Raw genomic sequence first — 113432 nt, 5'->3', positions numbered from 1 at the left:
GGCGGCTCGGCGACATGTTCGGGCGGGTGAAGATCTACAACCTGGGCTTCCTGATCTTCGCGTGTGCCTCGGTGGCGCTGTCGCTCGATCCGTTCCGCGCGGGGGCCGGTGCCCTCTGGCTGATCCTGTGGCGGATCGTGCAGGCCTTCGGCGGGTCCATGCTCACGGCCAACTCTGCCGCCATCCTCACCGACGCCTTCCCGGCCCGGCAGCGCGGCATGGCCCTCGGCATCAACCAGATCACCGCGCTGGCCGGGCAGTTCCTCGGTCTCCTGGCCGGCGGGCTGCTCGCCGTCGTCGACTGGCGTGCCGTGTTCTGGGTGAGCGTCCCGGTCAGCGTCACCGGCACGATCTGGTCGTACCTGAGCCTGCGCGAGACCTCGGCGGGCCGCCCCGGCCGGATCGACTGGCTCGGCAACCTCACCTTCGCGGCCGGTGCCGGCATCCTGCTCGCCGGGATCACCTACGGGATCCAGCCCTACGGCGACAGCGCCACCGGCTGGGGGAACCCCTGGGTGCTGACCGGCCTGATCGGCGGCGCCGCCCTGCTGCTGGCCTTCTGTGTCGTCGAGACGCGGGTCGCCGAGCCCATGTTCAACCTGGCGCTGTTCCGGAACCGGGCGTTCGCGGCGGGCAACGTGGCCGCCCTGCTGACCTCGATCGCGCGCGGCGGCCTGCAGTTCATGCTCATCATCTGGCTGCAGGGCATCTGGCTGCCGCTGCACGGCTACGACTTCGAGGACACCCCGCTGTGGGCCGGCATCTTCATGCTCCCGCTGACGCTGGGCTTCCTGATCGCGGGACCGGTGTCCGGGTACCTGTCGGACCGGTTCGGCGCCCGGTTCTTCTCCACCGCGGGGCTGGTCGTCGTCACCGCGTCCTTCCTGGGGCTGCTCGCCCTGCCCGTCGACTTCGACTACGGGCTGTTCGCGGCGCTGCTGCTGCTCAACGGCCTCGGCCAGGGCATGTTCTCCGCGCCCAACACCTCCTCGATCATGGGCAGCGTGCCGGCCGAGTACCGGGGTGTCGCCTCGGGCATGCGCTCCACCTTCCAGAACTCGGGTACCGCGCTGTCCATCGGCGTCTTCTTCTCCTTGATGGTGTCCGGGCTCGCCTCCTCGCTCCCGTCCACGCTGAAGAGCGGCCTCATGGCACACGGCGTGCCGGCCGCCTCCGCCGCGCACGCCGCGTCGCTGCCGCCGGTGAGCACGCTGTTCGCAACGTTCCTCGGCAACAACCCCATCGAGCACCTGCTCGCCTCCGAGGGCGTCCTGGACCATGTCGGCAAGGCCCAGCGGTCCGTCCTGACCGGCCACACGTTCTTCCCGCAGCTGGTCTCCGGTCCCTTCCACCACGGCCTGGCCATCGTCTTCGGCGTGGCCGCCGGCATGGCCCTGGCCTCGGCGGTGGCCTCCGCCCTGCGCGGCAGCCACCGTCCCGTCGAGGAACGCCCCTCCCCCGTCGCGAAGGTCACCGTGCGTTCAAAGCGGTGAGGATCCGGTCCGGGGTCAGCGGCAGGGTGCGGAAGCGGATACCCGTGGCGTGGTGGACGGCGTTGCCGACGGCGGCGGGGGTGCCCACCACGCCGATCTCGCCGATGCCCTTGCTGCCCATGGGGTTGAGGTGCGGGTCGTCCTCGTCGATCCAGTGCGCCTCGATGTCGGGGACGTCGGCGTGCGCGGGAACGTGGTACGACGCCAGGTCGGCCTCCGCGAAGTCGCCGTACGCCGCGTCCACCGTGCTGCCCTCGGTCAGGGCCATGCCCAGGCCCATCGTCATGCCGCCGACGAACTGGGAGCGCGCGGTACGGGAGTTGAGGATGTGCCCGGCCGCGTAGACACCGAGCAGCCGGCGCACCCGCACCTCGCCGGTGACGGTGTCGACGGCGACCTCGGCGAAGTGGGCGCCGAACGCGTGGCGCGCGTAGGGGCTGTCGGCGTCCGCGCGCCCGCTGGTGTCCGCGCGGACGCCGATGCCCCGCTCGGGCAGCGGACCGGTGTGGTCGGCGAGCCGGTTCAGCAGCCGGGCGCAGGCCTCGTGCACCGCCCAGCCCCAGGAGGCGGTCCCGGAGGAGCCGCCCGCGACCGGGGCCGGGGGCAGGTCGCTGTCGCCGATCTCGGTGCGGACCCGGTCCAGGGGTGCGCCGAGCGTGTCGGCGGCGATCTGGGCGAGGACGGTACGGGCGCCGGTGCCGATGTCGGAGGCGTTCACCCCGATCAGGAAGGTGCCGTCCGGCCGGGCCTCGGCGGTCGCCGTGCACGGAGAGGCCATGACCGGGTAGGTGGCGGCGGCCACCCCGGTGCCGATCAGCAGCGGGCCCTCGGCGCGCCGCACCCGGTGGCTCCACCGGAAACGGCGGGCGCCCTCACGCAGGCACTCGACGAGGTGCCGGCTGCTGAAGGGCAGGCCACCGGCGGGTTCGCGGTCGGGTTCGTTGCGGATCCGCAGCTCGACGGGGTCGGCGCCGAGTTCGTCGGCCAGCTCGTCCATCGCCGACTCCAGGGCGTACATGCCGGTGGCCTCGCCGGGTGCGCGCATCCAGGAGGGACTGGGCACGTCGAGCGGGACCACGTGGTGGACGACGTCCAGGTTCGGCGTGGCGTACATGACGCCCGAGGTGGTGCCGGCCAGTTCCACGAACGACCTGACCGGCGAGGTGTGGGTGGTCACGTCGTGCAGCAGGGCGGTGAGCCGACCGTCCGAGGTGGCGCCGAGCCGCAGCCGGCTGAGGGTGGGGGCGCGGTGGCCGACGACCGTGGGCAGGTGGCGGCGCGGGTAGGCGAGGGTGACCGGCCGGCCGGTGTACCGGGCCGCCATGGCGGCGAGGACCACGTCCGGGCGCGCGGAGCCCTTGGACCCGAAGCCGCCGCCGACGTGTTCGGCACGCACGGTGACCCGGCCGACGGGCAGGGCGAACAGCCCGGCGAGCACGCCGCGGACGTCGCTGGTGCCCTGGCTGGAGGTGTACACCGTGAGCCGGCCGCGGTCCCAGGACGCGGTACTGCCGTGGGGTTCCATCGGGTGGTTGTGCAGGGGCGGGGTCCGGTAGGTGACGTCCACACGGACGGGGGCCGCGGCGAAGGCGGACTCCGGGTCGCCATGGCGGCAGCGGGCGGGCTGGCCGCCGTTGACCTCCTCGGGCTCGTGGGCGCCGGGGTGGCCCGGGGTGAGGACGGCGTCGTGGCCGACGGTGTCGTAGGTGATCCGTACGGCGGCGGCTCCGGCGCGGGCCGCCTCCGGGGTCTCGGCGACGACCAGGGCCACGCACCAGCCACGGTGGGGGACGTCGGAGTCCTGGAGCAGGGCGAGGGTGGCGTCCTCGGGTTCGGCGAGGCGCGGGGCGTTCTCGTGGGTGAGCACGGCGACGACTCCGGGGACGACGCGGGCCGGCCCGCTGTCGATGCCGGTGATCCGGCCGCGGGCCACGGTGGCGGGGACGGCGCGGGCGTGGACGCGGCCGGGCAGCGGGTGCTCGGTGGCGTAGCGGGCGGTGCCGGTGACCTTCGCGAGCCCTTCCCGGCGCTCGGCCGGGGCGCCGAGGGCTGCGGTGCGGGCCATGGGGACCTCCGGTCAGAGCGGGGCGGGCGCCGGGGCGAGCCGGGCCAGGACGTCGAGGGCGAGGTTGCGGGCGAGGGGCACCTTGTAGGCGTTGTCCGGCAGCGGGCGGGCGGCGGCGAGTTCCAGGTCGACGGCGCCGGCGAAGACCGTCGGCGCGGCCGCCTCGCCCAGCAGGGCCGCCTCGGCGACCCGGGCCCGCCAGGGGCGGTGGGCGAGCCCGCCGAAGGCCAGGCCCACCTGGGTGACCAGGCCGTCGGCGACGCGCAGGACGACGGCGACGGACGCGAGGGCGAAGGCGTACGACGCCCGGTCGCGGGCCTTGCGATAGGCGGAGGGCGCGTCGGCCGTGGCGGCGGGCAGCAGCACCCCGGTGAGCAGCTCGCCGGGGCGGATCTCGGTGTCCCGCTCGGGGTGGTCCTCGGGCAGCCGGTGGAAGTCGGTCAGGTCCACGGTCCGGGCGCCGTCGGGGCCGTACAGCTCGACCCGGGCGTCGAGGGCGGCGAGGGCCACGGCCATGTCGGAGGGGTGGGTGGCGACGCAGTGCGGGGAGTGGCCGAGGACCGCGTGGTCGCGGTGGACGCCGTCGAGAGCGCCGCAGCCGCTGCCGGGTTCGCGTTTGTTGCAGGGCTTGCCCGGGTCCTGGAAGTAGGTGCAGCGGGTGCGCTGGAGGAGGTTGCCGCCGGTCGTCGCCACGTTGCGGAGCTGGCCGGAGGCGCCGGCGAGCAGGGCCTGGGAGAGCACCGGGTAGCGGTCGCGGACCAGGGGGTGGGCGGCGAGGTCGCTGTTGCGGACGGTGGCGCCGACGCGCAGGGCGCCGTCGGGCAACTGTTCGAGCCGGTCCAGTGGGAGGCGGCTGACGTCGATCAGCGCGGTGGGCCGTTCGACGCCGAGTTTCATGAGGTCGACGAGGTTGGTGCCGCCGGCCAGGTAGTGGGCGCCGGGGCGGGCGGCGAAGGCCTCGACGGCCTCCTCGGGGGTGCGGGCGCGGACGTAGTCGAAGGACCTCACGGGATCACGTCCTCGACCGCCTCGACGATGCGCGGGTAGGCCCCGCACCGGCACAGGTTGCCGCTGAGCCGCTCACGGATCTCGGGCCGGTCCAGCGGGACCGGCCGGCCGGACGGCAGCGCGGGGTCGGTGACCTGGGACGGATACCCGGCGGCGGCCTCGGTGAGCGCGCCGACGGCGGAGCAGATCTGGCCGGGGGTGCAGTAGCCGCACTGGAAGGCGTCACGGTCGAGGAAGGCCCGTTGCAGCGGGTGGGGGGCCTCGCCGTCGGCGGACAGGCCCTCGACCGTGGTGATCTCGCTGCCGTCGAGGGCGACGGCGAGCAGCAGACAGCTGTTCACCCGGCGGCCGTCGGCCAGCACGGTGCAGGCGCCGCACTGGCCGTGGTCGCAGCCCTTCTTCGCGCCGGTCAGGTCGAGGTCCTCGCGGAGTACGTCCAGGAGGACGCGCCGGTGGTCCAGGAGCAGGGTGTGGGGCTTCCCGTTGACCCGGAGGGTGGTTTCGGAGCGCTGGATCTCACTGCCCATGGCGTGCCTGCTTCCGGACGGGCCGTGCTGCCGTTCGGTCCGGGTATCCAGGTCACGCCGTCCCACACGTGCCGACGGCGGCGACGGCCGTGGGTGACCCGGCGGGCACGCCGGGTCACCACGATCCGTTCACCGGGCGACGGTCACGGATACGAGTTGAGGTTCGCCACGTTGGTCGACGAGTTCGACGGTCCTCCGCTGTTGTCGATGACGTGGGTGATGGTGCCGGTGCCGCCGAGCGAGACCGTCACCATGCTGGTGAACCTGACGTTCGAGTTGGCCGGTGCCTCGATCGCGTGGTCGGCGACGACGCCGGGGTTGGTGCTGAAGTAGCAGTAGCTGCCGAGGCCGTACGCCTGGTGGCTGGTGACCGAGTCGGCGACCTTGTAGGCCGCGTAGCCCCTGGTCGAGCCGTTCATCCACGCGGACTGGTTCGGCGGGTCGTACGGCATCTCGTTCTGGTAGAAGTACGTGCGCCCGCCGTTGCCGTTCCAGACGGTCTGGTACTTCTGGAAGTGCTCGACGAACAGGCCGTACATGGTCACGTTGTCGCCGTTGACGACGAGTCCGGTGTCGGCGGTGTTGGTGGTCCAGCCGACTCCGCTGCCGTGGTCGGCGCGCCAGATCCACATGTGGTCGCCGATGACGTTGTCGCTGTTGACGACCAGGCTCGTGGTGGCCTTGCCGACGCCCGCGCCGCCGACGCGGAAGTACACGTCGTGCAGGGACGTCGGGTCGCTCGCGTGCGAAGCCGAGGAACCGGTCGGGCCGACCTCCACCAGGGTGGCGGAGTTGGTGGTGCCGGCGTCGAAGAGCAGGCCGGCGATGTCGACGCCGTCGACGTCGGCGACCTTCATGGCGGTGATGCCGTTGTCCGGGACGAAGGTGGCGAGGCCGAGGCCCAGGACGACGGTGTCGGCGCGGTTGATCTGCAGCGTCTGGTCGAGGTGGTAGACACCGGGGGTGACCAGGAGGTTCTTGCCCGCCGTCAGGGCCGCGTTGATCTGGGACGCGGTGGCGCCCGGCTTCACGACGTAGAAGCTGTCGAGCGAGAGGGACGTACCGGCCGCGGAACCCGAACTCCAGCTGGTGCCAGCGGAGTTGGAGCGGGTGGACGGGACGAACACCTGGTAGTTGCCGGAGCCGTCGACGTACAGGAACGGCTTCTCACGCGAGGTCGGGCTCTGCGCGACCGTGGTGTCCGGCGGGCTGGGGAAGGTGGTGGACGGCACGCCCGTGCTGCCGACGAAGACCATGTTCCAGTTGGAGCCGGTCCAGCTGCCGAGCTGGGAGTTGCGGGTCAGCCACTGCTGCTGGGAGCCGGAGTTGACCTGCCCGTTGATCTGGCTGTCGGCGATCAGGCCGCCGCTGGACCAGCCGCCGTCGTCCAGGGCGAGGTTGCCGCGCAGGTGCACCCGGCGGTAGGCGGACGCCTGCGAGACCGCCCAGCGGTCGCTGCCGCCCGCAGGGTTGACCGAGAGGTTCTCGGCGCCGCGCCAGAAGTTCTGCGTGGCGTTGCCCTGGAACCAGTCGGCCTCCGCGTGCACCGCGCCGTTGATCGAGACCGCGTCGGGCGACAGGCCGAGGCCGAGGACCTGGGTGTAGAAGCCCACGTTCACGTCCGCGCTGTAGGCGCCGGGCTTGAACATCACGGCGTAGCGCTGGGAGCCGAACTGGTTGGTCTCCTGCTGCTGGAAGATCGAGTCCAGCTTGCTCTGGATGGTCGACGCTGACATCGACGGGTCGAAGACGACCACGTTGGAGCCGAGGTCCGGGTTGCCCGACTGGGTCACCGGGACGACCTGGAAGCGCTGGGCCTGCGTGCCGTTGCAGGTGTACTGGACGAACTGCACGCTGTCCGCGGTCGAGGCGCCGGGGTCGTCGAGGCACTTGCCGCTGTTGCGGTTGACGAAGTGGTAGGCGCCGCCGCCGCCGTCGTCGACCGGCAGCCACTGCTGGTTGTTGCCGCCGCCGTAGGTCCACATCTGGACGGCCGCGTTGTCGGCCGTCGAGACGCCCGTGACGTCCAGGACCTCGTTCGTGTTGTTGGCGTTGTTGATGCGGACGTAGCCGCCGCTGGTGGCGGTGAAACTCCACTGCTGGGCGGTGGTGTTGTTGCAGGTGTACTGCTGGACGACGGTGCCGTCGGCGGTGGCGGCCGCCTTGGCGTCCACGCACTTGCCGCCGGCCGCGCCGAGCAGGGTGACGTTGCCGGTGGGCAGGGTGGCGGCGGACGCGGGCGAGGAGGCGCCCGCCGCGGTCAGCAGGGAGGCGGCGACAACCGCCACCGCTGCGGCGGCCGTTGGTCTGCGGCGCCGGTGAAGGGAAAGCACTGGTTCTCCTTGGGAGCGGTCTGCGAAGGGGATCAGCCGGTGTATCCGGCGAAGACGCGCGTGTAGTCCCAGTCGGACTGGCTCACGCCGGAGCAGCTGTCGGCGGAGCCGCCGGTGCAGGGCCGGTCGCGGTTGGCGGACCAGAAGGTGAGCCGGGCCAGGTGGTGCTGCTGGGCGTAGGCGAGGATGGTCCGGAAGTCGTTCACGGTCACCGTCTCGTTGTTGTCGGTGATGCCGTTCATGGACGAGATGCCCATGTCCCGGTAGGCCGTGTCGTCGCTGTAGCCGTACGCGGCCTTCAGGGCGTTCTTGAGCCCCTCGGCGGCCTGGGTGGTGAGGTTGCCCATGTTCTGGCCGGCGCCGCCGAAGTCGAACGGCATGATGGCCCAGGCGTCGACGGTCAGCCCGGAGGACGCGGCCCGGTTGATCAGGCTGGTGTCCGGACCGCTCTGGCCGGTTCCGATGGTGATGTACACCTTCAGGCCGGGGTTGTTGGCCTTCACCGTCTTCAGCGCGTCCACGACCCGCTGCTGCACGGTCCCGTTGCTGTAGGCGTCGGCTTCGAGGTCGATGTCGATGGCCTTGAGACCGCCGTAGGCGTTGATGACCTTCTGGTAGGCCGCCGCCAGCTCGCCCGCGCTGGAGCAGGAGCTCTCCAGCTTGTTGCCGCTGTAGCCGCCGAAGGACGGGATGACGTCACCGCCGTTCGCGCGCACGGTGTTGACGGTCTGCTGGTCGACGCCGCCGGTCAGCGCCCGGCTGCCGTCCCACTGCGGGTTGCAGTAGCCGTTGCTGAGGACGAACGCGAGTGTGTAGTACTTCACGCCGGTCGCGTTGGTGATGGTGGTCGGGCTCGGCGGGTCGCCCCAGCCGTTGTAGAGGTAGGGCGCCACGGCCATCGGCGAGGACGGGGTGGTGCCGCCGCCGGACGCGGGGGCCGTCCACTTCTGGTTGGCGGTGCCCGCGCAGGTCCAGATCTGTATCCGGGTGCCGTTGGCGGAGTTGTTGTCGGTGACGTCCATGCACTTGTTCGCCTGCGGGTTGACGATGTCGTGCGCGGACGACACGGCCCACTTCTGGTTCGCGCCGCCGGAACACGTCCACAGCTGCAGCTTGGCGCCGTCGGCCGTCGAATTGCCGGTCACGTCGAGACACTTGCCGAGGGCGCGGATGGTGCCGTCGCTGCCGACGGTCCACTGCTGGGCCGCGGTGCCGTTGCAGTCGTAGAGCTGTACGGCCGTGCCGTCGGCGGAGTTGGCGCCGGCGACGTCGAGGCACTTGCCGGCGAGGCCGGTGATGGTGCCGGTGGCGGCGTGCGCGGGAGCGGCGGTGAGCAGTCCTGCGGACAGGGTCAGAGCGGCTATGGAGACAGCCGTGGGGAGAGGTCTGGCCATTGCGGGGGTGGCCTTTCACGCGGGGGGATGCAGCACGGTTTGCTCAACGCCCGTGTTGCCGCCGAGCGTTGAGCACATCCGTGAGGCTTTGTTTAAGGCGTGAAACTAAAGGTCCGGACCATCGGCGTCAAGGGGTGCGGAGCCAATTGGACCCCGCCAGGATCGCGCCCGAAGGGGCGCGGGGCCGTGTCGCATTTGCGGCTGCCGCCGCGTGGGCGCGACCAGCCAGATCAGACGTGCACCCGGAAGCGGCCCGCAGTCCCATGGCGGGCTTCCGCCCGCTCAGACCGACGGCACCTCGGCGAACTGCGTCCGGTACAGCTCCGCGTACCGCCCCTCCGCCGCCAGAAGCGACTCGTGGGTGCCGCGCTCCACGATCTCCCCCGCCTCGACCACCAGGATCTGGTCGGCGGCCCGCACCGTCGACAGCCGGTGGGCGATGACCACGGCCGTGCGCCCCTCCAGCGCCTCGGCCAGCGCCTCCTGGACGGCCGCCTCCGAGGTGTTGTCGAGGTGGGCGGTGGCCTCGTCGAGGATGACCACGCGCTGGCGGGCCAGCAGCAGGCGGGCGATGGTCATCCGCTGCCGCTCGCCGCCGGAGAGCCGGTAGCCGCGCTCGCCGACCACCGTGTCCAGGCCGTCGGGCAGCGACCGTACGACCTCCCCGAGCCTCGCGCGGCCGAGGGCGTCCCACAGCTCCTCGTCGGTGGCGGCCGGTCGGGCGAGCAGCAGGTTGGCGCGGACGGTGTCGTGGAAGAGGTGGCCGTCCTGGGTGACCATGCCGAGGGTGGCACGCAGCGAGCCGGCGGTCAGGTCGCGGACGTCGGTGCCGCCGATGCGGACGGTGCCCTCGTCGACGTCGTACAGGCGCGGCAGCAGCTGGGCGATGGTGGATTTGCCGGCGCCCGAGGTGCCGACGAGGGCGATCGTCTGGCCGGGTTCGGCGCGGAAGGAGATGCCGTGCAGGACCTCGCTGCCGCCGCGTGAGTCAAGGACCGCGACCTCTTCGAGGGAGGCGAGGGAGACCTGGTCGGCGGCCGGGTAGGCGAAGCGGACGTCTTCGAACTCGACGGCCACCGGGCCCTCGGGGACCTCGCGGGCGTCCGGCTTCTCCTCGATCAGGGGCTTCAGGTCGAGCACTTCGAAGACCCGCTCGAAGCTGACCAGCGCGCTCATCACCTCGACCCGGGCCCCGGCGAGGGAGGTCAGCGGGGCGTAGAGACGGGTCAGCAGCAGGGCGAGGGAGACCACCGCGCCCGGCTCCAGGGTGCCGCGCAGGGCGAACCAGCCGCCGAGGCCGTAGACCAGGGCGAGGGCGAGGGAGGAGACCAGGGTCAGGGCGGTCATGAACACCGACTGGGCGGTGGCGGTGCGCACCCCGATGTCCCGGACCCGGGCGGCACGCGCGGCGAACTCCGCCGACTCCTCCTCGGGGCGGCCGAAGAGCTTGATCAGGGTGGCGCCCGGCGCCGAGAACCGCTCGGTCATCCGGGTGCCCATGGCCGCGTTGAGCGCGGCGGCCTCCCGCTGCATCCGGGCCATCCGGCCGCCCATCCGGCGGGCAGGCACCACGAACAGCGGCAGCAGCACCAGCGCGAGCAGGGTGATCTGCCAGGACAGGGTGAGCATCACCGCGAGCGTGAGCAGCAGCGTGACCAGGTTGCTGACCACACCGGAGAGGGTGTTGGCGAAGGCCCGCTGGGCGCCGATCACGTCGTTGTTGAGACGACTGACCAGCGCTCCCGTACGGGTACGCGTGAAGAACGCGACGGGCATCCGCTGCACATGATCGAACACAGCCGTGCGCAGGTCGAGGATGAGGCCCTCCCCGAGCGCCGCCGAGAGCCGCCGCCCGAGCACCCCGAGCGCCGCCTCCACGACCGCGACCAGCGCGATCAGGAGCGACAGCCGTACGACCGTGCCGGTGTCGTGGCCCGACACGATCGCGTCGACGACGTGGCCGGCGAGCACCGGGGTGGCGACGGCGAGCAGGGCGGTCAGCACCCCGAGGAGGACGAAACGGACTATGCCGGCCCGGTGCGGGCGGGCGAAGGCGGCGATACGGCGCAGCGTGGCCCGTTCGAACGGGCGCCGCTCCTGCTGGGCGGTCATGACGCTGTGGAGCTGCGTCCAGGCGGTGGTCTCCATACTCATGAGGGAGAACGTAGGACCTCAAGCGTCGTTGAGGTCAATCTCCGCTCGCCGTCCCCCCGTACGAAGGACCCGATGAGCCCTCACCTGGTTCCCGGCCGTCATCCGGCGTCCTCTCTTCCGCCACCCGCAGTTGGGGCGGCGCGGAAAACCTCTCCCGGTGTGACAGCGGTAAGAATCCCCGGCTTCCGTGAGAGCCGTCTCCCCCGGCTCGCCCGTCCTATCCCCTGGCGGCACATCCTCACGCTCATCCCGCTCGTGCTGGTCGCGGTCATCGCGGTGCAGCACTGGCCGGTCCTCGTCGAGGGCTTCGGCCACCTGCGCGACGCCTCCTGGCCCTGGCTGCTGGCGGCCGGCGGTGCCACCTGTCTGACCTGGGTGGCCGCCGCCTTCACCCGGCAGGGTGCCGTGATCCAGCCGCTGCCCCGCTGGCGGCTGCTGGCCACCCAGCTCGCGGCGGGCTCGGCCAACCACCTGCTGCCCACCGGGTTCGGCTCGGGCGCGGTCAACCTGCGGTTCATGACCGTGTGCGGGGTGCCGCTCGCCACCTCCTCCGCCGCGCTCGCCCTCTATCTGCTCGCCGAGTCGATCGCCCGCGTGGGCCTGATGGCCGTGTTCTTCGTCGCCTTCCCCGACGCCCTGCGGCTCGACGGCCTGCTCCCCGACGGGGACCTCGGACCGGTCCTGGCCGTCGCCGGCGCCGTGGTGGCCGTGGCGCTGGCCGCGCTGTTGCGCGTACGACGGGTGCGCGAGCCGGTGATCCGCTTCGTGCGCAGCGCCCTGGGCGAGGCGCGCTCGGTGCACACGCGTCCGTCCCGGGCGCTGGCGCTGTGGGGCGGCTCGCTCGCCTTCCCCGCGCTCCAGGCGGCCGGGCTGGTGGCGGTGGGGCGGGCCCTGGGCCTCGACGTGCCGCCCGCGCACATGGCGCTGGCGTACCTGGCGGCCACGGTCGCCGTCGCCCTGATTCCCACCCCGGGCGGCCTGGGTTCGGTGGAGGCTGCGCTGATCGTGGCGCTGGTGGCGGCCGGCGGTCCGGTCGCGGTGGCCACGGCCGTCGTCCTCGCGTACCGGATCATCACAGTGTGGGTGCCGTTGCTGCCGGGAGCCCTGACACTGGGAGCGCTGGTACGTCTGAAGGTCATCTGAGAGCTCGCTGCGGAGGAAACGCATGCCGGTCCGCCTCGAACGCAAGGGTCCTGTCACCACGGTCGTCCTCTCCCGGCCCGGGGTGCGCAACGCGGTCGACGGGCCGACGGCGTCCGAACTGGCCACCGCTTTCCGGGAGTTCGAGGCGGACGACGAGGCCCGGGTGGCGGTGCTGTGGGGCGAGGGCGGCACGTTCTGCGCGGGCGCCGACCTCAAGGCGATGGGCGCCGGGCACGGCAACCGGGTGGCGGCGGACGGCGACGGCCCGATGGGCCCGACCCGGCTGCGCCTCTCCAAGCCCGTGATCGCCGCGATCGCCGGACACGCCGTGGCCGGCGGCCTGGAGCTGGCCCTCTGGTGCGACCTGCGGGTCGCCGAGGAGGACGCGGTGTTCGGCGTCTTCTGCCGCCGCTGGGGCGTGCCCCTGATCGACGGCGGCACGGTACGGCTGCCCCGGCTGATCGGCACCGGCCGGGCGATGGACCTGATCCTCACCGGCCGCCCGGTCCCGGCCTCCGAGGCGTACGAGATGGGCCTGGCCAACCGGCTCGTCCCGGCCGGCCGCTCCCGCGAGGCGGCCGAGGAACTGGCCGCTTCCATCGCGGCTTTCCCGCAGGCCTGCCTGCGCAGCGACCGCGCGTCGGTGCTGGACCAGGAGGGGCTGGACGAGCCGGCGGCGATGGACGCCGAGATCCGCTACGGCATGGCCGTGCTGGCGGAAGGCCTGGAAGGCGCGGCGCGGTTCGCGGCGGGCGCGGGCCGGCACGGCTCCTTCACGGACGGCTGACCAGCCACTCCAGCACCGCCCTGCCCGCCTCGACGCCGTCCCGGGCCGCCGCCCGGACGTCCAGCCCCGGCTGCCGCAGACCGCCGACGGCGAAGACCCCCGGGCGGTCGGTGTACGGCCCGGGAGCCAGGGCGATCCGGCCCCGGCGGGCGAGTTCGTCCTCGGCGGCGAAGTCCCCGGTGAAGACGACGGTGTCGCAGGCGAGGACGCCGGTACGCCCGTCGCGGTGCCGGATCCGCACGCCGGACAGCCGCCCGTGCCCGAGGATCTCGGTGACCGTCGTGCCGGTGAGCAGCGGGATGCGGGAGCGGAGCCGGGAGTCCAGGGCACGGACGGATCCGGCGGCGCGCGGCCGGTCGGTGACCATCGCGACGACCTCCGCGCCGGCCGTCCGCACGGTCCCGGCGGCGGCGTACGACACGTCCTCGGCCCCGACGACCACCGCCCGCTCGCCGATCGGCTGCCGGTAACGGTGCACGGCCTGCAGCAGCTCGCCGCCGGTGTGGATCCCGGCGGGCCGGGTGCCGGGGATCAGCCGTGCCGCGCGGGGGCGTTCGTAGGCACCGGTGGCGAGGACCACCGCCCGTGCGGTGACCGTCTCCGGGCCGCGCACGCCGATCGTGGCGAGAACCGAGCGCTCCGCTTGCCGTGTGTCGGCTGCGGCGCCGTCGTAGCCGGTCGCGCAGTTCCCCGCGCCCCTTCGGGGCGCTGTCGAGCCGGCCCAGTCCAGCACGGTCACCCCCGTACGGACCACCGCTCCCGCCCGCGCCGCCGCCTCGACGAGCAGGCCGGCGTACGCCGGGCCGGTCAACGGCCGGGTCCAGGTCCCGAATCCGCCGTGGGCGCAGTACCGCGGCACCCCCCCGGCCTCCGGTTCCCGCTCCAGCACCTCGACCCGGCCGACTCCGGCGGCGGCGAGCCGGGCGGCGGCCGCGAGTCCGGCGGGGCCGGCCCCGACGACGAGGACGTCGACGTGGCGTTCCGCGGTCACGGCCGGCCCGCCCTCTCGAACAGCTCCCGGACCGTCGCCCCGCAGTGGAAGCCCTGACAGCGGCCCGCCCCGGCCCGGGTACGGCGGCGCAGGCCCGGCAGGCTGCGCGGCGGGATCGTACCGGCGAGGGCGTCCCGGATCTCGCCGAGGGTGACGTGCTCGCAGTGGCAGACGATGACGTGACCGCCTTGCCGATGAGGGCGGGGGAAGCCCGCGCCGAGGTTCGGCATGCGCACCGGTTCCAGGTCGACGGGGTCCTTCAGGCCGAGGCCCGAGTCCCGCAGCAGTCCGGTGACATGGGAGGCGATGGCGAGCGACGCGCTGAGGCCCGTGGAGCGGATGCCGCCGACGGTGACGTACGCCTGGTCGGGGTGGGCGGAGATGCGGTAGTCCTCGTGCTCGGTGGCGGCGCGCAGCCCGGCGTAGACGGCGGTGACCTCCTCGTCCAGGAGGGCGGGCAGGATCCGGCGGCCCTGTGCGCGCAGTGCTGCGAGTCCCTGCGCGGTCGACTGGGTGGCGGTCCTGTCGTCCAGGTCCTCGGCGGTGGGGCCGAGCAGGACGTTGCCGTAGACCGTGGGGGTCACCAGGACGCCCTTGCCGAGGGCGGTGGGGACCGGCAGCAGGATGTGCCGGACGAGGTCGCGGGCGAGCCTGTCGTAGACGATGAGCTGCCCCCGGCGCGGGGTGACGGTGAAGGTGCGGTGGCCGAGGAGGCGGTCGAGGGTGTCGGCGTGCAGGCCGGCCGCGTTGACCAGGTGGCGGGTGTGGAGGGGGCCGCGCGAGGTGGTGAGGGTGTGCACGCCGTCGCGTCGTCCCGCCCCCGTCACCCGGGTGTTGAGGTGGAGGTCGACGCCGCCTCGGACCGCCTGGGTGGCGTAGGCCAGGGTGGTGCTCCACGGGCAGACGATGCGCTCGCCGGGCACGTGCAGGGCACCGAGGGCACCGGGGCCGAGGCGGGGTTCGCGGGCGTACAGCCCCGCGGCGTCCAACCGGGCGGTGTCGTGGCAGTCGTTGCGTACGGCCTTACGTGCGAGGTCCGGCAGGGCGGCCAGTTGCTCCTGGTCCCAGGCGACCAGCAGCGCGCCGACCGGCTCGACCGGGATGCCGGACTGGGCGGCGTAGGCGGCGAGGAGGCGGGCGCCCTCGCGGACGAGGCGGGCCTCCAGGGTGCCGGGGCGGGCGTCGAAACCGGTGTGCAGGATGGCGGTGTTGGCCTTCGAGGTGCCCTGGCCGACGTCGTCCTGGGCCTCGACGAGAGCGACGTCGAGGTGCGGGTGGCGGGCGAGTTCGCGGGCGATCGCGCTGCCGACGACCCCGGCGCCGACGACCGTCACGTCGTACGGGACGCCGGGCAGGGGTCCTGCGGCGGTGCCCCTCACCGGGGCAGTCCCGGCCCGGCCCCGGCCACCGGCCCGTCCAGCAGGGCGGCGACGGCGGCGCGGAAGACCCCGAGGCGGTCGGCGGCCTCGGCGGCGGAGATGCGCGGCTCGTAGACGGCCGAGGGGCCGCCGTCGGGCAGGAAGTCGACGGGGTCGCTGCCGAGGTGGGCCAGCGCGCCCACGCCGAGGGCGGTGGCGTCGGGCAGCGTGGACACCTCGACGGGGCGTTGCAGCAGGTCGGCCTGGGTCTGCATGAGCAGGGCCGAGCGGGTCAGGCCGCCGTCGACGCGCAGCGCGGTCAGCGGGGTGCCGAGGTCGTTCTGGGCGGCTTCGGCGAGCTCCACCACCTGGGCGGCGAGGCCCTCGCACAGGGCCCGCACCAGCTGCCCGGGGCCGGTGTCGAGACCGAGCCCGGTCAGGGAGCCGCGCAGCTCGCCGCGCCACCAGGGGGCGGCGAGCCCGGCCAGCGCGGGGACGAAGGTGACCCCGCCGGCATCCGGGACGGCGCCGCCCACCCGGTCCAGGTCGGCGGGGCCCGAGATCACGCCGAGGTCGGTGAGCCAGCGCACGGCGGAGGCGGCGGTGTACACCTGGCCGTCCAGGCAGTAGGCGGCCTCTCCGGCGAGGCGCCAGGCTACGCAGCCGACCAGTCCGGAGCTGCTGTGCCGGGGTGTGTCACCGGTGTGCGCGAGCAGGAACGCCCCGGTGCCGTAGGTGCACTTGGCGGCGCCGGGTCCGGTGATGCGCTGGGCGAGGAGGGCGGCCTGCTGGTCGACGGCGAGGCCGGTGAGCGGGATCTTGTCCCCGAACTCCTTCGTCGTGCCAACGAGTTGGGCGTTGTCGACGATGTCGGGGAGATGCTCGGCGGACAGCCCGTAGAGGTCGAGGGCGCGCGAGGACCACTGCACCCGGTCCAGGTCGAGGAGGTGGGTGCGGCTCGCGGTGGCGGCGTCGGTGACGTAGGCGCCGGTGAGCCGGTGGACCAGCCAGGCGTCGGTGGTGGTGACGACTCCCTCGGTGGTGAGGTTCCGGCGGATCCAGGCCATCTTGGGCGCGGCGAAGTAGGGGTCGAGCGGGAGGCCGGTGAGGGCGCGTAACTCCTCGGCGTGGTCTGCCAGCCCGGCGCAGACCGGTTCGGCCCGGCGGTCCTGCCAGACGAGGGCGTCGGTGAGCGGACGCCCGGTGCCGGGGTCCCAGGCGAGGACGGTCTCGCCCTGGTTGGCCAGGCCGAGCGCGGTCACCGGCTCGCCGGCCTCGGCGAGCGCCCGGCGGCCGGCGACGAGCACCGACTCGTACAGCTCCACGGGGTCGGCCTCCACCCGGCCACCGGGCAGGTGCCGGGGCCGGACGGCGACGAATCCGGTGCCGATGACACCCCGTTCGGGACAGATCACCAGGGCCTTGGTACCGGACGTGCCCTGGTCGACTGCGAGCACCGGACCTGTCATCGAACCTCCCTGACGATCACTGCGCGACAGCCTGCCCCAGGGTCACCGGGCAGCACAAGCGCACACGGGTTCGGCCGGTCCGAACCTCCGCGCGGATACGGCAGGATGAGCGGTTGCACAACCGAATGGGAGGTAACCGGTGAACCGAGCGCTCACCGTCCATGACCTGGTCCTGGCCGGAATCGCCCTCGCGGCGGGCCTGTTGCTGGCCTTTCTGTCGCGCGGCATGCTGCGCTGGCTGGCCAGGCACGCGAAGCGGACCCGCTGGAGCGGTGACGACGTCATCGTGGACGCGCTGCGCACGGTGGTCCCGTGGGCGGCGCTCGCGGGCGGGGCGGCGGCCGCGGCGGCGGTGCTGCCGCTGACCAGGACGGTCCAGCACCACACGAACCAGTGCCTCCAGGTGCTGCTCATCTTCGCGGTGACGGTGTCGGCGGCGCGGGTGATCGCCGGGCTCGTGCAGTCGGTCACCCAGTCCCGCTCCGGGGTCGCCGGTTCGGCCACGATCTTCGTGAACATCACGCGGGTGCTGGTCCTGGCGATCGGCTTCCTGGTGATGCTCCAGGCACTGGGCATCTCCATAGCGCCCCTGCTCACCGCCCTGGGCGTGGGCGGTCTGGCGGTCGCGCTCGCCCTCCAGGACACCCTCGCCAACCTCTTCGCGGGCATTCACATCCTCGCCTCCAAGACCGTCCAGCCGGGCGACTACATCCAGCTGAGCAGCGGCGAGGAGGGCTACGTCGTGGACATCAACTGGCGCCAGACGACCGTCCGCCAGCTCTCCAACAACCTGGTGGTCATCCCCAACGGCCAGCTGGCGAAGACCAACATGACCAACTACACGCGGCCCGAGCAGCAGTTGACGATCCTGGTGCAGGTGGGTGTGGGCTACGACAGCGACCTGGACCACGTCGAGCGGGTCACGCACGAGGTCATCGCCGAGACCATGACCGAGATCACCGGCGCGGTCCCGGACCACGAGCCCGCCATCCGCTTCCACACGTTCGGCGACTCACGGATCGGCTTCACGGTGATCCTCGGCGTCGGCGAGTTCAGCGACCAGTTCCGCATCAAGCACGAGTTCATCAAGCGCCTGCACCGCCGCTACCGCGAGGAGGGCATCCGCATACCGGCGCCGGCCCGCACGGTGGCGCTCCAGCAGGGGGCCGTGGTGATCCCGCAGCAGCGGAATCCCGAAGACGCCGTGGTCGAGCCGATCTAGGTGTGGTGCCCTGAGAGGTCGGCTCCGCCCGGCTCGCCCGACGGCGCCGCCCCCTCAGGCCTCCGTCTGCCCCGGCGCCGGAGCGCTCTCCCCGACAGCACTACCCATAGGTGGAGTTGGGAGACCGCTGGTGGTCGGACACCTGACCCAGCCACTCGTTCGAGTGGGGCTTCTGGGATTCGCAGAGAGAGGCGAATCGCTAGGGTTACGTTCGGCGTCATGACGGCACCGCTAACAGCCGACGGGCCCGTGCACGTCCGGTATACCTACCGGTTGCGAGTGTCGTCGACAGCGGGTGCGGCGCTGCTCGCGGAGTGGAACCGGTGCCGACGGGTGTGGAACGAGTGCGTCGCCCGTTCGAAAAAGGCCCACCGAGACAGGGAGAAGTGCGGACCAGCCCGGCTGGACCGGATGCTGACGGAATCCCGTTCCATCATGCCGTGGCCGGCGGGAGGCGCCAGCGTGCCGCAGCAGCAGCTGATCCGCGACTTCGGCAAGTCCCGCGTCAAGGCCCTGAAGGACATCAAGGACCGGCTGCCCGCCAAACAGCGCGCGGGGATGCCAAGGCACAAGAAGAAGCACGAGGCCGATCCGACGCTGAACTACACGCGGCGCGGTTTCCGCCTCAAGAACGAGCATGTGCACCTGGCGGGGGGCATCGTCCTCACCGTGGTGTGGTCCCGGAAGCTGCCCGCCGCGCCTTCCTCGGTGCGAGTGTTCCGGGACGGTGTCGGCCATTGGTACGCCTCATTCGTCGTCCCCGCCGCAGTTCAGTTGCTCCCTTCCACCGGCCGAGCGCTCGGGGTGGACTGGGGCGTGAAGGAGACCGCGACCACCACCAGTGATGCCCACGACCTGCCCCACGCCGAGCACGGCAAGAAGGCCCGGGAGAAACTTTCGTGGTACGACCGGATGATGGCCCGTCGCAAGCCGAAAAAGGGGCAGGCCGCGTCGAAGGGCTACCGGACGGCGAAGAAGTGGCGGGCGAAGACATACCAGAAGATCGCCCGGCAGCGGCAGGACACAGCCCGGAAGTGGGCGAAGAAGGTCGTGCGCGACCGTGACGCGATCGCGGTGGAGGACTTCCGGCCGAAGTTCCTGGCTAAGAGCAGCATGGCACGCAAGGCGGCGGACGCCGCCATCGGCGCTACGAAGAAGGCCCTGCTGGAGATGGGCCGCACACACGGGCGGGACGTGCGGCCGGTGCATCCCGCGCATACCACCACGGACTGCGGACGCTGCGGTGCGAGAACCAAGCACGCACTCCCGCTGTCGGAACGCACCTACACCTGCACCGCGTGCGGAACCGTCTCTCCCAGAGACAAAAACTCCGCGCGCGTGATGCTCGTCCGGGCTGGTCTGGCCCCGGCTGGTGTCGAGGGCGCAAGACCTCTTGGAGCGCCGCTCCAAGAGGCGGCCTGAGCCAGGAATCCCCTCCCGCCGGGCGGGGAGCAGTCAATCTGGTGCGATATCTCATCGTCCGCTTTCGCTCGGGCGGTCGGGCCGCCGGTCGAGGGTCGCCCGCTTGTCATGGTCACCGTTGCGATCGATATCGGATCTTCCGAGTCGCGGACCCCTGTCGAGCATGGGTCGATCACGAGATATCTTGATGTCGAGCAATGTTGCAGACGTGGAGCGGAGCACCCGGTGACTGACTCGACCATCATCTACACCTACACAGACGAGGCCCCGGCCCTCGCGACGCACTCGTTCCTGCCGGTGATCCAGGCGTACGCCTCGCAGGCCGGTGTCGCCGTGGACACCCGCGACATCTCGCTGGCCGGGCGCATCATCGCCGTCTTCCCGGAGTACCTGGACGAGGACCAGCGCATCCCGGACGCGCTCGCCGAGCTGGGCGAGCTGGCCAAGACGCCCGAGGCCAACATCGTCAAGCTGCCGAACATCTCGGCGTCGATCCCGCAGCTGAAGGCCGCCGTCGCCGAGCTCCAGGGCAAGGGCTACGCGCTGCCGGACTACCCGGACGACCCGAAGACCGACGAGGAGCGCGACATCCGCGCCCGCTACGACAAGGTCAAGGGTTCCGCCGTGAACCCGGTCCTGCGCGAGGGCAACTCGGACCGCCGCGCCCCCGCCTCGGTCAAGAACTACGCCAAGACCCACCCGCACCGCATGGGCGCCTGGACCCCCGAGTCCAAGACCAACGTCACCACCATGGGCGAGAACGACTTCCGCTCGACCGAGAAGTCCGTCGTGATCTCCGAGGCCGGCGCGCTGCGGATCGAGCTGGTCGCCGAGGACGGCACCACCACCGTCCTCAAGGAGTCGGTACCCGTCCAGGCCGGCGAGGTCGTCGACGCCTCCGTGCTGCACGTCGCCCAGCTCAACGACTTCCTGGCCGCGCAGATCGCCCGCGCCAAGCAGGAGGACGTCCTGTTCTCCGTGCACCTGAAGGCCACGATGATGAAGGTCTCCGACCCGATCATCTTCGGTCACGTGGTGCGCGTCTTCTTCCCCAAGACGTTCGCGAAGTACGGCGAGACGCTCAAGTCGGCCGGCCTGTCCCCGAACGACGGTCTGGGCGGCATCCTCAAGGGCCTGGAGAACCTGCCCGAGGGCGCCGAGATCAAGGCCTCCTTCGAGGCCGAGATCGCCGAGGGTCCGGCCCTCGCGATGGTCGACTCCGACAAGGGCATCACCAACCTGCACGTGCCCTCCGACGTCATCATCGACGCCTCGATGCCGGCCATGATCCGCACCTCCGGCCACATGTGGGGCCCGGACGGCCAGGAGGCCGACACCCTCGCGGTCATCCCGGACTCCTCCTACGCCGGTGTCTACCAGGCCGTGATCGAGGACTGCCGCGCCAACGGCGCCTTCGACCCGTCCACCATGGGCTCCGTCCCGAACGTGGGCCTGATGGCGCAGAAGGCCGAGGAGTACGGCTCCCACGACAAGACCTTCGAGATCGCCACCGCCGGCACGGTCCGCCTGGTCGACGCGGCCGGCAACGCCGTGATCGAGCAGCCGGTCGCCGCCGGTGACATCTTCCGCGCCTGCCAGACCAAGGACGCGCCGATCAAGGACTGGGTGAAGCTCGCCGTCACCCGCGCCCGCGCCACCGGCGACCCGGCCGTCTTCTGGCTGGACGAGGGCCGCGCCCACGACGCGCAGCTGATCGCCAAGGTCAACCAGTACCTGCCGGAGCACGACACCGAGGGCCTGGACATCCGGATCCTCTCCCCGATCGAGGCCACCAAGCTGTCGGTGGAGCGCATCCGCCGCGGTGAGAACACCATCTCCGTCACCGGCAACGTGCTCCGTGACTACCTGACCGACCTCTTCCCGATCCTGGAGCTGGGCACCAGCGCCAAGATGCTGTCGGTCGTCCCGCTGATGGCGGGCGGCGGCCTGTTCGAGACGGGCGCCGGCGGCTCCGCGCCGAAGCACGTCCAGCAGCTGGTCAAGGAGAACTACCTGCGCTGGGACTCCCTCGGCGAGTTCTTCGCCCTGGTGCCGTCCTTCGAGCAGTACGCCGACTTCACCGGCAACGCCCGCGCCAAGGTGCTGGCCGACACCCTCGACCGGGCCACGGCGACCTTCCTCAACGAGGACAAGTCCCCGACCCGTCGCGTCGGCGGCATCGACAACCGCGGCAGCCACTTCTACCTGTCCCTGTACTGGGCGCAGGAGCTGGCGAAGCAGACCGACGACGCCGAGCTCGCCAAGGCGTTCGCGTCGTTCGCCGAGACGCTCACCGCCAACGAGCAGAAGATCGTCGACGAGCTGCTCGCCGTCCAGGGCTCGCCGGCCGACATCGGCGGTTACTACCAGCCCGAGAAGGCCAAGGCGGACGCGGTCATGCGCCCGTCGGCCACCTGGAACGCGGCCCTCGCGGCCCTCTAGGCCCGCCCGGCCCTCCGGGGCCGCCTCGTCCCGCACTCCGCCCCGGCAGGCCCCCCGCCTGCCGGGGCGGAGCCGCGTCCGGCCCCGCGACCCGCGCATGTCGTTCGTGAAGTCTGCGTGTCACGTGCGCCGCGCGGCTGTTCCACCGTGACCTGCTGTGGTTCGCTCGACCCATGACGGTGCTTGTGACCCGACGCCACGTCGACCACGTGCGTGTCACCACCACGGGGTGTCGCGCCGAGAGCTGACGCTCCGGCCCCCTCGCCCTTCCCCTCCTTTGTTCTGCCGACGCGTGCCCGTACGCGCACGCCGTCGTGCCCTTCCGCACGAGGAGCAGCACCATGAGCCAGCCCATCGACTCCGTCACCGCCGGTCACACGCCCGAGGAGGCGCCCGCCGGGCCCGACGTCTCGGCCTGGTCGTTCGAGACCCGGCAGATCCACGCCGGGGCCGCGCCGGACCCGGCGACCGGCGCCCGGGCGACGCCGATCTACCAGACGACGTCGTTCGTGTTCCGGGACACCCAGCACGCCGCCGACCTGTTCTCGCTCGCCGAGCCCGGGAACATCTACACCCGCATCCACAACCCCACCCAGGACGTCTTCGAGCAGCGGATCGCCGCCCTGGAGGGCGGGGTCGCGGCGGTCGCACTGTCGTCCGGGCAGGCCGCCGAGACGCTGGCGATCCTGACGCTGGCCGGTGCGGGCGACCACATCGTCTCGAGCACGTCGTTGTACGGGGGCACCTACAACCTGTTCCGGCACACGCTGCCGAGGTTCGGCATCGGGGTGTCCTTCGTGGACGACCCGGACGACGCCGAGGCCTGGCGGGCCGCCGTCCGGCCGAACACCAAGGCGCTGTTCGCGGAGACCCTGGGCAACCCGCGCGGCAACGTGCTCGACGTGCGAGCGGTCGCGGACGTGGCGCACGCGGCGGGCGTGCCGCTGATCGTGGACAACACGGTCCCGACTCCCTACCTGCTGCGGCCTCTTGAGCACGGTGCGGACATCGTGGTGCACTCGGCGACCAAGTTCCTCGGCGGGCACGGCACGGCGATCGCGGGCGTGGTCGTCGACGGCGGGACCTTCGACTTCGGTGCGCACTCCGACCTCTTCCCCGACTTCACCGAGCCCGACCCCAGCTACCACGGTCTGCGCTACTGGCCGGCGCTCGGTCCGGGGGCGTACGCGGTCAAGCTGCGGGTCCAGCTGCTGCGCGACCTCGGCCCGGCGCTCTCCCCGCACTCGGCGTTCCTGCTGCTGCAGGGCGTGGAGACGCTGAGCCTGCGGCTGGAGCGGCACTCGGCCAACGCGCAGGCGCTGGCCGAGTGGCTGGAGCAGCGCGACGAGGTCGCCGCCGTCCACTATCCGGGCCTGCCGTCCAGCCGCTGGTACGCGGCGGGACAGAAGTACCTGCCGCGCGGCGCCGGCGCGATCGTCTCCTTCGAGCTGCGGGACGGGATCGAGGCGGGCAAGCGGTTCGTGGACGCGGTCGAGCTGTTCAGCCACCTCGCCAACATCGGTGACGTCCGCAGCCTGATCATCCACCCGGCGTCCACCACCCACAGCCAGCTGGACGAGGAGCAGCTGGCGGCGACCGGGACCTCGCCGGGCCTGGTGCGCCTGTCGGTCGGCATCGAGAACCTCGCCGACCTCAAGGCCGACCTGGAGGCCGGATTCCGCGCGGCCAAGGGTGCGGCGTCCTGAACGCCGCACCGCATCCCGAGGTTCCCCTCCCCCTTCCGCCGGTCCGCGGGGCCTGGCGGGAGGGGGATCCGCCGGGCCGCCGTCGGTGGTACGCGGCGGAGAAGCCGCTGCCGCTGGAGGCGGGCGGTGAACTTCCCGGCGTGCGGCTGGCGTTCGAGACCTGGGGACGGCTCGCCCCGGACGCCGGCAACGCCGTGCTCGTGCTGCACGCGCTCACCGGGGACAGTCATGTCGCCGGGCCCGCCGGTCCGGGGCATCCGGCCCCGGGCTGGTGGGAGGGCTTGATCGGGCCGGGGCTGGCGCTGGACACCGACCGCTGGTTCGTCGTCGCCCCGAACGTCCTGGGCGGCTGCCAGGGCAGCACCGGACCGGCCACGCGGCGAGCCGACGGACGTGGGGCCTGGGGCGGTGCCTTCCCCTTCCTGACCCAGCGCGACCAGGTCGCCGCCGAGGCCGGGCTGGCCGACGCCCTGGGCATCGGGCGGTGGGCGCTGGTCGTCGGTGGCTCGATGGGCGGGATGCGGGCCGTGGAGTGGGCGGTGTCGTCCCCGGAGCGGGTGGGGGCCCTGCTGCTGCTCGCCACGACGGCGGCGGCGAGCGCGGAGCAGATCGCGTGGTCGGCCGTCCAGCTCACCGCGATCCGAACCGACCCCGACTGGCAGGGCGGCGACTACCACGGCACCGGACGCGCCCCGCACACCGGCCTGGGCCTGGCCCGCCGGATCGCCCATGTCACCTACCGCAGCGAACCCGAGCTCGCGATCCGCTTCGGCAGGACCCCGCAGCACGCCGAGAACCCCTTCGCCGGCGGCCGCTACCAGGTCGAGTCGTACCTCGACCACCATGCGGCGAAGCTGGTACAGCGGTTCGACGCGGGCAGTTACGTGGTGCTGTCGGAGGCGATGAACGCCCATGACGTCGGCCGCGACCGGGGCGGGGTGCGCGCGGCCCTCGGCCGGGTCACGGCCCGCACCCTGGTGGCGGGCGTGGACTCCGACCGGCTCTATCCCCCGGCGCAGCAGGCCGAGTTGGCGGCGCTGATCCCGTCCGCGGACCGGCTCCGGGTGGTCGAGTCGCCGTACGGCCACGACGGCTTCCTGATCGAGACGGAACAGGTGGGTGCGCTGGTGCGGGAGCTGCTCGGCTGAGGGCTCGCCGAGGGCGGGGGTCCGCCTCCATGCGCTCGCGGAGCGGGACGGGAACCGTCATGCCCCGCCCCCGTCCGTCGTCGATGTGACACCTTGATCCTGCACCCTGCCACCGACAACGTCCCGGGAGCCGCGCGTGTCCCAGCCGTCGTACGCACTCCTGCCGGGCGCCGACGCGTCGCCCGTGATCCTTCATGTGCCGCACTCGGCGCGGGCGATCCCGGCCGACGTCCGGGCGGGCATCGTGCTCGACGATGCCGGCCTGGAGCGGGAGCTGGACCACATCACGGACGCGCACACCGCCGAGATCGCGGCGGCCGCGGCCGGGCTGGCCGGGGTGGCCCCCTGGCGGTTCGTCAACCGGCTGTCGCGGCTGGTGGTGGACCCGGAGCGGTTCCCGGACGAACGCGAGGAGATGCTCGCCGTCGGCATGGGGGCCGTGTACACGCGGACCACGCACCGGGGTGTGCTCCGGGACGAGCCGTACGCCTCCGGGCCGCTGGTCGAGCGGTACTTCCGGCCGTACGCGCGGGCGATGACGGAGGCCGTCGCCGGGCGGCTGGCCGCGACCGGGCGGGCCGTGGTGATCGACGTGCACTCCTATCCGAGCCGGGCGCTGCCCTACGAGCTGCACGGGGCCGGGCCGCGGCCGCCGGTGTGTCTGGGCACGGACGCCTTCCACACCCCGGCCGAGCTGACGGAGGCCGCCCGCAAGGCGTTCGCGGGCTGCGGGGAGACGGGGCTGGACAGCCCGTTCGGCGGGACCTACGTGCCGCTGGAGTTCTACGGGACGGACGGGCGGGTCGCCGCGCTGATGGTCGAGATCCGGCGGGACCTCTACATGACCGAGCCCGGCGGCCCGGCGGGCCCGGGAGCGGACCGGCTCGCCGCCGCCCTCGCCGCGCTCGTGGACGCCGCCGGGCGCTGACCCCCGCGCCCCTCCGCCTGGAGCATTCCGGCAGGACACGGGGGTGAGGGCCGTACGACCGTGGAGACATGACCACGGAGACCCCCGCGCCCACCACGACCACGGAGCCGGCCGCGCCCACGGCGACGGGGCCGCTGCCGCCCGACTGCGAGGCCGCGCCTCCGGTGCGGGACTGGCCCGCGCTCGAACTGCCGGGGACGGACTTCGACCCGGTCCTCGCGGCCCTGATGGCGGACGGGCCGGTGACCCGGATCCGGCTGCCGTACGGCGAGGGCTGGGCATGGCTCGCGACCCGCTACGAGGACGTCAGGACCGTCACCAACGACCCGCGGTTCAGCCGCGCCGAGGTCACCCGGCGTCAGGTGACCCGGCTGGCCCCGCACTTCCAGCCCCGTCCGGGCTCGCTGGCCTGGGCCGACCAGCCCGACCACAACCGGCTGCGCAAGCCGCTCGCCGGTGCCTTCACGGTGGGCGCGATGAAGGAGCTGCGGCCCCGGGCGCAGGAGATCCTCGACGGGCTGGTCGACGGGATCGTACGGGACGGGCCGCCCGCCGACCTGGTCGAGCGGGTGCTGGAGCCGTTCCCGATCACCGTGGTCAGCGAGGTGATGGGGGTGCCGGAGGCGGACCGGGAGCGGGTGCACGCCTGGACCCGGCAGATCATCTCCACCGCGGGCGGGGCCGAGGCCGCCGACGCGGCCAAGCGGGGGCTGTACGGCTGGATCACCGAGACGGTACGCGCGCGGGCCGGCGGCGCGGGCGAGGACGTGTACTCGTTGCTCGGCGGTGCCGTGGCCCGGGGCGAGATCGGTGCGGAGGAGGCCGTGGGGCTGGCCGGTCCGCTGCAGATCGGCGGCGAGGCGGTCACCCACAACTGCGGGCAGATGCTCTTCCTGATGCTGACACGGCCGGAGCTGATGGCGCGGATGCGGGAGCGGCCGGCGGAGCGCGGCCCGGTCCTGGACGAACTGCTGCGCTGGATCCCGCACCGCAGCACGGTCGGGCTCGCCCGGATCGCCCTGGAGGACGTCGAGCTGAGCGACGGCACCCGGATCGCGGCCGGCGATCCGGTGTACGTCTCCTACCTCGCCGCCAACCGCGACCCGGCCGTCTTCCCCGACCCGGACCGCATCCTGCCGGACCGCGATCCCGACCCGCACCTCGCCTTCGGTCACGGTACGCACTACTGCACGGGCGCGGTCCTGGCCCGGCTGCAGACCGAGCTGCTGGTCGGCACCCTCCTCGACCGGCTGCCGGGGCTACGGCTCGCGGTGCCGGCCGAGGACGTGGAGTGGCGGCGGAAGACGATGATCCGCGGGCCGCGGACGCTGCCTGTCACCTGGTGACGCGGGCCCCCTGCCTCAGGCCCGCAGCCACTCCGTCACGATCACGTCCCCGCCCGTCCGCAGCCGCAGCGCGAACGGGCCGGTGGGCGGGGTGTCGCCGGCGAAGCGGCCCATGGCGTCGACCGTGAGCGGATGCACCGTGGCCGGGCCGCCGAGCACCTCGATGCGCGCCGGCTGCGGGGGCAGCAGCTGGCCGAGCAGTCCGTCGTCGGTGACCTCGACGTCCACGGTCAGCTCGCCCGCCTGGAAGGTCAGCATCCGGGGCGGGTCCTCGACACCCCTGACCGGGATCGCGTCGACCAGGGAGTCGAAGGTCAGCTCGGCGACCCGGGCGTCCAGGTCGTGCAGCAGGTAGGCGTCCATGGCCAGTTGGAGCAGCCCGGCCGGGAGCGGGTCGAGGACGGCGGCCGCGCCGCGCAGCTCCTCCAGGAGGTCCTCGTCGAAGCCGGCGTCATCCGAGGTGTCGCCCAGGGCATCGCCCACGGCCTCGCCGAAAGCCTCGTCGGCCGGGAACTCGTCGTCGCTCACGCCGCACCCCTCGCGTCGAGCCGGGCCCGCAGCCGGCGCAGACAGCGCTGGCGCAGCGGGCCGATGCTGCCCACGGCGATGCCCAGCGCGACGGACACCTCGACATAGCTGGGCGGCGGGGAGGCCATCAGGACGCGCAGCAACTGCCTGCAACGGTCGCCGAGTTCCTCGAACTCCTGCCACAGCAGGCGGATCCGCTCGGCCTCGTCCGCCTGGTCCTCCGCGTCGATCAGGGACTGTTCGGGCGTGCGGTCCTCGCTGATCCGGTCCAGGACCTGGGGATCGTCGGTCGGCAGCAGCCGGGTCAGCCCCCGGATCACCTTCAGGCACTCGTTGCGTGCCGTGCTGGCCAGCCAGGAGCCCGCCTTGTCGGGCTCCCGGATGCGGCCCAGGTGCTGGGCGAACCGGAACCACACGGTCTGGTACACCTCGTGCCCGTCGGCGTCGGAGAGCCGGTGCGCGCGCACCACGGACCACACCAGTGGGCTCAGCCCCTCCACGAGCGCCTTCCAGGCCGCCGCGTCGCCGTCGACGGCGGCCCGGACCAGCGCGCCGACCTCTGCTCGGTCCACGGTCCCACCCCTCGTGTACGGCAAGTCATGGTACGCCGTGGAGGGGAGTGTTCCGGAACTCAGGCCGTCGCAGCCAGCCTGACGACCGGGACCGGCTGCCAGGTGGCCGGGCGGAGCGCCGGTACGTGGGCTCCGCGCACCTCGGCGTACTCCGTGATGCTCTCCAGGAGTCGAGCGCGCACCGTGCGCGGGTCGGTCTCCTTGAGCGTGGTCATCCGGTCGGCGACGAGGCCGGCCACGATGGGGGTGGCGAACGATGTTCCACTCCACTGTGCGAACCCTTCGAACATCACTTGGTCCGGTTTGCCGGGACCGGTCGTCCCGGTGTCGGTCAACACGCCGGTGTGGCGCGGGTACTGGCAGGTGCAGGCGTAGGTGAAGCCGAACCGGCACGCGTCATAGGTGGTGTGCTGGTACACGTACGGCACGGGTGCGTCGAAGCCGGCCATGGCGCCGATGAGCTGCTCGCCGGGGGCGTAGACCTTGACCCAGCCGCCGTGGTTGGTGAAGCAGGCGCCGTACTCGCCGTCGCTGCGCAGCGCGCCGACCGAGAGGACCGTGTCCGCGTAGCCGGCCAGGTCGGCGCAGGCGGCGGGCCAGAAGTGGGTGGCGCTGCCGTTGTTGCCGGCGGCGGCGACGAGCAGGGTGGACTGGTCGCGCAGGGCGTCCATGAAGGCCTCGACGGCGAGCAGTCCGTCGGCGCTGCCGTTCGAGGTGCCGGCGGAGAGGCTGATGATGTCGGGCCAGCCGTGCTGGTCGACCGCCTCGAAGAGCTTGGCGCCGAACTCGGACTCCAGGATGGCGCCCGCGTCGTTGAGGGTGTTGGTGACGGTGATGTCGGTGTTGGGGGCGAGGGCGGCGATGAGTCCGGCGATGAACGTGCCGTGGCCGACGTACTGCTGGAGGATGCCCTCGGCGTCGGTCTCGGTGACCTGCAGGTCGCCCTGGACACGGGCGAGGAGCGGGTAGGAGCGGTAGTCGTGCACCAGACCGGTGTCCATCACCAGGACGCTGACGGCGGTGTCCGGGTCGTAACTCCCCGCCACGACCTGTGGGTTGGGGGTCTGGGTGAGCAGGGCGGGGAGCGGTTCGCAGGGGTTGCAGGAGTTGGCGTTCCCCGTGGTGGACACGATGTGGTTGCGGCTGACCATGCGGCGTCCGGTGCGGCCCTCCGCCTCCCGCAGGGCGCGCAGCGCGTGGCCGACGGCCCGGTCGCCGGTGCGGTCGCCGTGGTTCGGGTCGCCGACCTGGATACGGGTGACCCCGGTGCGGTTGGTCTCCGGTCCCGCCCTGCGCACGTGGTCGGCGACCAGGTCGGCGGTGGCGGTGAAGTGGGCGCGCACGGTGTCCTCGACGACCCGGGCCTCCGCGCCGTCGCGGGCGAGGACGACCCCCTTCTCGTACAGGAACTCGGCCGCGTCGTCGGGCCCCATCGCCAGTGGAACGTCCGGCATGGAGCGCTGGATCTGATCGAACTGCTCATGGAATCGCTGAGGTGCCATGGCCTGTCTCCTCCCCCAGAAACGGCGTTCTTCAGTCAGACTCGCCAGGCCTCCGCTTGATACAGCGTCAAACCTGTGGGGCATGTATGCCCAGGCCACTACCATCCGAGGGGTGACTGCGCGAAGCGATTCGGTTACGGAGCTCCTGCCGATGGTGTTCGCCGCCCCCGGCGAGGCCCTGGCGCGGGCGGAGAGCGTCCTCCGGTCCGGTCCGCCGCCGCTCGACGCGTCCGTCGCGCACCAGGTCATCGGCATCTGGCAGCGGGACTTCGGGGACCTGGCCGTGGCCCTCGACCATCTGCGGCGCGCCCGGGACTTCGCGGCCCGGGCGGACTCGGCGGATCGGGAGGCGGACGTCCTCGCCACCCTCGGAGTCGCCCTGGTGCACGCGGGGCGCACCCGGCAGGGACTGGCCGCGCTGGACCGCGGGGTGGCCCGGGGCAACGGGCACACCCGGGCGCGGGTGCTGTACCGGCGGGCGTTCGCCGGCTGGGTGCTGGGCCGGCACCGGGAGGCTCTGGAGGACCTGCGGCGGGCGATACCGGTGCTGCGGCAGGCCGACGACGTCATCTGGACCGCGCGGGCGCTGAGCGTGCGGGCCACCGTGCATCTGGCGATGGGCGCGGTGGAGCGGGCCGACGCGGACTTCACGGCGGCGGAGCTGCTGTGGGAGACGACGGGCCAGGAGCACGACAAGGCGGTCGCCGTGGAGAACCGGGGCCTGGCCGCGTACCGGTCCGGGGACATCCCGGCGGCGCTGCGGCTGCTGGCCGAGGCCAAGGAGCGGTACGACGAGCTGGGCACGCCCTCGTTCATGCTGTACATCGCGCGCTGCGACGTGCTGATGGCGGCCGGGCTGGCCCCGGAGGCGCTGGCCGAGGCGGACGCGGCGATCGCGACCCTGGACCGGATCGGCGGGCAGTCCACCCGCAAGGCCGAACTGCTGCTGACCGCCGCCCGGTCCGCGCTGTCGACCGGGGACGCGCAGACCGCGATCGCCCGTGCCGCCGTCGCCGTACGGCTGTTCTCGGGGCAGCGACGGAGCTGGTGGGAGACGCATGCGCGGCTGGTGCTGATCGAGGCACGGGTGGCGGGCGGGGCCGCGTCGGGGCGGCTGGTACAGGACGCGGCGGCGGTCGCCGACCGGCTGGCCTCCTTCGGTGCGCCGGCCGCGCCGGAGGCCTCGCTGCTCGCCGGGCGGATCGCGCTGGCGCTGGGCTGGACGGCGGACGCGGAGCGGCACCTGGCGGTGGCCGCGCGCAGCAGGCACGTCGGCCCGCCGCTGGCCCGGATGACCGGCTGGGCCGCACAGGCGCTCCGGGCCCGGGCGGCCGGTTCGCGCCGTGGCGTCCTGGAGGCGTGCCGGCGCGGCCTCGACGTTCTGGACGACCACCGGATGACCCTGGGCGCCTCGGAGCTGCGGGCCCGGGCCACCGCGCAGGGTGCCGAACTGGCCGCGCTGGCCCAGCAGGCGAGCCTCGCGCACGGCGGCCCGCGCCGGCTCCTGGAGTGGAGCGAGCGCTGGCGGGCCACGGTGCTGTCCACCCCGCCCACCCGGCCGCCCGCGGACCCTGCCCTGCTCGCCTCACTGACCGCGTTCCGGGAGATCGCGTCCCGCGCGGAGGAGGCCCGCCGCGAACGCCGTCCGGTGCCCGCCCTGGAGCGTGAACAGCGGCGCCTGGAACGGGAGATCCGTTCCCGCACGCACCACACCCGGGGTGACGCCCCCGGCGGCGGCGACCGTTTCGCCCCGGCCCGCCTCCTGGACCGGCTCGGCGACGCCCGGCTGGTCGAACTCGCGGTCCTGGACGGCCGGGTGCACATCCTGCTGTGCGGTCAGGGCCGGGTACGGCGCTTCGTGGGTGGCCAGTTGGCGGAGGCGGTCGCGGAGGCGGAGCACGTCCAGGCGGGGCTGCGTCGGCTCGCGCACCCGGGTGCGGAGGGGCGGCTGCCGGTGGTGGAGGCAGCGGGGAAGCGGCTGGAGGAGCTGCTGCTGGGCGCGGCGGCGGACCAGCTCGGCTCCGGGCCGGTGGTGGTCGTGCCGCCGGGCGCGCTGCACCGGGTGCCCTGGGCCCTGCTGCCCGCCTTCCGGGAGCGGGTGCTCAGCGTGTCGCCGTCCGCGTCGAGCTGGCTGCGGGCCCGGGAGACCGAGCCGCCGCCGGGTGGCCGCCATGTGCTGGTCCGGGGGCCGGGACTGGCGACCGGGGGTGCGGAGGTACCCGAAGTGGCGGGCCGGTACGCGACGGCGCGGATCCTGGAGCACGACGAGGCCCAGGTTCCCCGGGTCCTGGAGGAGTTGGACGGCGCCGCGCTCGCCCATATCGCGGCGCACGGCACGTTCCGCGCGGACAGCCCGCTCTTCTCCTCGCTGCGGATGGCGGACGGACCGCTGATCGTGCACGACTTCGAGCGCCTCGCCCGCAGCCCCTACCGGATCATCCTCTCCAGCTGCGACACGGCCCGGCTCGCCTCGGTCGGCGCCGACGAACTCCTGGGCCTGGTCACCGCGTTGCTGCCGCTGGGCACGGCCGGGGTGGTGGCGAGCAGCGCCCCCGTCAACGACGCGGCCGTGGTCCCGCTGATGCTGGCCCTGCACAAGGGGCTCGGCGCCGGGCTGTCGCTGGCGGAGGCGCTGCGCGACGCCCGGGCCGCGCTGCCGGGCGACGCGCTCCACCAGGCGACGGGGTGGGCGTTCGCCGCGTTCGGGGCGGCCTGAGCGGGGATCGGGGGCGGCGAGGCCGTTCAGCGCAGGACGGCCGCCAGCACGGTGCCAGGGTCACTGCGCCGGAGACCGACGCGAGTGCCGCGCCGACGCCCTGACGCTTCAGCAGATCGTTCTTGCCTCGGGTTCCTCACGGCCACCTCACTGGGGCGCGGCTGGAGTGCCCCGGTTGTCGCCGCGGTCTCCGTCGTCTGCGCCATCGGCGAGATCGTCTACGCCGGCAGCGCCACCGCGCTCGTCACCGCCCTCGCCCCGGCCCAAGCCCTGGGACGCGCCCCTCGCCCGCTTCCAGCTCTCCACGGGCTTCGGCCTCGCCGTCTCCCCGGCGGTCACCACCGCTCTCGCCTCCCAGGGCCCGGCCGCCCTCTGGGGCAGCCTCACCGCTGGGACACTCCGCTCCGCCACCGCCGTCGCCGCCGAGAACGACCCGGGAACGCAGCTCAGCGGCCGCTGCCACCCGGCGCGAGCGGGCTCCTCGCCCCCCGCCTGCTAGGCCGACCGCCGGTCCGGCTGTGCCACCAGCCACGGGAGTGCCGTGCGGTCGTTGGCGCCGAGGCGGGTGTAGGCGCTGTAGAGGTGGTTGCCCACCGTCCGCACGGACAGGGTCAGTTGCTCGGCGATCTGGCGGTTGCTGAGGCCCGCGGCGGCGAGGGTGACGATCTGGCGCTGGCGGGCGGTGAGTCCGCCGAGGACGAGGCCGGACAGGGCCCGGGTGCGGGCGCCCTGACAGCGGCGGGCGAGGGCGACCGCGCGGGTGCGGGACATCCGGGCGGCGCGCGGGTCGCGGTGGGCGCGGACCGCCTGGGCGTGGGCCTCGGCCGCGAACAGCAGCAGGCCGCGCGCCGCCAGCGCCTCGGCCGCCCGGTCCAGGGCGGGCCCGTCGCCGCGGGCGAGCGCCTCCGCGTGCTGTGCGAGCACCCCGTCCAGCCGCCCCACGACGCCAGCGGCGCCCTCGGGTTCCCCGAGCCGTACGGCGCCGTAGTGCGCGAGACCCCCGTCCCCGCGCACTACGGCCGCCTCCCCCCACTCGGCGGCGGCACGGGCGAGTTCGGTACGGCAGGAGGCGTCGCCCGGCGCCGCCCGCAGTCCCTCCCTCGCCCATGCCGCCGCCTCTCGCAGCTCCCCCCGAAGCCACGAGTACCGGGCACGCACGGCCGCGTACCCGGCCGGTACGGGCAGGTCTCCCGCCGCCAGCCACTCCCCCACCCGGGCCGGCACCTCCCGTACGTCCAACTGCTCGATGCGGTCCTCCAGTTGTTCCTGTTCGTCCTTCAGGGCGGCCTCGCACCGGTCGGGGGTGCGGGCCAGTCGCCGGGCCCGCAGGCGGCCGGCCGAGGCGCGCAGCGCGGGGCCGTGCAGGGGGTGGGCGAGGCGGACGGCGCCCCGGTCGTCGACGTGGACGAGGCCGTCGGTCTCCAGCCGTTCGAGAGCGGCCAGGTCGAGGGCGTCGTGGAGGTGGAGCGGCAACGGCTCGGCGAAGGCGAGGCGTTCGAGGGTGTCGCTCTCTCCCTGACCCTGACGGTCCAGCAGGGGGGCGATCCGGTCCCGTACGGTCGCGGTGAGGGGCAGCGGACCGCGCCAGGCCCACTCGCCGGTGTCCGGGACCCGGGTCAGCGGGCCGGACTCGCGCAGCGCGCCGAGCAGGTCGCGCAGCAGCCGCAGGTCGCCCCGGCACACCCGGTGCAGCCGGCGCACGGTGAGCGGTTCCAGGCCGCCGCCGGCGAGCAGCGCGGCGGTCTCGTCGTACGGCAGCGGTTCCAGGGCGAGGTGGGTGAGGAGTTCTCCGGTCCACAGCCGGGAGACCGCGCCGGGGACGGGTGCCGTGCCGGTGGCGGCCACCACGAGCCGGGGGCGGCCGTGCACGGCGAGCTGGTGGACGAGGGCGGCCGAGGCCTCGTCGAGGAGGTGGGCGTCGTCGACGACCAGGAGCCGTACCCCGGACAGGTGCCGGACCGCGCCGGGCAGGGAGACGCGGTCGGAGAGCAGGTGCGCGAACGCCGCGAACGGGAGGGCGCTGGTCTCGGGGGTGCCGGTGACCCGGACGCAGTCGGTGCCCCGGACGGCCTCGGTGATCAGCCGGGTCTTGCCGATGCCGGCCGGCCCGGTCACCACGACGCCCTGCCGACCGGCCACCGACGACCGCCTGACCAGCTCCAGTTCGTCCTCCCGGCCGGTGAACGGCCAGGGCAGTTCGAGGGTTCGCGCATCCTGTTCGTAGGTCGTCACGTGAGTATGAGTCGCGTTACTCAGCTCTGATACAGGGGGACTTGAGTAGCTTCCGACTCAGGCGTGCGGCAGGGTCGAACGGCAGTCTGGGCGCATGACCCGACGCTACTGCTCGCTTCCGCAGCAGCCGGCCCCGGCGTTCGCGCCTGGACTGGCCGCCGAGCGGCTCGGCGCGCTCGTCGGCGGGCGGCGGATGTGGGTCAACGGCACGGCTCTGCACTACTGCTTCTTCGACGCCGACACGGACGCCTCGGTGATCCCGGTCCCGGGGACCGGGGAGATGCGCCGGGTGCCGTGGACCGGTGCCGAGGGGCAGCGGGACGTGGTGCGCGAGTGCTTCCGGGAGTGGCAGGACCTCGGCATCGGGGTGACGTTCGCCGAGGTCTTCGACCGCTGCGAGGCGGAGCTGCGGATCGGCTTCCAGCTGGGGGACGGGTCCTGGTCGGCGGTGGGCCGGGACGCGCTCTCGATGGGCGCGGGTGAGCGCACCATGAACCTGGGCTGGGACCTGACCGGTTCCGACGGGCGCTGGACGGCGCTGCACGAGATCGGGCACGCGCTCGGGATGCGGCACGAGCACCAGAGCCCGTTCGCGGGCGTCCACTGGGACGACGAGGCGGTCTACGCCGGCCTCGCGGGACCGCCGAACCACTGGAACCGGGACCGGACCCACTACAACATCCTGCGCACGCTGGATCCGGCCGAGGCCAACGGTTCGGTGTGGGACCCGCAGTCCGTGATGCAGTTCCCCTTCGGCCCGGGGCTGGTCCTGGAGCCGGAGCAGTACCACAACGGCCTGTACCCGCCGGGGTCGCTGTCCCCGGCCGACAAGGAGTTCGTGCTCCGCTGGTACCCGCCCGCCGAGCCGCCGTCCGTGCTGGTGCCGTTCCGCTCGGCGCCGCTCAGCCTGGGGCCGGGCGGACAGGCCGACTTCGCCGTCGAGCCGCCGGAGACCCGCGTCTACAGCGTGGGCACCTTCGGGGAGAGCGACTCCGTCGTCGTGGTCTTCGAGGAGCGCGACGGGGAACCGCGCTACCTCGCCGGCCACGACGACGGAGGCACCCCGCACAACACCAGGATCAGGGTCAGGCTCGTCAAGGGCCGCCGCTATGCCGTCCGCGTCCGTCTCCATTCCACGTGGGGGTCGGGGGAGACAGCGGTCATGTGCTGGTGACAGCACGGCCGCGACGCGGAGGTCGGACCACTGTCCGGCGCCGGGGAAGCGGTCGCGGCACGTAACCTTCGGGGGAGGGATACGTGCCGCGGCCACGCCTGAAAGGCTGCGGACACCCCGTGAGGGGCGCTGGGGGTACCCCCGGCCGAAGGCTGGGGGAGGAACTGCGCGACCAGCCACCACGCACCCGCAGCCGGCAGCACACAAGGCCCCCTCCCCCTCACCCCCAAGCCGCTGTGGATCTCACGCGCCGGTCACCGGCATCCCATATTCCGGACCCGGCTTGCACAGGATCCGTCCGCTGCGGTTATGGTTTCGGCCATCTACGCGGGAGCCCCTCCCCGACCGGGCTGAGAGGGCGTCTGGGATCCGTGTGCCGCGATGGCGGGCACGGTCCCCATGGGGACGCCGACCGCACCAGCAGCGCCATGCGCCCCGCGTAGGAGTTCACGTGTCCACAGCAGTCGAGCCGCGGCCCCCGGTGTTCCGCCACGCCGCCCGCTCCTGTTGTTGTCGCGCGTGCTGTCGCCGGTCCCGCTGACCGCCACCTCCGTCACCCCCGCTCACCTCCGCGCGCCCCCGCGCGCCGCTTTCGGAGTACCTCCATGCCGCACATCCGGGTCATGCTCGACTATTTCCATCCATGGCCGAATTCCGCCGGTCTGTACGTCGCCCGTGCCCACCGCTGGTACGGGGCGGCGGGCCTGGACGTCGAGCTGGTGGTGCAGGACCCGGGGCGCGGGGACACGCTGGAGTACCTGGCCCGGGGCGAGGTGGACTTCGGGATCTTCCCGCCGAACCGGCTGCTCGCCCGCCGGGCGGCCCTCGGCCAGCCGCTGGTGGCCGTCGCCGCGGTCAACCACCGTGGGCTGGAGGCGATCCAGACCACGACCTCGACCGGTATCACCCGGCCCCGCGACCTGGCGGGCCGCCGCCTCGCCTACAACCCGACCCCGCGCGGGCGGGCCATGGTCCGCCATCTGGTCGCGGCGGACGGCGGCGACCCGGACGCGGTGATCACCGTCGACGCGGGGACCCGTGAGCTGACCGTGGACGACATCGAGGCCGGCGAGGCGGACGCGACCTTCGGCAACTACTGGTCCTGGGACGCGCTGCGCGGCGACCTGCCCGAGCACAGCCGGCTGACCTGGCCGGTCGACGAGATAGGCGCGCCCCGCTACCACAGCTACCTGCTGGGCACGAGCGAGCGACTGCTCGACGAACAGCCCTCACTGGTAAGGGACTTCCTGACCGTGACGGCCCGCGGATACGCCACCGCCGCCCGGCGCCCCGATGCCACGCTGGAGATGCTGGAGCGGGTCATCCCGTACTTCCCGCGTCGGCTCATCGCCCGTTCCCTCGCCCTGGTCGCACCGACGTGGACGGACCCGCAGGGCCGTTGGGGCGTGATCGACGAGGGCCGGATGGGCCCCTACGCGCACTGGCTCGCCGAGCACGGCGCCATCGCGCACGACCACGACTGGCACCGGTCCTTCACCAACAGCCTGCTGGACGTGACCGCATGACCCTGCTCACCCGGCGGCTCGCCGTCGACTTCAAGCGGGTGGACAGCGCGCTGTGTCGGGCCTGACCGCCCCGCACCGCCGCCCGACTCCCCTCCCCCGTACGAAGGACCCTCCACCATGCTCCGCCGCACCGCGCCGCCGGCCCTCGCCGCCCTGACGTTCCTCGCCGTCACCACCGCCTGCTCGGCCGACGCCGACTCCACGGCCGCCGCCGAGGACGGCACCACCAGTGTCACCCTGGCCCTGGACTGGACCCCCAACACCAACCACACCGGCATCTACGTCGCCCGGGCCAAGGGCTGGTTCAAGGACGCCGGGATCGACCTGAAGATCGTCCCCTACGGCTCGACCGCGCCCGAGACCCTGATCGCGAGCCACCAGGCCGACTTCGGCATCTCCTACCAGGAGGGGGTCACCACGGCCCGCGCCGCCGGCCAGGACATCACCTCCGTCTACGCCGTCACGCAGAAGACGGACGTGACCGTCTCGGTGCGCGCCGACCGCACCGACATCACCTCGCCCAAGGACCTCGACGGCAGGACGTACGCCGGGTTCGGCGCCCCCTACGAGAAGCCCCTGCTGCAGAAGGTGATCAAGAACGCGGGCGGCACGGGCGACTTCAGGCAGGTCACCCTCAACACCTCGGCCTACGCGGCGCTGTACGCCGGCAAGGCGGACTTCGCGATGCCGATGCCGACCTGGGAGGGTCTGGAGGCGAAGCTCAGCGGGAAGCCGCTGAAGGACTTCCAGCTCTCCGACTACGGCTTCCCGGCGATCTACTCCACGCTGATCGCGTCCTCCGACCAGTTCCTGAAGAAGAACCCGGCGGTGGCGAAGAAGTTTCTCGCGGCCGTCGACAAGGGGTACCGCTACGCGGCCGAGAACCCCGACCGGGCCGCCGACCTGCTCATCGCCGGCAACAAGAGCGTGCTCACCAACACAAAGCTGGTGAAGGAGAGTTCGGAGCTGCTGGCCAAGGAGTACTACCGGGGCGCCGACGGTACGATCGGCACCCAGAGCGCGGCGCGCTGGAAGGCCTTCGCCGACTTCGAGTACGACGCAGGCCTTCTCGTCGACGGGAACGGCAAGAAGCTCACCGAGGCGCCGGACACCTCGTCGTTCTTCACCAACGGCTACCTCCCGGACGCCAAGTGAGGCCCGTACTGCGGTCGTTGTGGCCGCCCCTGCTGGTGCTCGCCGTGGTGGTCGGCGGCTGGCAGCTGTACGTGACGGCGGCCGGGGTCGACCCGACCACGCTGCCCTCCCCCGCCCGGGTGGTGGAGCAGGGCTGGGCGAACCGCCAGGACCTGTGGGACCAGACGCTGCCCACCCTCCAGGAGACGCTGCTCGGCTTCGCGCTGTCGTTCGCGGCGGCCTGGCTGGTGGCGGTGGTGCTGGACTTCTCCGCCGCCGCCCGCCGGGGTCTGTACCCGCTGCTGGTCGCATCCCAGACGATCCCGATCGTCGCCGTGGCGCCCCTGCTGATCATCTGGTTCGGCTTCGGGCTGCTGCCCAAGATGCTGGTGGTGACGCTGACGACGTTCTTCCCGCTGGCCGCCAATCTCGCCGCCGGGTTCGCGGCGACCGACCGGGAGGCCATGCGGCTGCTGCGCTCGCTGGGCGCCGGGCGGTGGCGGGCGTTCCGGCTGGTGCGGGTGCCGAGCGCGATGCCGTACTTCTTCGCCGGGCTGCGGGTGAGCATCACCTACGCCGTGGTCGGGGCGGTGTTCGCCGAGTACGCGGGCGCCGAGTCCGGGCTCGGGATCTACATGCAGGCCCAGAAGAGCGCGTTCCGCACGGACTTGGTGTTCGCCGCGGTCGCGGTGACGGCCGCACTCAGCATCGCGCTGTTCGGAGCCACCTACCTGTTGCAGCGGCTGGTGCTGCCCTGGGAACGGAAGGCCGGGAAATGAGCGGTCTGCGCATCGCGGGCGTGGGCAAGTCCTTCGGTTCGCTGGAGGTCCTGCGGGACCTCGATCTGAGCGTGCAGCCAGGTGAGTTCGCCGCCGTCATCGGCCCGAGCGGCAGCGGCAAGAGCACCCTGTTCAACCTGGTGTCCGGGCTCGACCGGCCGACCTCCGGACGGGTGCTGGTGGAGGGCGAGCCGGCCGGGGTGGCCTCCGGCAAGGTCGCCTACATGCCGCAGAAGGACCTGTTGTTCCCCTGGCGGACGGTCCTCGACAACACCGCGCTCGGCCTGGAGGCGCAGGGGGTGCGGAAGAAGGAGGCGCGGGCGAGGGCCGACGCGCTGTTCGCCGACTTCGGCCTGGACGGCTTCCAGAAGGCGTATCCCTCGCAGCTCAGCGGAGGCATGCGGCAGCGGGCCGCGCTGCTGCGGACGGTGGTCCTGGAGCGGCCGGTGCTGCTCCTCGACGAGCCGTTCGGCGCGCTGGACTCGCTGACCCGCACGGAGATGCAGCTGTGGCTGGCCGGCATGTGGCAGCGGCACCGCTGGACGGTCGTCCTGGTCACCCACGACATCCGGGAGGCGGTCCTGCTCGCCGACACCGTGCACGTCCTGTCCCCGCGCCCGGCCACGGTGGTGGACCGGGTCGGGGTCCCGCTGCCCCGGCCGCGCGGCGCCGACGACTTCACGGCACCGGGGTTCGCGGCGACGGAACGCCGGATCCTCGACTCCCTGCGCGGGACGACGGCGGTGACGACGCCGTGAGTGCGCATCTCGCCCATGGTCTGGGCACCGAACCGGTCGAGCCGGACTGGCCGCCGCTGACCGATGCCGAGGTCACGGCCGTGACCGGTCCGGCCCGGGTGGTGTGGCGCAGCCCGCGCCCGCTGTCGGCGGCGGCCGTGGTGGAACGGGACGGACGGCGGCTGTTCGTGAAACGGCACCATGCCACCGTGCGGACCCGGGAGGGGCTGGCGGAGGAGCACGCCTTCCTGCGCCATCTGCGGGAGCGCGGGGCGCCGGTGGTGGAGGTCCTGGACCTCGTGGAGCGGGGCGAGTGGACGTACGAGGTCCACTCGGCCGGGACGGGCACCGACCTGTACCGGGACGCGCTGTCCTGGTCGCCGTTCCTCGGTACGGCCCACGCCCGGGCGGCGGGCGAGGCGCTGGCCCGGCTGCACCTGGCGGCGGAGGGCTTCGCCGCACCGCGCCGCTCGGTACAGCCGCTGGTCGCCTCGTTCACGGTGTTCGCGGCGCCGGACCCGTGGGCTGCGCTGACCTCGTACGTGTCCGAGCGGCCGCGGCTGGAGGAGGCGCTGGCGGACCACCCCTGGCACGAGGACACCCACCGCGTGCTGCTCCCGCTCCACGACCGCCTGGCCCCGCACCTGCCGGCGCTCGCACCGCTGTGGACCCACAACGACTGGCACGCCTCGAACCTCCTCTGGGACGAGGACGGCGAGGTCGCCACGGTCCTGGACTTCGGCATGAGCGACCGCACCACCGCAGTGCACGACCTCGCCACGGCCCTGGAACGCAACACCGTGCAGTGGCTGGACCCCGACCGCCCGGTCCAGGAGAAGCACGCGGTCGAACTGCTCCGGGGATACCTGTCGACACGCCCGCTCACCGCCGCCGAGTCAGCGGCCCTGCCCGCCCTTCTCCCCCTGGTCCACGCCGAGTTCGCGCTGTCCGAGCTGGACTACTTCCACGGCGTCACCCGGTCCCCGGCGAACGCCCGGCTGGCGTACGAGTACTACGTCGGCCATGCCGAGTGGTTCTCGGGAGCGGCGGGCCACCGGCTGCTGGAGCTGGTGGCCGCGCAGGTGTGAGCCTCAGCGTCGGCGCCATTCATCCGCGAGGAGTTCGTAGGAGCGGACCCGGTCGGCCTGGTCGTGGGTGATGGTGGTGATGAGCAGTTCGTCGGCGCCGGTGGCCTCCTGGAGCTGTTCCAGGCGGTCGGCGACGTGCTGCGGGCTGCCCACGAACTGGGTGTCGAGGCGGTCCCGGACCAGCTGGCGGTCCTCGTCGGTCCAGACGTGGGCCCGGGCCTCCTCGGGGGTGGGGAAGGGAATGGCGCCCTCGGCGGTGCGGATGCTGCGGACCCAGGGGCCGTAGCCGGTGGCGCGTTCGCGGGCGGTGGCGTCGTCCTCCGCGACCACGACGTCGGCGGAGACGCTGACGTACGGCTTGTCGAGGACGTCCGAGGGCTGGAAGTGCGCCCGGTAGCCGTCCACCGCCTCCAGGACGGTGGCCGGGCTGACGTGGTAGTTGGCGGCGAAGCGCAGGCCCCGCTCGCCCGCGACCCGGGCGCTCTCGCCGCCGCTGCTGCCCAGGATCCACACCTCGACCTCGGCCCCCTCACCGGGAACGATGTGGGCCTCGACGCCGTCCCCGGTGCGGTAGGTCCCGGCCAGCAGAGCGAGGATGTCGTCGATCTGTTCGGTGTAGTCCTGGGACTCGGCGTTCGGCAGCAGGAGCAGCTTGCGGTGGAGAGCGAACCGCGGGGAGCCGATGAGCCGGGCGAAGTCGAAGCGGGGCGGGACGACCAGACCGTTGGGGGCGCGGCCGTCGACCACAGGGGTCGCCGTCGGCGCGGTCGCCTTCTCCGCGGGCGGGCGGCCGCCGGAGCGGCCCAGGCCCAGGTCGAGGCGGCCCGGGTACACGGCGTCGAGGAGGCCGAACTCCTCGACGGTGGACAGCGCCGTGCGGTGGCCGAGCTGTACGGCGCCGGAGCCGAGCCGGATCGTGGAGGTCGCGGCGGCGGTCAGCGCCAGGACCACCGCGGGAGACGTGCCGGCCACCCCGGGGTTGAGGTGGTGCTCGGCGAACCAGTAGCGGGCGTAGCCGAACTCCTCGGTGCGCCGGGCGAGTTCGACGGAGTTGCGCAGGGCGTCGGCGGCGGTGGCGCCGCTCGGGATCGGCACCAGGTCGAGGACGCCGAGGGGGATGTCAGACATGTGCGGGCTCCTCGGCGGCCGGGTGTACGGGTGCCCACGGGAAGGGCGGGTCGGGGATGTCCTTGCGCAGGACCGGGGCCACCGCCGACTGGAACAGCTCCAGCGAGTCGCGGTGCTGGGTGTCCGTCAACCCGCCCGCGTCGGCGTGGAGATGCAGGACGGTGTGCCCGAACTGCTCGTGGTAGCGGTGCACTTTCTCGATGACCTGCTCGGGACTGCCGATCAGCGCCGAGCTGCGTTCGACGAAGTCCTCCAGGGTCTCGAAGACGACCGGCAGTCCGGCCCGGCGGAAGAAGGCCAGGTTCGCCTCGAACACCGGGCGGTAGGCGGCCAGCGCCTGCTGGGTGGTGGGCGCCACCAGCAGGCCCGCCGTACCGGCGCCGACGGCGATGGCCGCCGGGTCGTGGCCGTAGTGCGCCCAGCGTTCCCGGTAGTACCGGATCAACTCGGCATACGGCTCTATGGGATTGGTGACGTTCGCGGAGAACAGCGGGTCGCCGTAGCGGGCCGCGAGGTCGACGGACTCCTTGCTGGTGGCGCTGCCGTGCCAGACCCGGACCGGCCGCTGGTAGGGGCGCGGCCAGACCTCGGCGTCCGTCAGCTCCGGCCGGAACCGGGTCTTCGCGGTGACCTTGTCCTGCCGCCACAACTGCCGGAACACCTCGTAGCTCTCGGCGTTGCGGTCCCACTGGTCCTCGGGCGTGACATGGAACAGCTCGCGCTGGGCGGAGCCGTTGCCCTTGCCGATGATCAGGTCGAGGCGGCCCTCGGAGAGGTGGTCGAGGGTCGCGTAGTCCTCGTACGCCCGGACGGGGTCCAGCAGGCTGAGCGTGGTCACCGCGGTGAAGAGCCGGATGCGCCGGGTGAGCGCGGCGACATGACTGAGCACCACGGTCGGCGAGGAGGAGATGAACGGGCGCTCGTGCCGCTCCCCCACGCCGAAGCCGTCGAAGCCCAGCTCCTCGGCGAGCACGGCGTTGTCGAGGACCTCACGGAACCGCTCGTGGGTGGACTTCCGTCTCCCCGTGACCGGATCCGGGCGGTGCACGATCAGGGTGACCGCCAGGAACCTCACGACGCCACCCGCTCGCCCCGCCGCTCGTCGGGGTGGGCGAGGCCGAGGTGGTCGCGCAGGGTGGTGCCCTCGTACTCGGTGCGGAAGACGCCCTGCTCCTGGAGGAGCGGTACGACCGTGTCGGCGAAGGTGTCGAGGCCGCCGGGGGTGATGTGCGGGACCAGGATGAAGCCGTCGGAGACGTCGGCCTGCACGAAGTCGTTGATGGTGCGGGCGACGGTGGCGGGGGAGCCGACGAAGGTCTGCCGGTTGCCCGTGTTGATCACGAGGTCGCGGATCGACCACTTGTTGGCCTCGGCGAGCTCGCGCCACTCGCGGGCGATGGCGACCGGGTCGCGGTACATCCGGACCTGGGCCCGGCCCCGGGAGATGTGCTCCTCACCGACCAGCGGGTCGACGTCGGGCAGCGGGCCCTCCGGGTCGTACGAGGACAGGTCCCGGTTCCAGACGAACTCCAGGTGCTTGAGGGCGGTCGCGCCGCTGACCTGCTGGCGCCGCACCTGGTGGGCTATCTCCTCCGCCTCCGCGTCGGTGTCGCCGAGGACGAAACTGGCGGCGGGCAGGATCAGCAGGTCCTCGGGGCGGCGGCCGTACTTGGCGAGGCGGGACTTCACGTCGGTGTAGAAGGCCTGGCCGGCGTCGAGGGTGGCGTACCGGCTGAAGATCGCGTCGGCACTGGAGGCGGCGAACTCGCGGCCCTCGTCGGACTCGCCGGCCTGGAAGACCACCGGGCGGCCCTGCGGGGAGCGCGGCACGTTGAACTGGCCGTGGATGTCGAACTGCGGGCCCTGGTGCACGAAGGAGCCGGCCCTGGCGTCGCTCAGGAAGGTGCCGGTGGCCTGGTCGGCGAGGATCTCGTCGCCGTGCCAGGAGTCGAAGAGCTCGTTCGCGGTGGCGAGGAACTCCTTGGCGCGGGAGTAGCGCTCGTCCTGCGGCAGGAAGCCGCCGCGGCGGAAGTTCTCGCCGGTGAAGGCGTCCCAGGAGGTGACCACGTTCCAGGCGGCCCGGCCGCCGGAGAGGTGGTCGAGGCTGGCGAACTGGCGGGCCACCTCGTAGGGCTCGTTGAAGGTGGAGTTGATGGTGCCGGTCAGCCCGAGGTGCTCGGTGACGGCGGCCAGCGCGGCCAGCACCGTGAAGGTGTCGGGGCGGCCGACGACGTCCAGGTCGTATATCTTCCCGCCCTGTTCGCGCAGCCGGAGACCCTCGGCCAGGAAGAGGAAGTCGAACTTGGCGCGTTCGGCGGTCTTCGCGAAGTGCGTGAAGGAGCTGAACTCGATGTGGCTGCCGGCGGCCGGGTCGCTCCACACGGTGGTGTTGTTGACGCCGGGGAAGTGTGCGGCCAGGTGGATCTGCTTCAGCGGCTTGCTCATGTCGGGTGCGGTCCTTCCGGCTCAGGCGGTGGCGGCGGCGTAGCGGTTGGCGGGGCGCGCGAGCCCGAGCAGGCCGCGCAGGGTGTCGGCCTCGTAGGCGGTACGGAAGCGGCCACGGCGCTGGAGTTCGGGGACCAGGTCCGCGGTGATGCGCGGCAGGTCGTGGCCGAGCACGGCGGGCCGCAGCCGGAAGCCGGTGAGACCTTCTGCCGCGAACTCCTCCAGGAGATCGGCGAGTTCGGCGGCCGTTCCGGTGAAGATCCGGGCGTCGCTGGTGTACTCGCCGCCGTCGAGGGCGTCGAGGCGCTCCTTGCGGGCGGTGGCCGCGGCCCGGTCGTCGTCCAGGAAGACCACGAGGTCGCCGAAGACGTGCACGGTGTCGGCGGCCCGGCCGGCGGCCTCCTGCTCGGCGCGGATCTCGGCGACGATGGCGCGGGCGTCGGCGCCGTCCTGCGGGGTGACGTAGCCAACGTCGGCCTGGCGGGCGATCAGCCGGTAGGGCACGGTCTGGTGGCCGAGGGCGGTGACGAGCGGCTGGCCCTGCGGCGGGCGCGGGGTGATGGAGGGGCCCTTCACGCTGAAGTGCCGGCCCTCGAAGTCGATGTAGTGCAGCTTGTCGCGGTCGATGAAGCGGCCGGTGGCGGCGTCCCGGATCTCGGCGTCGTCCTCCCAGCTGTCCCAGAGCCTGCGGACGACCTCGACGTGGTCGGCGGCCTCGTCGAAGTGCTCGGTGAGCCGCTGCTGCCCGGCCGGTGACCGCAGTTGCGCGAGGTCGATCGGCGGGAAGGTACGGCGGCCGAAGTGGTCCGCCTCGTACGGGCGGGCGGAGATCTGCACCCGCAGTCCGGCGCGGCCGGTGCTGACGTAGTCGAGCGTGGCGATCGCCTTGGAGATGTGGAACGGCTCGGTGTGGGTGGCGATCACCGTCGGCACCAGGCCGATGTGGCTGGACAGGGGCGCGATCCGGGACGCGATCAGGACGGCGTCGAGGCGGCCGCGGACCTGGTCGGTGCGGCCGTCGAGCTCGCCGTAGTGCGAGGACTGCAGGCCGAGGCCGTCCTCGAAGGTGACGAAGTCGATCAGACCGCGCTCGGCCTCGGCGACGAGGTCGGCCCAGTAGCCGGCGGTGAACAGGTCGCGGGGGCGGGCGACCGGCTCGCGCCAGGACGCCGGGTGCCAGCCGGTGCCGTCCAGGGCGACGGCGAGGTGCAGGTGGGAAGCGGGAGATGAGGACACAGTGGTGCCTTCCTGAAGGTCCGTACGAGGGCGCGCCGGTAAGTGGGGCGCGGCGGGGACGACTGGTCAGGAACAACAGAGCGCGCCGGCCACGCGCTGGAGGTCGATGTGCGGCCGGGAGTGCAGGACGGTACGGCGGCTGGGGCTGAGGACACGTGTCACGTCCCGCACCTCCCGGCCTGCTCCGCGTGCATCTCGTCGTGACTCACAACAGACCGGTGTTCGTGGTTGTTCCCGGGCTGCGCACCAGCAGGGTCCGGCCGCGCAGCCGCTCGGTGAAGCCGATCGACTCGTAGAGCCGGATGGCGTTCGCGTTGCCGGGGGCCGTGTGCAGGAACGGGGTCTCCCCGCGCTCCCGGATCCCGGCGGCGACCGCGCGGACGAGGCGGGCGGCCAGGCCCCGGCCCCGGTGCTCCGGGTCGGTGCAGACGGCGCTGATCTCCGTCCAGCCGGGCAGCCGGAGCCGCTCCCCCGCCATGGCTATGAGCCGGCCGCGGTGCCGGATGCCGAGATAGGTGCCCATCTCGACGGTCCGGGTGCGGAACGGGCCGGGCTCGGTGCGGGCGACCAGATCCAGCATCTCGGGCACGTCGTCCGGCCCGAGACGTACCGCCTCGGGGGCGGGCTCGGCCCGCAGTGCCGTGTCGACGAACTGGACGCCGGTCCCGCCGCCGACCACCTCCCAGCCGGGCGGTGCCGCCTCGACCGGCTTGATCTTCACGGTCGTTCCCGGGCCGACGAGTGCGAGCAGGTCGGCCCAGGCGGCCGGGTCGGTGGCGTCGGCGAGCGCCGCATAGGCGTAAACGTCGTCGGGATACCGGGCCGCCCGCCCGACCCTCTCCGCGAGGTGGGCGTGCGGGCCGGCGAGGGCCGACCAGACGGCGTTGTCGAGCGGGGACGGATCGGGTGCGAGCGGGACCCCGCCTCCGTGGAGGTCGGTCTGGACGGTCACGGGGGCGCGGTCCTTTCTCGCCTTGCGGGATTGCTTCTTGACGGGTGATCAGGAGTTGTCGAGCGGCAGTCCGGGCGGGTTCACCTCGGACTTGGCGACGGCCTCGTTGGAGAGGTTGTAGGCCTTGAGCCACTCGGCGTACTGACCGTTCTTGATCAGGTAGTTGATGGCGTCGGCGAGCGGCTTGGCGAGGCCGCTGTCCTTCTTGGCGGTGGCCGCGATGAGGCCCTGGAGGCTGGCGCCCGCGCCGGAGTAGGTGCCCGCGGTGCGGGTGGCGTTGGGCGTGTTGGCCACCTGGCGGTTGTGGTAGGCGAAGCCGGGGTTGGGGCCGAAGGAGGCGTCGATCTTGCCGCTGTTCAGGGCCAGGAAGGTGCTGGTGCTGTCCTGGAAGTACTTGACGGTGAGCTTCTTGCCCTCCTTGGCCAGCTTGTCCTTCCACTCCAGGAGGATCTTCTCCTGGTTGGTGCCGGAGCCGACGGCGACCGTCTTGCCGGCGAGGTTCTCGTAGTTGCCGTCGAAGTTCCAGGTGCTCTTCTTCGGCACGATGAAGGCGAGGTTGTCCTGCCGGTAGGAGGCGAACTCGTACTTCTTCTTGCGCTCCTCGGTGTCGGTGACGTTGGAGAAGGCCACGTCGACCTTGCCGCTGTCGATGCCGACGAAGAGGTTCTCCCAGGTGGAGTTCTTGACCTCGGCCTTGAGTCCGAAGACCGCGGCGACCAGCCGGCCGAGGTCGGGCTCGGAGCCGGTGAGGGTCTTCTGGTCGTCGCCGACGTACGCCAGCGGCGGGAACCCGGCGGGCAGGGCGCCGATGCCGATCTCCAGCGTGCCGCTCTTCTTGAGGGCGGCGGGCAGCTCGGCGCTGATGGACTTGACCTCGGAGACCTTGATGGTGGTCTGGGTGGCGGCGCCGTTGGAGACCCGGCCGACGACGACCGTGCCGGACTTGGTGCTGTCGGTGGTGGTGGCCGCGTCGCTGTTGCCCCCGCAGGCGGCGAGCCCGGTGGCGAGGGAGGCGACGGCGGTGGCCGCGGTGATGCCTCTGATCAGGCTGCGTCGGGTGATGTGGGTAGACATGGCCGTTCCTTGTCGCTGCAGGTGATGGAGGGTGGCGTGGGGGGAAGTCGAGGGGTGCGGTGGGAGGTCAGAGGACCTTGCTCAGAAAGTCCCTGGTCCGCTCGTTCTGCGGCTTGTCGAGAACCTCGGAGGGCGGGCCCTGTTCGACGATCCTGCCGCCGTCGATGAAGACCACCCGGTCGGCGATCTCGCGGGCGAAGCCGATCTCGTGGGTGACGATGACGAGCGTGGTGCCGCTGGTCGCCAGGTCCTTGATGACCGCGAGGACCTCGCCGACGAGTTCCGGGTCCAGGGCCGAGGTGGGCTCGTCGAAGAGGATCACACCGGGACGCAGGGCGAGCGCGCGGGCGATGGCGACGCGCTGCTGCTGGCCGCCGGACAGCTGCCGCGGATAGGCGCCGATCCGTTCGCCGAGGCCGACGCGTTCGAGGAGTTCCTTGGCCAGCGCCTGCGCCTCGGGCTTGGCCAGCTTTCCGGTGGCGACGGGGGCCGCCGCCACGTTGTCGAGGACGGTCAGATGCGGGAAGAGGTTGAAGTTCTGGAAGACGAAGCCGATCCGGCCGCGCTGGGCCAGGATGTCGCGCTCGCTCAGCTCCTTGAGCCGCTCGCCCTGCCGCTTGACCCCGATCAGCTCGCCGTTGACGCTGACGTGGCCGATCTCGGGCTTCTCCAGGTGGTTGATGACCCTGAGGAGAGTGGACTTGCCTGAGCCGGACGGGCCGAGGATGACGGTGACCTCGCCGGGCCGTACGGTCAGGTCGACGCCGTCGAGCACGCGGTGGGCGCCGTACCACTTGTGGACGTCGTGGATCTCCAGGGAGGCCGGGGCCGTCTCCAGGGTGTCGGTGGTGGTCATACGGCGGCCTCCCGGCGGATTCGGGCGCGCAGGTCACCGAGCCCGGCCCGCAGTTTCTGCAGGGGCGTCGGCGGCAGGGTGCGCGCGGCACCCCGGGCGTAGTACCGCTCGACGTAGAACTGGATCACGGAGACCACGCTCGTGAGGATCAGGTACCAGACGGTCACCACCAGCAGCAGCGGCACGATGTCGCCGGGGTAGGTGGAGCCCATGGTCTGTGCGGAGCCGAACAGGTCGAGCAGCGAGACGTAGAAGACCAGCGAGGTGCCCTTGATCAGGCCGATCAGCTGGTTGACGTAGTTCGGGATGATCGAGCGCAGCGCCTGCGGGAAGACGATCTTCCGGAACTGGTAGCCCTTCGGAAGGCCGAGTGCGGCGGCCGCCTCGTGCTGTCCCTGGTCCACGGAGAGGATGCCGCCGCGCACCACCTCGGCCGCGTAGGCCGCCTCGTTGAGACTGAGGCCGAGCACGGCGATCACCATGTCGGTGGCGAGCTTCGACTCGTCGAAGGAGAAGAAGGCCGGCCCGAAGGGGACGCCGAGACTCAGCGTCTTGTAGAGGGCGCTGAAGTTGTAGAGGAAGAGCAGGACCACGATGAGCGGGATGGAGCGCAGCGCCCACACGTAGGTCCAGCTGACGGCGCGCAGCACCGGGCTCTTCGACAGCCGGGCCAGGGCGAGCAGGATGCCGCCGAGGAGGCCCAGCACCGCGCTGTAGGCGGTGACTTCGAGGGTGATGAGCAGCCCGTCGAGGATGTTCGGCCGTAGGAACCAGTAGCCGAAACGGTCCCACTGGTAGAAGGGGTTGGACACCAGTCCGTGCACGAACTGGGCGGCCAGGACCAGGACGACGGCGGTGGCGATCCACCGTCCCGGCCTGCGCAGCGGCAGAACACGCTGTGCGGAGAGGGGTTTTGACGGCTCATCGGCAGCGGGCGGTGCCTCGGGGGCGGCGATCGTGGCGCCTGGGGGTTCACTCATGGCGGGCTCCGGCGGAGTCGGACACCCACGTGTCCCACGGCGGGGGCCGCGCACCGGGCCGTGTTCGGGCACGGTTCGGTGCGCGGGGGCGCGCGGGCACGGGGGCTGGGCGGACGGCGGCACACCGGACGGCCGGTGTTTCGACGGGGACGCTGGGGTGCGGAACTGCGGGGAACCGGCGGAAGAGCCTGGTCAGACCCGACAGCGGGCACAGCCCGGGGCGGTACACGCGCTACACAGGGCGCTGTTGACACGGAGCAGGTCGACGGCGCGGTCGGCGACGAGGGGGCTCGGGTACGGGCGTACGCAGCCCTCGGCGCGGCGCTGGGCCGTCCTGGGAGCTGCGTACATGTCCGTCACCTGTCACTGTCGTGCCGGCCCCGAGGGGCACTCGCGCTTACCGAATCGTCGCTTGCCGAAACGTCGTCGGTCCGGTCGTCACCTGGGGCACCCCACCGCGGTGCGAGGGTTGCCGGTCAGCAAGCCAGGGCTTGACGCTGACGCTCATGACCGTTCTGGTCCGTAAGTAACGCAGTTGGCCAAACGAATGTCAACGCCTGTCCGACTGGCGAAACGGTTCAGGCCGCTCTCACCTGCGAGGACCGCGGGGGACGTCTGCCGCGTGGCCCGCCCAGTCCAGGATCTGGACGGCCGCGCCGGCGGCTTCCAGGCCCTGGCAACGGCCGTGGTGGCGGCGGGCGATGCCGTCGAGGTCGAGGTGGGTGCCGAAGGCCGGGTGGGCGGCCAGCCGGCGGGCGTAGGCCCACAGCGCCGGGTGGCCGGCGATGGCGTGCACGGCGGCGGCGTCCAGGTGGTTGCGGTGCACGGTGTCGAGTTGCACCAGGGCCACCCACAACTCGATGTCGGCGGCGGTGAGTTGCCCGCCGACCAGGAACTCCACCCCGGTCAGCCGGCGCTCCAGCCCGTCCAGGGTGGCGAGCAGCAGCTCCAGCGCCTCCGGGTCACCGCCCTCGCGGCCGGCGCACTGGGCGGCCTGTTCGATGTCCTCGGCGCACAGCCGCTCGACGGCCTCGATCTCGGCCTCGGCGCCGCACGGGTAGAGCCGGGCGACGCCGTCGCCGAAGTGCTGGTCCAGGTCGCGCAGGATGTCCCGGCTGTGGGTGCTGACGATCCTGCCGGACCACCCGTCGCTGAACACCGGTGCGAGGGCCGGTCCCGAGTAGCGGTGCGCGCTGGCCTCGTACAGCGGGCGCAGCACCGCGTGGCTGCCGTCGGGACAGTCCGGGACGGCGGGCAGGAAGGTGACCGGACAACAGTCGTCCAGGGCCAGCAGGCTGTGCCCGACGGCGATCCGGAGGCCGTCGGGACAGGCGGTGGACAGGTGCAGCCGGTAGCGGCGCGGCACGGCGTAGTGGCCGCTGCGCGCGTCGCGGCCGATACGGCCCCGGAAGCCGGGGGCGGTGCGGACGGACGGCAGGGCGGCGAGTGGAGTGATGGACATGCGTCTCCCCGGGGGCGGGCGGGCGCGCGGACGTACGCGCGGCGGAAGCGTTCGTCGGTGGGTTGTCGGTGGGCCGTGGCGCGTCCCGGCGGACGGGCGCCCGGCTCGTACGGCCGGGACCGGGCGCTCAGTCTCTGCGGCCGGTGGCGCCGCACATCCGCAGCAGGTCGATGTGGCGGCGGGAGGTGAGCAGGGGGGCCGTCCAGGGCGCGGGGCTCTCACGGCGCTGTCTGCCGGTGAGCGTGCGCAGGCGACCCATCTTTCCCTACCTTTTCACTAGGATTCCCACCTGGAGTGTCGATCGGCCTCCGTCCGGCGTCAAGGGGGCGTCCACGCCTGGGACACCCGGCCCCGACTTGCCGCCGGCCGGGAGGGGCGGTGCGCTGGTGGCGGAGGCCGAGTGACAGGAGCCGGAGCCGATGACCGAGCCCCCGGGTCCCGGGCCGGTGCCCGGCGCCGTGCCCGAGACCTTCGCGTTCCGCTGCGGGCGGTGCGGCCGGGCCTGGGAGGCCACCTTCCAGGCGGTGTTCTTCACCGACCCGGTCGCCGACCCGGAGCTGCAGAGCACCCTGGAGTACGTCGACGAGGCCGGCCGGGCCGTGCCGTCGCCGCTCACGGACGCGGTGTGCCCGCGCTGTGGCAGCCGGCGGGTGCGGATCACGGCGGCCTGATCACGACGCTCACCCGAATGGCACGTGCGGGTGGTCGGCGCACGCGGCCGGTGGTGGCGTGGAGGGACGCAGCGACGTCGTCCGGCGTCGTCCGGCGGGAGGGGCGCACCGGCGCCGTCCGCCCAGTGACGTACCGCGTCCCCGAGGAGGCAGTCGCGATGACCCGTCCGTCCCGACCCGCGCGTGTGCTCGCCACGGCCCTGGCGGCGGGGACCCTGCTCGCCACGGCGGCCTGTTCGGACGGCAGCGGCTCCCCCGAGGCCGCGGCCGTCTCGCCCGCCGCCGAGCGCTCCCCGGCCCCGTCGCGCACCCCCACCCTCACCGGCCCCGGGGCGCAGGCCGCGCTGATCACGCCGGCCGACATCGAGGACAACTGGCAGCTGGCCAACGACGCGGCCACCTGGCGCAACCAGATGCTGGTCGGGAAGGTCGACGTCGCCCAGTTCCTCAACGCCAAGTCGGACGCCGCCGACTGCCAGCGACTGCTGGACAGCCTCTACTCCGACACCCTGCTGGGCCGCGCCACCGGCGCCTCCGGGCTGCGCGGCTTCACCTCGGAGGACTCCCGGCTGCTGTACCAGGTCGGCGACTACGGCCAGGCCGCCATGGAGGCCACCATCAAGTGGCTGAGGAACCTCCCCGCGGAGTGCAGCCAGTTCTCGGCCACCGCCTCGGACGGCAGCAAGCGGACCGTGCAGGTCGTCGAGTACAAGGAACCGCCCAAGGTGGGCGACGAGCTGGCGGCGCTCACGGTCACCGTCCAGGGCACCTCGAACGGGCAGCCCGCCACGACCACCCTCGACGTCGCGGCGCTGCGCGTCGGCGCCTCCGGAGCCGCGGTCACCAACGGCGGCCTCTCGGGCGTCGACCACGACAGCACCGCCCTCGCCCTGCAGAACGGCGCCGAGCGCCTCAAGGAAGTACTGTCCGGCAGGACCCCAGCACCGCTGCCGAGCCAGTTCGACTAGGTCAGAGGGGTTTGGGGTCTTCGGAGTTGCGCTGGGTGGTGCCCGGCTCCCCGTTGTCGCGGTGCCAGGCGACGACGAGTTCGTCACGGGTGCCGAAGCGGACCAGGTGCCGGCCGACGACGCCCTCCAGGACTTCGAGGTTCTCGGGGTCCGTCTCCACGGTGAGCAGCAGGGCGCCCTCGGTCGCGGTCAGGGTGCCGGTGCCGTTCTGGAAGACGATGCCGCCGGTGCCGGTCTCCTCGTCCCAGCTGGTCTGCGAGCGGCGGCCCAGGTGCGAGGCGAGCTGCTTGGCGTAGCGGGCGGGGCGGTCGGTGGGGACGCGGGCTTCGGAGCGGGCCATCTGGGACTCCCGGTGGTGCGGGGCGGGCGTACGGCGACGGGTTCACGCTACGTCGGGGCGGGGGGTCGGGCGCCGTACCCGGGGCCGCAAGCTATGCATGCCGGCCGTGTCACCTGACGTCGTCGGGCGTCGCGGGCAGGTGCGTCAGTCGTTCACCGGCGTTCGGTCGCCTTGGCCTGTCCGTCCAGGTCAGACCAGACCACCACCCGTGACATCCGCCACAATGGTTCCGGATCTACGCGTGCCGGATAGTAGAGACCACTCAGTCGACAAATGGGATTTGTCCCGCTTAAGGCGCCCATGCGTCGCGCCCGGATTCACGACTCCTCCCCCAGCGAGCCACTGTCATCCGTCCTCCGCGCACATACGGATCCTGACGGGGCGACAGAACTCCACAGCGGCCATGAACAGCAGACCAGTGCGCCTCACTCCCCTGGCAAGGGCCGCAGGAACCTACGAGACGAGTTAGTACCGAGGCCCTTTGCGCTCCATGTGAAGACGTCCTAAGAATGACGACCCGCAGGACGCCGCCGCAGCTCAGGAGCGGGTTACACATGGCAAAGCATCGTAAGAACACGCCTTACCGGCGGATAGTCGTCGCTGCCGTCGCAGTGGGCACCGTGGGCATACCGTCCGCCGCCATGGCCTGTACCGACTGGCCCGGCAGCGGCGGACACCGGTCCGACAGCGCCGGGGTCAGCACGACGAAGGACTCGTGGAGCAGGAAGGGCTGGTGGAACGAGGCGAACCGGGGCCGGCCCTGGGACGCCAACCAGGCCGGCGAGCCCTCGGGGACGGCATCGGCGGCGCCGAGCGCCACGAAGACTCCCCCTGCGAGTGCGAAGAAGACCACCGCGCCCAGGCCGAGGGCCACAGCGTCCTGGCACACCGCACGTACCACCGCTCCCAGGCCCAGCACCACCGCGTCGCCCAGCCCCCGGAAGACCACCACCGCTGCCGCCTCCGCGGCCCCCAAGCCGTCGAGCAGTCCGAAGGCCGCCGCCACGGCGTCCGGAGTCGTGGCTCGCGTCCTGGAACTCGTCAATGCCGAGCGCGGCAAGGTCGGCTGTTCGGCCCTGACCCTGAACACGACCCTGACCAAGGTCGCGCAGGCACACAGTGAGGACATGGCTCTCCACCAGAACATGTCACACTCCGGGTCCGACGGCTCCTCCCCCGGAGACCGCATCACCGGTGCCGGGTACACCTGGAGCGCCTACGGCGAGAACGTGGCCTACGGCTACGCCTCTCCCGAGCAGGTCATGGCCGCGTGGATGGCCAGCCCCGGCCACAAGGCCAACATCCTCAACTGCGCGTTCAAGGAGATCGGCGTCGGTCTCGCACAGCCCGACAGCTACTGGACCCAGGACTTCGGCACCCCCCGCTGAGCGAATGCCGCCTGCCGGCGGCATGTTCGCCCCGAAGCCGGAAACACCCCACGCGGAAAAGGGCCCCCGCAGGCTTTCACCTGCGAAGACCCTTCGCACCGTCGGGACGACAGGATTTGAACCTGCGACCCCTTGACCCCCAGTCAAGTGCGCTACCAAGCTGCGCCACGTCCCGCTGCGGAGTCACGCGGTGGTTGCCGCGTGATCACGCAGGTCAACACTACCGCACGCGTACGGGTGCTGCCGCCGGCCGCTCCGTGACCGGGTCGGCGACGCGGCTCGCGCGGCGGACCGGGACGAGGAGGGCGGCGCCGGCCGCGGTCAGGCAGAACAGTGCGAGCAGGGCCCAGGCGTGGGTGTAGCCGGAGGCGTACGGCAGTCCGGAGGACTGGAGCCGGCCGGTGACCAGGACGCTGGTGAGCGCGGCGCCGATCGAGCCGCCGATGGTGCGGATGTTGGCGTTCATTCCGGTCGCGGCGCCGGTCTGCTCGGGCGGCACGCTGCCGACGATGAGGTTGGCCATCGAGGCGAAGGCCAGGCCGATGCCGAGGCCGAACAGACCTGCGACGACGCCGATCTGCCACTGCGCGTCGTGCCAGAGGGTGAGGAAGCCGCAGGCCAGTGCGCCGAGCGCGGCCCCCGCGGTGAGCTGCGCCTTGGCGCCCACGCGGGGTTCGAGGCGGCCGCCGACGACACCCGAGAGGAACATGGCGATGAGCATCGGGAGCATGAGCAGGCCGGACTCGGTGACGGTGGCGCCGAAGCCGTAGCCGGCCGCGGCGGGGGTCTGGACGAAGCCGGGCAGGAAGGACCAGATCGCGTACATGCCGGCGCCGAAGAGGAGAGCGGCCGTGTTGGTGGTCCAGACGGCCGGCAGCCGCATCACGCGCAGGTCGATGAGCGGGGTGACGGAGCGGGACTCGGTGAGCAGCCATACGGCGAACAGGACGACGGCCGCGCCGAACAGGCCGAGCACCCTGGCCGAGCCCCAGCCCCACTGACCGGCCTGGCTCAGCGGCAGCAGCAGCGCCACCAGCCAGGCGGAGAGCAGTCCGGCACCGAGCCAGCTGACGCTGCCCTCGGCCCGCTTGGGCGACTCGGGGACGTAGCGGGCGGCGATCAGGACGGTGGCCGCGACCACGCCGACGGGGATCCAGAACAGCCAGCGGTAGTCGAGCGCCGAGACGATCGGTCCCGCGGCCACGATGCCGACACCGCCGCCGGCCGCGATCACCGCGGAGAGGTTGCTGATGCTGCCGCTGACCTCGGCCGGGGTGAACTCGTCGCGGATGATGCCGAAGGAGAGCGGGAACAGGGCGCCGCCGATGCCCTGGACGACCCGGGCGATGATCAGGACGCCGATGTTCGGCGCGAGGGCGGCGACCAGACAGCCGGCCAGGACGGCCAGCAGGACGGCGACGAGGGTGCGCTTCTTGCCGATCAGGTCGCCGGCCCGGCCGAGTATCGGGGTGAAGACCGAGGCGGACAGCAGATACGCCGTCATCACCCAGGTCGCGGTGGACTGGGAGGTGTGCAGGGCGTGCTGGACGGTCGGCAGGGCCGGTGCGACCAGCGACTGGAGCATGGAGAACACGCCGGCACCGGTCGCGAGGACCGCGAAGGTGAGGCGGGTGGACTTCCGGGGCATGAGGGCCTCTCCGAAATCGGAACGGAGGGAAGAGGGAAAGAGGGAAAGAGGGAAGGACGAGGGAGGCACCGGGCCGCGTCCGGCCATGGCGGTACCGCTCCGCACTGCTAAAGTGGAGGTGCCCCTCCACTCTACTGGAGGCCACCCTCCGCTTCAACCGAAGTCGAGGAAACCCTCCGGTTCACCCTTGCCGCACGGGAGGCAGCAGTGTCGGACAGCCCGTTCCCCGTCAGTGAGATCGTCGCGTCCCGCAGACCGCACCGTAAGGACGCGGCCCGCAACTACGACGCGCTGGTCACAGCCGCCCGCGAGGCGTTCGCCGAGCGGGGCGCGGACGTCTCCCTGGAGGACGTCGCCCGTCGCGCGGGGGTCGGGATCGGCACCCTCTACCGGAACTTCCCGACCCGCCGCGACCTCTTCGAGAGCGTCTACGCGGACGAGGTCAACGCGCTGTGCCGGGCCGCCGTGGACCTGGCCGGGCTGGAGCCGTGGGCGGCCCTGACCTCGTGGCTGGACCGCTTCACCGGCTACATGGTCACCAAACGGGCGGTGCGCGAGGCCCTCAACGACGAGTCGGAGATCTTCCAGGCCTGCCGTGACTCGATGTACGCGGCCGGCGGCCCGCTGCTGGAGCGGGCCCAGAAGGCGGGCGTGGTCCGCACCGACATGGAGATCGGCGACCTGCTCCGCATGGTCTCGGGCATCACGGCGACGGCCTTCGAGGACGACGCCCAGCGCGACCGCGTCCTCGGCATCGCCCTGGACGGGGTACGCGCCGGCCGCCAGGGGTTCCGGCCGCTCGGCGGCGGCGCGCGGCTCAGAGCCGTACGACGATGAGCGCGATGTCGTCCCGGCCGCCGCTGGCGACGCCCAGGCGGGCCAGCACGGTGTCGGCGAGCTGTTCGGTGCCCAGATGGATGAACTCGCCGAGGATGCCGGCCAGTTGCTCCAGCCCCTCGTCGATGTCCTGGTCCCGCCGCTCGATGAGCCCGTCGGTGTACAGGACGAGGATGTCGCCCGGCTTGTACGGCAGGCTCGCCTGCGGGCGGGGGACGTGCTGCGGGCGGGCGCCGAGCGGTGGGTCGGTGGCCTGGTCCAGCAGTTCGCAGCTGCCGTCGGGGTGGATGAGCATCGGCGGCGGATGGCCGGCACTGCTGTAGGTGATCAGGCGGCTGCGCATGTCGACGACCGCATTGACCGCGGTGGTGCCCAGGGCCCCCTCGACGGACCTGGCGTACAGGCCGAGCACCTCCAGCGCCTGGGCGGGGCGCTCCAGGGCCCGGGTGGCGGCGGACAGGGCGCTGCGCAGCATGCCCATGACGGCCGCCGCCTCCAGGCCGTGGCCGATGACGTCGCCCACCGCGACGGCGAGCCGGTCCGGCGCGATGTCGACGACGTCGTACCAGTCGCCGCAGACGTTGAGGGAGCCGGTGGCGGGCAGGTAGCGCACCGCGATGTCGCCGTGGTGGGCCAGGTCGGGGACGTGGAGCATGGCTTCCTGCAGGATGACGGCGACCTCGCGCTCGCGGGTGTGCGCCTGCCGCAGGTCCTCGTTCAGCCGTTGCAACTCCCGCGCCCGGGCGTACAGTTCCGCCTCCAGAGCCTGCGTCTCCTTCAGCCGGTGCCCCTCCAGGACGCCGTCGGCGTGGGTGGCACGGTACTCCATGACGAACGCGGTGACGTCCTCCACCCGGTGGATGATGTACGTCACCTCCCCGTCCGGGCCGAGCACGGGGGTGTTCACCGGGGACCACCACCGCTCCTCGAAGACCCCGGGACGGCTGACGACGGGGATGTCGTACTTCTGCAGCGCCATCGTGTCGGGCCGGCCGGTGGCGAGGACCCGGCGCAGGGATGCGCCGAGGTTGCGGACCCCGTCGGCGTCCGGGTCGGCGGGGTTGTCCGGGAACGCGGTGAAGATGTGCCGCCCGAGCAGGTCCTCCCGGGTGCGTCCGGTGGCCGCGAGATAGGCCCGGTTCACATCGACGATGACCAGGTCGGGTCCCAGCACCAGATACGGGCTCGGCGTCGCGGCGAACAGCGCCGTGTGATCAACCCGCGATGCCACCGCTGACGCTCCTTCCCGCCTCAACGGCTCCCACCTCAATCTACGGTCCGCCCTGCGGCTCTGCCCGCCGTGCGGCCGCGGAGGACCGGCTCGGCCGGCCTGCCCGGGGCTCGTCCGCGCGCCCGACGCCGTGAACCGGCGCGTCGGCGCGGGCCGTGCCAGGCTGGGAATCCGGGCGGCCGGCCGCCACGGGTCGCCGGGCCCGTGCGACGGCGTACGGCCGCGCGGAGCGCTGCCCCCGCCGCCGGGGCCGTGTGTCGACGCGGAAAGCGGTGAGTACGGATGAGCGCGAGCCCTGCGGACGGCCCGGACCCCGGTCCCATCGGGGGCCGCAACGGGCCTGCCGTCTCCCGCCGGGATTTCGACACACTCTTCGAGGAGGTCCGCACCTGGGGCCGCTGGACCCCGGCCGACCGCGGCGCCTGGAACCGGGTGACCGCGCAGTGGGTACGACGGGCCGTGGCCGCCGTGCGGTCCGGCCGGGTCGTACCGCTGGCGCTGCCCTGGAACACCGTGCCCGGCCCCGACAACCCCAGGCCCGCCCTGCACCACATGACCGATCTCGGCGACGTGGAGAGCCCGGAGCCCGCCACCCACAAGGACTTCGTCGCCGCCGACTACCACGGCAAGGCCGTCACCCATCTCGACGCCCTGTGCCACGTCTCCTACCGCGGGCGGCTCTACGACGGCCGGACGGCGAAGGACGTCGTCGGCGCGGCGGGCGCCCGTTTCGGAGCGGTGTCGGCGCTCGGCCCCCTCGTCACCCGGGGCGTGCTCCTCGATCTCCCCGCCGTGCTCGGGGTCCGCTGGCTGGAGCCGGGAGTGGCGGTGCACGCGGCGGAGGTGCTCGCCGCGGAGCGGGCACTCGACGTGCGGATCGGCGAGGGCGACGCGGTGCTCCTGCGCTCGGGGCGGACCCGCCGTCGCGCGGACCTCGGCGCCTGGGACCCGGGCACGGCCTGCGCGGGCCTCCACGTGGACGCCGTACCGCTGCTGGCCGAGCGCGGCATCGCGCTGCTCGGGGGTGACGGCGACAGTGACGTACGGCCCTCCCCCGTGGACGGCGTGCACTCGCCCGTCCACGCCCTCGCCGTGGCCGCGATGGGGGTGCCGCTGCTGGACAACCTCGACCTGGAGGCCCTGTCGGCCGCGACGGCCCGGGCCGGGCGGTACGAGTTCCTGCTCGTGGTGGCGCCGCTGAACATCCCGGGCGGGACGGGCTCGCCGGTCAACCCGGTCGCCGTCCTGTGACGACGAGTGCGCAATGTCTGTAACCTCACGTATACCCTAATGTTGTAGTAAAGGTTGTTGTGGTGAAGTTGTAGCGAAACGGACTCGGCGGACGCGAGTGAGGCGAAGCGTGGTTCGGGGCGGCGGGAAAGCGGCAGCGACGGACGGCAAGGGGCCCGCCCGCTCGCGTGAGCGTTTCCTGCAGGGCGAGGCGGTCGAGGTCGGCGTACGCCCTCCCATCTCGCACTCGTGGCAGCGCTGCCGTGCCCTGGGGCTCTCCCCCGACCAGCCCGGACTCCCCTTCCGGGACGACTTCGAGCATGACGCCCGGATCATCCGTGCGGCCGTACCGGTGCTGGACCGGCTGCAGTCCCGGTTCGCCGGCAGCAGGATGAACATCTCCGTCGCGGACGCGAACGGGACGGTCCTGCTGCGTCGTTTCGGAGACGCGTCGCTGGCCAGAAGCCTCCCGGCGTTCCAGCGCGTCCCCGGGTTCGTGTTCGCGGAGCGGTACGCCGGCACCAACGGGATCGGGCTCGCCCTGGCGGAGCGGCAGCTCGTCCAGGTCTACGGCGCCGAGCACTTCGCCGAGCGCGCACAGGGCAACGCCTGCCGGGCGCTGCCCGTCCGCGATCCGATCAGCGGCCGCATCGAGGGCGTCCTGTGCCTCGGCTACCCGCGCAGCGCCGAGGACCCGGCGCTGGCCACCGTGATACGCCGGGCGGCCCACGCCATCGAGAGGCGGCTGCTCGGACAGAGCTCCGAGCGCGAGCGGGCCCTGCTGCGGGCGTACCTGGACACCGGCGCCGAGACCGCCGCCGGACCTCACCACCGCGTGGGTCTCAGCGAGCCGGCCCTCGGGGTGCGCCCCTGCGACCGGGCGATTCTCATGCAGAAGGCCGTCGAGCTGATCTCCTGGGCGCAGCGAGCCGCCGTCCACGTGACCCTGTCCGACGGTCGGCGGATCACGCTGGTCAGCCGTCCGACGACGACCGCCACCGGCGTGCAGGGCTTCGTCATCGAGGCCGTGCTGCCCGGGCCCGCACCGCACGAGCCCCTTCTCGTCCCGTGGCCGGCCGAGGAGGCGCGGCGCCCCGTCCTCGTCCCCGCCGACTTCGCCCACGACACCGCCGCGTCCGTCGAACCCGCCGCGTCCTCCGCGCCCGCCTCCGTCGTCCAGGCGACGTCCGTCGTTCTCGCCGTCCCGCCGTCTGCGGCCGTCCCCGTCTCCGTGGCGCCCGCGACCGTACCCGGAACCGCGGCCCCCGGCCTCGTACCCCTCCGGGCCGAGACACGCGGCACGGACGCGTCGGCGGGCGGTCCGGGCGGCACCGCGGACGGGGACCACGGGACGGCCGGCGGCCCCGGCTGGACGGCGGGCGGCTACGGCTCCGGAGCCCGCCCCGGCGTCGCGGCCGGCGGTCGTCGCGGCTCGCCGCCCCCCGCAGAGCCTCCGACAGAGCACTCGGCCAGGGGGCTCGTGCTGGTCGGAGAGCCGCATGTGGGGCGGTACGCCCTCGCCGCCCGTCGCCGCCTGGAGCTGCTGACCGAGGCCAGCACGCGCATCGGGACCACCCTCGACGTGCGGCGCACCGCCGAGGAACTCGCCGAGACGGCGGTGCCACGGCTGGCCGACTACGTCACGATCGACCTGCCCGAGGCCGTGCTGCGGGGCGAGGAGGCCGCCGACCCCTTCACCGACCTGTACCGCACGGTGGTCCACGGCATCGCCGACGACTGTCCGTTCCACCCGGTCGGCAAGCGCGTCGACTACGGCCCGGCCACGCCGCACCTGCGCTGCCTGAGCGGCGGGCAGGCCGTGCTGGAACCGGACCTGAGGGCCACCATGGGATGGCTCGCCCACGACCCGCCGCGCACCGAGGTGATGCTGGCGCACGTCCACTCGCTCATCGCCGTCCCCCTGGTGGCCCGCGGCGTCGTCCTCGGCGTGGCCGCGTTCTACCGCGGGCAGCACCTCGCGCCCTTCGACGACGACGACCGCTCCCTCGTCCAGGAACTCGCCGGCCGCGCCGCCCTGTCCATCGACAACGCCCGGCGCTACACGCGCGAGCGCACCATGGTGCTGACCCTGCAGCGCAGCCTGCTCCCGCAGGGTCTGCCCGACCAGGACGCCGTCGACGTGGCGCATCGCTACCTGCCCGCGGAGTCGGACGTGGGCGGGGACTGGTACGACGTCATCCCCCTCTCCGGCACCCGGGTCGGCCTCCTGGTCGGCGACGTCGTGGGCCACGGCATGCTCTCCGCCGCCACCATGGGGCGGCTGCGCACCGCCGCCCGCAGCTTCGCCGAACTCGACTTCTCCCCGGACGAGGTCCTCACCCACCTCGACAACCTGGTGGGACGCCTCGACCGGGAGGCCCCCGCCGCGGGCGACACGGGCATCTTCGGCGCGACCTGCCTGTACGCCGTCTACGACCCGACCACGCAGCAGTGCACCATGGCCCGCGCCGGGCACCCGCCTCCCGCGCTCGTCCGCCCCGACGGCACGGTCACCTTCCCGGACCTGCCCGCCGGGCCCCCGCTGGGCCTCGGCGGCCTGCCCTTCGAGGCCGTCGACATCGCTCTCCCCGAGGACAGCCGGCTGGTCCTCTACACCGACGGGCTCATCGAGGACCGCAACCGCGACGTGGACCTGGTCCTCGAACGGTTGCGGGGCGCCCTCGCCCACCCGGACCGCACGCCCGAGGAGATCTGCGAGACGCTTCTGGACACGGTGGCCCCGGTCCACCCCCGTGACGACATCGCCCTGCTCGTCGCCCGTACCCACGCACTGCCCGAACACCGGATCGCCACCTGGGACCTGCCCGCCGACCCCTCCCTCGTCAGCGAGGTCCGTTCCTCGGCGATGCGCCGGCTCGCCGACTGGGGACTCGAGGAGGCCGGGTTCGCCGCGGAGCTGGTGCTGAGCGAACTGGTCACCAACGCCATCCGCCACGGCTCCGGCCCCGTCCGGGTACGGCTGCTGCACGGCCGGACCCTGATCTGCGAGGTCTCCGACCGCAGCAACACCGCCCCGCACCTGCGCCGGGCGGCCACCACCGACGAGGGCGGCCGCGGCCTGTTCCTGGTGGCCCAGCTGGCGCGGAGCTGGGGCACCCGCTACATCCGGCAGGGCAAGGTCATCTGGGCCGAGTGCGGGCTCGACGCCGCCTGAGGCCGTGGGAGCCGGGACCGTCGGCGCGGCTCGCGCGGCTGACCCGTCGGTGTCGTCACAGGCCCCGGATCCGGCATCCCGGCCGGCCCTTCGAGCGTGAAATCCGCAATACGGCGATTTGCCCCACTAGTATCACCGGGGAGAGTCGGGAAGAAGAAGATGTCAGGCCGACCCCCGGAGCTGTCCGTGCACGAGCCTCCCGACCCCCTGCTACGGATCCGCGGGCTCGCCAAGCGGTTCGGCGGGACCCGCGCGCTGGACGGGGTCGATCTCGATGTCCGGGCCGGCAGCGTCCTCGCCCTGCTCGGCCCCAACGGCGCCGGGAAGTCCACGCTCATCAAGGTGCTCGCCGGGGTCCATCAGGCCGACGCGGGGTCGGTCGCGGTGGCCGGGCACCCGCTCGGAAGCCAGGCCGCCACCCGCAGCATGTCCTTCATCCACCAGGACCTCGGGCTCGTGGAGTGGATGACCGTCGCCGAGAACATCGCCCTGACGACCGGATACCCGCGCCGCGCCGGACTGATCTCCTGGCGACGGACCAGGGAGCGCTGCGCCGAGGCCCTGGAGACGGTCGCCGGGCACCTCGATCCGGACACGCCGGTCGCGCGGCTCGGTCCCGCGGAGCGTTCGCTGGTCGCCGTCGGCCGGGCACTGGCGGCCCGCGCGCGGCTCGTCGTGCTCGACGAGCCGACCGCCCGCCTGCCCGCCCCGGACTGCGCCCGGCTCTTCCGTGTGCTGCACGCCCTGCGGGACCGGGGACACGGCATCCTCTACGTCACCCACCGCATGGACGAGGTGTACCAGGTGGCCGACGCCTTCGCCGTCCTGCGCGACGGCAGGCTGGTCAGCCACGGCCGGCTGGCGGGCCACGACCCGGCCCTGCTGGTCCGCGACATCGTCGGCACAGAACCGGCCCGCGGCATCACGGGCGGGGAACCGGGCCGCCCGCTCCCCGCCGCCGTCTCCGCGGGCGGCCCCGCCGTCCTGGTCCTCGACGGCGCCCGGACCGCGGGCACGGCGGCGGTCGCCCTGGAGCTGCGGGCCGGGGAGGCACTGGGGCTGGTCGGCCTCCCGGGCGCCGGGCACCTGGAACTGGGCCGCGCGCTGGCCGGCGCGCGGCCCTTCCTCGGCGGCCGGGTGCTCCTGGACGGGCGGCCCTACCGGCCCCGTACGGTCGCGGACGCCGTCGCGGCCGGGGTCGGCCTCGTGCCCGGCGACAGACAGCGTGAGGGCTGTGCCATGGGGCTGACCGTGCGCGAGAACCTGCTGGCCAATCCCCGGGCGGGCGGGCTGCCGGCACTGCGCTGGGCCGCGCCGCGCCGCGAACGCGCCCGGGCCGCGGAGCTGATCGAACGGTTCGCGGTGCGGCCCAGCGACGGCGAGGCCCCCCTCGCCACCCTTTCCGGCGGCAACCAGCAGAAGGTCCTGATCGGCCGCTGGCTCGGCGTGGACCTGCGGCTGCTGGTCCTGGAGGAGCCGACCGCGAGCGTGGACGTCGGGGCCAAGGCCGCGGTCCACCGCCTGCTCGACGAGGCGCTGGCCGACGGTCTCGCGGTCCTGCTCGTCTCGACCGACTTCGAGGAGGTGGCCGGCGTGTGCCGGCGCGCCCTGGTGTTCGTCCGCGGCCGCGTGACCACCGAGCTGAGCGGCGCGGACCTCACGGTCACCGGGCTCGCCCGCGCGGCCTCGGCCCTGCCGGCCCCCGGAACCACCACGGACTCATGACCGCCGCGCCCCCGCCCTCCGCCCCGCGCTCCCGGCCGCTCCGCCGGGCTCCGGCCCGGCATTTCGCGGCCGCCTACGGTCTGCTGGTCCTCACCGCGCTGCTCGTCCTGGTCTTCTCCCTCGCGCTGCCGCGCACGTTCCCCACGCGGGACACCCTCGACTCGATCCTGTCCACCCAGTCGATCCCGGCCGTCCTCGCGCTCGCCGCCATGGTCCCCGTGGTGACCGGCTCCTTCGATCTCTCCCTCGGCTACGGTCTCGGCCTGGCCCACGTCATGGTGCTGCGGCTCGTCGTCGACGCCGCCTGGCCCTGGGCCTGGGCCTGCCTCGCGGTGATCGCCGGAGGCGGGGCGGTGGGGGTTCTCAACGGCGTGGTCGTCGAGTTCGGCCGGATCGACTCGTTCATCGCCACCCTCGGGACCGGCAGCATGCTGTACGCCGTGACCGGCTGGGTCACCGGCGGCGGCCGGATCGTCCCGGGCCCGGCCGGTCTGCCGTCCGCCTTCACCGACCTCTACGACTCCACGCTCCTCGGCCTGCCGCTGCCCGCGTTCTACGTCCTCGCCCTCGCCCTCGTCCTCTGGGTGGTACTGGAGCGGCTGCCGCTCGGCCGGTTCCTGTACGTCATCGGTGCCAATCCGCGCGCCGCGGAACTGGTCGGTATTCCGACCCGCAGGTACACCGTCTACGCGTTCGCCGCCTCGGGGCTGATCGTCGGCTTCGCCGGGGTGCTGCTGGCGGCCCAGCAGCAGATCGGCAATCCCAGCGTCGGCCTCGACTACCTGCTGCCCGCGTTCGTCGGCGCCCTCCTCGGCTCCACCGCGATCAGACCCGGCCGTCCCAACGCCCTCGGCACGCTCGTCGCCGTCGCCGTGCTCGCCGTCGGCCTCACCGGCATCGGCCAGCTGGGCGCCGCGTTCTGGACGGTCCCCCTGTTCTACGGCGGCACGCTGCTGCTCGCCGTCGGCCTGGCCGGCTACTCCGCCCGCCGGCTGCGCACCGGGGCCGACGCGGCCCGCGACGCACCGCCCTCCGCGCCGCGCCCGCCGACGGCGCCGTCCGGAGGCGGCACCGCCGGCACCACGCCATGACACCCACCAGTGCCTCCCGCACCCGCAAGGCCGCCGCTCCCCGGGGCGGCGCCGCCCGGGCCGCCGCCCTCGCGCTGCTGGCCGCGGCAGCCGCCCTGACCGGGTGCCAGCACGGCTCGTCGAACGGTCCCGTGGTCTCCACCACCGGCCCCGGGGGCTGTCCCGCCGCCGAGGCCTCGGCCGGGGCCGCCGTCGCCCAGGCGGAGCGGACCGACACCGCCTGGAACGGACCGACCACCGGCCCCAGGGCGGTGTCCGGCAGGACGGTCGTCTTCGTCGCGGAGACCATGACCAATCCCGGCGTCGCGGGCGTCGCGAACGGCCTGCGGGAAGCCGCGCACGTCATCGGCTGGAACGTCCGGGTGATCGACGGAGCCGGCAGCCCCGCCGGCATCCAGGCGGCCATGAGCGAGGCCGTGACCCTGCGGCCCTCGGGCATCGTCATCGGCGGCTTCGACCCCGGCTCGACCGCTCAGCAGGTCGCCGAGGCCGGCGCGGCCGGCATCCCGCTCGTCGGCTGGCACGCGGTCGTCGCCCCGGGCCCCAGCAGACGGCCCCCGCTCTTCACCAACGTCACCACACGGGTCGAGGACGTGGCCGGCATCAGCGCGCAGTGGATCATCGCGAACTCCGGCGGCCGGGCCGGGGTCGTCCTGTTCACCGACGCCTCGGTCCCGTTCGCGAGGACGAAGTCCGACCTGATCAGGGCGGAACTCGCCACCTGCGCCGGGGTGCGGCTGCTCGCGTACGAGAACATCCCGATCCCGGACGCGAGCAGCCGCACCCCGCGCGAGATCGCCTCGCTGCTCTCCCGCTTCCCGGACACGTGGACGCACTCCGTCGCCATCAACGACCTGTACTTCGCCGACGCCGCCCCCGCCTTCCGCGCGGCCGGCCGCAAGGGGACCGGACCGCCCGTCAACATCGGGGCCGGGGACGGCGACCCGTCCGCCTTCCAGCGCATCAACAGCGGGCAGTACCAGGCCGCCACCGTTCCCGAGCCGCTGTCGCAGCAGGGCTGGCAGATCGTCGACGAGTTCAACCGCGCCTTCTCCGGCCGTCCCGCCAGCGGCTATGTCGCCCCCACCCACGTCTCGACGGCCGCCAACAGCGCCGGAGCCACGGCCTGGGACCCACCCGGCTACCGGGCGGCCTACCGGAGGATCTGGGGCAGGTGAACCGCCCGGTCACGCCCGCCGTCCCCGGCGGAAGCAGGGCCGGCCGGGATCGTCACACCGGAGGCTGACGGCGGGTCCGCCGGTGCAGATCCGTGGGCGGGTCCGGGACACGGCCGGAGTCCGACGATGCCCCGGGCCGCTTCCACCAGCCGCCCGGTGGCCGGCCCGGCAGGCCGCGCGCCTGGACATCCTGGGCAGCATGCAGCACGCCTGACGCCCCGGTGACCGCCGGGAGGCATCCGGACGCGTGGTGTTGAAGGCGGGTCCGCGGCCGCCGTCACGCGACACTTGGGGGAGACGGCCGGCGAGCGGGGCGGGGAGGCGAGCGTGGTGATCGCCGTCAATCCGACGGACAGCGGCTCGCTGCTGGCCGCCTTCGGCGCGCTGGGCGTCCTGGCGGTGATCTTCGCCGAGTCGGGGCTGCTGGTCGTCGGTTTCTTCCTGCCGGGTGACACGCTGCTGTTCCCGGCCGGTGTGCTGTGCGCGGCCACCACGGACCGGGGGCCCCGGCTGGAGCTGTGGCAGGTGCTGGTGTGCGCGGCCGTCGGCGCGGTGGCGGGCGGGCAGGTGGGCTATCTGATCGGCCGGCACGGCGGGCGGCCGCTGCTGGCCCGTACCTCGCGGCCGCGGGTGCGGGAGGGCGCCGCCCGGGCGGAGCAGCTGCTCGCCCGCTACGGGTACGGCAAGGCGCTGGTCATCGGCCGTTTCGTGCCGATGCTCCGGTCGGTGCTGCACCCGGCGGCGGGGGCGCTCGGGGTGCCGGTACGGCCGTTCACCGTCTGGCAGGCGGTCGGCGGAGTCCTCTGGTCCCAGACCTTCGTCCTCGCCGGGTACGCCCTGGGCTCCTCGGTCTCCCACATCGACCGCTACCTGCTGCCGCTGGTCGGCGCGATCGTCGTGCTCTCCCTGCTGCCGCTGCTGCTGGAGGCCCGCCGGGCCCACCGCGACCGCTGACCGCGGTCATGGCTCCCCGTGGGCCAGGCGGTGCAGGGCCGCGGCCGTGTCGGTGAAGCCGCCGGCGCCGAGCAGGGCGCGCAGCCCGGCGTTGAAGCCGTCGATCTCCGGCCGGGCCAGGGCGAGTGTCCCGGGCGGACCCGCGCACGCGGTACTGCGGCGGCCGACCGGCCTGCTGATGCGCGGGGTACGGAGACCGCCCGTGTCGGTCGTGGCGGCGGAGGACGCCGAGGCCGCCGAGGCCGCCCGGGACACCGAAGACACAGCGGGCCGGGGATGCCGGAGATGCCGTCTAGAGGGACGTCGGCGGTACCAGTCGGCCCCGGGAGATGAGGGATGCCGCCTTCTTGAGGTGGCGGATGCTGATGCTGACGCCGTAGCCGTCGATGCCGGGGGTCGCGGCGATGCGGGTGGTCAGGAAGCGGTAGAAGTCCTCGGGGTCCCGGGTGATGACGCTGACCATCAGGTTGTGCTCCCCGCTGATGGCGCCGGCGAAGGGGACCTCGTCGAGCCGGGCGGTCTCCGTGCCGACCCGCTCGAGGTGAGCGGGGGCGACCCGCAGCCAGAGGATGGCGTTGAGCCCGAACCCCAGCCGCTCCGGGAGCAGTTCGACCTCGTACTCCAGGGTTCCGGAGCCCTCCAGCGACTCCAGCCGGCGGGCCACCCGGGACAGCGACCAGCCGGTGAGTCCGGCGAGCCGGGTGTGGGTGGTACGGCCGTCCTGGGCGAGTGCGTCGAGCAGCGGGGCGTCCTCGGCGGCCGGTGGGGGCGGCGGCCCGGGGGCGGGCGGCGGCCGTTCCGAGGTCAGCTGCCGGACCTGCCCGGCATCGAGGCTGTCGCCGTAGCCGGTCCAGCCGGCGGTGCCGGGAGCGTCGTAGCTGTGGATGATCAGGTCGATGCTGACGTCCAGGACCGAGGCGGACCTGGGCAGCTGCCGGAGCAGTACGTCCTCGCGCGGCACGTCGAGCGGCGAGCGCATGACGCAGACGATCTCCGAGCCCCCCGAGGCCAGGTGGGCCCAGGAGATGTCGGGGCGCCGGGCGAGGGCGTCGGCGAGCGGGTCGACCCGGTCGGGGCGGCAGCGGATGCGGGTGACCCACTGCGCCGCGCCGTACACCCACGGGTTGACCAGCCCCACCACCCGCAACGCCCCGGCGCGGCGCAGCGCCTGGTAGCGGCGGGCCGCGGTCTGCTCGGAGACTCCGGCCACCTCGCCGATCCGCCGGAAGGGCAGCCGCGGCGCACACTGGAGGGCGCGGAGGATCTTTCGGTCCACCTCGTCAAGCATGGTGGAAGTGTGCCACGTGTATCGATGATCTGGAGGATTCTACGGCGATGGACACACCTGCTTGGCGGTTGCGCGCACGGGATCGGATGCTGTGGCGGCGGGTTTCCCCTCGGAAGCCCGTTCGACACAGGCCACCGGAGACGCCGGTGGCCTTCGACCGCGGCGCGGCGCGCCGCGAAGGAGTATCTCCGTGAACGTCACGACACCGGCCAGCGGGCCGGTCGAGCGACGGGCGGCCACGATCGTCATGGCCTGCCTGGGCGTCTTCGTCGCCTACCTTCCGGTCACCACGGTCGCGGTGAGCCTGCCCGCCCTGCAGGCCGCGCTGAACGCCTCGACCGCCCAGCTGTCCTGGGTGCAGGACGCGTTCGTGCTGCCGATGGCCGCGTTCATCCTGACCGCCGGCGTCTTCGGGGACGTCCACGGGCGCAAGAAGGTGTTCCAGGCGGGCCTGCTGTTCTCGGCGGCGGGCGCGGTCACCGCCCTGTGCGCGCAGTCGGTCGACATCGTCTGGGCCGGACAGGCCCTGGCCGGCGTCGGCGCGGCGGCACTGCTGCCCACGACGCTGGCGCTGATCAGCCACGCGGTGCCGGACCACCGGGAGCGCGGCAAGTTCATCGGCATCTGGGCCACCTGCCTGACGGCGGCCCTGGCGGTCGGTCCGCTGCTCGCCGGTGTGATCGTCCAGCACTTCTCCTGGCGCTGGATCTACCTGCCGACCGTTCCCGTCGCGCTCCTGACCGTCGCCGTCGCGGCGCGGCAGCTCGCCGACTCGCGGGCACCGCACGGGCGCCGTCTGGACTGGCCCGGCCAGCTCACCGCGACGCTCGCGGTCACCGCGCTGGTCTACGGCGTGATCGAGGGCGGTGCAAGCTCGTTCACCGACGTCAAGGTGATGGTGGCGCTGTTCACGGCCGTGGTCGCCGGCGCCGGTTTCGTGCTGGCGGAGCGGCGCAGCGACAGCCCGATGCTGGACCTGACCCTGTTCCGCAGCCCCGCCTTCACCGCCACCACGCTGGTCGCGACGACCAGTTTCCTGGCGCTCATCGGGTTCTTCTTCGTGCTCAGCCTCTACTTCGGCATGGTGCAGCAACTCGACACCATGCAGGCCGCGTGGCGGCTGCTGATGGTCACCGGGGCGGCGCTGCTGGTCGGCGGGCCGGCCGGGCGGCTGATGCACCGGATTTCGCCCCGGGTGATGATCACCGGCGGTCTGCTGGTGGTCACCGCCGCCCTGTTCGCCCTGACCGGTCTGGCCGCCGACACCTCGTTCGGCTCGGCCGCCTGGCGGCTCGCCCTGCTGGGCCTCGGCATGGGCTTCGTCATGACCGCGATGACCGCGACCGCGGTGGCCTCCGTGCCGTACCACCTGGCCGGCATGGCCGCCGCGGGCAACAACGCCTTCCGGCAGGTCGGCGGCGCCCTCGGCCCGGCCGTCCTGGGCGCGCTGCTCACCACCCGGGCCCTCGACGCGCTGCCCGGTCACCTCGCCGACGCCGGCGTCACCGGCGCGGCGCAGGAGCGCATCGTCACGACCGCACAGACGGACGGCCTCGGCGCGGTCGCCGATCTGGACCTGGGCGCCCGCACCGGCCAGACGATGGGCTCGCTCGGCGACTCCTTCCTGGACGGAATGCGCCTGTGCCTGATCACGGCGGGAAGCCTGACGCTGCTGGCCGCCCTGGTCGCGGTGGTCCTGCTGCGCGCACCCCGGCAGCAGAGCACGCTCAGGGCGGCCGGGCACACCGCGGCCGAGAAGTCCTCGGCCGCGCAGGGCGCCTGACGGCTCACCGCACCAGGCAGGGCCGTTTGGCGTCGAAGCTCCAGCCCGGCACGAGGTACTGCATCCCGGCCGCGTCGTCCCGGCCCGCCCCGAGGTTCAGCTCCTCGTGGCGGGCATGGGCCGCGAGCAGCCGGTCCCTGTCGAGCCGGACGCCGAGCCCGGGGGCGTCGGTGACGGCTACCTGGCCGTCGGTGATCCTCGGCGGCTCGACGGTGAGCCGCTCCTGTCCTTCCTGCCAGATCCAGTGGGTGTCCAGGGCGTTGTACTCGCCGGGGGCCGCGGCACCGCAGTGCGCCATCATCGCGAGCGAGATGTCGAAGTGGTTGTTGGAGTGGCAGCCCCAGGTCAGTCCCGTCTCGTGGCAGAGCTGCGCCACCCGCACCGAGCCCTGCATGGTCCAGAAGTGCGGGTCCGCCAGCGGGATCGACACCGACTGCAGGGCGAGGGCGTGGGTGAGCTGCCGCCAGTCGGTGGCGATCATGTTGGTCGCGGTGGGCAGCCCGGTGGCCCGGCGGAACTCGGCGAGGATCTCGCGCCCGGAGTAGCCGCCCTCGGCCCCGCAGGGGTCCTCGGCGTAGGCGAGGGTGCCGAGCAGCGGGCGGCACAGCTCCACGGCCTCGCGCAGGGACCAGGCGCCGTTGGGGTCGAGGGTGATCCGGGCCTCGGGGAAGCGGTCCTTGAGCGCCTGGACGGCCCTGACCTCCTCGGCCCCCTCCAGCACGCCGCCCTTGAGCTTGAAGTCCCGGAAGCCGTAGCGGCCGTAGGCCGCCTCCGCCTGCCGGACGACCGCCTCCGGGGTGAGGGCCTCCTCGCGGCGGATCCGGTACCAGGGGACGTCCGAGTCGGGTTCGCGCAGGTAGTCCAGGTCGGTGCGGTCCGGGTCGCCGACGTAGAAGAGGTAGCCGAGGACGCGTACCGAGTCGCGCTGCTTGCCGTCGCCGAGCAGGGCGGCGACGGGTACCTCCAGGTGCTGGCCGAGCAGGTCGAGGAGCGCGGACTCCACGGCGGTGACGGCGTGCACGGTGGTGCGCAGGTCGAAGGTCTGCGCGCCGCGACCGCCGGCGTCCCGCCCTGCGAACTCCTCCCCCACGGCCCGCAGCACCCGCTTGTGGTCCCCCAGCCGGGAGCCGACGACCAGGGACGCGGCGTCCCGCAGGGTCCGGGTGATCGCCTCCCCACCGGGCACCTCACCGAGCCCGGTACGGCCCTCGGAGTCCTCGACGACCACGACGTTGCGGGTGAAGTACGGGGCGTGCGCGCCGGAGAGGTTGAGCAGCATCGAGTCCCGGCCTGCCACCGGATACACGGAGAAGCGGGTGACGACGGGCTGACTCATGGGAGAGCGTCCTTACTGCCGAAAACCATCTACATACGGAGATGGAGGCTATGGATGCGGACGCCTTCCGGTCAATGGGCGGACTCGGGGAACCGCACGACGGCCCCGACCGAAGGCCTTCCGATTTATCCGATAGATCCCGGATGACCTTCTCGTTCATGGGCACTCAGCAAGGCAGAGAACGTGGTTCTGGCATCGACGAGGAGTAGTCATGGCTGAGCAGAAGTCGTCCTCGGCCCTCACCGCGCCCCTGCGGAACGCTGCCTCCGCGGTGCGCAAGGTGCCCGGCGCCGGAATGGTGACGAAGGCCGCCGAGGAAACCCTGGACAGGATCGGGGCCGTCTCGCCCCGGGGCCGCCGGATGGCCGTGTACGCCGGAGCGGGAGTGCTCGGGGTGGCCGGACTGGTCGAGTGGCCGGTCGCCGTGACCGGTGCGGCGGTGGCCTGGCTCACGCAGCCCCGCCCGCACCACGACGGCGACGGTGAGACCGCCCGCCCGGAGGCGGCCGGCGACATGACCGGCGGTGCGGGCCACGGCGCCTACGTGGCGATGGGCGACGCGGCGACCACGCCGCGGCACGGCCCGGCCACCGTCGCCCCTGGCCCGATGCTGGAGGACGAGCTGCCGGGCGGCGCCTGGACACGGCCGAGCGGGGCCGCATCACCGGCCACGGGCCCGTCAGCACCGGCCCCACCGACCGCCGGTCAGGATGCACCCACCACCCCACCGACCGCCGGCCCGGACGCTCCCACCACCCCACCGGCCACCCCACCGACCGCCGCCCCGGACGCACCCAGCACCCCACCGTCCGCCGGTCCGGCCGCGCCGCCCACCGACCCGACGACGGCACCGCCCGCCGCCCCGGGAGCGTCCCCCGGGGACGAGGAGCCGCCGCTCGCCGATCAGCCCCCACCGCCCACCAGCTGACCGGGCCGGGGGTGACGTGCGATGGCGCTCGGGTTGCCGGCGGTCCTGTCCGAGGCGCCCCGGCTGCTGGCCCGGGTGGCCGCGCCGGGAGTCGGTGCGGTCGCCGGAGCAGCGGCCGGCACCGCCCGGGCCGGCGTCAGGAGCCTGGACACGGCCGCCCGAATGACGCGGGCGGCACGCACCGCACTGCTCGGCGACCGGCGGCAGTGGCGGTCCGGCGCCCGGTCGCACCTCGCGCTGCGGGCGGCCGACCCCGGGCAGGCGCGGGCCGCGGGCGGCCTGCGGCGGATCGCCGGGCATGTCGCCGAGGCGCTGGCGGAGCACCCCGACGTCCTGTTCGCCTACTGGGACGAGGGCCTCGGCCGCCTGGTGGTGGCCGCGGCCGAGGAGGCGGTCACCGACGACGTCGTACGGCACGCCGCCGACCTCGCCGCCCGACACGGTCTCGTCGCGGACCCCGACGCCGCCGGGGAGGTCACGCATCCCGCCGACCCGGACGGCATCCGGGCCGCCCTCGCGACGCTCGCGGCCGACCTGGTCGGCACCGGCGTCGGCGTCGCCGCGTACGCCCTGCGGCTGCCGCCGTCCCCGCGTGCGGTGACCGCGGTGGTGACGGTGCTCCGGGAGAACCCCCGCGTCCGTGGCATGATCCGCGCACGCCTGGGCGCCGACGCCATGGACCTGCTGCTGACCTGTGCGAACGCCGCGGCTCACGGGGCCGGGCAGACGCCCGCCGCGCTGCTGCTCGACGCGGGTCTGCGGGGCTGCCAGCTCGCCGACACCATGGCGCGGGCGGCCGCCTTCGAGCTCTTCCACGACGAACTGTGCACCCCGGACCGGCCGAGCGTCGGCGACGGCGGCCATCCCCGTCCGGCCCTGCGCACCACCCCGGCCCAGGAGTACGCCACGCACGCCTTCGCCGGCAGTGTGCTGGGCGCGGCCGCCACCCTGCTGGTCAAGCACGACGTCACCGAGGCGGCGGAGGCGGTGCTCGCGGGCTCCCCCAAGGCCGCCAGGTACGGGCCGACCGCCTTCGAGGCGGTGCTCGGCGCCGTACTGGCCCGGTCCGGGCTGCTGGTCCGGGATCCGGAGCGGCTGCGGGCGCTGGAGCTGACCGGCACGATCGTGCTGCATCCGAGCGCGGTGTGCACCACCGAGGGAGAGCCCGACCCCTGGACCGAGCCGGTGCTGGACGCGGCCCGGCGCGCCGGGCTGCGGGTGGTGCTGGTGGAGGACCCGGCGCTGGAGGACTTCACCGGCCTCGCCGACCAGGTGGTGGACGTCCGGCGGCCGTTGGACGACGTCGTGTGCTCCCTGCCCGAGGACGCGGGCGCGGTGATCACGGTGGCCCGGCTGTGGTCGGGCAGGGACAACGGAGTGCTCGCCGGGCTGCTCGCCGGTGACATCGCGCTCGCGCTCACCGACGACGGCAGCGCGGTCGTCTGGAGCGCCGACGCCCTCGCCCTGCACGGGCTGCCCGACGTGTGGCGGCTGCTGACCGCGATACCGGCCGCGCGCCGGGTGGGCCGCCGCTCGCAGACCCTGGCCCGGTCGGGTGCCGCGCTCTCCGGACTGCTGGTGGCCGTCGGCGAGTCGAGGAGCGCGCGCGGCGGCGGACGGATCGCGCTGCCCGGCCTGCGGCACGCACCGGTGGACGGCGCCGCGGCGACCGCGCTGCTGTCCGGGACCGTGGCGGCCCTGCGGGTGGCGAAGGCCGAGGCCCCGCGGCCCAGGGCACGGGTGCACTGGCACGAACTCGGACCGCGGGAAACCCTGGAGCGGCTGGAGCACGAGCGGGAGACCGAACCGCCCGGTGAGCGGGGGCAGTCCGCCGAACCGTCCCGGAACCCGCTGCTCGTGCCGGTGCGGTGGACGCGGCGGCTCGCCCAGGCCGTACGGAGCGAGCTGGACGACCCGCTGACCCCGGTGCTGGCGGTGGGCTCGGCCGCCTCCGCGATCGTCGGCTCGGCGGTGGACGCCCTGCTGGTGGTCGGCGCGCTCGACCTGAACGCGCTGATCGGCGGGGTCCAGCGGCTGCGGGCCGAACAGGCCGTGTCCGGACTGCTCGCCGAGCAGAAACGGCAGGCCCGGGTGGCCGATTCCACCGAGGAACCGGACACGCACACCGTGGACGCGGCACGCCTGGCGCCCGGCGACGTGATCGACCTGCACACCGACGACGTGGTACCGGCCGATGCCCGCGTGCTCTCCGAGGACGGCCTGGAGGTCGACGAGTCCGCGCTGACCGGCGAGTCGGTGCCGACCGAGAAGCACACCGCCGCGACCCCGCACGTGCCGGTGGCCGACCGGCACTCCATGGTCTTCGAGGGCACGACGGTGGCCGCCGGTCACGCACGGGCGGTCGTGGTGGACACCGGCGAGCGCACCGAGGCGGCCCGCGCCGTACACCTGGCCGCGCGGACGCCACCGGCCGCCGGTGTGCAGGCCCGGTTGCACGAACTCACTGCGCAGGCACTGCCGTTGACGCTCGGCGGCGGCGCCGCGATCACCGGCCTGGCCCTGCTGCGCGGGACCCCGATCCGGGAGGCGGTGAGCGGGGGTGTGGCCGTCGGCGTCGCCGCCGTGCCCGAGGGGCTGCCGCTGGTGGCCACGGTGGCCCAGCTCGCCGCCGCCCGGCGGCTGAGCCGGGGCGGGGTCCTGGTCCGGGCACCCCGTGCGCTGGAGGCGCTCGGCCGGATGGACACCGTCTGCTTCGACAAGACGGGCACCCTCACCGAGAACACGCTGCGCCTGGTGAAGGTGGCCGACGCCGACGGGGGGAGCCACGCCCCGGACGACGAGGCGGCGGCCGGCATCCTGCGGGCGGCGGCCCGGGCCTGCCCCCGGGTCGACGACGGTGACGGCCCGCCGGAGCACGCCACCGACGCGGCGGTCCTCGACGCGGCCGGACCCGGCTCCGAGTGGGAGCAGTCGGAGAGTCTCCCCTTCGAGGCCGCCCGCGGATACGCCGCGGCCGTCGGCCGGTCCGGCGACGAGCCGCCCCTGCTGGTGGTGAAGGGAGCGCCCGAGACCGTCCTGCCCGCGTGCTCCGGCACCGCCCAACCCGCCTCGGAGACGGCGCAGACCCTGGCCGCCGAGGGCCTGCGCGTCCTGGCCGTCGCCCGACGCCGCACGGACGACGACTCCCGGACGGCCCCCGACATCCTCGAAGCCCCCCTGGAGCAACTGGAGTTCCTCGGGCTGCTCGGCTTCGCCGACACCCCGCGCGACACCTCCGCGGCGCTGGTACGCGGCCTGTGCGAGGAGGGCGTACGGCCGGTGATGCTCACCGGCGACCACCCGCAGACCGCACGGTCGATCGCAGCGGAGCTGGGCTGGCCCGACGACACCGTCGTGGTGACCGGCGACGACCTGGCCGACACCGACCGGACGGGCAGGGCCCGGGTGCTCCGCGACGCAGGTGTCGTGGCCCGGGTGGCGCCGGAACAGAAACTGCAGGTCGTCGAGGCGTTGCGGGACGCCGGCCGGGTGGTCGGCATGGTCGGCGACGGCGCCAACGACGCGGCGGCGATCCGCGCCGCCGACATCGGGGTGGGCATCAACGCCCGCGGCTCCGCCGCCGCCCGCAACGCCGCCGACCTCGTCCTCACCGACGACGACCTGACGGTGCTGATCGACGCCGTCCGGGAGGGCCGCTCGCTGTGGCACAGCGTCGCGGACGCCGTCGCCATCCTCATCGGCGGCAACGCGGGCGAGATCGGCTTCGGCATCCTCGGCACCCTGCTGTCCCGCAGCGCTCCGCTGTCCACCCGTCAGATGCTGCTGGTCAACCTCTTCACCGACCTGTTCCCGGCGATGGCGGTGGCGGTCACCCCGAAGGAGACGGCGGAGCGGTCGAACCCCGGGTCGCCGTCGGCCGTGCTCGGCGCGCCCCTCCTCCGGCAGATCCGGCACCGCGCGCTGACGACCAGCGCGGGCGCGCTCATGGCCTGGCTCATCGGCCGCGGTACCCCCGGCACGGCCCGCCGCTCCAGCACGATGGCCCTGACCGCGGTGGTCGGCACCCAGCTCATCCAGACTCTGCTGGACCGCCGGGACAGCGCACTGGTCCGCCTCACCTCCCTCGGCTCGGCCGCCGTCCTGCTCACGGTGATCGAGACCCCGGGTGTCAGCCGCTTCTTCGGCTGCACCCCGCTGGGCCCGGTAGCCCTGACCGCGGTGGCCGCCTCGATCACCCTGGCCGTGTGGAGCCAGCGCGCCCTGCCCTTCCTGGAGCGGACCGTCGAGGGCCTGCTGCCGCGACCGTGAGCAAACGGTCGACGACGCACGCTGGACGCGCCTGTGACGCCGCGTGAGACTGAGGGGATCCGACGCCCCCGGCCCAGGACGGTGCCCATGGACGACGACAGGACCGCGCCCGCGCGCGTCGAACTCACCCCGCGCGCCGCCGAGCTGGTGCGCCGGCTGCGTGCCGAGCACGGGCCGCTGATGTTCCACCAGTCCGGCGGCTGCTGCGACGGCAGCGCGCCCATGTGCTATCCGGACGGCGAGTTCCGTACCGGCGGCTCGGACGTGCTGCTGGCCGAGCTGGCGGTGGACGGGGTCGAGGAGCCGGTCACCTTCTGGATGTCCCGCAGCCAGTACGAGGTGTGGAGCCACACCCGGCTGATCGTGGACGTGGTACCCGGACGGGGGAGCGGTTTCTCCCTGGAGGCACCCGAGGGGGTGCGTTTCCTCACCCGTTCTCGCGTAGTCGACGGCTAGCCGCCCCGCCGGTCACCCCGGTCTGCTGCACTTCCCTGAGTCCTGGAGAAATTGACGAGACATCAGGGGGTGCGGTGACGCATCGTCGGAGACGGCTTGCGGCGAAGACCCGAACTCTGTGCACGATTCTCACCACGTCCGGCGTGCTGGCCGGTGCGGCCCTCACGGGGGCGGCACCGGCCGGCGCCGCGTCGGGCGTCGGCCGGATCGCGTCCGGCATCACCTACCGGCAGTTCGACCTCCCGGCGGCCAAGGGCACGGTCCACGCCCATCTGCTGACCGTCGACCTGACCGACCCGCACGTCCGCGTGGACCTGCTCTCGCCGGGCGCGGTGGCCGCACGGTCGCCGGTGTCCGCGATGGCGGACGCGGCGGGGGCGGTCGCGGGCGTGAACGGCGACTTCTTCGACATCAACGAGACCCAGCACCCGGGCGTCGAGGCGACCGGCGCGAGCGTCGGCCCGGCGATCGCGCACAGCGGGGTGCTCAAGTCGGCGGTGCCGACGGCCCAGCGCTTCGGCCCGTCGCTGCCGCCCGGCACCGACACCACCGACGTCTTCGGCGTCGGCGTGGACCGCCGGGCCCGGCTCGACCGGCTGACGCTCGTCGGCACGGCCCGCACCCGGGACGCCACCCTCCCGCTGCGGGGGCTCAACCAGTACGCCCTGGCGCAGGGGTCCGTCGGCGCCTACACCGCCGCCTGGGGCTCGGCCTCCCGCAAGCGCGCCACCTGCGGCTCGGACACCAGCCGGGCCGCCGGGTGCAGCACGGACACCTACGAGGTGCGGATCCGCGCCGGCAGGGTCGTCGCCATGTCCGACACCCCGGGCAGCGGTGCGATCGCCGCGGGTACGACCGTCCTGCTCGGCCGGGAGGCGGGCGCAGACAGGCTGCGCGCCCTCACCAAGGGCGAACGGGTCACGGTGCGCGAGTTCCTGATGCCGTCCGCCACCAGGATCCCGTACCGCTTCGCCGTCGGCGGCTACCCGGTGCTGCGCGGCGGCGAGCCGCTGGCCGGGCTGAACGACACCACCGCGGCCGTGCGCACGGCCGTGGGCTACGCGAGCGGCGGGCGCAGGCTGCTGCTGCTCGCGCTGGACGGCGCGGTGGCCTACCGCAGCGGCATGACCATCGCCGAAGTGGCCGACGAGATGCGGCAGTTGGGGGCGGTCGACGCGTTCAGCCTGGACGGTGGCGGCTCCACGACGATGGTGGCACGCGCCGCGGGGGCGAAGACGGTGAGCGTGCTCAACCACCCGACCGAGAGCCCGGAGCGCGCCGTGGCGAACGGGATCGGGGTCTTCTGGAGACCCTGAGCCGGCCGCTCAGGGTTTCAGACTGCTGACCAGATCGGCGGTCGCGGTGAGCCCGCTGGTGATGGTCGGTGCCATGCTGGTGCTGGCCAGGAAGAACCCGAACAGCATGCAGACCAGGGCGTGCGAGATCTTCAGCGCGCCCTGGCGCATGAAGATCACGGCCAGCAACAGGAGCAGCAGCACCACAGAGATGGAAACGGCCATCGCGAACCTCCTCCGCCACGCCCGTTTCGGGGCGTTCGGCCGCAAGTGTGGCGTAGCGGAGGGTGGGGCCGTGCGGTTGACACGGCCCCCGTTCGAGTGGTGTTACGACGACGCGTGGGTGTCCAGGAAGGCCTCCAGGCCTGCCAGGTCGTCGGTGTTGAAGTAGTCGATGCCGGCGGCGAGCAGTTCGCCCCACAGCGCGTCGCGGTCGGGGCCGGCCACGTCGGGGGTGTTCCAGAAGCGCACCGTCTGACCGTGCGCGTGCGCCTGGCCGATGATGTCGCGCAGCTTCTGCCGCTCGGCGTCGGGGAACGCACCCGCACCGAGCCAGGTGAAGTTGAGCTGCCAGTTGTCGCTGATCAGCGGGACGAAGGAGGCGGGCGCCGAGGTGCCGAGGTCGGTGAGCCGACCGTCGTAGAAGGCCCGGCGCACGGTCTGCGCCTCCATCGGCGTGCGGGCGGCACGGTCGCCGGAGATGACGTTGGTGACCGCACCGGGGATCACCCGGCCGTGGGCGTAGGTGGTGAACAGGTGCGGGTAGCGCCGCAGATGCCGGTCGAGCTCCAGGTAGGTCGAGGAGCCCTCGGTCTTGATGTCGATGAGCAGCTGCAGCGGCCTGCGCCACCCCCGGTACACGGAGCCGTGGTTGGCCTTGACGATCGCGGCCAGCGGGTCGAGGTAGAGGGATTCGAGGGTGCGGCTCGGGTCGAGGTCGTCCTCGGTGTGGCCGATGAGGAGCTGGTCGCCGACGAGGAAGATGTCGGCCTCGACGCTGCCGAAGCGGTGGCCGAGGGCGTCGTACAGGGGGTGGGTGTGCTCGTAGTCGTTGTGGGCGTGGGCACGCCACAGCGGCCGCCGGCCACGGCGGCCGTCGCCCGCCCAGGCCTGCGCGCCGGGCAGTACGACGGCGCCGGCGAGGGCGGCACCGAGGGTGGTGAGGGCTCTGCGACGGGTGGTGAGGGCCATGCTCTGCCTCCCTTGTAGGGCCATGAGTGACCCAAGGGAGTATGCGTTCGAACAGACCCCAATCGGTGTACCTGCGCAGGGAGTTGGCTGGACCGCCATCCCCGGTTCACTTCATACGAGCCTCGACGGCAGCGCGCCCCGAAGGGGCGCTGGGGGTACCCCCAGCCGAAGGCTGGGGGAGGAACCGCGCGACCGGCCCCCACGCACCCGCGCCCGAAATCCGTTACATCACGGCGCCTGCAAATCAACCAGTGCGCCCAAGGCCTCCCGATGCACCCCCGCCGTACCGAAAGCAATGGAATCCGCCTTGGCCCGCTTCAGGTACAGATGGATCGGATGTTCCCAGGTCATCCCGATCCCCGCATGCAGCTGCAGCGCCTCCTCGGCGGCGTGCACGGCAACCGGCCCCGCATAAGCCTGCGCAACGGCCACCAACACGTCGGCATCACCGCCGCAGGCCAGCGCGTCGGCCGCACCGCGCGCCGCCGCGCGAAGGTTCACCACCTCCAGCCACAGCTGTGCCAGCCGGTGCTTGATCGCCTGGAACCCGCCCACCGGCCGGTTGAACTGCTTGCGCTCCTTGAGGTACCGCACGGTCTCCGTCAACGCCCACTCGGCGACGCCGAACTGCTCGGAGGCCAGCAGCCCGGCCCCGGCCCGCAGGGCACGCCGTACCGCCGGCTCCGCATCGCCCACGCGGCGTCCCGCCGCGCCGTCCAGCGTCACCGTGGCGAGCGGCCGGGTCAGGTCGAAGGACACCTGCGGGGTGACGGTCACGGCGCCCGCCTCGACCGCGTACAGCCCGCCGTCGTCCCCGGGCACCAGCAGCACGTCCGCCGCGACCGCGTCCGCGATCCCGGTCAACTCGCCGTGCAGACGCCCGTCTACGACGCGTACGGTCCTGAACCCGCCGCCCGGGGCGACATGCAGCCCCACGGCCAGCGCCCCGACGGTCCGCCCGGACGCCAGCTTCCCGAGCAGCTGCCCGTCGCCGCAGGCCAGCAGCGCCTCGGTCGCCACCACGGCACTGGTCAGATACGGCACGGGCGCGACCGCCCGCCCCAGCTCCTCCAGGACGACGGCGACTTCGCGGTGCGAGGCGCCCTGGCCGCCCAGCTCCTCCGGGACCAGCAGCCCGGCGAGCCCCATGCCCTCGGTGAGGGCCTTCCAGGCGGCCGCGTCGTGCGCGGCGTCCGACTCGGTGCGGGCGATCACGCCCGGCGCGTCACAGTGGTCGGCGAGCAGATCCCGTACCGCGGCCCGCAGCGCCTCTTCCTCCTCCGAGTACAGCAGATCCGTCATCGGGCGAGGTCCTTCCAGGCGACGTCCTTGTCGGTGCGCGGTTCGGCCGGCAGGCCCAGGACGCGCTCGGCGACGATGTTCAGCAGGACCTCGCTGGTCCCGCCCTCGATGCTGTTGCCCTTGGCGCGGAGGTAGCGGTAGCCCGCGTCCCGGCCGGTGAAGTCCACGAGTTCGGGCCGGCGCATGGTCCAGTCGTCGTACAACAGGCCTTCCTCGCCGCGGAGTTCGACCTCCAGGCCGCTGATCTCCTGGTTGAGGCGGGCGAAGGCGAGCTTCATGCCGGCGCCCTCGGGGCCGGGCTGTCCGGCGACGAGCTGCTGGCGCAGGCGCTCCGCGGTGAGGCGGGCGACCTCGGACTCGACCCAGAGCTTCAGCAGCCGCTGGTGCAGGTCGTGGGTGCGCAGTTCGGGGCGTTCGCGCCAGGTCTTCGCGACCGGCCCGATCATGCCGCCCTCGCGGGGCAGCCGCATCCCGCCGATGGCGACGCGCTCGTTGTTGAGCGTGGTCTGGGCGACCCGCCAGCCGTCGCCGATCTCACCGAGGCGGTGGGCGTCGGGGATGCGGACGTCGGTGAGGAAGACCTCGTTGAACTCGGCCTCGCCGGTCACCTGCCGCAGCGGCCGCACGTCCACGCCGGGGTCGGTCATGTCGCAGACGAAGTAGGTGATGCCCGCATGCTTGGGCACGTTCGGGTCGGTGCGGGCGATGAGGATGGCCCAGCGGGCGTTGTGCGCACCGGAGGTCCACACCTTCTGCCCGTTGACCACCCACGCGTCGCCCTCACGCACGGCCCGGGTGCCGAGCGCGGCCAGGTCGGAGCCGGCACCCGGCTCGCTGAACAGCTGGCACCAGACCTCCTCGCCGATCCACAGCGGCCGCAGGAAGCGCTGCTTCTGCTCCTCCGTGCCGTACTTGAGGATGGTCGGCGCGGCCATGCCGAGCCCGATGCCGTTGCGGCGGGAGTCGTTGTCGGGGGCGCCGGCGGCCTCCAGCCCGGCGTCCACGACGGCCTGGAGGGAGCGGGGCGCGCCGAGGCCACCGAGGCCCTCCGGATAGTGCACCCAGGCGAGTCCCGCGTCGAAGCGGGCCTTGAGGAAGTCGAGCCGATCGGTGTCTTCCACCGGATACGCGGCCAGCAACTCGGCGGTGCGGCGCTGGAGTTCGGCGGCGTCGGTCATGCTGCGGCTCCGTTCGGTACGACGGTGACCCGGCCGGTGGTGACGCCGTCGCCCACCCGCTGCACGGCCGCCGCGGCCTCGGACAGCGGCACCCGCTCGCTCACCAGGGGCTTGATGGCGCCCTTGGCGGCCAGCTCGGTGAGCTGCTGGTGGCACTGAAGGATCAGCTTGGGGTTCTTGGTGGCGTACAGGCCCCAGTGCAGGCCCTGGATGGAGTAGTTCTTCACCAGGGCGTGGTTGAGCGCCGGGCTGGGGATGGTGCCGCTGGCGAAGCCGACGACCACGATCCGGCCCTCGAAGGCGACGACCTTGGTGGACTGGGTGTAGGCCTCGCCGCCGACCGGGTCGTAGATCACGTCGGCGCCCCGGCCGCCGGTGGCCTCCTTGACGGCGGCGACGACGTCCTCGGCGCGCCGGTCGACGACGACGTCACAGCCCTGCTCGCGGGCCACGGCGGCCTTGTCGGCGCCGCCGACCACGCCGATCACCCGCGCCCCGGCCGCCTTGCCGAGCTGGACGGCCGCGCTGCCGACCCCGCCGGCGGCGGCGTGCACCAGCAGGGTCTCGCCGGCCTGGAGGGCCGCCCGGCGGTGCAGGCCGAACCAGCCCGTCTGGTAGCCGATGTGCAGCGCGGCGGCCTCGGCGTCGTCCAGCGAGTCCGGCGCGGGCAGCAGCGCGGCGGCGTCCGCGACCGCGTACTCGGCGAAGCCGCCGTACGGCAGCGCGGGGTTGGCGATCACCCGGCGCCCGTCCTCGGTCTCGCCGCAGATCTCCACCCCAGGGGTGAACGGCAGCGGCGGGCGCACCTGGTAGTGGCCCCGGCACATCAGGACGTCCGGGAAGTTGATGTTGGCGGCACGCACCCTGAGCAGCACCTGGCCGTCGCCGGGCGTGGGCCGCTCCACCTCCTGGAGCCGCATCACCTCGCTCGGCTCGCCGTTCTCGTGCACTTGCCATGCCTGCATGCGGTGCCTCCACGGGACTGCGTCGACTGCGTCGTCTGACCGGGGTCCACCGCATACTAAGCGGTCGCTTGCCATCGAGGGAACAGCCTCCCCGGCGGAACGCCGGATTCGTCACGTCCGCTTCGGCCGCGCCCGCACGTGCATCCGCTCCCCCTGCGGCCCGAACAGGCTGAGGAACTCCACCGGCCCCTCCCCCGTCGACCCGAACCAGTGCGGCACCCGGGTGTCGAACTCGGCCGCCTCCCCCGGCCCCAGCACGACGTCGTGCTCACCGAGCACCAGCCGCAGCTTCCCGGACAGCACGTACAGCCATTCGTAGCCCTCGTGGGTACGCGGTTCCGGTTCGGGTTTCCGCTTGGGTTCGATCACCTTGAAGGCCTGCAGGCCGCCCGGCTGCCGGGTGAGCGGCAGGAAGGTCCTGCCGTGGCGCTCCATCGGCTTCGCACGCACCCGGGGGTCGCCGGCCGGCGGGGCACCGACCAGTTCGTCCAGGGGCACCTGGTGGGCCTGCGCGATCGGCAGCAGCAGCTCCAGGCTGGGCTTGCGCAGGCCCGATTCCAGCCGGGAGAGGGTGCTGACCGAGATGCCGGTGGTCTCGGAGAGGGCGGCGAGGGTGACCTCCCGCTCCTTGCGGAGCCGGCGCAGCCGGGGTCCCACGCCCGCGAGGACGTCGTCCGTAGTCATGCCTGCATTGCAGTTTCGGCAAAGACGTTTGTCAATCCGGCAGCGGCCGGTCCACCCTCGGCCGCGGAGGTGGTCACCATGACCGATACGTACGAAGTGGTCGTCGTCGGAGGCGGCGCGGCCGGTCTGTCCGCCGCGCTGGTCCTGGGCCGGGCCCGGCGCCGCACCCTGGTCGTCGACGCGGGCGAGCCGCGCAACGCCCCGGCGGCGCACATGCAGGGCTTCCTGTCCCGGGACGGCATGCCGCCCGCGGAGTTCCTGGCGGTGGGCCGGGAGGAGATCGCCCGGTACGGCGTGGAGCTGGTCCGGGACCGGGCGGTGGGCGCGACGAAGGACGGCGCGGACGGTTTCGCGGTGGCACTGGCGGGCGGCCGCACGGTCCGGGCCCGGCAGCTGGTCGTCGCCACCGGCCTGAAGGACGAGCTGCCGCCCGTCCCCGGTGTGGCCGAACGGTTCGGCCGGGACGTGCTGCACTGCCCGTACTGCCACGGCTGGGAGGTACGCGACCAGGCGTTCGGGGTGCTGGCCACGACCCCGATGAGCGTGCACCATGCGCTGATGGTCACCCAGTGGTCCAAGGACGTGACCCTCTTCCTGCACCAGGTCGAGGAGACGGAGCTGACCGACGACGACCTGCGGCGGCTGGCCGTGGCCGGGGTGCGGGTGGTGCCCGGTGCGGTGGCGGGTCTGCGGATCGAGGACGACCGGCTGACGGGCGTACGGCTCGCCGACAGCAGCGTGCACCCGCGGGAGGCGCTGTTCGCCGCCCCGCGCCCGGTCCCGCAGAACGACCTGTTCCTCGGGCTGGGCGCCGAGCTGACGGAGACCCCCTTCGGCGCCTACCCCGTGATCGACGAGCGGGGCCTGACCACCGTGCCCGGGCTGTGGGCGGCAGGCAACGCGAGCGGTTTCGCCGAGCAGGTGGTCAACGCGGCGAGCCGCGGCTACCGGGCCGGTGCGGCGATCAACGGCGAGCTGCTCTTCGCGGATCTGGACGCCGCCGTGCGGGTGTAGTCCGGCCCCGCCCGTTGCACCATGGCTGCATGCTGCTGACCCGGCTCGCCGAAGTGTCCCGGGAGGTGGCCGCCACCGCGGCCAGGTCCCGCAAGACCGCGCTGCTCGCCGGACTCTTCCGGGAGACGGCTCCCGACGACGTTCCGGTCGTCATCCCCTACCTGGCCGGCCGGCTCCCGCAGGGCCGCCTCGGCGTCGGCTGGAAGGTGCTGAGCCGGCCCGTCCCGCCGGCCGCCGAACCGTCCCTCACCGTGCGCGAGGTCGACGCCCGGCTCAGCGAGCTCGGCAAGGTCTCCGGGGCCGGTTCGCAGGCCGAACGGGCCCGGATCGTGGGCGAGTTGATGGGCGCGGCGACGGCGGACGAGCAGCGCTTCCTGCTGGGGCTGATCACCGGGGAGGTGCGGCAGGGCGCCCTGGACGCGGTCGCCGTCGAGGGGCTCGCGCAGGCGACCGGCGCGGACCCCGGCGCCGTCCGCCGGGCGGTGATGCTCGCCGGGTCCCTCCAGACGGTGGCCGCGGCGCTGCTGGCGGACGGCACTCCGGCCCTGGAGCGTTTCCGGCTCACCGTCGGCCGTCCGGTGCTGCCCATGCTGGCGCACACCGCCTCCTCGGTCGCCGAGGCGGTGGCGAAGCTGGGCGGCTCGGCGGTCGAGGAGAAGCTGGACGGCATCCGGGTCCAGGTCCACCGGGACGGCGACACGGTACGGGTCTTCACCCGCACCCTGGACGACATCACCGACCGCCTTCCCGAGGTGACCTCCGCCGCACGCGGGTTGAACGGCGACCGGTTCGTCCTGGACGGCGAGGTGATCTCCTTCGACGCGGACGGCCGGCCCCGCTCCTTCCAGGAGACGGCGGGCCGGGTCGGCTCCCGGACGGACGTGGCGAAGGCGGCCCGGGAGGTCCCGGTCTCCCCGGTCTTCTTCGACGCACTCTCGGCCGACGGCCACGACCTGCTCGACCTGCCCTTCGCCGAACGGCACGCGGAACTGGCCCGGCTGGTCCCCGAGCCGATGCGGGTGCGCCGGGCGCTGGTGTCCGGGCCGGACGACACGACGACCGCCGAGGAGTTCCTCGCGGCCGCCCTCGCCCGCGGTCACGAGGGCGTGGTCGTCAAAGCCCTGGACGGCCCCTACAGCGCCGGCCGCCGGGGCGCCTCCTGGCTGAAGGTGAAGCCCGTCCACACCCTGGACCTGGTCGTGCTGGCCGCCGAGTGGGGCCACGGCCGCCGTACCGGCAGGCTCTCCAACCTCCACCTCGGCGCCCGCAACCCGGACGGCACCTTCGCCATGCTCGGCAAGACGTTCAAGGGCATGACCGACGCGATGCTGGAGTGGCAGACCGCCCGGCTCAAGGAGCTGGAGGTCTCGGACACCGGCTGGGTGGTGACCGTACGCCCGGAACTCGTCGTCGAGATCGCCTACGACGGCCTGCAACGGTCCTCCCGCTACCCGGCCGGCGTCACCCTGCGCTTCGCGCGGGTCGTCCGCTACCGCGAGGACAAGCGGCCGGAGGAAGCCGATACGGTGGAGACCCTGCTGGCCGCCCATCCGGAGGTACGGCGTTGACGGAGCCGAAGCGAAGCGCCGGACTGCTGTTGTTCCGGCATACCGGCGCAGGCCTCGAGGTGTTGCTCGGCCATATGGGCGGGCCGTTCTTCGCGAAGAAGGACGCGGGCGCCTGGACCGTCCCCAAGGGCGAGTACGAGCCGGACGAGCCCGCCTGGGAGGCCGCCCGCCGCGAGTTCCGGGAGGAGCTGGGCCTGGCGCCGCCGGACGGCGAGCCGATCGAGCTGGGCGAGGTCCGGCAGACCAACGGCAAGATCGTCACGGCGTGGGCGATCGAGGCGGACCTGGACCCGGCCGCCATCGCCCCCGGCACCTTCGTGATGGAGTGGCCGCCGCGGTCGGGCCGGATCCAGGAGTTCCCGGAGCTGGACCGGGTGGCCTGGCTGACCCCGGACCGCGCCCGCGAGGTGATCGTCAAGGCGCAGGCCGCGTTTCTCGACCGGCTGGCGGAGCACTCGGGCTGAACAGGGGCCCATACGTTGCGGTCGGCCGGGCCGCGCGGGAAGGTCATAGCAAGCTCGCTCCCAGGGAGGTCAGCCATGCCCATCGCGACGGTCAACCCGGCGAACGGCGAGACGCTCGAAACGTTCGAGGCCATGGACGAGGACGAGCTCGAACGCCGGCTCGAACTCGCCGAGGCGACGTTCCGCACGTACCGCACGAGCACCTTCGCCGAGCGCGCCCGGCTGCTGCACGCCGCCGCCGACCTGCTGGACGCGGACCGGGACGACATCGCGCGCACCATGACCACCGAGATGGGCAAGCCGCTGAAGCAGGCCCGCGCGGAGGCCGCCAAGTGCGCGAAGGCGATGCACTGGTACGCCGACCACGCGGAGGAACTGCTGGCCGACGAGGAGCCGGCGGAGACGGACGTGAAGGACTCGGGCGCCTCCCGGGTGCGGGTGCGGTACCGCCCCATCGGGCCGGTGCTCGCCGTGATGCCGTGGAACTTCCCGCTCTGGCAGGTGGTCCGCTTCGCCGCGCCCGCGCTGATGGCGGGCAACGTGGGCCTGCTCAAGCACGCCTCCAACGTCCCGCAGACGGCCCTGTACCTGGAGGACCTGTTCCACCGGGCCGGCTTCACCGAGGGCTGCTTCCAGACCCTGCTGATCGGCTCCGGCGCGGTCGACGACATCCTGCGCGACGAGCGGGTGCGGGCGGCGACGCTCACCGGCAGCGAGCCCGCGGGCCGCGCGGTCGCCGCCACCGCCGGCGAGATGATCAAGAAGACGGTCCTGGAGCTGGGCGGCAGCGACCCCTACGTGGTGATGCCCTCGGCGGACATCGACCGCGCGGCGAAGATCGCGGTGACGGCGCGGGTGCAGAACAACGGGCAGTCGTGCATCGCCGCGAAGCGGTTCATCGTGCACACCGACGTCTACGACGCCTTCGCCGAGAAGTTCGTGGCGGGCATGACGGCGCTGCGCACGGGCGACCCGATGGACGAGGAGACGGACGTCGGGCCGCTCTCCAGCGAGCAGGGGCGCAAGGACCTGGAGGAGCTGGTCGAGGACGCGAAGCGGTCGGGTGCGGAGGTCCTGTGCGGCGGGCAGCGGCCGGACGGGCCCGGCTGGTTCTACCCGCCGACCGTCCTCGCCGGGATCCACCGCGACATGCGCATCCACCGCGAGGAGGCGTTCGGGCCGGTGGCCACGCTGTACCGGGCCGGAGACCTGGACGAGGCGATCCTCATCGCCAACGATTCGCCCTTCGGGCTGAGTTCGAACGTGTGGACGCGGGACGACGCCGAGGTGGACCGGTTCGTACGGGACCTGGAGGCCGGCGGCGTGTTCGTCAACGGCATGACCGCGTCGCACCCGGCGTTTCCGTTCGGCGGGGTGAAGCGGTCCGGGTACGGCCGTGAGCTGTCCGGGCACGGAATCCGGGAGTTCTGCAACATCACCACCGTTTGGCAGGGTGCGTGAGGGTTGCACGACTACGATCCCGACTGTGAACCGCGAAGTGACCCTGCCTCTGATCGTCGACGACCGCGGGACCTTGCAGGTGGCCGCGGCCGACGTGAGTAAGTTGTTGCGGACGTTGGGGGCACGGTGGCTGCGTCTGGTGGAGGCCGACGAGGGTGGGCTGGACGAGGACACGGTGGCTGCGCTGACCATCGAGCTGGCGAAGCTCGCCGATCGGATCGACGTGGCTTGTATCGCCCATAGCAGTGGGGAGTGACGGTGGTTCGGCGGGTGCGGGTGGGTGGGGGTTGCTCTCGCAGTTCCTCCCCCAGCCTTCGGCCGGGGGTACCCCCAGCGCCCCTAGGTGAGTGTCCTGAGCGACGTCCAGAACATCTCCTCGTATGCCTGGAGCAAGCGGCCGTAGGTGTACACGCGCTTCTCGTCCAGGCGCCCTGACTCCAGTCCCGCCTGTACCGCCGCCTCCGCCTGCTCGTCCAGGGCCGGAGCCGGTGCTGCGAAGAAGTCGAAGAAGGCGCAGGCCTCGTCGGTGAAGCCGTAGTGCTCGCGCAGGGCGTGCGCGATGGTCGCGCAATACGTCCCCCAGGTCGCGAAGTTGGCCGTGACGGCCAGGAGCGCGTCCGTCGGGTCGGCGTTGAGGGCGAGCCAGGAGATGTACGCCGGGTACGCCTGGCAGCCCGGTAGGGGCTCGTACGCTTGCCGGCGCTCGTCATCCACGTCGCACGCCTCGGTGAACGCGCCGAGCCGCTCTGCCGCCTGTTCCTCGCCCTCGGCCAGCATGGTGAAGAACCCTGCGGCCGCCGGCTCCTCGACGGCGCGCTGCGCCAGATGCAGGAACGCGCGTCGGTCGGCGGGGATCACCCGGTGTTGTTCGAGGGCCAGCGCGGCGAATGTCTCCCGACTCGCCCGGCCGCTGGCGACGAGGGGCACCAACGGATTGGCGTTCGCCTCCGGGGCAAGCTCTGACCTGGTCTTTTTCAGCACTTCCGCGGCCGTGCCGGGCATCGCGTCCTCCTCGTCGGGATACCTCTGTGCTGATCCGACCCTGACACGGGGTCACCGGTTCGGAGTAGTCCGGCGCGAGATCGTCGCCCTCACGGGTGATCGTGAGGGGACCACCTCCTGAGGTGAACCACCTCTCTGACCGGTCGGGCCAAACCCGCCGGAAGGCTGAAAGCAGGCACGGTTCATGGCGACTTTGTGCAAACCCTCAGTGTCGGTCCCGGAGTACGTGATCACGATGGAGGAGACGCTGGAACTGGCGCGCTCCCACCACGAGAACCACCCGCAGCTGCCGTTGGCGCTGAGACTGATCGAGAACACGGGCGTACGCACCCGGCACATCGTGCAGCCGATCGAGGAAACCCTGAAGCACCCCGGCTTCGAGGAGCGCAACAAGCTCTACGAGGTCGAGGCCAAGGCCCGGGTTCCCGCAGTGATCCAGCGGGCGCTCGACGACGCCGAACTGCTCACCAGCGACATCGACGTGATCATCTACGTCTCGTGCACGGGCTTCATGATGCCGTCGCTCACCGCGTGGCTGATCAACGAGATGGACTTCGACTCCACCACCCGCCAGATCCCCATCGCGCAGCTCGGCTGCGCGGCCGGCGGAGCGGCGATCAACCGGGCGCACGACTTCTGCTCGGCGTACCCGGACGCCAACGCCCTCATCGTGGCCTGCGAGTTCTGCTCGCTGTGCTACCAGCCGACCGACCTCGGCGTCGGCTCGCTGCTCTCCAACGGCCTCTTCGGTGACGGCATCGCCGCCGCCGTGGTCCGCGGCAAGGGCGGCACGGGCGTCGAACTCGAACGCAACGGCTCGTACCTGATCCCGAAGACCGAGGAGTGGATCATGTACGACGTGCGGGCCACCGGGTTCCACTTCCTGCTGGACAAGCGAGTCCCGGCGACCATGGAGCCGCTGGCGCCGGCTCTCCAGGACCTGGCAGGGCTGCACGGCTGGGACGCGTCCGACCTGGACTTCTACATAGTCCACGCGGGCGGGCCGCGCATCCTGGACGACCTGAGCAAGTTCCTCCAGGTCGACCCGCACGCCTTCCGGTTCAGCCGGTCCACGCTCACCGAGTACGGCAACATCGCCAGCGCCGTCGTCCTGGACGCACTGCGCCGGATGTTCGACGAAGGCGGTGCCGAGCACCAGGCGCGCGGCCTGCTGGCCGGGTTCGGTCCCGGCATCACCGCGGAAATGTCGCTGGGTCGCTGGCGGCGTTCGGACGGAGAGGCGGCTCGGTAGAGATGGCGCTCACCGAACCGCTCGACTCCGCCGCCGAGGCGGCCGAGGAGGCGGCTGCCGAAGCCGCCGCCGGAGCCGCCGGTGAGGCCGCCTGTCCGGTCCGGCACTGGGAGGTGCCGGACCTGACGGGGGTGGACTTCGACCCCACCCTGGCCGAGCTGATGCGGGAGGGTCCGGTCACCCGGATCCAGCTCCCCAACGGCGAGGGCTGGGCGTGGCTGGTCACCCGGTACGACGACGTACGGATGGTGGCCAACGACCTCCGGTTCAGCCGTGAGGCGGTGCTGGAGCAGCCGGTCACCCGGCTCGCCCCGCACTTCATCCCGGACCGCGGCGCGGTCGGCTTCCTGGACCCGCCCGACCACACGCGGCTGCGCCGCTCGGTGGCCCCCGCGCTCACCTCCAAGGGCGTGGAGCGGGTCCGGGAGAAGGCCCGCCTGATGCTGGACGAGATCGTCGACGAGCTGGTCCAGGACGGCCCGCCCGCCGACCTCACGGCGACGGTGCTCAGCCCGTTCCCCATCGCGGTGATCTGCGAAGTGATGGGCGTACCGGCCGCCGACCGGCACACCATGCACATCTGGACCCAGCTGATCCTGTCCTCCCGCCACGGCAAGGAGGTCAGCGAGAAGGCCAAGCGCGAGATGGGCGCCTACTTCGCCGACCTGATCGGGCTGCGGGAGAACAGCACGGGCGAGGACGTGTGCTCGCTGCTGGGCGCCGCGGTGGGCCGCGGCGAGGTCGCTCTGGAGGAGGCCGTCGGTCTGGCCGTCCTCCTCCAGATCGGCGGCGAGGCGGTCACCAACAACAGCGGGCAGCTGTTCTACCTGCTGCTGACCCGCCCCGACCTCCTCGACCGGCTGCGCACCGAGCCGGCGATCCGCCCCCGGGCGATCGACGAGCTGCTGCGCTACATCCCGCACCGCAGCGCGGTCGGGCTGTGCCGGATCGCCACCCAGGACGTGGAGATCAAGGGCGTCCGGATCCGCGCGGGTGACGCGGTCTACGTCTCGTACCTGGCCGCCAACCGCGACCCGGCCGTCTTCACGGACCCCGAGACGATCGACCTCACCCGCAGTCCCAACCCGCATGTGTCCTTCGGGTTCGGCCCGCACTACTGTCCCGGCGGCCAGCTCGGCAGGCTGGAGGAGGAACTCCTCGTCGACGCCCTGCTCGACCGGCTGCCCGGGCTGCGGCTCGCCGTGCCTCCGGAACAGGTCCCTTTCAGAAAGGGCGCGTTGATCCGGGGCCCCGAGACACTTCCAGTGACCTGGTGAGTGGCCCATGACCACGACCGAGGGACTCCTCGTGCCGCCGGGGCACGGGCGCGTCGTCCACACGCCGGCCCAGCGTGTCACCTTCAAGGTGACGGGAACGCACTCGCGGGCGGCCTCCACCTTCGAGGTGGAGGTCCCGCCGGGCTTCGACGTGGGCGCCCATGTGCACACCCGCAGCGAGGAGCTGTTCTACGTCCTCGAAGGCGAACTGGACGTCCTCGCCTTCGAGCCGCGCATCCGCACCCCCGACCACTGGCAGAAGTGGGAGTCGAGATCGGGCACGAGGGTGGTGAGGGCGACCCCGGGCACGCTGATCGCCGTACCCCCCGGCTGCCCGCACGCCTTCGCCAACCCGACGGACACCCCGGCGCGGATGTTCTTCCAGTCCTCCCCGCCGCCCGACCACGAGCGCTACTTCGAGGAGCTCCTGGAGATCCTGGGCAGCGGCGGCCCTCCGGACCACGAGGCGATCGAGGCACTCCGCAAGCGCTACGACATCGAGCAACTCACACCTTTGAAGCACCGGTGACTGTGCCCACCTGTCAGGGGGCGCTGGGGGTACCCCCGGCCGAAGGCCGGGGGAGGAACTGCGCGACCAGCCACTGACTGCCGTCGGTCCGCGACGCGCCGCACCCCCTACGGCGCTACCGGATCGGCACCCCCGACAAGGTACGGGCGATCACCAGACGCTGGATCTCACTCGTCCCCTCGAAGATCGTGTAGATCGCCGCGTCCCGGTGCATCCGCTCCACCGGATACTCCCGCGTGTACCCGTTCCCGCCCAGGATCTGGATCGCCTGGGCGGTCACCTTCTTCGCCGTCTCGCTCGCGAACAGCTTCGACATCGACCCCTCGGCCGCGGTGAACGGCTTCCCGTTCACCGCCATCCAGGACGCCCGCCACACCAGCAGCCGGGCCGCGTCGATGGACGTCCGCATGTCCGCGAGCTGGAACGCCACGCCCTGGTTGTCGATGATCGGGCGCCCGAACTGCTCACGGGTCACGGCGTAGTCGAGGGCGACCTCGTACGCGGCGCGTGCCGTACCGACGGCCATCGCGCCGACGGCGGGCCGCGAGGCCTCGAACGTGGCCATCGCCGCGTTCTTCACCCGCTCGCCACCGGACCTGGCCCGCTCCCGGGCCCGGGCCAGCCGTTCGTCCAGCTTCTCCTTGCCGCCGAGCAGGCAGGACCCGGGCACCCGGGCGTTGTCCAGCACGACCTCGGCGGTGTGCGAGGCGCGGATCCCGTGCTTCTTGAACTTCTGGCCCTGGGACAGCCCGGGCGTCCCCGGCGGGACGATGAAGGAGGCGTGGCCCTTGGAGCCGAGCTCCGGGTCGACGACCGCGACGACGACGTGGACGTTGGCGATGCCGCCGTTGGTCGCCCAGGTCTTCGTGCCGTTGAGCACCCACTCGTCCTTGGCCTCGTCGTAGACGGCCCGGGTGCGCATGGAGGCCACGTCGGAGCCGGCGTCGGGCTCGGAGGAGCAGAACGCGGCGACCTTGACGTCGTCGGGGTCTCCGTACATCTGGGGGATCCAGGTGCCGATCTGTTCCTCGGTGCCGTTGGCGAGGACACCGACGGCGGCCAGGCCCGTGCCCACGATGGACAGAGCGATGCCCGCGTCGCCCCAGAACAGCTCCTCCATGGCCATCGGGATGCCGAGGCCGGTGGGGTCGAAGTACTGCTGGGCGTAGAAGTCGAGGGAGTAGATGCCGACTTTCGCGGCCTCCTGGATGACCGGCCAGGGAGTCTCCTCACGCTCGTCCCATTCGGCGGCCGCGGGGCGGATGACGTCGGCGGCGAAGCCGTGCAGCCAGTCCCGGACCTCCTTCTGTTCGTCGTTGAGTTCCATGGTGAACTCGGCCATGACCCCTCCAGCGGCGGCGCATAATGTGTTACTAGCGGTAACCCGAGTCTGTTACTCGTCGGTAGGAAAAGTCAACTCCCAAGGTCACCTCGGCAGCCAGTTCGAGTGCAGATGGCTGTCAGGTGCTAGTTTGCGCAGGCGTCACCGAAAAGAGCACGGGGTGGGGAGAGCACATGGACACCACGCAGCGGACCGAACAGCAACGGTCCGCCGACCGCCGACGGCGCGAGCTGCTGGAGGCCGCCGACCGGGTGGTGCTGCGCGACGGCCCACAGGCTTCCATGAACGCCATCGCGGCGGAGGCGGGCATCACCAAACCCATCCTCTACCGCCACTTCGGCGACAAGAGCGGGCTGTACGCGGCGCTGGCCACCCGGCACACGGACGCCCTGCTGAACTCGCTGCGGGCCGCGCTGGACGCTCCCGCGGAGCGCCGTGAGCGGGTCGAGGCGACCTTGGACACGTACCTCGCGGCGATCGAGGCGCGGCCCCAGGTGTACCGGTTCCTGATGCATCCCGCGGAGGGCAGCACGGGGACCGACCAGGGGTTCGACGTGGGGAAGCACTCGGCTCCGCTGTTGCGGCGGATGGGCGAGGAGCTGGCGCAGGTCATCGAGGACCGGCTGGATCTGGGGCCGAACAGTCAGCAGTTGGCTCGGGTGTGGGGGCACGGGATCGTCGGGATGATGCACGCAGCCGGGGACTGGTGGCTGGGGGAACGGCCCTGTTCTCGTGCAGAACTGGTGAAGAGTCTGGCGGACCTTTTGTGGGGGCGGCTCGCTGCGGCGGGGGACAAGATCGGCGGTCCTGGGTTCTGAAGGTCGCGTGTCGTCGCACGGCCGGTGGGGGCTGGTCGCGCCCGCGCGGCGGTAGCCGCAAATCAGACACAGCCCCGCGCTCCCAGGGGGTTGCGCTCACCGGCGCCAAGAAGACTTGGCCACCTGGCGCATCAGCTTGCGCCTGCGCCAGCCCGTGACGTGGTCGGCGTAGACGCGGCCCTCCAGGTGGTCGGTCTCGTGCTGGAGGCAGCGGGCGAAGAAGCCGGTTCCATGGATCGTGACCGGCTCCCCCGTCGCCGTGAAGCCCTCCACCACCGCATGGTCGTAGCGTTCCGTCCCCGCCTCCAGGCCCGGCAGGGACAGGCAGCCCTCGGGCCCGCGGAGGGTCACGCCGTCCACCGTCACGAGGCGCGGGTTCACCACGTGGCCCAGGTGGCGGACCTCGTCGTCGTCGGGGCAGTCGAAGACGAACACCCGCAGCGGCTCCCCCACCTGGTTCGCGGCCAGTCCCACGCCCTCCGCGGCGTACATCGTCGCGAACAAGTCCTCCACGAGCCGGGAGAGTTCGGGGCCGAAGTCGGTGACCTCCGCGCAGCGGGCGTGCAGGACGGGGTCGCCGAGCAGAGTGAGGGGCCGGACCCGCCCGCGGGCGCCCGGAATGGAACCGTGTCGCATGGCCGCAAGGGTACGGTTCGGATGGGCCCCTGCTCGCCGCGCAGGCATGGGCCGGAATTCGGGTGTGCGAATGGATCTCGATAGGCTGAGGTGCACACCACGTTGCCGGATGGCTGAGGCGCGGCGCGTACGCAAGGAGGATCGAGAACTGATGGCAGGCAACTCGGACCCGCTCACGCCGCGGGCCAAGATCGCCGTGACCGCGGGCAAGGCGGTCGCGGCGGCGTCCCGTGCCGCGGGTCGCGGCAGCGGATCCGTGATCGGCGGCCGGGTGGCGCTCAAACTCGACCCCGATCTTCTCGCCCGGCTCGCCCAGAACCTGGACGTGACCCTCGTCTCGGCGACGAACGGCAAGACGACGACCACCAGGCTCATCGCCGAGGCCCTCAAGGCCGCGGGGCCGGTCGTCTCCAACGCGCTCGGCGCCAACATGCCGGCCGGGATCACCTCCGCCCTGGCGGGCGGCTCGGACTCCAAGTTCGGCGTGATCGAGGTCGACGAGAAGTACCTGGCCGGGGTGGCCCGGGACACCGACCCGAAGTGCATCGCGCTGCTCAACCTCTCCCGGGACCAGCTCGACCGCGCCGCCGAGACCCGCATGCTCGCCGAGAACTGGCGGGAGGGTCTGGCCGGGTCGAAGGCCGTCATCGTGGCGAACTGCGACGACCCGCTGGTGGTCTGGGCCGCGTCCTCCTCCCCCAACGTGGTGTGGGTCGCCGCGGGGCAGATGTGGAAGGACGACGCCTGGTCCTGCCCGTCCTGCGGTGGCGTGATGCAGCGGCCCGGCGACGACTGGTTCTGCGGTGAGTGCGGGTTCCGGCGGCCGACGCCGAGCTGGGTGCTCTCCGGGGACCACGTGCTCGACCCGCACGGGTCCGCCTGGCCGATCCACCTGCAGCTGCCGGGGCGTGCCAACAAGGCGAACGCCGCCTCGTCGGCCGCCGTCGCCGCCGTCTTCGGGGTGCCGCCGCAGGTCGCCCTGGAGCGGATGTACCAGGTGCAGGCCGTCGCGGGACGGTACGACGTCGTGCAGTTCCAGGGGCGCGACCTGCGTCTGCTGCTGGCCAAGAACCCGGCCGGCTGGCTGGAGACGTTCTCGCTGATCGACCCGCCGCCGACCCCGGTGATCCTCTCCGTCAACGCCCGTGGCGCCGACGGCACCGACACCTCCTGGCTGTGGGACGTGGACTACACGCGCCTGACCGGCCACCCGATCTTCGTGCTCGGCGACCGCAAGCTGGACCTCGCGGTGCGGCTGGAGGTCGCGAACCAGCACTTCCAGGTCTGCGACTCCCTCGACCAGGCCGTCCAGATGTGCCCGCCGGGCCGGATCGAGGTCATCGCGAACTACACCGCGTTCCAGGACCTGCGCCGCCGCGTCGGCAACTGACCACGAAGGACGAACAGTTCATGAGCGACAACCAACTGCGGCTGGTGTGGATCTACCCGGACCTGCTCAGCACCTACGGCGACCAGGGCAACGCGCTCGTCGTGGAGCGCCGGGCCCGGCAGCGCGGTCTCGACGTGGCCCGGCTCGACGTGCGCAGCGACCAGCCGATCCCGACCTCCGGGGACATCTACCTGATCGGCGGCGGTGAGGACCGCCCGCAGCGGCTCGCCGCCGAGCGGCTGCGCCGCGACGGGCACCTGTACCGGGCGGTGGAGAACGGCGCGATCGTGTTCTCCGTGTGCGCCGGGTACCAGATCCTCGGCCACGAGTTCATCAACGACCTCGGGCAGCGCGAGCCGGGTCTCGGCCTGCTCGACGTGACGACCGTGCGCGGGACCGGCGAGCGGTGCGTCGGTGACGTCCTCGGCGACATCGACCCGCGGCTCGGCCTGCCCCCGCTGACCGGCTTCGAGAACCACCAGGGCGTCACGCAGCTCGGCCCCACCGCCCGCCCCTTCGCCCGGGTCAAGCTGGGCCGGGGCAACGGCACCGGGGACGGCACGGAGGGCGCGTACAACGAGACGGTCTTCGGTACGTACATGCACGGGCCGGTCCTGGCCCGCAACCCGCTCATCGCGGACCTGCTGCTGAAGCTGGCGCTCGACGTGAACGCGCTGCCGCCGATCGACGACCGCTGGTACGAGGCGCTCCGCAACGAGCGCATCGCGGCCGCCCAGCAGCCCGCCTGAGCTGCATCGCAACGGTCGGTTCCGGGCCCGCCTGACAGGGTGTCCGCTCACATGTGCGGGCACGTCCAGCAGGCGGACGCCCGGTGCGGAACGACCCCCTTGCGCGGGTAGGGTGACGGCGATGACAGCCGGACAGCGTGGTCCGGTCTCCGGCCCACGTGGAGAAGGTTGTTTCGGGCTATGCGCATTGGTGTCCTCACGTCCGGCGGCGACTGCCCCGGCCTGAACGCCGTCATCCGGTCCGTCGTGCACCGTGCCGTCGCCGACCACGGCGACGAGGTCATCGGCTTCCGGGACGGCTGGAAGGGCCTCCTGGAGTGCGACTACCTCAAGCTCGACCTCGACGCCGTGGCCGGCATCCTGGCCCGCGGCGGCACCATCCTCGGCTCCTCCCGTGTCCAGCCCTCGCACCTGCGGGACGGCGTGGAGCGGGCCAGGGGCCATGTCGCCGAGCTCGGCCTCGACGCGATCATCCCGATCGGCGGTGAGGGCACGCTGAAAGCGGCCCGCCTGATGTCGGACGCCGGTCTGCCGATCGTCGGCGTCCCGAAGACCATCGACAACGACATCGCTGTCACCGACGTGACCTTCGGTTTCGACACGGCCGTGGGGGTCGCCACCGAGGCCCTCGACCGGCTGAAGACGACCGCGGAGTCCCACCAGCGGGTGCTGGTGGTGGAGGTCATGGGCCGGCACACCGGCTGGATCGCCCTGCACTCCGGCATGGCGGCCGGCGCCCACGCCATCGTCGTACCGGAACGCCCCTTCGACATCGAGGAGTTGGCCCGCCGGGTCGGCGAGCGGTTCGAGGCGGGCAAGCGGTTCGCGATCGTCGTCGCGGCGGAGGGCGCCAAGCCGAAGGCGGGGACGATGGCCTTCGACGAGGGCGGCAAGGACATCTACGGCCACGAGCGGTTCGCCGGGATCGCCCGGCAGCTCTCCGTCGAGCTGGAGCAGCGGCTCGGCAAGGAGGCGCGGCCGGTCATCCTCGGGCACGTGCAGCGGGGTGGCACGCCGACGGCGTACGACCGCGTCCTGGCGACGCGGTTCGGGTGGCATGCGGTGGAAGCCGTGCACCGGGGCGAGTTCGGTCACATGACCGCGCTGCGGGGGACGGACATCGTGATGGTGCCGCTGGCGGAGGCGGTGGAGACGTTGAAGACGGTTCCCTCCGGGCGGTACGACGAGGCGGAGACGGTGCTTTAGGGGCAGCGCCGTAGGAGGTTCCGCTGCGTCGCCGGGAGCGGGTCGTGTGTGGTTGCTCGCGCAGTTCCTCCCCCAGCGCCCCTGACTCGGCTGTCCAGCCCCCGGTCGCAAGTGCGGTCGGGGGCGGTTCTAATCTGGGGTCGGCAGTAAACGTACAACCCCCCACGAATCAGGAGCCGCCGGATGGATCACAGCGGGCACGGCATGACGATGGATCTGCCGCCGTTCACGCTGGGGCGCGGGCTGGAGTGGTCGGCGGATCCCTTCTTTCTCGTCGCCACTCTCGCGGGACTGGCGCTGTACGGGTGGGGCGTGGTGCGACTGCGGCGGCGCGGGGACGCCTGGTCCGTGGGGCGGACCGTGTCGTTCGTCGTCGGTGTGCTGACGATCATGCTCGTCATGTGCACCAAGCTGAACGACTACGGGATGGTCATGTTCAGCGTGCACATGGTGCAGCACATGATCATCAGCATGCTGTCGCCGATCCTGATCCTGCTGGGCGCCCCGATGACGCTCGCGCTGCGCGCGCTGCCCGTCGCCGGGCGGGGCCGGAAGGGGCCGCGTGAGCTGCTGCTGGCGCTGCTGCACAGCCGGTACATGCGGATCATCACCCACCCCGCCTTCACGATCCCGCTGTTCATCGCGAGCCTGTACGCGCTCTACTTCACCCCGCTGTTCGACTTCCTGATGGGCTCGAAGGCCGGACACATCGCGATGATGGTGCACTTCCTCGCCGTCGGTGTCGTCTTCTTCTGGCCGATCATCGGCGTCGACCCGGGCCCGCACCGGCCGGGGTATCTCATGCGCATGCTGGAACTGTTCGCGGGCATGCCGTTCCACGCGTTCTTCGGCATCGCGTTGATGATGGCGTCGGAACCGATGGTCGAGACCTTCAAGAACCCGCCCGCCTCGCTCGGCATCGACGCGCTCTCCGACCAGAACGCGGCCGGCGGGATCGCCTGGGCGTTCAGTGAGATCCCGTCCGTACTGGTGCTGATCGCCCTGCTGTTCCAGTGGTACGGCTCCGAGCAGCGCCAGGCCCGGCGCACGGACCGGGCCGCCGACCGGGACGGCGACAAGGAGCTCGAGGCGTACAACGCGTATTTGGCCTCACTGAACGCACGCAAGGGCTGACCGGGGCACCATGGAGGGAGTCGGACCATGAGGAGGGTGTCGCGATGCCCGGTTCTGCGAACGGCTCGAACGGTGCCACCAAGGCGATGGGGGTGCTCACCGTCGGCGGCCTGGTCGTGGTGACGGCCTACACGGTGGCCCTCGGCAGCAACGGCTGGCTCTGGTTCGGGTGGGTGGTACTGGGCCTGCTGACACTGGCGATGGTGGTAACCCAGAGCAATTGATTCCGGCCGGCGGAAGCGCGCCCCATAGGGGCGCTGGGGGTACCCCCGGCCGAAGGCTGGGGTGGGGGTACCCCCAGCCGAAGGCTGGGGTGGGGGTACCCCCAGCCGAAGGCTGGGGTGGGGGTACCCCCAGCCGAAGGCTGGGGTGGGGGTACCCCCGGCCGAAGGCTGGGGGAGGAACTGCGCGACCAGCCCCCACGGCGCCGCACCCGAACAACGGCGCCCCGCGGAGCGCTAGTGCACCCCGGGCTGGTACTTCGGCAACCGCGCGGTGATCTTCATCCCCGCACCGGGCGCCGTCTCGATGACCAGCCCGTGGTCGTCCCCGTACACCTGGCGGAGCCGGTCGTCGACGTTGGACAGACCGATACCCCCGGAGGGACTGGTCTCGCCCGCGAGGATGCTGCGCAGCAGGACCGGGTCCATGCCGGCGCCGTCGTCCTCGATGACGACCAGGGCCTCGGCGCCCTCGTCCTGCGCGGTGATCTGGATGTGGCAGGTGCCGGTCTTGCCCTCGAGGCCGTGTTTGACGGCGTTCTCGACCAGCGGCTGGAGGCAGAGGAAGGGCAGGGTGACCGGCAGTACCTCGGGGGCGATCTGGAGCGTGACCGTGAGGCGGTCGCCGAAGCGGGCCCGCACCAGTGCCAGGTAGTGGTCGATGGCGTGGAGCTCGTCGGCGAGGGTGGTGAAGTCGCCGTGCCTGCGGAACGAGTAGCGGGTGAAGTCGGCGAACTCCAGCAGCAGCTCGCGGGCCCGTTCGGGGTCGGTGCGGACGAACGAGGCGATCACCGCGAGCGAGTTGAAGATGAAGTGCGGGGAGATCTGGGCGCGCAGGGCGCGGATCTCGGCCTCGATGAGCCGGGTCCGGGAGCGGTCCAGGTCGGCCAGCTCCAGCTGGACGCTGACCCAGCGGGCGACCTCGCCGGCCGCCCGGACCAGGACGGCGGACTCGCGGGGGGCGCAGGCGACCAGGGTGCCGTGGACGCGGTCGTCGACGGTGAGCGGGGTGATCACGGCCCAGCGGACCGGGCAGTCGGGGGTCTCGCAGTGCAGCCGGAAGGCCTCGCCGCGGCCCGACTCCAGCGGCCCGGCGAGCCGCGCCATGATCTCGGTGCGGTGGTGGTCGCCGACGCCGTCCCAGACCAGCAGGTTCTCGTGGTCGGTGAGGCAGAGCGCGTCGGTGCCGAGCAGGGTGCGCAGCCGGCGGGCCGAGCGGCGGGCGGTCTCCTCGGTGAGGCCCGCGCGCAGCGGGGGCGCGGCGAGGGAGGCGGTGTGCAGGGTCTCGAAGGTGGCGTGCTCGACGGGGGTGCCGAGGCCGCCGAGGTTCTCGGGGCGTGCGGTGCGGCGGCCGAGCCAGAAGCCGGCGGCGAGGAGCGGGAGGACCGCCACGAGGAGGCCCGCCAGGAACCCGGTCACGCCTTGACCTCCGCGCGCAGCTCTTCCGGAAGGTGGAAGCGGGCCAGGATCGCGGCCGTGCCGGGCGGTACCCGGCCCGGGGTCGCCAGGGAGACCAGGATCATGGTGAGGAAGCCCAGCGGGACCGACCAGAGCGCGGGCCAGGCCAGCAGGGCGTGCAGGCTGCCGGTGCCGGGGAAGTCGGCCATCGTCGCGGCCACCGCGCCGAACGCCGAGCCGCCCCCGGCCAGCATCCCGGCGGCCGCGCCGGGCGGGGTGAGCCGGCGCCACCAGATGCCGAGGACCAGCAGCGGGCAGAAGGAGGAGGCGGACACGGCGAAGGCCAGTCCGACGGCGTCGGCGACCGGCAGGCCGCCGACCAGCACGCCGGCGGCGAGCGGTACGGCCATGGCGAGGACGGTGCCGAGTCTGAAGTGCCGTACTCCGCGCGCCGGGAGGACGTCCTGGGTGAGGACCCCGGCGACCGCCATGGTGAGGCCGGAGGCGGTGGAGAGGAACGCGGCGAAGGCGCCGCCCGCCACCAGCGCGCCGAGCAGGTCGCCGCCGAGGCCGCCGACGACCCGGTCGGGCAGCAGCAGGACGGCGGCGTCCGTCTCGCCGGTGAGGGTGAGTTCGGGGGTGTAGAGGCGGCCGAGGGCGCCGTAGACGGGCGGCAGCAGGTAGAAGAGGCCGATCAGGGCCAGCACGGCGACCGTGGTGCGGCGGGCGGCGACGCCGTGCGGGCTGGTGTAGAAGCGGACGACGACGTGCGGCAGGCCCATGGTGCCGAGGAAGGTGGCGAGGATCAGACCGTACGTGGCGTACAGCGGGCGTTCCTCGCGGCTCTCGGCGAGCGAGGTGGACATGCCGCCGTTGGTGCCCCGGTCGGTGGCGGGGACGCGGGTGCCCTTGGCGAAGGTCAGGCGGGTGCCGGCGGTGATGCGGTGGGTGCCCTCGGGGAGGGTGACCCGCGTGTCCCGGAGCGGGCGGCCGTCGACCGTACCGGAGACGGTGACCGTGAGCGGGCGGTCGAGCCGGAGGGAGAGGCTGTCCTGGACGTCCACGACGCGCTGGGTACGGAAGGCGGCCGGTTCGTCGAAGGCGTGCACGGGGGCGCCGGCGCGCTGCCAGGCGAGGACGAGGAAGAGGGCGGGGACGAGCAGGGCGGTGAGCTTGAGCCAGTACTGGAAGGCCTGGACGAAGGTGATGCTGCGCATGCCGCCGGCGGCCACGGTGGCCACCACGACGACGGCGACGATAAGCCCGCCGAGCGCGTCGGGGGCGCCGGTGAGGACCGCCAGCGTCAGTCCGGCGCCCTGGAGCTGGGGCAGCAGGTAGAGCCAGCCGACGCCGACGACGAACGCCCCGGCCAGCCGCCGTACGGTCTGCGAGGCGAGCCGGGCCTCGGCGAAGTCGGGGAGGGTGTAGGCGCCGGAGCGGCGCAGCGGGGCGGCGACGAAGAGGAGGAGGACGAGGTAGCCGGCGGTGTAGCCGACCGGGTACCAGAGCATGTCGGGGCCCTGGACCAGAACCAGGCCCGCGATGCCCAGGAAGGAGGCGGCGGAGAGGTACTCGCCGCTGATCGCGGCCGCGTTGAGGCGGGGGCCGACGGTGCGTGAGGCGACGTAGAAGTCGGAGGTGGTCCGGGAGATGCGCAGGCCGAAGGCGCCGACGAGGACGGTCGCGACGACGACTAGGGCGACCGCCGGGACGGCGTAGCTGGAGTTCATCTGGCCTCGGCGGGGCTGGAGTTCATCGGTCCTACCGGTCCTCGACGAGGCGGACGAAGTCCTCCTCGTTGCGTTCGGCGCGGCGCACGTACCAGCGGGCGAGCAGGATCAGCGGGGCGTAGAGGCAGAAGCCGAGCACCAGCCACTCCAGGCGGCGGGCCTCGGGAGCGGCGGCGAAGACCAGCGGCAGCGGGCCGACGAGCAGCACCAGGACGGCGAACACGACGAGCGCGACGCGCAGTTGGCTGCGCATGAGGGAGCGCACGTAGGTGTGGCCGAGGGTGGTCTGCTCGTCGATCTCGGTGCGCGGCCGGTAGTAGCCGGAGGTACGGCGGCTGCGGCGGGGCGGGCCGGTGACGGTGACCCGGCGCTCGGTGGGGTCGGCGGGCATCGTCAGGCCCTCCTCATCAGCAGGTCCCGCAGCTCGCGGGCGTGCCGCCGGCTGACCTGGAGCTCCTCGGCGCCGACCAGGACACTCACCGTGCCCGCGTCCAGGCGGAGTTCGCCGACGTGGCGGAGGGCGACGAGGTGGCGGCGGTGGATGCGGACGAAGCCGCGGGAGCGCCAGCGGTCCTCCAGGGTGGACAGCGGGATGCGGACGAGGTGGCTGCCGCGCTCGGTGTGCAGGCGGGCGTAGTCGCCCTGGGCCTCGACGTGCGTGATGTCGTCCACCGCCACGAACCGAGTCACGCCGCCGAGTTCGACGGGTATGTGGTCGGGGTCGGGTTCGTGCACGGGTATCCGGGGTGCGGCGCCGCGCAGTTCGGCGGCCCGGCGTACCGCCTCCGCGAGGCGTTCCTTGCGTACCGGCTTCAGGACGTAGTCGACCGCCTTGAGATCGAAGGCCCTTACCGCGAAGTCCTCGTGGGCGGTGACGAAGACGACCAGCGGCGGCCGGGCGAAGCCGGTGAGCAGCCGGGCCAGGTCCAGGCCGTCCAGGCCGGGCATCTGGACGTCGAGGAAGACGACGTCGATGGCCTCGGGGCCCTCGGGGCCGGACTCCAGGGCGCGGGTGATGCGGCGCAGCGCCTCGGTGGCGTCCCCGGCCCCCTCGACGCTGCCGATGCGCGGATCGGCGTTGAGCAAGTAGAGCAGCTCCTCCAGCGAGGGGAGTTCGTCGTCGACGGCGAGGGCGCGCAGCATGAACGGAGTGTAGGCGGCGGAACGCGGCGCTGGACATGTGCCGGACGTGGACGTCGGCGCCGGATGACGTGGTGTTCCCGAAGTGTCTCCGCCCGTGGTTACAGTGCGGGCATGAACAGCGGCACCGCCCCTTTCGACGATCTCGACCGGAAGATCACCACCGCGTTGATGGCGAACGCGCGGACCAGTTTCGCCGAGATCGGCGCGGCCGTCGGGCTCTCCGCGACGGCCGTGAAGCGGCGGGTCGACCGGCTGCGCGAGACCGGTGTGATCACCGGGTTCACGGCCACCGTCACACCCGCGGCCCTCGGCTGGCGCACGGAGGCGTACGTCGAGGTGTACTGCGAGGGCGCGGCCCCGCCCCGGCGGCTCGCGGAGGTGGTCCGCAACCATCCGGAGATCACCGCGGCCATGACGGTGACCGGCGGCGCGGACGCGCTGCTGCATGTGCGGGCCCGGGACGTGGACCACTTCGAGGAGGTGCTGGAGCGGATCCGGGTGGAGCCGTTCATCCGGAAGACGATCAGCGTGATGGTGCTGTCGCATCTGCTGCCGGAGAGCCCGGAGGCCGGGGCCACGCACCCCGCGCCGGAGTAAACGCACCGATGCTGCGTTCGTATGATCGGAGACGCAGCGTTCCTGCGCAGACGCGCAACATTTGTTTCTTGTCGTCCGTATCCGACGCTTTCTACCTTGGTGTCAACCCCCAGTCGACACCGCGGGAAAGCGGAGGAACCCCTCTGTGTCCGAAAGCCGTGTGCCGCGCCTCAGGCGCTTCCTTGTCTGCGAACCCAGACATTTCGCCGTGCAGTACGCGATCAATCCCTGGATGAACCCCGACACCAGGGTCGACGTCGACCTGGCCCAGGAGCAGTGGACCGCGCTGATCGGCGCCTACCGCGCCCGCGGCCACAGCGTCGACCGGCTGGAGCCGGTCCCCGGCCTGCCCGACATGGTGTTCGCCGCGAACTCGGCGGTCGTCGTCGGCGGCCGCGTCTTCGGTTCGCTCTTCCACGCGCCCGAGCGGCGCCCCGAGTCCTCCCACTACGACCTCTGGTTCAAGACCGCGGGCTACGACGTGTACCGCCCGGGCTCGGTGGTCGAGGGCGAGGGCGACCTGGTCTGGACGGGCCGGTACCTGCTCGCCGGCACCGGGTTCCGCACCACCCGCGAGGCGCACCGGGAGGCCCAGGAGTTCTTCGGCCATCCGGTGATCAGCCTGACCCTGGTGGACCCGTACTTCTACCACCTGGACACCGCGCTGTTCGTCCTCGACGAGGAGAACATCGTCTACTACCCCGAGGCCTTCTCCGCCGGCAGCCGCGAGGTGCTCCGCCGGCTGTTCCCGGAGGCGGTGCTCGCGACCCGCGACGACGCGCTGGCGTGGGGCCTGAACTCGGTCTCCGACGGCCGCCACGTCTTCATCGCGCCGCAGGCCGAGGCGCTCGCCGCCCGACTCGCCGACCAGGGCTACGAGCCCGTCCCCGTCGACCTGTCGGAGTTCCACAAGGCAGGCGGCGGCATCAAGTGCTGCACCCAGGAAATCCGTTGACAGCCGCCGAGGACCAGGAGATCCCCCTGATGACCGCACCCGCACGCGCACGCGCACGCACCTCCGCCGAGCTGATCGAGGCGGAGGGACCGGTCCTCGCGCACAACTACCACCCGCTGCCCGTGGTCGTCGCCCGCGCCGAGGGCGCCTGGGTGGAGGACGTCGAGGGCCGCCGCTACCTCGACATGCTGGCCGGCTACTCGGCCCTCAACTTCGGCCACCGCCACCCGGCGCTGATCGAGGCCGCGCACCGCCAGCTGGACCGCCTCACCCTCACCTCGCGCGCCTTCCACAACGACCGGCTCGCCGAATTCGCCGGACGGCTCGCCGAGTTGACCGGCCTGGACATGGTGCTGCCGATGAACACGGGCGCCGAGGCGGTCGAGTCCGGCATCAAGGTGGCCCGCAAGTGGGCGTACGACGTGAAGGGCGTCCCGGCCGACCGGGCCACGATCGTCGTCGCCGCGGACAACTTCCACGGCCGTACGACCACGATCGTCAGCTTCTCCACGGACGAGACCGCCCGGGCGGGCTTCGGCCCGTTCACGCCGGGCTTCCGGATCGTGCCGTACAACGACCTGGCCGCGCTGGAGGCGGCGGTCGACGAGACCACGGCGGCCGTGCTGATCGAGCCCATCCAGGGCGAGGCCGGGGTACTCATCCCCGACGACGGCTATCTGACCGGGGTCCGCGAGCTGACCCGGCGCAAGAACTGCCTCTTCGTCGCGGACGAGATCCAGTCCGGCCTCGGCCGCACCGGCCGCACCCTCGCCGTCGACCACGAGGACGTGGTGCCGGACGTGGTGCTGCTCGGCAAGGCGCTGGGCGGCGGGATCGTGCCGGTGTCGGCGGTGGTGGCCCGGCGGGAGGTGCTCGGGGTCCTGCATCCCGGCGAGCACGGCTCGACGTTCGGCGGCAACCCGCTCGCGGCGGCGGTCGGCACGGCGGTGGTCGAGCTGCTGGAGAGCGGCGACTTCCAGCGCCGGGCCGCCGAGCTGGGCGTGGTCCTGCGGGACGGCCTGACGGAACTCGTCGGCAACGGCGTGGTCGGCTTCCGCTCACGCGGGCTGTGGGCGGGCGTCGACGTGGACCCGGCGGTCGGCACCGGGCGGGAGATCGGCGAGCGCCTGATGCGCGAGGGCGTCCTGGTCAAGGACACCCACGGCTCCACGATCCGGCTGGCCCCGCCGCTGACCGTCACGGCGGAGGAACTGCGGTCGGCACTGGGGGCGCTGGAGAAGGTGCTGACGGCCTGAGCGGACGGCGGCCGCGCCGGTGGGCACGGCCGCCGCCGTCTCTGCTCAGCCCTTGCCGAGGAGCTTGTTCATCTCCTTGATCTCGGCGTTCTGCGCGGTGACGATGGAGTCGGCCATGGTCGTGGCCGGGCCGTAGTCGCCCTTGGCCTTCTCGGTGCCGGCCATCTCCACGGCGCCCTGGTGGTGCTGGACCATCATGGTCAGGAACATCGTGTCGAAGTCCGTCCCCTTGGCCTGCTTCAGCATGGTCATGTCCTTGTCGGACATCATCCCGGTCATGCCGGCGTGGCCGCTGTGGTCCATGCCCGCCATGGGCACCTCCTCGCCCCAGGCCTTCAGCCAGCCGGTCATGGTCCTGATCTCCGGGTCCTGGGCCTTCTCGATCCGGGCGGCGAGGTCCCGCACCTGAGCGGAGGAGGCACGGTCGACGGCGAGCCCGGCCATCTCCAGGGCCTGCTGGTGGTGCGGGATCATGCTCTGGGCGAAGGACACGTCCTGCGCGTTGTGGGCACCGGCGGTGGCGGAGGCGGTGGCGCCGGCCGCCGCCGAGTGGGACGCGTGTGCGGTGTCGGCGCCGTCGTCGCCGCTGCCGCACGCGGTGAGGGCGAGGGCGGCGGTCGCGGTGAGCGCGACGAGGACGGCACGGGTACGCCTGCTGGTCATGCTGGAACTCCTGCTACTGGGTGTGAGTCGGGCACGCGGAAGCACGACCGCTGCGCTGAACGCGCACGGCCTGCTCGGGTGCCTCTAGATCCGCAGGAGCTGGAGTTCGGCCAGGTCGGGAGGTGCTCGCGCGCCGTCCGGTGCCGTGGCCGGGCGGGAGGCCGCCGGGCAGGCGGCCGGGCGGACGGGGACCGGGTCCGGGACCAGCGCGGGCAGCGCCGGTCCGCCGCTCACCGCGCCGGAGGCGCAGGTCGCGTCGGCGTGCTGCGCGTGGTCGCCGCCGCAGTGCCCGTCGTCGCCGGAACAGCCGTCGTACGCGGTGGCCGTGACCGTCCCCTGGGAGACGGCCCGCTCGTGCCCGCCGTGCATTCCCATGAGACCGCCGGGTGCCAGCGCGTGCATGCCGAACAGCCCGGCCAGCAGGCCCAGCACGAGCACGGCACGCCACTGCCGGTACGGCGGTCGCGCGGCGGGCTGCTCGGTGGGGCGCATCGGGGCCATCCTATGCATTCCCTGAGTGCCCGCCGGCACGGACACGGCCCGCAACGGCCGCCGCGGAGTCATTCCCACCGCTGCGCGTTGCTGTCGTCGACGATGCCCGGGGGGATGACGCAGGAGATCACGCTCACCGCACTGCGGTCACCGGAGGACGAGTACGCCGCCTCGGTGCGGTCGCAGGTCCACACGCACGACACCGGTACCTGAAAGGAATCCGACCGGGGCACGGTGGGGGACACGGAACCCGCGCCCCTCGCCGTCAGTCTGCCGGTCACCCCGTCCATCGGCTGCTCCCAGCCGGTGCACCACGTGGTGAAACAGGGCCGGGTGTACGCCGGTTGAGATCTGGCGTCGCAGCCCCAGAGCCCCTGCCACCAGTAAATGACGGCGCGACAGCAGGGCCGCCTCGCCGGGGGATGCGAGGCGGCCCTGCTGTCCGCTCGTAGTGACTCACCCTCGTATCGCTGCGACACTGGGTCGAAGATCCAGGAAATCTCAGCCGCATCCGTCCCAGGTACATTGAGGCTTCCTTGAGCAGGCCCACACCGGTCACGGGCGCGCAGGCGCACGTGAGCCGAATGCTGGGCAAGCAGTAATGACGTGGGATGACACCAGCTCGCAGGGGAGCTGGCAAAGTGAGGGGCGAGCCGTGTTCTACTACCTGCTCAAGTACGTACTGCTGGGCCCGCTGCTGAGAGTGGTGTTCCGGCCGCGGATCGAGGGCCTGGAGCATGTGCCGTCGTCGGGACCGGCGATCATCGCCGGCAACCATCTCTCCTTCTCCGACCACTTCCTGATGCCGGCCGTCCTCAAACGGCGCATCACCTTCCTCGCCAAGGCCGAGTACTTCACGGGGCCGGGGGTGCGAGGCCGGCTGACCGCCTTCTTCTTCCGCAGCGCCGGGCAGATCCCGGTGGACCGCTCCGGCAAGGAGGCGGGCCAGGCCGCGATCCGGGAGGGGCTCGGGGTGCTGGGCAAGGGCGAGCTGCTCGGCATCTATCCGGAGGGCACACGCTCGCACGACGGCCGCCTGTACAAGGGCAAGGTCGGGGTCGCCGTGATGGCGCTGCGGGCCGGTGTCCCGGTGATCCCCTGCGCGATGATCGGCACCTTCGAGGCGCAGCCGCCCGGCAAGGTCATCCCGAACGTCCACCCCGTCGTGATCCGCTTCGGCAAGCCCCTCGAGTTCTCCCGCTACGCCGGGATGGAGCACGAGAAGGCCGTCCTGCGCGCCATCACCGACGAGATCATGTACGCCATCCTGACCCTGTCCGAGCAGGAGTACGTCGACGAGTACGCGGCCGTCGTCAAGGCCGAACAGGCGGCGAAGGGCTCGAAGGAGCGCCGGTTCCCGCGGGCGCCGCTGAGCTGAGGCGGTGGACGGAGAAGTGAGGGGCGGCCGGAGTCTTCCGGCCGCCCCTCGTCGTCGTACGGGAGACGGTGGTTACGGCTGCGGAGTGGCGTGCGGGCCGCAGGTGACGTCGGCGCCGTCCAGCTTGCCGGTGAGCAGGTAGGTGTCGACGCGGTTGTTGATGCACGGGTTGACCAGGCCGGTCACGCCGTGCGAGCCGGCGCCCTGCTCGGTGATCAGGCGGGAGCCCTGGAAACGCTTGTGCAGTTCGACGGCCCCGGGGTACGGGGTGGCGGCGTCACGCGTGGACTGCACGATCAGCACCGGCGGCAGACCCTTGTGGGTCCTGACCTCCACCGGGGTCTGCTGCTCGACCGGCCACGTGGCACAGGGCAGGTTGAGCCAGGCGTTGGCCCAGGTCATGAAGGGGTACTGCTGGTTGAGCTCGGTGTTGTCGCGGTCCCACTTGTGCCAGCCGGTGGGCCACTTGGCGTCGGTGCACTCGATTGCCGTGTAGACGGCGTTGCCGTTCTCCGAGGTGATGTTGCCGGCGGTGTCGGTCAGGTCCGGGGCGGCCGCGTCGACCAGGGCCTGGGTGTCACCGGCGAAGTACTTGCTGAACACCGTGGCGACCGGGACCCACGAGGAGTCGTAGTACGGCGCGCTCTGGAAGAAGCCGATCAGCTCGGCCGGTCCGACGACCCCGCCGATCGGGTTCGCCTTGGCGGTGGCGCGCAGCCGGAGCCACTTGGCCTGGACGGCGTCCCGCGTGGTCCCCAGGTGGAAGGCGGCGTCGTGCGCGGCGACCCAGTCCTCCCAGTCCTTCCAGCGGCCCTCGAAGGCGACGTCCTGGTCCAGGTTGGCCTGGTACCAGATGTTCTTGCGCGACGGGTTGACGACACTGTCGACGATCATCCGGCGCACGTGCCCCGGGAACAGCGTCCCGTACACCGCGCCGAGGTAGGTGCCGTACGAGACACCGAGGTAGTTGAGCTTCTGCTCGCCGAGAGCGGCCCGGATGACGTCCAGGTCACGGGCGGTGTTCGCGGTGGTCATCTGCTGGAGCATCGCGCGGCCGGTGCGCTCGGCGCAGCCGTCCGCGTACTGCTTGGCGAGCTTGCGCTGTGCGGTCTTGTCGGCCTCGGTGTCGGGCACCGGGTCGGCCTTGGGGGCCTTCACGAACTCCTGCGGGTCCTCGCAGGAGATGGGTGCGGAGTGGCCGACGCCGCGCGGGTCGAAGCCCACGAAGTCGTACGCCTTCGAGGCGTTGACCCACAGGGGGTTCTTGTTGGTGACCCGGAGCGGGAAGCGCATGCCCGAGCCGCCCGGGCCGCCGGGGTTGTAGACGAGCGCGCCCTGGCGCTCCGCCGGCGTCCCCGTGTTGCCTATTCGGTCGACGGCGAGCCTGATCTGCTTGCCGTAGGGCTTGGTGTAGTCGAGCGGCACGCTGACCCAGCCGCACTGGACGGGCTTGGTCAGGGCCCAGTCGGCCGGGCAGTCGGCCCAGTCGATCCCGGCCTTCGCGGCCCGTTCGGCCGCGATCGCCGCGCCCTGCTGCGCGCGGTCCTGGCCGCCGTACCGGGCCTCGGCGCCGGCGGCGGGTGCCGCCAGGGCACCGGTGATCAGGCTGGCCGTGACGAGTGCTCCGGCCGACCCGAGCGCCAGCGTCCGGCTCCTCGATCTGAAGTTGTCCTTCAAGTGGGCCCCTCCCCTACCTGGTGACGAATGGTCAGGGGAGATACTTCCGGCTGTGAGGCTGCTGAGAACAGGGCCCGACGGCCGCCTTTATCAATCCGATAACCGGACGTTCGGATCCCGCTCGACCCGCTGAGCGGATCACGCGTCCAGCCGGCCCAACGCCTCGTCCAGGACCCTGCGCAGCCGCAGCGCGTCGCCCGCCACCGCACTCACCAACACCGCGGGCCCGGCGAGCGGCGTGAGCGCGGCGCCTTCTCCCAGCATCCGTGCCTCCATCGGCCGCCCCGCGAACTCCGGGCGTACGACGACGAGTTGCCCGACCGCGCGGTGTCCCGCCAGCACGGCGGCCCCGTCCCAGCCACCGGGCGCCCCGGGCCCACAGGCGAGTTCCTGGTCCAGCACGGCCTTCCCGGCCACCCGCACGGTGAGCCGGCTGCTGAGCCGCCCGGGCTCCTCCCCCACCCGCCCGAGCACCTGCTCCTCCCGCAGCACGAGCCGGCCCCGCGCCCCGACCCCGACGCGAGTCGTCACACACAGATCACTCCCGTTGGCGGAGATCAACTGCTCGGGCAGCCACCGCAGTTCACTCCCGTCGGCGACATCGAGCCGGACGTCGTACCGAGCCTCCTCCTTCCCCTGCCCCGGCAGGGCGATGGTCGCGGCCGCCGACCCGACCCGCAGCCGGGCCCCTTCCTCGACCCTGGCCTCGATCCCGAACCGGTCCCCGCCGAGCGGCCCGCTCATCGCCCCGACGACCATCACCCGGGCCTCGGCCCCGCTCCCCCGGGTACGCCGCAGTGCGAGCGGCCCCTCGCCCTCCAGCACGGGAAGAGAGGTACCGCCCCGCCCGTCGTCCCGTGCGACGATCCGGGCGACGGCGCGCACCCCCGTCGCCGTCATACGGCCCACGCCACGAGCCGCTCCCGCACCCACGCGGCCACCTCCGCGACACCGGCCTCGCTGCGCAACGACTGGAAGACGACCGGCAGTTCGGCGCGCTGCGCCTTGGCGTCGGCGGCCATCCGCGCCAGATCCGACCCGACGTAGGGCGCCAGGTCCGTCTTGTTGACGACGAGCAGGTCGGCCGTGGTCACCCCCGGCCCGCCCTTCCGCGGGATGTCGTCCCCTCCCGCCACGTCGATCACGAAGATCTGCGCGTCCACGAGCCCCTTGGAGAAGGTGGCGGTGAGATTGTCCCCACCCGACTCGACGAGGATGAGATCCAGCGGCCCGACCGCGTCCTCCAGGTCCTCCACGGCTTCGAGATTGGCCGAGATGTCGTCCCGGATCGCGGTGTGCGGACACGCCCCCGTCTCGACGGCGGCGATCCGCTCCGGCGGCAACACGGCCTCCCGGAGCAGGAACTCGGCGTCCTCCCGGGTGTAGATGTCATTGGTGACGACGGCCAGGGACAACTCGTCCCGCAGCGCCCGGCACAGAGCGGCAACGGTAGCGGTCTTCCCGGACCCCACCGGCCCCCCGAGCCCGATCCGAAGCGCCCGCCGCGCCCCGTCGGGCCGATGGGCGTCGGCGCTGAGGGCAGCCGGGCCGTGGTGGTGGTCGTGGTCGAGATGCATGTACGGCTCCTTAGAATCACTTGGCCTTCCGATCGGCCTGTTCGACAACTCCCAGCCCTCCGGCGCCTGAGGACGACGACCGGCCGGCACTCCCTCTCAGCTCGTCCGAGCGTCCGACGAAGGCCGCCCGACACCCCCTCTCAACCCGCCCGAGCGTCCGACGAAGGCCGCCCGACACCCCCTCTCAACCCGCCCGAGCGTCCGACGAAGGCCGCCCGACACTCCCTCAACCCGTCCGGCTTGAGGACGAGAGCCGGTCCGCACCCCCACCAGCCCGTCCGGCGTTTGAGGACGAGGCCGTTCAGGCCGAAGCGGGGGTCCGGGGGCGGCAGCCC

Annotated in this window: 97 protein-coding genes, 1 tRNA gene, 2 pseudogenes and 1 riboswitch (1 of these 101 running past the window's edge); of the genes and pseudogenes, 51 read left to right on the top strand and 49 right to left on the bottom strand. The window is 72.7% G+C overall.

Going from position 1 to position 113432, the window contains the following annotated elements:
* A protein-coding gene (locus tag ACFY6U_RS24110) for an MFS transporter (RefSeq protein WP_390041294.1) crosses the window boundary here: on the top strand, positions 1 to 1493 show its 3' portion. Its footprint begins 265 nt before the window's first position; the window shows 1493 of its 1758 coding nt (coding positions 266–1758); its start codon lies beyond the left edge, outside the window; its stop codon occupies positions 1491 to 1493.
* On the opposite strand, the gene ACFY6U_RS24105 is transcribed toward ACFY6U_RS24110, so the two are convergent.
* The 6 genes from ACFY6U_RS24105 to ACFY6U_RS24080 all read right to left on the bottom strand — a co-directional run bounded on the left by ACFY6U_RS24105 (position 1471) and on the right by ACFY6U_RS24080 (position 10968).
* Positions 1471 to 3558, bottom strand: a complete 2088-nt coding sequence (locus ACFY6U_RS24105) for a xanthine dehydrogenase family protein molybdopterin-binding subunit (protein WP_390041292.1) — start codon at positions 3556 to 3558, stop codon at positions 1471 to 1473. The genes ACFY6U_RS24110 and ACFY6U_RS24105 overlap by 23 nt on opposite strands.
* A 12-nt stretch (positions 3559 to 3570) precedes the next feature.
* Positions 3571 to 4566 carry an FAD binding domain-containing protein gene (locus ACFY6U_RS24100; RefSeq protein WP_390041290.1) on the bottom strand — a complete coding sequence of 332 codons (996 nt, stop codon included), beginning with the start codon at positions 4564 to 4566 and terminating at the stop codon, positions 3571 to 3573.
* Complete coding sequence (locus ACFY6U_RS24095) at positions 4563 to 5093, bottom strand: (2Fe-2S)-binding protein (RefSeq protein WP_390041288.1); 531 nt, start codon at positions 5091 to 5093, stop codon at positions 4563 to 4565. Before ACFY6U_RS24095 ends, ACFY6U_RS24100 begins: the two co-directional genes overlap by 4 nt.
* A 143-nt stretch (positions 5094 to 5236) precedes the next feature.
* Positions 5237 to 7426: an RICIN domain-containing protein gene (locus tag ACFY6U_RS24090; RefSeq protein ID WP_390041286.1), complete on the bottom strand. Its 2190-nt coding sequence runs from the start codon at positions 7424 to 7426 to the stop codon at positions 5237 to 5239.
* Between the two features lie 32 nt (positions 7427 to 7458).
* Complete coding sequence (locus ACFY6U_RS24085) at positions 7459 to 8820, bottom strand: lectin (protein WP_390041284.1); 1362 nt, start codon at positions 8818 to 8820, stop codon at positions 7459 to 7461.
* Between the two features lie 282 nt (positions 8821 to 9102).
* Positions 9103 to 10968 (bottom strand): ABC transporter ATP-binding protein, encoded by a 1866-nt coding sequence (locus ACFY6U_RS24080; protein ID WP_390041759.1) that lies wholly within the window; start codon positions 10966 to 10968, stop codon positions 9103 to 9105.
* A 165-nt stretch (positions 10969 to 11133) separates the two neighbouring features.
* Between ACFY6U_RS24080 and ACFY6U_RS24075 the strand changes: the two genes are divergently transcribed.
* Together ACFY6U_RS24075 and ACFY6U_RS24070 are read left to right on the top strand one after the other, a co-directional pair.
* Positions 11134 to 12117 (top strand): YbhN family protein, encoded by a 984-nt coding sequence (locus ACFY6U_RS24075; protein WP_390041282.1) that lies wholly within the window; start codon positions 11134 to 11136, stop codon positions 12115 to 12117.
* A 22-nt stretch (positions 12118 to 12139) separates the two neighbouring features.
* Complete coding sequence (locus ACFY6U_RS24070) at positions 12140 to 12904, top strand: crotonase/enoyl-CoA hydratase family protein (protein WP_390041280.1); 765 nt, start codon at positions 12140 to 12142, stop codon at positions 12902 to 12904.
* Between the two features lies 1 nt (position 12905).
* Here the strand turns inward: ACFY6U_RS24070 and ACFY6U_RS24065 are convergent.
* The 3 genes and pseudogenes from ACFY6U_RS24065 to ACFY6U_RS24055 all read right to left on the bottom strand — a co-directional run.
* Positions 12906 to 13895, bottom strand: a pseudogene (locus tag ACFY6U_RS24065) (FAD-dependent oxidoreductase); the annotation flags it as partial.
* Positions 13892 to 15274 carry an FAD-dependent oxidoreductase gene (locus tag ACFY6U_RS24060; protein WP_390041278.1) on the bottom strand — a complete coding sequence of 461 codons (1383 nt, stop codon included), beginning with the start codon at positions 15272 to 15274 and terminating at the stop codon, positions 13892 to 13894. The gene ACFY6U_RS24060 and the pseudogene ACFY6U_RS24065, both read right to left, overlap by 4 nt.
* Complete coding sequence (locus ACFY6U_RS24055) at positions 15271 to 16722, bottom strand: FGGY family carbohydrate kinase (protein ID WP_390041276.1); 1452 nt, start codon at positions 16720 to 16722, stop codon at positions 15271 to 15273. The genes ACFY6U_RS24060 and ACFY6U_RS24055 overlap by 4 nt, the downstream gene beginning before the upstream one ends.
* A gap of 139 nt (positions 16723 to 16861) precedes the next feature.
* Between ACFY6U_RS24055 and ACFY6U_RS24050 the strand changes: the two genes are divergently transcribed.
* The 7 genes from ACFY6U_RS24050 to ACFY6U_RS24020 all read left to right on the top strand — a co-directional run bounded on the left by ACFY6U_RS24050 (position 16862) and on the right by ACFY6U_RS24020 (position 26936).
* A complete protein-coding gene (locus ACFY6U_RS24050; RefSeq protein ID WP_390041274.1) occupies positions 16862 to 17944 on the top strand; it encodes a mechanosensitive ion channel family protein in 1083 nt (360 codons plus the stop codon).
* Positions 17945 to 18163: 219 nt separating this feature from the next.
* A complete protein-coding gene (locus ACFY6U_RS24045) occupies positions 18164 to 19366 on the top strand; it encodes an RNA-guided endonuclease InsQ/TnpB family protein (protein WP_390041272.1) in 1203 nt (400 codons plus the stop codon).
* Positions 19367 to 19591: 225 nt separating this feature from the next.
* Positions 19592 to 21808, top strand: coding sequence for an NADP-dependent isocitrate dehydrogenase (locus ACFY6U_RS24040; RefSeq protein WP_390041270.1), 2217 nt, complete (start codon positions 19592 to 19594; stop codon positions 21806 to 21808).
* Positions 21809 to 22149: 341 nt separating this feature from the next.
* A complete protein-coding gene (locus ACFY6U_RS24035) occupies positions 22150 to 23514 on the top strand; it encodes a bifunctional o-acetylhomoserine/o-acetylserine sulfhydrylase (RefSeq protein WP_390041268.1) in 1365 nt (454 codons plus the stop codon).
* Positions 23511 to 24662, top strand: coding sequence for a homoserine O-acetyltransferase (locus ACFY6U_RS24030; protein ID WP_390041757.1), 1152 nt, complete (start codon positions 23511 to 23513; stop codon positions 24660 to 24662). Before ACFY6U_RS24035 ends, ACFY6U_RS24030 begins: the two co-directional genes overlap by 4 nt.
* A 136-nt stretch (positions 24663 to 24798) precedes the next feature.
* Positions 24799 to 25590, top strand: coding sequence for an N-formylglutamate amidohydrolase (locus ACFY6U_RS24025; protein WP_390041266.1), 792 nt, complete (start codon positions 24799 to 24801; stop codon positions 25588 to 25590).
* A gap of 68 nt (positions 25591 to 25658) precedes the next feature.
* The gene (locus ACFY6U_RS24020; protein ID WP_390041264.1) at positions 25659 to 26936 is read left to right on the top strand and encodes a cytochrome P450; all 1278 of its coding nucleotides are present in this window, start codon (positions 25659 to 25661) and stop codon (positions 26934 to 26936) included.
* A gap of 15 nt (positions 26937 to 26951) precedes the next feature.
* Here ACFY6U_RS24020 and ACFY6U_RS24015 read toward each other — a convergent pair whose 3' ends face one another.
* The 3 genes from ACFY6U_RS24015 to ACFY6U_RS24005 are packed head-to-tail and all read right to left on the bottom strand — an operon-like array spanning position 26952 to position 29538.
* Positions 26952 to 27419 (bottom strand): hypothetical protein, encoded by a 468-nt coding sequence (locus ACFY6U_RS24015; RefSeq protein ID WP_390041755.1) that lies wholly within the window; start codon positions 27417 to 27419, stop codon positions 26952 to 26954.
* A 41-nt stretch (positions 27420 to 27460) separates the two neighbouring features.
* Positions 27461 to 28060 (bottom strand): RNA polymerase sigma factor, encoded by a 600-nt coding sequence (locus ACFY6U_RS24010; RefSeq protein WP_390041262.1) that lies wholly within the window; start codon positions 28058 to 28060, stop codon positions 27461 to 27463.
* A 35-nt stretch (positions 28061 to 28095) separates the two neighbouring features.
* Complete coding sequence (locus ACFY6U_RS24005; RefSeq protein ID WP_390041260.1) at positions 28096 to 29538, bottom strand: S8/S53 family peptidase; 1443 nt, start codon at positions 29536 to 29538, stop codon at positions 28096 to 28098.
* 151 nt (positions 29539 to 29689) lie between these two features.
* Between ACFY6U_RS24005 and ACFY6U_RS24000 the strand changes: the two genes are divergently transcribed.
* Positions 29690 to 32254, top strand: a complete 2565-nt coding sequence (locus tag ACFY6U_RS24000; RefSeq protein WP_390041258.1) for a CHAT domain-containing protein — start codon at positions 29690 to 29692, stop codon at positions 32252 to 32254.
* 120 nt (positions 32255 to 32374) lie between these two features.
* Positions 32375 to 32753: pseudogene (locus ACFY6U_RS23995) on the top strand (MFS transporter); the annotation flags it as partial.
* Here the strand turns inward: ACFY6U_RS23995 and ACFY6U_RS23990 are convergent.
* Positions 32750 to 34486 (bottom strand): LuxR C-terminal-related transcriptional regulator, encoded by a 1737-nt coding sequence (locus ACFY6U_RS23990; protein WP_390041256.1) that lies wholly within the window; start codon positions 34484 to 34486, stop codon positions 32750 to 32752. The pseudogene ACFY6U_RS23995 and the gene ACFY6U_RS23990 sit on opposite strands and share 4 nt — an antisense overlap.
* A 94-nt stretch (positions 34487 to 34580) precedes the next feature.
* On the opposite strand from ACFY6U_RS23990, the gene ACFY6U_RS23985 reads away from it, so the two are divergent.
* The 6 genes from ACFY6U_RS23985 to ACFY6U_RS23960 all read left to right on the top strand — a co-directional run bounded on the left by ACFY6U_RS23985 (position 34581) and on the right by ACFY6U_RS23960 (position 40924).
* The gene (locus ACFY6U_RS23985) at positions 34581 to 35660 is read left to right on the top strand and encodes a M12 family metallopeptidase (RefSeq protein WP_390041254.1); all 1080 of its coding nucleotides are present in this window, start codon (positions 34581 to 34583) and stop codon (positions 35658 to 35660) included.
* A 605-nt stretch (positions 35661 to 36265) separates the two neighbouring features.
* Positions 36266 to 37186 carry an ABC transporter substrate-binding protein gene (locus ACFY6U_RS23980; RefSeq protein ID WP_390041252.1) on the top strand — a complete coding sequence of 307 codons (921 nt, stop codon included), beginning with the start codon at positions 36266 to 36268 and terminating at the stop codon, positions 37184 to 37186.
* Positions 37187 to 37303: 117 nt separating this feature from the next.
* Positions 37304 to 38341 (top strand): ABC transporter substrate-binding protein, encoded by a 1038-nt coding sequence (locus ACFY6U_RS23975; RefSeq protein WP_390041251.1) that lies wholly within the window; start codon positions 37304 to 37306, stop codon positions 38339 to 38341.
* On the top strand, positions 38338 to 39099 hold the full coding sequence (locus tag ACFY6U_RS23970) for an ABC transporter permease (protein ID WP_390041249.1): 762 nt from the start codon (positions 38338 to 38340) through the stop codon (positions 39097 to 39099). Before ACFY6U_RS23975 ends, ACFY6U_RS23970 begins: the two co-directional genes overlap by 4 nt.
* Entirely contained in the window at positions 39096 to 39857 is a 762-nt protein-coding gene (locus tag ACFY6U_RS23965; protein WP_390041247.1) for an ABC transporter ATP-binding protein, read from the top strand. Before ACFY6U_RS23970 ends, ACFY6U_RS23965 begins: the two co-directional genes overlap by 4 nt.
* Positions 39854 to 40924, top strand: a complete 1071-nt coding sequence (locus ACFY6U_RS23960; protein ID WP_390041245.1) for a phosphotransferase enzyme family protein — start codon at positions 39854 to 39856, stop codon at positions 40922 to 40924. The genes ACFY6U_RS23965 and ACFY6U_RS23960 overlap by 4 nt, the downstream gene beginning before the upstream one ends.
* A 3-nt stretch (positions 40925 to 40927) precedes the next feature.
* Here ACFY6U_RS23960 and ACFY6U_RS23955 read toward each other — a convergent pair whose 3' ends face one another.
* The 11 genes from ACFY6U_RS23955 to ACFY6U_RS23905 form a co-directional block, all read right to left on the bottom strand.
* Entirely contained in the window at positions 40928 to 42052 is a 1125-nt protein-coding gene (locus ACFY6U_RS23955) for an LLM class flavin-dependent oxidoreductase (RefSeq protein ID WP_390041243.1), read from the bottom strand.
* Positions 42045 to 43127, bottom strand: a complete 1083-nt coding sequence (locus ACFY6U_RS23950; protein ID WP_390041241.1) for an LLM class flavin-dependent oxidoreductase — start codon at positions 43125 to 43127, stop codon at positions 42045 to 42047. The genes ACFY6U_RS23955 and ACFY6U_RS23950 overlap by 8 nt, the downstream gene beginning before the upstream one ends.
* A complete protein-coding gene (locus ACFY6U_RS23945) occupies positions 43124 to 44497 on the bottom strand; it encodes an NtaA/DmoA family FMN-dependent monooxygenase (protein WP_390041239.1) in 1374 nt (457 codons plus the stop codon). Before ACFY6U_RS23945 ends, ACFY6U_RS23950 begins: the two co-directional genes overlap by 4 nt.
* Before the next feature lie 21 nt (positions 44498 to 44518).
* Positions 44519 to 45733, bottom strand: coding sequence for an LLM class flavin-dependent oxidoreductase (locus ACFY6U_RS23940; protein WP_390041237.1), 1215 nt, complete (start codon positions 45731 to 45733; stop codon positions 44519 to 44521).
* Between the two features lie 66 nt (positions 45734 to 45799).
* On the bottom strand, positions 45800 to 45895 hold the full coding sequence (locus ACFY6U_RS23935; RefSeq protein ID WP_350785419.1) for a putative leader peptide: 96 nt from the start codon (positions 45893 to 45895) through the stop codon (positions 45800 to 45802).
* A 43-nt stretch (positions 45896 to 45938) separates the two neighbouring features.
* Positions 45939 to 46685: a GNAT family N-acetyltransferase gene (locus tag ACFY6U_RS23930; protein ID WP_390041235.1), complete on the bottom strand. Its 747-nt coding sequence runs from the start codon at positions 46683 to 46685 to the stop codon at positions 45939 to 45941.
* 48 nt (positions 46686 to 46733) lie between these two features.
* Positions 46734 to 47759 (bottom strand): transporter substrate-binding domain-containing protein, encoded by a 1026-nt coding sequence (locus ACFY6U_RS23925; RefSeq protein ID WP_390041233.1) that lies wholly within the window; start codon positions 47757 to 47759, stop codon positions 46734 to 46736.
* A gap of 67 nt (positions 47760 to 47826) precedes the next feature.
* The gene (locus ACFY6U_RS23920; protein ID WP_390041231.1) at positions 47827 to 48615 is read right to left on the bottom strand and encodes an amino acid ABC transporter ATP-binding protein; all 789 of its coding nucleotides are present in this window, start codon (positions 48613 to 48615) and stop codon (positions 47827 to 47829) included.
* Entirely contained in the window at positions 48612 to 49595 is a 984-nt protein-coding gene (locus tag ACFY6U_RS23915; RefSeq protein ID WP_390041229.1) for an amino acid ABC transporter permease, read from the bottom strand. Before ACFY6U_RS23915 ends, ACFY6U_RS23920 begins: the two co-directional genes overlap by 4 nt.
* 388 nt (positions 49596 to 49983) lie before the next feature.
* Positions 49984 to 50107: riboswitch (SAM riboswitch) on the bottom strand.
* 77 nt (positions 50108 to 50184) lie between these two features.
* On the bottom strand, positions 50185 to 51057 hold the full coding sequence (locus ACFY6U_RS23910) for a glutathione S-transferase C-terminal domain-containing protein (protein ID WP_390041227.1): 873 nt from the start codon (positions 51055 to 51057) through the stop codon (positions 50185 to 50187).
* Positions 51058 to 51184: 127 nt separating this feature from the next.
* Positions 51185 to 51316, bottom strand: a complete 132-nt coding sequence (locus ACFY6U_RS23905; protein ID WP_351500660.1) for a hypothetical protein — start codon at positions 51314 to 51316, stop codon at positions 51185 to 51187.
* Between the two features lie 160 nt (positions 51317 to 51476).
* On the opposite strand from ACFY6U_RS23905, the gene ACFY6U_RS23900 reads away from it, so the two are divergent.
* Entirely contained in the window at positions 51477 to 51728 is a 252-nt protein-coding gene (locus tag ACFY6U_RS23900; RefSeq protein WP_351500662.1) for a hypothetical protein, read from the top strand.
* Between the two features lie 158 nt (positions 51729 to 51886).
* Positions 51887 to 52696 carry a hypothetical protein gene (locus tag ACFY6U_RS23895; protein ID WP_390041225.1) on the top strand — a complete coding sequence of 270 codons (810 nt, stop codon included), beginning with the start codon at positions 51887 to 51889 and terminating at the stop codon, positions 52694 to 52696.
* A gap of 1 nt (position 52697) precedes the next feature.
* Here ACFY6U_RS23895 and ACFY6U_RS23890 read toward each other — a convergent pair whose 3' ends face one another.
* Entirely contained in the window at positions 52698 to 53036 is a 339-nt protein-coding gene (locus ACFY6U_RS23890; RefSeq protein WP_351500666.1) for a DUF2218 domain-containing protein, read from the bottom strand.
* 554 nt (positions 53037 to 53590) lie between these two features.
* On the opposite strand from ACFY6U_RS23890, the gene ACFY6U_RS23885 reads away from it, so the two are divergent.
* Positions 53591 to 54424 (top strand): CAP domain-containing protein, encoded by an 834-nt coding sequence (locus ACFY6U_RS23885; RefSeq protein WP_390041222.1) that lies wholly within the window; start codon positions 53591 to 53593, stop codon positions 54422 to 54424.
* Positions 54425 to 54525: 101 nt separating this feature from the next.
* Here ACFY6U_RS23885 and ACFY6U_RS23880 read toward each other — a convergent pair.
* Positions 54526 to 54599: transfer RNA gene (locus ACFY6U_RS23880), tRNA-Pro, on the bottom strand.
* A gap of 45 nt (positions 54600 to 54644) precedes the next feature.
* Positions 54645 to 56072, bottom strand: coding sequence for an MFS transporter (locus ACFY6U_RS23875; protein WP_390041220.1), 1428 nt, complete (start codon positions 56070 to 56072; stop codon positions 54645 to 54647).
* A gap of 207 nt (positions 56073 to 56279) precedes the next feature.
* Between ACFY6U_RS23875 and ACFY6U_RS23870 the strand changes: the two genes are divergently transcribed.
* The gene (locus ACFY6U_RS23870) at positions 56280 to 56909 is read left to right on the top strand and encodes a TetR/AcrR family transcriptional regulator (protein WP_390041219.1); all 630 of its coding nucleotides are present in this window, start codon (positions 56280 to 56282) and stop codon (positions 56907 to 56909) included.
* Here ACFY6U_RS23870 and ACFY6U_RS23865 read toward each other — a convergent pair.
* Positions 56890 to 58140, bottom strand: coding sequence for a PP2C family protein-serine/threonine phosphatase (locus tag ACFY6U_RS23865; protein ID WP_390041217.1), 1251 nt, complete (start codon positions 58138 to 58140; stop codon positions 56890 to 56892). The two genes, ACFY6U_RS23870 and ACFY6U_RS23865, sit on opposite strands and share 20 nt — an antisense overlap.
* 282 nt (positions 58141 to 58422) lie before the next feature.
* Between ACFY6U_RS23865 and ACFY6U_RS23860 the strand changes: the two genes are divergently transcribed.
* The 6 genes from ACFY6U_RS23860 (at position 58423) to ACFY6U_RS23835 (ending at position 67493) form a co-directional block, all read left to right on the top strand.
* Positions 58423 to 59391, top strand: a complete 969-nt coding sequence (locus ACFY6U_RS23860; protein WP_390041215.1) for a cyclase family protein — start codon at positions 58423 to 58425, stop codon at positions 59389 to 59391.
* Positions 59392 to 59500: 109 nt separating this feature from the next.
* The gene (locus ACFY6U_RS23855; protein ID WP_390041213.1) at positions 59501 to 62545 is read left to right on the top strand and encodes a SpoIIE family protein phosphatase; all 3045 of its coding nucleotides are present in this window, start codon (positions 59501 to 59503) and stop codon (positions 62543 to 62545) included.
* 159 nt (positions 62546 to 62704) lie between these two features.
* On the top strand, positions 62705 to 64270 hold the full coding sequence (locus ACFY6U_RS23850; RefSeq protein WP_390041211.1) for a sugar ABC transporter ATP-binding protein: 1566 nt from the start codon (positions 62705 to 62707) through the stop codon (positions 64268 to 64270).
* The gene (locus ACFY6U_RS23845) at positions 64267 to 65361 is read left to right on the top strand and encodes an ABC transporter permease (protein ID WP_390041209.1); all 1095 of its coding nucleotides are present in this window, start codon (positions 64267 to 64269) and stop codon (positions 65359 to 65361) included. Before ACFY6U_RS23850 ends, ACFY6U_RS23845 begins: the two co-directional genes overlap by 4 nt.
* Positions 65358 to 66539, top strand: a complete 1182-nt coding sequence (locus tag ACFY6U_RS23840; protein WP_390041207.1) for a substrate-binding domain-containing protein — start codon at positions 65358 to 65360, stop codon at positions 66537 to 66539. Before ACFY6U_RS23845 ends, ACFY6U_RS23840 begins: the two co-directional genes overlap by 4 nt.
* Positions 66540 to 66869: 330 nt before the next feature.
* Positions 66870 to 67493: a DedA family protein gene (locus ACFY6U_RS23835; protein WP_390041753.1), complete on the top strand. Its 624-nt coding sequence runs from the start codon at positions 66870 to 66872 to the stop codon at positions 67491 to 67493.
* A gap of 6 nt (positions 67494 to 67499) precedes the next feature.
* Here the strand turns inward: ACFY6U_RS23835 and ACFY6U_RS23830 are convergent, their stop codons facing one another.
* Positions 67500 to 67757: a hypothetical protein gene (locus ACFY6U_RS23830; protein WP_390041205.1), complete on the bottom strand. Its 258-nt coding sequence runs from the start codon at positions 67755 to 67757 to the stop codon at positions 67500 to 67502.
* A gap of 28 nt (positions 67758 to 67785) precedes the next feature.
* Positions 67786 to 68781 carry an Lrp/AsnC family transcriptional regulator gene (locus ACFY6U_RS23825; protein ID WP_390041203.1) on the bottom strand — a complete coding sequence of 332 codons (996 nt, stop codon included), beginning with the start codon at positions 68779 to 68781 and terminating at the stop codon, positions 67786 to 67788.
* A gap of 190 nt (positions 68782 to 68971) precedes the next feature.
* On the opposite strand from ACFY6U_RS23825, the gene ACFY6U_RS23820 reads away from it, so the two are divergent.
* Positions 68972 to 70564, top strand: a complete 1593-nt coding sequence (locus tag ACFY6U_RS23820; RefSeq protein ID WP_390041201.1) for an MFS transporter — start codon at positions 68972 to 68974, stop codon at positions 70562 to 70564.
* A 4-nt stretch (positions 70565 to 70568) separates the two neighbouring features.
* Here ACFY6U_RS23820 and ACFY6U_RS23815 read toward each other — a convergent pair whose 3' ends face one another.
* On the bottom strand, positions 70569 to 71900 hold the full coding sequence (locus ACFY6U_RS23815) for an enolase C-terminal domain-like protein (protein WP_390041199.1): 1332 nt from the start codon (positions 71898 to 71900) through the stop codon (positions 70569 to 70571).
* A gap of 211 nt (positions 71901 to 72111) precedes the next feature.
* On the opposite strand from ACFY6U_RS23815, the gene ACFY6U_RS23810 reads away from it, so the two are divergent.
* From ACFY6U_RS23810 to ACFY6U_RS23795, 4 genes are all read left to right on the top strand, one after another.
* Positions 72112 to 72828 carry a hypothetical protein gene (locus tag ACFY6U_RS23810; RefSeq protein WP_390041197.1) on the top strand — a complete coding sequence of 239 codons (717 nt, stop codon included), beginning with the start codon at positions 72112 to 72114 and terminating at the stop codon, positions 72826 to 72828.
* Positions 72829 to 72849: 21 nt separating this feature from the next.
* A complete protein-coding gene (locus ACFY6U_RS23805; RefSeq protein ID WP_390041195.1) occupies positions 72850 to 77097 on the top strand; it encodes an HAD-IC family P-type ATPase in 4248 nt (1415 codons plus the stop codon).
* Between the two features lie 87 nt (positions 77098 to 77184).
* Complete coding sequence (locus tag ACFY6U_RS23800; RefSeq protein ID WP_390041193.1) at positions 77185 to 77553, top strand: DUF779 domain-containing protein; 369 nt, start codon at positions 77185 to 77187, stop codon at positions 77551 to 77553.
* 143 nt (positions 77554 to 77696) lie between these two features.
* Positions 77697 to 78869, top strand: a complete 1173-nt coding sequence (locus tag ACFY6U_RS23795; RefSeq protein ID WP_390041191.1) for a phosphodiester glycosidase family protein — start codon at positions 77697 to 77699, stop codon at positions 78867 to 78869.
* A 9-nt stretch (positions 78870 to 78878) separates the two neighbouring features.
* On the opposite strand, the gene ACFY6U_RS23790 is transcribed toward ACFY6U_RS23795, so the two are convergent.
* The 6 genes from ACFY6U_RS23790 to ACFY6U_RS23765 all read right to left on the bottom strand — a co-directional run bounded on the left by ACFY6U_RS23790 (position 78879) and on the right by ACFY6U_RS23765 (position 84168).
* A complete protein-coding gene (locus ACFY6U_RS23790; RefSeq protein ID WP_089105410.1) occupies positions 78879 to 79073 on the bottom strand; it encodes a hypothetical protein in 195 nt (64 codons plus the stop codon).
* Positions 79074 to 79175: 102 nt separating this feature from the next.
* The gene (locus tag ACFY6U_RS23785; protein ID WP_390041188.1) at positions 79176 to 80039 is read right to left on the bottom strand and encodes a phosphatidylinositol-specific phospholipase C/glycerophosphodiester phosphodiesterase family protein; all 864 of its coding nucleotides are present in this window, start codon (positions 80037 to 80039) and stop codon (positions 79176 to 79178) included.
* A 228-nt stretch (positions 80040 to 80267) separates the two neighbouring features.
* Complete coding sequence (locus ACFY6U_RS23780) at positions 80268 to 81341, bottom strand: acyl-CoA dehydrogenase family protein (protein ID WP_390041186.1); 1074 nt, start codon at positions 81339 to 81341, stop codon at positions 80268 to 80270.
* Positions 81338 to 82519 (bottom strand): acyl-CoA dehydrogenase family protein, encoded by a 1182-nt coding sequence (locus tag ACFY6U_RS23775; protein WP_390041184.1) that lies wholly within the window; start codon positions 82517 to 82519, stop codon positions 81338 to 81340. The genes ACFY6U_RS23780 and ACFY6U_RS23775 overlap by 4 nt, the downstream gene beginning before the upstream one ends.
* Entirely contained in the window at positions 82516 to 83484 is a 969-nt protein-coding gene (locus ACFY6U_RS23770; RefSeq protein WP_390041182.1) for an NADPH:quinone oxidoreductase family protein, read from the bottom strand. The genes ACFY6U_RS23775 and ACFY6U_RS23770 overlap by 4 nt, the downstream gene beginning before the upstream one ends.
* Positions 83485 to 83595: 111 nt before the next feature.
* The gene (locus ACFY6U_RS23765; protein WP_390041180.1) at positions 83596 to 84168 is read right to left on the bottom strand and encodes a helix-turn-helix domain-containing protein; all 573 of its coding nucleotides are present in this window, start codon (positions 84166 to 84168) and stop codon (positions 83596 to 83598) included.
* 78 nt (positions 84169 to 84246) lie between these two features.
* Here ACFY6U_RS23765 and ACFY6U_RS23760 point away from each other — a divergent pair, with 78 nt between their 5' ends.
* From ACFY6U_RS23760 to ACFY6U_RS23740, 5 genes are all read left to right on the top strand, one after another.
* Positions 84247 to 85182, top strand: coding sequence for an NAD(P)/FAD-dependent oxidoreductase (locus ACFY6U_RS23760; protein ID WP_390041178.1), 936 nt, complete (start codon positions 84247 to 84249; stop codon positions 85180 to 85182).
* Positions 85183 to 85211: 29 nt separating this feature from the next.
* Positions 85212 to 86750 carry an ATP-dependent DNA ligase gene (locus ACFY6U_RS23755; RefSeq protein WP_390041176.1) on the top strand — a complete coding sequence of 513 codons (1539 nt, stop codon included), beginning with the start codon at positions 85212 to 85214 and terminating at the stop codon, positions 86748 to 86750.
* Entirely contained in the window at positions 86747 to 87214 is a 468-nt protein-coding gene (locus tag ACFY6U_RS23750) for an NUDIX domain-containing protein (RefSeq protein WP_390041174.1), read from the top strand. The genes ACFY6U_RS23755 and ACFY6U_RS23750 overlap by 4 nt, the downstream gene beginning before the upstream one ends.
* A gap of 75 nt (positions 87215 to 87289) precedes the next feature.
* Entirely contained in the window at positions 87290 to 88675 is a 1386-nt protein-coding gene (locus tag ACFY6U_RS23745; protein WP_390041172.1) for an NADP-dependent succinic semialdehyde dehydrogenase, read from the top strand.
* A gap of 25 nt (positions 88676 to 88700) precedes the next feature.
* Positions 88701 to 88931 (top strand): DUF6213 family protein, encoded by a 231-nt coding sequence (locus ACFY6U_RS23740; RefSeq protein WP_089105419.1) that lies wholly within the window; start codon positions 88701 to 88703, stop codon positions 88929 to 88931.
* Positions 88932 to 89014: 83 nt separating this feature from the next.
* On the opposite strand, the gene ACFY6U_RS23735 is transcribed toward ACFY6U_RS23740, so the two are convergent.
* On the bottom strand, positions 89015 to 89677 hold the full coding sequence (locus tag ACFY6U_RS23735; protein WP_390041169.1) for a transcriptional regulator: 663 nt from the start codon (positions 89675 to 89677) through the stop codon (positions 89015 to 89017).
* Positions 89678 to 89861: 184 nt separating this feature from the next.
* Between ACFY6U_RS23735 and ACFY6U_RS23730 the strand changes: the two genes are divergently transcribed.
* The 3 genes from ACFY6U_RS23730 to ACFY6U_RS23720 are packed head-to-tail and all read left to right on the top strand — an operon-like array spanning position 89862 to position 92735.
* Positions 89862 to 90929, top strand: coding sequence for a type III polyketide synthase (locus ACFY6U_RS23730; RefSeq protein ID WP_351499393.1), 1068 nt, complete (start codon positions 89862 to 89864; stop codon positions 90927 to 90929).
* A 2-nt stretch (positions 90930 to 90931) separates the two neighbouring features.
* Positions 90932 to 92206 carry a cytochrome P450 gene (locus tag ACFY6U_RS23725; protein WP_390041167.1) on the top strand — a complete coding sequence of 425 codons (1275 nt, stop codon included), beginning with the start codon at positions 90932 to 90934 and terminating at the stop codon, positions 92204 to 92206.
* A 7-nt stretch (positions 92207 to 92213) separates the two neighbouring features.
* Positions 92214 to 92735 (top strand): cupin domain-containing protein, encoded by a 522-nt coding sequence (locus ACFY6U_RS23720; protein ID WP_390041165.1) that lies wholly within the window; start codon positions 92214 to 92216, stop codon positions 92733 to 92735.
* A 115-nt stretch (positions 92736 to 92850) separates the two neighbouring features.
* On the opposite strand, the gene ACFY6U_RS23715 is transcribed toward ACFY6U_RS23720, so the two are convergent.
* Positions 92851 to 94077 (bottom strand): acyl-CoA dehydrogenase family protein, encoded by a 1227-nt coding sequence (locus tag ACFY6U_RS23715; protein WP_390041163.1) that lies wholly within the window; start codon positions 94075 to 94077, stop codon positions 92851 to 92853.
* Between the two features lie 173 nt (positions 94078 to 94250).
* Between ACFY6U_RS23715 and ACFY6U_RS23710 the strand changes: the two genes are divergently transcribed.
* Entirely contained in the window at positions 94251 to 94895 is a 645-nt protein-coding gene (locus ACFY6U_RS23710; RefSeq protein ID WP_351499384.1) for a TetR family transcriptional regulator, read from the top strand.
* A 96-nt stretch (positions 94896 to 94991) separates the two neighbouring features.
* Here the strand turns inward: ACFY6U_RS23710 and def are convergent, their stop codons facing one another.
* On the bottom strand, positions 94992 to 95531 hold the full coding sequence (gene def / locus ACFY6U_RS23705) for a peptide deformylase (RefSeq protein ID WP_390041161.1): 540 nt from the start codon (positions 95529 to 95531) through the stop codon (positions 94992 to 94994).
* A gap of 151 nt (positions 95532 to 95682) precedes the next feature.
* Between def and ACFY6U_RS23700 the strand changes: the two genes are divergently transcribed.
* From ACFY6U_RS23700 to ACFY6U_RS23680, 5 genes are all read left to right on the top strand, one after another.
* Positions 95683 to 96921 carry a MurT ligase domain-containing protein gene (locus ACFY6U_RS23700; RefSeq protein ID WP_390041160.1) on the top strand — a complete coding sequence of 413 codons (1239 nt, stop codon included), beginning with the start codon at positions 95683 to 95685 and terminating at the stop codon, positions 96919 to 96921.
* A gap of 20 nt (positions 96922 to 96941) precedes the next feature.
* Positions 96942 to 97670 (top strand): glutamine amidotransferase, encoded by a 729-nt coding sequence (locus tag ACFY6U_RS23695; protein ID WP_351499378.1) that lies wholly within the window; start codon positions 96942 to 96944, stop codon positions 97668 to 97670.
* Positions 97671 to 97850: 180 nt separating this feature from the next.
* A complete protein-coding gene (locus ACFY6U_RS23690; protein WP_390041158.1) occupies positions 97851 to 98876 on the top strand; it encodes a 6-phosphofructokinase in 1026 nt (341 codons plus the stop codon).
* A gap of 183 nt (positions 98877 to 99059) precedes the next feature.
* Positions 99060 to 100010: a cytochrome c oxidase assembly protein gene (locus tag ACFY6U_RS23685; protein ID WP_390041156.1), complete on the top strand. Its 951-nt coding sequence runs from the start codon at positions 99060 to 99062 to the stop codon at positions 100008 to 100010.
* A 44-nt stretch (positions 100011 to 100054) separates the two neighbouring features.
* Positions 100055 to 100234, top strand: a complete 180-nt coding sequence (locus ACFY6U_RS23680) for a hypothetical protein (protein ID WP_293996352.1) — start codon at positions 100055 to 100057, stop codon at positions 100232 to 100234.
* 234 nt (positions 100235 to 100468) lie between these two features.
* Here ACFY6U_RS23680 and ACFY6U_RS23675 read toward each other — a convergent pair whose 3' ends face one another.
* From ACFY6U_RS23675 to ACFY6U_RS23660, 4 genes are read right to left on the bottom strand one after another with little or no spacing between them, the layout of a single operon-like run.
* The gene (locus ACFY6U_RS23675; protein WP_390041154.1) at positions 100469 to 101650 is read right to left on the bottom strand and encodes a sensor histidine kinase; all 1182 of its coding nucleotides are present in this window, start codon (positions 101648 to 101650) and stop codon (positions 100469 to 100471) included.
* A complete protein-coding gene (locus ACFY6U_RS23670) occupies positions 101647 to 103359 on the bottom strand; it encodes a cation acetate symporter (RefSeq protein WP_390041152.1) in 1713 nt (570 codons plus the stop codon). The genes ACFY6U_RS23675 and ACFY6U_RS23670 overlap by 4 nt, the downstream gene beginning before the upstream one ends.
* 31 nt (positions 103360 to 103390) lie before the next feature.
* Positions 103391 to 103750 (bottom strand): hypothetical protein, encoded by a 360-nt coding sequence (locus ACFY6U_RS23665; protein ID WP_390041150.1) that lies wholly within the window; start codon positions 103748 to 103750, stop codon positions 103391 to 103393.
* A 2-nt stretch (positions 103751 to 103752) separates the two neighbouring features.
* Complete coding sequence (locus ACFY6U_RS23660) at positions 103753 to 104502, bottom strand: LytTR family DNA-binding domain-containing protein (RefSeq protein ID WP_351499365.1); 750 nt, start codon at positions 104500 to 104502, stop codon at positions 103753 to 103755.
* Positions 104503 to 104613: 111 nt separating this feature from the next.
* Between ACFY6U_RS23660 and ACFY6U_RS23655 the strand changes: the two genes are divergently transcribed.
* From ACFY6U_RS23655 to rocD, 3 genes are all read left to right on the top strand, one after another.
* A complete protein-coding gene (locus ACFY6U_RS23655) occupies positions 104614 to 105099 on the top strand; it encodes an Lrp/AsnC family transcriptional regulator (RefSeq protein ID WP_390041148.1) in 486 nt (161 codons plus the stop codon).
* 145 nt (positions 105100 to 105244) lie between these two features.
* Complete coding sequence (gene ddaH / locus ACFY6U_RS23650) at positions 105245 to 106054, top strand: dimethylargininase (RefSeq protein ID WP_390041146.1); 810 nt, start codon at positions 105245 to 105247, stop codon at positions 106052 to 106054.
* A gap of 29 nt (positions 106055 to 106083) precedes the next feature.
* A complete protein-coding gene (gene rocD, locus ACFY6U_RS23645; protein ID WP_390041752.1) occupies positions 106084 to 107310 on the top strand; it encodes an ornithine--oxo-acid transaminase in 1227 nt (408 codons plus the stop codon).
* A gap of 45 nt (positions 107311 to 107355) precedes the next feature.
* Here rocD and ACFY6U_RS23640 read toward each other — a convergent pair whose 3' ends face one another.
* Both ACFY6U_RS23640 and ACFY6U_RS23635 read right to left on the bottom strand, forming a co-directional pair.
* Positions 107356 to 107973, bottom strand: coding sequence for a DUF305 domain-containing protein (locus ACFY6U_RS23640; protein ID WP_390041144.1), 618 nt, complete (start codon positions 107971 to 107973; stop codon positions 107356 to 107358).
* Positions 107974 to 108057: 84 nt separating this feature from the next.
* On the bottom strand, positions 108058 to 108465 hold the full coding sequence (locus ACFY6U_RS23635) for a DUF6153 family protein (protein ID WP_390041142.1): 408 nt from the start codon (positions 108463 to 108465) through the stop codon (positions 108058 to 108060).
* Between the two features lie 655 nt (positions 108466 to 109120).
* On the opposite strand from ACFY6U_RS23635, the gene ACFY6U_RS23630 reads away from it, so the two are divergent.
* On the top strand, positions 109121 to 109843 hold the full coding sequence (locus ACFY6U_RS23630) for a lysophospholipid acyltransferase family protein (RefSeq protein ID WP_390041140.1): 723 nt from the start codon (positions 109121 to 109123) through the stop codon (positions 109841 to 109843).
* A 72-nt stretch (positions 109844 to 109915) separates the two neighbouring features.
* Here the strand turns inward: ACFY6U_RS23630 and ACFY6U_RS23625 are convergent, their stop codons facing one another.
* From ACFY6U_RS23625 to ureG, 3 genes are all read right to left on the bottom strand, one after another.
* Positions 109916 to 111520 (bottom strand): alpha/beta hydrolase, encoded by a 1605-nt coding sequence (locus tag ACFY6U_RS23625; RefSeq protein ID WP_390041138.1) that lies wholly within the window; start codon positions 111518 to 111520, stop codon positions 109916 to 109918.
* A 138-nt stretch (positions 111521 to 111658) separates the two neighbouring features.
* A complete protein-coding gene (locus ACFY6U_RS23620) occupies positions 111659 to 112420 on the bottom strand; it encodes an urease accessory protein UreD (protein WP_390041136.1) in 762 nt (253 codons plus the stop codon).
* Positions 112417 to 113097 carry an urease accessory protein UreG gene (gene ureG / locus ACFY6U_RS23615; RefSeq protein WP_390041134.1) on the bottom strand — a complete coding sequence of 227 codons (681 nt, stop codon included), beginning with the start codon at positions 113095 to 113097 and terminating at the stop codon, positions 112417 to 112419. The genes ACFY6U_RS23620 and ureG overlap by 4 nt, the downstream gene beginning before the upstream one ends.
* Between the last annotated feature and the right edge of the window lie 335 nt (positions 113098 to 113432).

The organism is Streptomyces sp. NPDC013157 (genome assembly GCF_042899865.1).
Taxonomy (GTDB): domain Bacteria; phylum Actinomycetota; class Actinomycetes; order Streptomycetales; family Streptomycetaceae; genus Streptomyces.
Note: the sequence above shows the minus strand (reverse complement) of the source record. Positions and strands in the feature narration are given on the sequence as shown.

Excerpts from the sequence above, each read along its gene's own strand:
- ureG (WP_390041134.1), bottom strand. The coding sequence starts at position 113,097 with ATGCATCTCGACCACGACCACCACCACGGCCCGGCTGCCCTCAGCGCC.
- ACFY6U_RS23770 (WP_390041182.1), bottom strand. The coding sequence starts at position 83,484 with ATGCAGGCATGGCAAGTGCACGAGAACGGCGAGCCGAGCGAGGTGATG.
- ACFY6U_RS23985 (WP_390041254.1), top strand. The coding sequence starts at position 34,581 with ATGACCCGACGCTACTGCTCGCTTCCGCAGCAGCCGGCCCCGGCGTTC.
- ACFY6U_RS23715 (WP_390041163.1), bottom strand. The coding sequence starts at position 94,077 with ATGGCCGAGTTCACCATGGAACTCAACGACGAACAGAAGGAGGTCCGG.
- ACFY6U_RS23925 (WP_390041233.1), bottom strand. The coding sequence starts at position 47,759 with ATGTCTACCCACATCACCCGACGCAGCCTGATCAGAGGCATCACCGCG.
- ACFY6U_RS24035 (WP_390041268.1), top strand. The coding sequence starts at position 22,150 with ATGAGCCAGCCCATCGACTCCGTCACCGCCGGTCACACGCCCGAGGAG.
- ACFY6U_RS23665 (WP_390041150.1), bottom strand. The coding sequence starts at position 103,750 with ATGCCCGCCGACCCCACCGAGCGCCGGGTCACCGTCACCGGCCCGCCC.
- ACFY6U_RS23895 (WP_390041225.1), top strand. The coding sequence starts at position 51,887 with ATGACCCGTCCGTCCCGACCCGCGCGTGTGCTCGCCACGGCCCTGGCG.
- ACFY6U_RS23955 (WP_390041243.1), bottom strand. The coding sequence starts at position 42,052 with ATGTCTGACATCCCCCTCGGCGTCCTCGACCTGGTGCCGATCCCGAGC.
- ACFY6U_RS24080 (WP_390041759.1), bottom strand. The coding sequence starts at position 10,968 with ATGGAGACCACCGCCTGGACGCAGCTCCACAGCGTCATGACCGCCCAG.
- ACFY6U_RS23900 (WP_351500662.1), top strand. The coding sequence starts at position 51,477 with ATGACCGAGCCCCCGGGTCCCGGGCCGGTGCCCGGCGCCGTGCCCGAG.
- ACFY6U_RS23660 (WP_351499365.1), bottom strand. The coding sequence starts at position 104,502 with ATGCTGCGCGCCCTCGCCGTCGACGACGAACTCCCCTCGCTGGAGGAG.
- ACFY6U_RS24105 (WP_390041292.1), bottom strand. The coding sequence starts at position 3,558 with ATGGCCCGCACCGCAGCCCTCGGCGCCCCGGCCGAGCGCCGGGAAGGG.
- ACFY6U_RS23760 (WP_390041178.1), top strand. The coding sequence starts at position 84,247 with ATGACCGATACGTACGAAGTGGTCGTCGTCGGAGGCGGCGCGGCCGGT.
- ACFY6U_RS23810 (WP_390041197.1), top strand. The coding sequence starts at position 72,112 with ATGGCTGAGCAGAAGTCGTCCTCGGCCCTCACCGCGCCCCTGCGGAAC.
- ACFY6U_RS24095 (WP_390041288.1), bottom strand. The coding sequence starts at position 5,093 with ATGGGCAGTGAGATCCAGCGCTCCGAAACCACCCTCCGGGTCAACGGG.
- ACFY6U_RS23685 (WP_390041156.1), top strand. The coding sequence starts at position 99,060 with ATGGATCACAGCGGGCACGGCATGACGATGGATCTGCCGCCGTTCACG.
- ACFY6U_RS23890 (WP_351500666.1), bottom strand. The coding sequence starts at position 53,036 with ATGGCCCGCTCCGAAGCCCGCGTCCCCACCGACCGCCCCGCCCGCTAC.
- ACFY6U_RS23980 (WP_390041252.1), top strand. The coding sequence starts at position 36,266 with ATGCCGCACATCCGGGTCATGCTCGACTATTTCCATCCATGGCCGAAT.
- ACFY6U_RS23735 (WP_390041169.1), bottom strand. The coding sequence starts at position 89,677 with ATGCCCGGCACGGCCGCGGAAGTGCTGAAAAAGACCAGGTCAGAGCTT.
- ACFY6U_RS23840 (WP_390041207.1), top strand. The coding sequence starts at position 65,358 with ATGACACCCACCAGTGCCTCCCGCACCCGCAAGGCCGCCGCTCCCCGG.
- ACFY6U_RS23785 (WP_390041188.1), bottom strand. The coding sequence starts at position 80,039 with ATGGCCCTCACCACCCGTCGCAGAGCCCTCACCACCCTCGGTGCCGCC.
- ACFY6U_RS24055 (WP_390041276.1), bottom strand. The coding sequence starts at position 16,722 with ATGACAGGTCCGGTGCTCGCAGTCGACCAGGGCACGTCCGGTACCAAG.
- ACFY6U_RS23620 (WP_390041136.1), bottom strand. The coding sequence starts at position 112,420 with ATGACGGCGACGGGGGTGCGCGCCGTCGCCCGGATCGTCGCACGGGAC.
- ACFY6U_RS23945 (WP_390041239.1), bottom strand. The coding sequence starts at position 44,497 with ATGAGCAAGCCGCTGAAGCAGATCCACCTGGCCGCACACTTCCCCGGC.
- ACFY6U_RS23765 (WP_390041180.1), bottom strand. The coding sequence starts at position 84,168 with ATGACTACGGACGACGTCCTCGCGGGCGTGGGACCCCGGCTGCGCCGG.
- ACFY6U_RS23755 (WP_390041176.1), top strand. The coding sequence starts at position 85,212 with ATGCTGCTGACCCGGCTCGCCGAAGTGTCCCGGGAGGTGGCCGCCACC.
- ACFY6U_RS23670 (WP_390041152.1), bottom strand. The coding sequence starts at position 103,359 with ATGAACTCCAGCTACGCCGTCCCGGCGGTCGCCCTAGTCGTCGTCGCG.
- ACFY6U_RS23825 (WP_390041203.1), bottom strand. The coding sequence starts at position 68,781 with ATGCTTGACGAGGTGGACCGAAAGATCCTCCGCGCCCTCCAGTGTGCG.
- ACFY6U_RS23745 (WP_390041172.1), top strand. The coding sequence starts at position 87,290 with ATGCCCATCGCGACGGTCAACCCGGCGAACGGCGAGACGCTCGAAACG.
- ACFY6U_RS23790 (WP_089105410.1), bottom strand. The coding sequence starts at position 79,073 with ATGGCCGTTTCCATCTCTGTGGTGCTGCTGCTCCTGTTGCTGGCCGTG.
- ACFY6U_RS23655 (WP_390041148.1), top strand. The coding sequence starts at position 104,614 with ATGAACAGCGGCACCGCCCCTTTCGACGATCTCGACCGGAAGATCACC.
- def (WP_390041161.1), bottom strand. The coding sequence starts at position 95,531 with ATGCGACACGGTTCCATTCCGGGCGCCCGCGGGCGGGTCCGGCCCCTC.
- ACFY6U_RS23640 (WP_390041144.1), bottom strand. The coding sequence starts at position 107,973 with ATGACCAGCAGGCGTACCCGTGCCGTCCTCGTCGCGCTCACCGCGACC.
- ACFY6U_RS23725 (WP_390041167.1), top strand. The coding sequence starts at position 90,932 with ATGGCGCTCACCGAACCGCTCGACTCCGCCGCCGAGGCGGCCGAGGAG.
- ACFY6U_RS23635 (WP_390041142.1), bottom strand. The coding sequence starts at position 108,465 with ATGCGCCCCACCGAGCAGCCCGCCGCGCGACCGCCGTACCGGCAGTGG.
- ACFY6U_RS23700 (WP_390041160.1), top strand. The coding sequence starts at position 95,683 with ATGGCAGGCAACTCGGACCCGCTCACGCCGCGGGCCAAGATCGCCGTG.
- ACFY6U_RS23845 (WP_390041209.1), top strand. The coding sequence starts at position 64,267 with ATGACCGCCGCGCCCCCGCCCTCCGCCCCGCGCTCCCGGCCGCTCCGC.
- ACFY6U_RS23910 (WP_390041227.1), bottom strand. The coding sequence starts at position 51,057 with ATGTCCATCACTCCACTCGCCGCCCTGCCGTCCGTCCGCACCGCCCCC.
- ACFY6U_RS23850 (WP_390041211.1), top strand. The coding sequence starts at position 62,705 with ATGTCAGGCCGACCCCCGGAGCTGTCCGTGCACGAGCCTCCCGACCCC.
- ACFY6U_RS23730 (WP_351499393.1), top strand. The coding sequence starts at position 89,862 with ATGGCGACTTTGTGCAAACCCTCAGTGTCGGTCCCGGAGTACGTGATC.
- ACFY6U_RS24000 (WP_390041258.1), top strand. The coding sequence starts at position 29,690 with ATGGTGTTCGCCGCCCCCGGCGAGGCCCTGGCGCGGGCGGAGAGCGTC.
- rocD (WP_390041752.1), top strand. The coding sequence starts at position 106,084 with ATGACCGCACCCGCACGCGCACGCGCACGCACCTCCGCCGAGCTGATC.
- ACFY6U_RS23805 (WP_390041195.1), top strand. The coding sequence starts at position 72,850 with ATGGCGCTCGGGTTGCCGGCGGTCCTGTCCGAGGCGCCCCGGCTGCTG.
- ACFY6U_RS24085 (WP_390041284.1), bottom strand. The coding sequence starts at position 8,820 with ATGGCCAGACCTCTCCCCACGGCTGTCTCCATAGCCGCTCTGACCCTG.
- ACFY6U_RS23690 (WP_390041158.1), top strand. The coding sequence starts at position 97,851 with ATGCGCATTGGTGTCCTCACGTCCGGCGGCGACTGCCCCGGCCTGAAC.
- ACFY6U_RS23815 (WP_390041199.1), bottom strand. The coding sequence starts at position 71,900 with ATGAGTCAGCCCGTCGTCACCCGCTTCTCCGTGTATCCGGTGGCAGGC.
- ACFY6U_RS23915 (WP_390041229.1), bottom strand. The coding sequence starts at position 49,595 with ATGAGTGAACCCCCAGGCGCCACGATCGCCGCCCCCGAGGCACCGCCC.
- ACFY6U_RS23710 (WP_351499384.1), top strand. The coding sequence starts at position 94,251 with ATGGACACCACGCAGCGGACCGAACAGCAACGGTCCGCCGACCGCCGA.
- ACFY6U_RS23720 (WP_390041165.1), top strand. The coding sequence starts at position 92,214 with ATGACCACGACCGAGGGACTCCTCGTGCCGCCGGGGCACGGGCGCGTC.
- ACFY6U_RS23860 (WP_390041215.1), top strand. The coding sequence starts at position 58,423 with ATGAGCGCGAGCCCTGCGGACGGCCCGGACCCCGGTCCCATCGGGGGC.
- ACFY6U_RS24020 (WP_390041264.1), top strand. The coding sequence starts at position 25,659 with ATGACCACGGAGACCCCCGCGCCCACCACGACCACGGAGCCGGCCGCG.
- ACFY6U_RS23975 (WP_390041251.1), top strand. The coding sequence starts at position 37,304 with ATGCTCCGCCGCACCGCGCCGCCGGCCCTCGCCGCCCTGACGTTCCTC.
- ACFY6U_RS23680 (WP_293996352.1), top strand. The coding sequence starts at position 100,055 with ATGCCCGGTTCTGCGAACGGCTCGAACGGTGCCACCAAGGCGATGGGG.
- ACFY6U_RS23875 (WP_390041220.1), bottom strand. The coding sequence starts at position 56,072 with ATGCCCCGGAAGTCCACCCGCCTCACCTTCGCGGTCCTCGCGACCGGT.
- ACFY6U_RS24045 (WP_390041272.1), top strand. The coding sequence starts at position 18,164 with ATGACGGCACCGCTAACAGCCGACGGGCCCGTGCACGTCCGGTATACC.
- ACFY6U_RS23775 (WP_390041184.1), bottom strand. The coding sequence starts at position 82,519 with ATGACCGACGCCGCCGAACTCCAGCGCCGCACCGCCGAGTTGCTGGCC.
- ACFY6U_RS23905 (WP_351500660.1), bottom strand. The coding sequence starts at position 51,316 with ATGGGTCGCCTGCGCACGCTCACCGGCAGACAGCGCCGTGAGAGCCCC.
- ACFY6U_RS24005 (WP_390041260.1), bottom strand. The coding sequence starts at position 29,538 with ATGGCACCTCAGCGATTCCATGAGCAGTTCGATCAGATCCAGCGCTCC.
- ACFY6U_RS23885 (WP_390041222.1), top strand. The coding sequence starts at position 53,591 with ATGGCAAAGCATCGTAAGAACACGCCTTACCGGCGGATAGTCGTCGCT.
- ACFY6U_RS23695 (WP_351499378.1), top strand. The coding sequence starts at position 96,942 with ATGAGCGACAACCAACTGCGGCTGGTGTGGATCTACCCGGACCTGCTC.
- ACFY6U_RS23920 (WP_390041231.1), bottom strand. The coding sequence starts at position 48,615 with ATGACCACCACCGACACCCTGGAGACGGCCCCGGCCTCCCTGGAGATC.
- ACFY6U_RS23780 (WP_390041186.1), bottom strand. The coding sequence starts at position 81,341 with ATGACGGATCTGCTGTACTCGGAGGAGGAAGAGGCGCTGCGGGCCGCG.
- ACFY6U_RS23800 (WP_390041193.1), top strand. The coding sequence starts at position 77,185 with ATGGACGACGACAGGACCGCGCCCGCGCGCGTCGAACTCACCCCGCGC.
- ACFY6U_RS23965 (WP_390041247.1), top strand. The coding sequence starts at position 39,096 with ATGAGCGGTCTGCGCATCGCGGGCGTGGGCAAGTCCTTCGGTTCGCTG.
- ACFY6U_RS24070 (WP_390041280.1), top strand. The coding sequence starts at position 12,140 with ATGCCGGTCCGCCTCGAACGCAAGGGTCCTGTCACCACGGTCGTCCTC.